Genomic DNA, 115,343 nt, shown 5'->3' with positions numbered 1-115,343 from the left:
GTCTAAAAATAGGAACATCGGCCCATCTCGCCCAGCCGCTAAAGCTCTCGCTAGCTCAGTCCGCCGCCTTTCTCCCCCGGAAATTAGAATTCCCAAACTGGATGCGATTTTTTGCAATCGAAATTCTTCCAACAGAAAATCGACTCGCTGTTTCCATTCCCAGCGCGGCACTTGAGTTTGTTCTAGGACTAACAAAATGTTGTCGCGCACGCTCATGTTGCGAAAAATGCTGGCTTCTTGAGCGAGATAGCCTATTCCCAATTCCGCTCGTTTGTGCATGGGCAATTTAGTAATGTCTAAATCGTTGAGCCAAACAGTCCCTTGATTGGGTTTTTCTAATCCGGTTGCTATGTAAAATGTTGTGGTTTTGCCGGCACCGTTGGGGCCGAGGAGTCCTACGATTTCTCCTTGGGCTACCGAAAGGTTGACGCGACTGACTACATTACGTTTCCCGTAGGATTTGTGAATATTTTCGAGTACAATTTTCATGCTCGCCGAGGCAATTTTTAAGAAGAAGTCAGTTGACAGTTGACAGTTGACAGTTGACAGTGGGCAGTGGGCAGTAGTCAGTAGTCAGTAGTCGGTAGTCGGTAGTGATGTTTTGCTGTCCCCGCGATCGAACAGCAGTCATTAGTCATCAGTCGTTAATCATCAGGAAGCAAGAGGGAATGCACAGCCAGCGTGTGAGCGATCGCTATTTTACTTTTAATTAGGTGGATTTACTTGCCAGTTAAATTTCCGATTGCGGGCTGCTGCGATCGCGTTTCAAGTTGATATTTTATAATTTCCCACTTCCTACTTTTTCAAAGACGAAATTTCGCATCTATTTTGGGTTTTCAAGTGTCGCGATTTTCAGCTTTGAGCTCGGAACAGGCAGGATGCCGGTTCCACAATAATTGCAATAAAAATTATTGTCTTAGGTATATATGCAACAATTGATGTTTTTGTCGATGCGAAATTTTGCTGCGATTGGGGGCTGTTATTTGGGGGCTGTTCGGGGACGTGCGGGCGGTTTAACAGCGGGATTTGGATTTACTGGGCCCGGTTTTGGCCCGATCGAGTTTTGGGCTGCTGCATCTTGTTCCGGTGCCACCAGATAGACGGATTCTACCTGTCCTGGGTTGTCTGGGAGCGCAATAAACCGCCCTTCGTCAATCAAGTATGTGATGGTTTCGCCGCGCAGGCTGTTTCCCTGCTGCAAGACGTACACGTCGCCACTGAGAATGATCCGGCGCTCGCGGCTGAAGTATTGAGCTTGAGCTGCGGTGGCTTGGATTTGGCGGGCTGGATAGTTGATTTGGACGTTGCCGCGGGCTGTGACGATACCTGTTTTGGAATCGGCTTCTTGAACGTCCGATCGCACGCTGAGAGTGCGGGGCGGGGCAGCTTGCGGGTAGGTAGGAGAGGCGATCGCGCCAGCCAGAGTCAGCGGCAACAGCAGCGATAATCCTTTAAATATGCGGGAGTTGAGCAGTTTAGCGGAGGGCATCATAGCTTGGCAAGCCTCAAAATTTTTGAAATTGCTGAAGGGCATTATCTCACCCCTGATTTTTCTCTAGGGAGATTAGCTCCACCACACCCGATCGGTTAGGTATTATATCTTAACGGCAGTGAAAAAGTCTCGTGAGGTCGATCGAGCTGCCGGAGAGCGTCAACCAATTATCCTAGCAAGACAATAGCCATTTTCACTACGTGTTTGGATGATTTACAGTTTTTAGTAAGGACTTCAGTCCTCAAGGTTCGTAGTAAGGACTTCAGTCCTCAAGGTTCGTAGTAAGGACTTCAGTCCTCAAGGTTCGTAGTAAGGACTTCAGTCCTCAAGGTTCGTAGTAAGGACTTCAGTCCTCAAGGTTCGTAGTAAGGACTTTACTCCTCAAGGTTCGTAGTAAGGACTTCAGTCCTCAAGGTTTGTAGTAAGGACTTTAGTCCTCAAGGTTCGTAGTAAGGACTTCAGTCCTCAAGGTTTGTAGTAAGGACTTTAGTCCTCAAGGTTCGTAGTAAGGACTTTAGTCCTCAAGGTTCGTAGTAAGGACTTTAGTCCTCTCTGGCACGACTTTTAGCCAACAAAAACTGGCATTCCTTACGACCCAAAAAATAATCAAATAAAGCCCGTGCAATAATTTGATCATGTAATCTTTATGATATTGAAACCTGTTCTACTTTGATAATGTATGGTAATTGCAAGCCTGCAACTTCCGTACCTGCGAACAATGGTAGAAAATTAGTTACTGCTTCCGGGCCAGCTTGTTGCAAAGCGCTCAAAAGTTTAGCGCTTTGTCCGAGCAAATCTTCTACAGCAATTCCGGCATAACTCGGCTGATAATAGCTGAGCCGATTTATACCTTCTCCCAGCAAGATTACTGCACCGCGCCAGTTTTGATTGCTTAAGTGATAAAGCGCCACGGCAATTTGCAATATTCCCTGATAAAACCTTTTCTCCGGCTCGCCCGCTTCCATCCACAAAGCCTCTAAAGTATCGTGACAAGCGTAAAAATCTTGGCTGTTAAACTGTTCGATACCTTGCCAAAACTCGATCGGCATTTCCTCTGTCATTGATTTGAGATTGGGAACTTTTAATTTTGGATATAGCCTTTTTCATAAAAATGAGGTATTGACAATGAATTAATAATTCATAAATCCCCCAATCTAAAATCTAAAATCTAAAATCTAAAATCTAAAATTATACCTCACTTAAGTGAACTATCCTATACCTGGTCGAGTGGCGGTCGGTTTTGTTAATAGCTAAGTTTTAAAAATAGGAAAATTTCAGGCCTATTTTCAAAACTGCTGCCAATTTTACGACCGCCTACTTAACCGATTACATGGTTTCTCTGACAGCGTGAATCTGATCCATACCAATTTCCTGATTAGTTCCAGCAAAATCGTTATCTGGTGTCAGAAATAACATACAGTGACATTCTTTGCGCTCGCGCATGGGAATGCAAGGACAGTTCCAGTAGGCGGCTTTGACTTCGGCTTCTTTATCTTCGTAATGGCGACAAGGGCATAGGGGAGCGCCTAGTTCGTCTTTGTGCTTTGCTAGTCCTTCGATAACAACAGCCGTGACAGAAGGTTCGGAACAAAAGTAAGTTCCGGTGCGCTTAGCGTAGGTTTCGGAGAAATTCTTCATCGCCTCCAAAGTTTTTTCGTTGGAGAGTTTAGATTTTTCTGTTGTGTTCATAGTTTAGGATCGGAGTTGAGGATGCTACGAGCTTTTGACAATTGTACCCCAGAATGTGATTTTAAACACTTGATATTTCTGTTTAGTTACAGCAAGCAAAACCTTGACAAAAATTTAGTTTTAGGTTGTCGGTTTTTTAGTGATTTTTCACGCATCCGTCTCGGTTCTGGAAACTGGCGGCTGACCCGGTTTTTTGAGCAGCCAATAGATTTGCCCGATCGCCCGCCCTGAAAAAACCATCCGCCAAAGGGGATACCAATAAGATAGAATATCACAGGGCTGTTCCTGTTTCTGGCATCTGAGGGCAATTTCCCCGCACCCACCCTCCGCAAAAAATCTCCTGAGTTTGCAGGAATTGTGCAGCGAGTAGTGCAATGGCTGAGTCAGTGGCTGCAAAATTTCCCCCAACCGATCGGGTTCCGAAATCCTCCGCACTTATCTCAACTTGGCAATAAGGGCTTTGAAAGTTGAGGATTAAGTAGAAGGAACAAACAAGAAAGTAAAAAATTGGGTTTCTTTAGTAGCAGCGCGTCAGTCCCGAGTTGATTTGTGAATCAGGTTTGTTTTACGAACCGCGAAGGCGCTTTCAGGCGCGAAGGAAGAGATGATGACTTATTTTTTAGGGTTTTTGGCAAATAAATAAATGTCATCCCGCTGATATTTGAGTGTAAATTGGGGATTGTTGCCGAGTTGAGTTACTAGGTTTTGCACAAAAGCTCGATCGCTCATCCAGCCAGGATACCTTAGATTTAGCAACACGTACTCAAACTCTGCGATATTTGCAGGTGGCGCGTGAGCCTGAGTTAATTTTACTACAGGGCGGTGGGTTAAGTGTGGAGCAATGTGAGAAGTTGTTAAAACACTGCCTTTTGTGTTGACGAGAGCAATTGCTTCTCTGGTAGCGGGTAAAGTGTCTAGGGAATCTAAATAAATAGTCCAAAAATAGCCGTATTTTGCTAAAGCTAAGAAGCCAATCAGCGACCAAATTACAATTACTTTGGGCAATTGATAATCGGGAATTGGCAATTTTTCAAATATTGCGCTCGTTTTGTGCTGATTCCTATCTGCTAAACTGGCAATTACGGCAACCAACAAAAACGGTAATATTGGAATAGAATATTGATGAATCAAATCTCGCTGAGCCGGGATATCGGAAAGTATATTCATCGTTAACATCGGCACCGCACTAATTAAAGGTGTCAGATGCCGTGGCGAAATCCACCAAATGACAGGCAATAACAATAAGCCTATATATTCAAAAGTATCACCAGAAAACACGCGCCCTAAAATTAGATGGGGTTTCAAAATTAAATTAACAGCTATTTCTAAAACTGAATGACCTAAATAACCATAGCGCCCGATTCCCGCGTGTTCTCTTCCTTGATTGAAATACGGTATCACAGCCTGAGTAGCTAGTAGGAACCAACCCGCGCCGAGAAATAAGGCTATGAGTCCGCAATTGCGTTTTTTGTCAAAACACAAGAGCCACAATCCCATCGCCGCCACAGTTAAAGATAGCACGGCTTTGCAGCTCAAAACTAAGATGATCGCAGCACAAAACCACAGGGTTTGATTCAGTCTGGCGGCTAAGATTGCTGCTAGTAGTGCGGGTAAAGCAATTACTTCTGGGTGGAAGTCGAAGAGGTTGACATTGAAGACTAATGGATACAGGAGGTACATCAGGGCGATCGCCCGAGATATGCTATTATTTAATCCGGCTTGAAGCGCCAAACTCCAAACAGGCAAAGCACCTGATGTTAGAGCCACTGCTTGCACTAACAACAGCCAATGAACGTGGGGATATATTTTGTAAAGCAAAGCCACGGGATACATCACCCCAGCGGCGTGATTTCCCATGTGGTGAATTTCGAGAAATGAGGAAAACGGCGTTTGTCCTTGGCTGATTAGATACGCTACTTGATCGTATATTCCGAGTTCAAAGGCGTTGGATTCAAGCAGGGCGTGGCGTGCGCTGCTGCACAGGAAAAATATTAATGCAAAAAGGGCAATTTTCCAAATTGTAGGCTGATATTTGAGTTCTGTAAAATGATTTAATTTATTCATTCATACCTACTTATTTACAGTTTTTCAAACAACCAAACATCATCTTGTTGGTAACTGATTTTAAACAAAGGAGATTGTTTGAGTTGAGCAGCGACGCTAGCAGCAGTATCAGCAGTATCGTGCCAAGGATGGCGCAAATTGAGCAAGACATACTCAAATTCGTTCAAACTTTGCCCGTTGGCAACTTGATGCAGCAATTTAATTGTTGAACGGTGAGCGAGATGAGGTGCTAGGGAATTATCAGTTAAGACATTGCCTTTAGTTTGTACAAGATTAATTGCCTGTCGTGTCGCTTGCCAAGTATCCAGATACCCTAAATAAGTTGTCCATAAATAGCCGTATTTTGCCAAAACTAAAAAAGTTAATAGCGACCACAATATCAACAACTTGGCTAGTAAAGAATTGGCAAACAGCAATTTTCCACCCTTCCAAGTCCGGCGAATCAAAAGGCGGTGACTCCAGATATGTTTAACAGATTTAAGAGAAATACGTTTCGATACTCGCTGCCAAATTTGCCGCATCGAATTGCGGTGGTTCCACAGATACTTTCCAACATTTTTCCAAAAAATACTGCCTCTTTTCTGTCTGTCTGCTATCGTAGAAATTACAGCAATTAACAAGAAAGGAAATATCGGCACAGAATACTGGTGAATCAAATCTCGCTGAGCTTCAATATCAGAAAGAATGTTCATCAATAGCATGGGTAAAGCTCCAATTAACGGCGACAGGTGGCGCGGGGAAAGCCACCAGATTGCAGGCAAAAATAACAAAATTAAATATCCCAAGGTATCTGCTGAAATCAGCCGCCCCGCGACTAGATGCGGCTTGATAATTAAATTAATCGCAATTTCCAAAACTGAGTTTCCCAAATATTGATATCGCCCGACACCTGCGTGTTGCTTGCCTTGATTAAAGTAGGGTACAATGGCTTGAGTTGCTATCAAAAACCAAGCCGCGCCGAAAAAGATAGCTATGAGTCCGCACCTGCGCGTTTTTTCAAATAAAAATAGCCAAACGCCCATCATCACAACTGTCAAAGATAGGACGGCTTTGCAGCTTAAAATTAATATAACGGCGGCGCAAAACCACAAGATTTTATCCAGTCTGGCGGCTAAGATTGCTGCTAAGATTGCGGGTAAGGCAATTACTTCGGGGTGGAAGTCAAAAAGATTGACGTTAAATACTGCGGGATACAGCAGGTACATGGCTGCAATTGCGATCGCCCTTGGTTCGCTTAATCCGGCTTGGCGTGCTAAACTCCAGCTAGGCCAAGCACCTAACGCTAATGCAAAAGCCTGTACGAATAACAGCCAGTGTACGTCGGGATATATTTTATAAAGTAAGGCGAGGGGGTAGAAAATAAATGCCGCGTGATCGCCTAAAATATTGATGGCCATTAATGAGGAAAATGGCGTTTGATTTTGAGAAATCAAGTAAATTGCTTGGTCGAAAATTGCTAAGTCGTATGCAGTTGAATGAAACAAAGCGTGTCTCGCGCTGCTGGCGGCAAACAGGATTAGGGTTGCTGCACCTACCATCCATACTACAGGGTGAATTGGTTTCTGTTTTACATCAAGCATTTTAACTTTTTATCGATTTTCACCAATTTTTTGAAATAGCAAAACATCATCTTTTTGATATTGTAATTTAAAGTTGCGAGATTTTTTGAGGTAATTTGCCGCGCGATCGCCCATTTCCTGCGTATCGGGCCACGGATGGCGCAAATTCAACAGTACAAAGTCAAAATTCACCGCATCCGCCTCGGAAGAAATCTGCGAAAGTGCCTTAATTGTTGACCGGTGAGCCAAGTGAGCAGCCAGTCGGTTGTCGGTTAAAACGCTAGCTTGCGGCTGAATTTGACTCACAGCTTCCCGCGCCGCTTGTACAGTATCGGCGCGATTGAGATACAGCCAAAAATCTTTTGACTCGCCCAAAAACAAGAAAAGTATTAATGACCAAATAATAACTGTTTTTGGCGCTTTCAAATTGGGAATCGGTAATTGGTAATTGGTAATCGGTATTTCTTCTTCTTCTTCTTCTTCCTTCTTCCCTCTTCCTTCTTCCTTCTTACTTCTTCCTTCTTCCTTCGCAATAACTGCTAACAACAAAAATGGAATTATCGGCAACGAATACTGATAAGCCAAGCTGCGCTGAAAAGGTTCTTGGGAAAGCACATTCAAAACCAAAGTCGGCACCGCACCAACCAGAGGCGTTAAATGGCGAGGCGACAGCCCCCAAAATACAGGTAAAATCAATAAAAACAGATATTTTAAAGTTTCAAATGATAAAATTTTACCTAAAACTAACCCAGGCTTTAATAGCAAATTTCCGGCAATTTCTAATACCGAATTTCCCAGATAAGCATAGCGCCCGACGCCGCCGGATTCAGCGCCCTTAAAACCCGGAATAATGGCTTGAGTCACCATCAAAAACCATGCTGTGCCGATGATAATAGCAAAAAGTGCGTGAAGCGGAGCTATCCCGTAGGGAATCGCCCTTTTCACCTTTTTTTCCCGCCCTGACAAACTTTCGCAATCAAATAGCAGCAGCCACAAACCCATCGCCACCACAGTCAAAGCCAAAACACCCTTGCAGCCCAGAATCAACATCACCGCCGCACAAAACTGCCAAGGTTGACTCAAACGCGCCGCCAAAATCGCCCACAAAATAGCGGGTAAAGCGATAACTTCCGGGTGAAAATCAAACAAATTAATGTTAAAAACCACCGGATAAAGCAAGTAAACCGCTGCCAGCGCCGCCGATTTTTTGTGGTTAATACCAGCCAAACTTGCCAAACTCCAAACAGGCAAAGCACCCGCAGCTAAAGCCACAGCTTGCACGGCTAAAAGCCAGCGAACATCGGGATTTATTTTATATAATAATGCTAAAATATAGAAGATCCAACTTGCGTGATCGCCCAGAATGTGAAACCCCAAAAAAGACGAAATCGGCGGCTTTCCCTGGCTAATTAAATAGATAGCTTGGTCAAAAATTCCTAAGTCCCAAGCGGTTGATTGAAACAAAGCGTGCCGCCAACTGCTGCATAAAAATAAAATTGCAGCAGCCACACCAGCCATCCCAATTACACTCGGCGGCGGAAATATTTTAGCTGCGGGTAATTTTTCCGCAACTGCGCTGCGGCTTTCTTCACCGGAAATTACAAGATTTTCAGAGGAGTTTTGCATCAAACCTGGCTGTGATAAATATTATTTACTCAATCCTCCGCGCTGCTGGCGAAATCTTGTCCACCTTTAGGTACTGGCTAGAATTTATTGTGGCAAACTTTTACTAATTTGAGTTCCGGTAATCGTAATATTAGAATAATCCACAAAACCTTAAAAAATTGTGAAAGCGATAACTCTTCTCGGCTCCACAGGCTCCATCGGGACTCAAACTCTGGACATTGTAGCTCAATACCCCGATAAATTTCGGATTGTCGGGTTAACCGCGGGACGAAATGTCAGCTTGCTAGCACAGCAAATTCGCCAGTTTCAACCGGAAATTGTCGCGATTTGCGACGAAGATAAATTACAGGAATTGCAGGAGGCGATCGCAGATATCGACCCTCAACCTATTTTACTTGCTGGCGAGTCAGGCGTTGTCGAAGTTGCCAAATACGGCGACGCTGAAGCCGTAGTCACGGGAATAGTTGGCTGTGCGGGTTTGCTGCCAACAATTGCCGCTATCAAAGCAGGCAAAGATATCGCCTTAGCCAATAAAGAAACATTAATCGCAGGCGGCCCCGTTGTCAACCCCCTGATCGAAAAATATGGGGTTAAAGTATTGCCGGCAGACTCAGAACATTCGGCAATTTTTCAATGCCTCCAAGGCATACCGGCGGGCGGCTTGCGGCGAATTATTCTCACTGCTTCGGGTGGTTCTTTTCGAGATTTGCCGATCGACAAATTAGCAGGAGTAACAGTCGCCGACGCTTTAAAACATCCGAATTGGTCGATGGGGCAGAAAATCACTATTGATTCTGCTACTTTGATGAATAAAGGATTAGAAGTAATTGAGGCTCATTACTTGTTCGGTATGGATTATGACGACATTGATATTGTCATCCATCCCCAGAGTATAATACACTCATTAATTGAGCTGCAAGATACGTCTGTTTTGGCACAATTGGGCTGGCCGGATATGCGGTTGCCGCTGCTGTACGCTTTGTCTTGGCCGGAGCGAATTCATACAGATTGGCCGCAGCTAGATTTGGTAAAATCTGGTGATTTGACTTTCCGAGAACCAGACCACGAAAAGTATCCTTGTATGCAGTTAGCCTATGCGGCGGGACGTGCGGGCGGTTCGATGCCTGCGGTACTGAATGCGGCAAACGAACAGGCGGTAGCGCTATTTTTGGATGAGAAAATTACGTTTTTGGATATTCCGAAGTTAATCGAGAAGGTATGCGATAAACATCAAGCCGACAACTGTGAAACTCCTGCTTTAGATGATATTATAGCGGCCGATAAGTGGGCGCGGCAGGAAGTTTTGACAGGAAGTGTTGAATTGGGCGATCGCATTCTTTCGGTTCGCTAATTCTGAGGTTCGTAGATACAGACGGCGGTTGAAACCGCGTCTATACAAACAAAACCCGGATGGTGCGCGGGTTGAAGAACGGGCGGTGAAAATTACGCGATTTTCTTCATTTATTTTCTTCATTCCGCGGAGGCGGAATTCGTTTGTGTAAACCTGGTTTCAACCGCCGTCTTCTATTTTTATTGAATCCTTGATAAACTAGAACTATAAGTCCCATCCCTGGAAGCAACCGATGCAAACAGAAACCAAACCAACAGTATTTGAACTGAATCAACTAATTATCCCACCCGGCAATAAAATAAAGTTACAAAATGTTAGCTGGGAAATGTACGAAGCTATCCTAGACGAGCTAGGGGAAGGTTACGCACTTCGACTTACTTATTACCAACAAACACTGGAAATCAGGATGCCACTACCAAAACATGAAAAAGCTAAATCACTAATTGGTGATTTTGTTAAGTTACTGCTGGAAGAACTTAATATTGATTGTGATGTTTTAGGTTCCACTACCTTCAAAAGCAAAGAGATGCAAAGTGGTGTAGAACCTGATGATTGTTTCTACATTCAGAACGAAGCGGTTATTAGAGGTAAGGATAAAATAGATTTAACAGTAGATCCGCCTCCCGATTTGGCGATCGAGATTGACAACTCTTCACAAACCAGTCTGAGCAGCTATCAAGCTTTGAAAGTGCCGGAACTTTGGAGATATGACGGGCGAATCCTGAAAATCTATCTGCTTCAAGATGGAAAATATGTTGAGTCTGATAACAGCCAAAATTTCCCCGACTTTCCCATTATTGATGTAATTCCCCAATATATCGATCGCAGCAACGCCCAAGGCAGAAGCCCAACAATCAGAGCATTTCGAGCTTGGGTAAAAGAACAACTACAAACCAAACACGGCTAGGGGCGGATTTCACTAACTCCCTACTTGCGCAGTCAAATCAGCCGCACTCATCTTTTCGTAGATTTCAAAAGGTTGGTGAATCCAAGGATTATCCGCCAAATAATCTACATAATAATCTGGTTTCGCCACAGAACAAGCCTTGTACCAAAGCACAGCAGTCCGAATTTCGCGAATATCTGCGCCGTAGCGGTTTTGCAGCCAAACGATACCTTGCTCCAAACTAATTCCCGAATCTACCAAATCGTCAACTAGCAGAATGCGACTGCCCAAATTATCGCCCACCATTGTCAAATTAGGCGCAAACTCGATCGCCCGCCGGACTTTTCCCTCGGCCCCACCATAGGACGAGGCCGCTAAAATCGCCAGAGGTTTGTCGAAAATCCGCGACAGAGTATCGCCCACCCGCAGCCCTCCCCTCGCCAGACAGACAATGCGATCGAATTTCCAGCTAGATTCATCAATCTTTACAGCCAAATTCTCAATTTTGCGATGGTACTCAGACCAAGAAATGTAAAGGTCGCTCATGCCTAATATTATTGAAATATCAAACATATTATCAAAGAACTGGGTTTAAAACCCCGTCCTTCTAGGACGGCTTTAATTAGTTGTAACTTTTTCTTGCGGTAGCACTTGTTTTGTGCCGATTGTACTAGCATAAAGCTGGAGGTTCCAAAATGCTAGTTTTTGAGTTCAAGACTTACGGAAAGTCAAGTCAGTTTCAGGCGGTAGACGAAGCAATTCGTACCGCTCAATTTGTCCGCAACAGTTGTTTGCGATATTGGATCGACAATCCAAAAAAGAACAAATACGACTTGAATAAATACTGCGCTGTACTGGCAGCTACCTTTCCGTTTGCTGATGAACTCAACTCGCAAGCAAGGCAGTCGAGTGCAGAACGCGCTTGGGCAGCTATTTCCCGATTCTACGAAAACTGCAAGAAAAAGATTCCCGGTAAAAAAGGATACCCACAATTCCAGAGAAACTGTCGTTCTGTTGAGTACAAAGCAACTGGATGGAAGCTTGCACCTGACAGAAAATCGATAACCTTTACCGATAAAAAAGGTATTGGTAAACTCAAACTCAAGGGTACACGCGACTTGCATTTCTACCAAGACACTCAAGTTAAGCGAGTGCGATTGGTGAAACGTGCGGATGGTGTTTACGTCCAGTTCTGTATCGATGTTGACCGAAAGGAAAACACAGAACCTTCTGGGAATACTATCGGATTGGATGTTGGACTAAAAGATTATTACACCGATTCAAATGGAACCACGGTTGAAAACCCTAGATTCCTAAGAAAAGGGGAGAAAGTGCTTAAACCTGCACAACGTCGTGTATCCAGAAAGGTTAAAGGTTCAAAAAACAGAGGCAAAGCTAGGCAAATTCTAGGCAAGCGCCATCTCAAAATAAGTAGGCAACGTAAAGACCACGCTGTGAAATTAGCACGGTGCGTAGTTCAGTCAAACGACTTGATAGCTTAGGTCGATTTGAGAATTAAAAATATGGTGCAGAATCACTGTTTAGCAAAGTCTATCAACGACGCATCTTGGTATCAGTTCCGTATCTGGATTGAATACTTTGGGAAAGTGTTTGAGAGAGTGACGGTTGCGGTTAATCCGCAATATACTAGCCAAGAATGCTCGCGTCTGCGGTGCAATTGTCAAGAAAAGTCTATCAACGAGAACTCATATTTGTAAATGTGGTTGTGTGATGGATAGAGATAAAAACGCAGCTATAAACATCCTAAGTCGAGGATTGGGTACGGTAGGGCATACCGGAACCTTTGCGCTAGACGCAAGTAACGCTTCGGGAGAATTGACCGCTACTTTGGTTGGAGAAACCCAATCAGAGCAAGTTAGCTCGTAGATCGAAGAATCCCCACGCCTCGATAGCTGGGGAGTGTCAATCAATATTTTCGGGGAAATGACATGAATGCAGAGGAACTTCTGGCACGCTATGCAGCCGGAGAACGGGTTTTTCACAAAGCAGACTTGGCCGATGTCAACCTGTCAAGGATAAATTTACGCGATATTGACCTGACTGCTGCTAATCTAACAGGCGCAAATTCGATCGGCATCACGCTCTACAGAGCCAATCTGTATCAAGCAGATATCAGCCGAGCCAACCTCTCCCAAGCTAACCTGATGTCATCTAATTTCGGCGAATGCCAGGCGCTGGAAGCGAACTTGAGCGGAGCTATCTTGCGGAGTGCAGTGCTCAGCGGCGCCGATTTTACAGGGGCGAGCCTTAGGGGTGCAGACATGAGAGATGCCAACCTTCAGCGGGCAATTTTGATTCAAGTTTATGCAGTTAACGCCAACTTGCAAGGTGCCAACTTGACAGAGGTAAAACTTTGCGGGATCAACCTTACTCAAGCAAATTTAACCGACGCCGACTTCACAAAAGCTAACCTCAGCCATGCTAATCTCACTCAAGCAAATCTGAGTTGGGCAAATTTGACCGAAGCCAATCTCGAAAAAGCGGATTTGAAGGGAGCTGATTTGAGTGGAGCTAACTTGAGCTGTGCAAATCTCCATCTAGCAGATTTGAGCGGAGTTTCCCTCAAGGGAGCAAATCTCCGAGGAGCCAACTTGCATCAAGCCAATTTACGGGGGACAAATTTGAAGGAGGCGAATCTGAGAGAAGCGATGATGCCAGATGGCAAAATTTCTGATTAAACAAGCTCGCAAAACAAAAGTTAAAACCGCAGGGTGCAGGCAGCGCACCCTACATTTAGCTTAATTCCTGATTATTATTGAGGGCATCTAATTCTCTATTCAGGTTCCACCGCCCCAAAATGGATACAGGCTTTTGAGACTCGCCTAGTGGAAATTCAAAAATTTTAGATACAAGTTCAATCTCCAGATTCATCCGTTGACTAAATGTAAAATCTAAAATCTAATATCTAAAATCTAAAATTCATTGACAGTGAATTGCATCAGAAGCGACAAATATTTTGGGGCCCGGCATTTAATCTACAACTTTCAGCCAGCCTCTGCGAACGGCGTGGAGCAAGCGATTGATGGCTGTTTGATCTTCTTCGGTAAGACAGTCATTTAACAGCGCTGTCTTGAGCTGTTGTCGGTGAGTGGGGGTCAGCAGACCTGAGTGATATACCTGAAACACTAGCTCTGCAATAGTAAATTGAGGTAAAAACGTTTGGGTCATCATTGTTTTTTTATTGAACTCACTTTTGACAGTATTAACTGGTTTTCCAAATCATTATGTGATTCAAGTACGCGAGTTGATGTGATCGATTCGGTTTTGATTAGTGATTTGTGTCAGCCCAAGTTGGGGATCGGATGTTCCCTCGATCGAGACAGCAATTATCAACACAAATCTGTCACGATTTCTTGATTTTGGCAACTGGAAATCTGTAGTTTTTGTTAAGCACAAGTGACAAAAATTAATATCTATCTATTGGTAGATGACTAATGTCTGCTAACTAAATCATGCAGTTACTTAATTAAGCGTAAAACTTTGACGGTGTTCACACAGCAGCTTTGAGTTGCATTTACCGCGTATTTTGATGTTGGGTTTTCTCCGTGGATCTACTTAATCACTGCTGGCTGATTCAGATCAAAAATCCCGGCTTCTTCGAGAAACCGGGTTCTATCGCCACGATCGCAGCACTGATTTTTTTTGAAAGGGTTAATGGAGCGACCACTGAAGTCTGATTGCTGGCACAGCTTTACTAGAAAGAAAGTAGAGATACTCACATCCACGGACGGTGTGAGGAAATTAATCGGAAATCCTGACCCATCCGCGCCGGATGGCGTGAAGCAGGCGGTTGACTGCATCTCGGTCGTCTTCGCCTAGAGCGCTTTGGCAGAGTGCGCGCAGTCCTTGGCTTTCAGTGCGAGTCAGGTTGCCTGAATGGGTGATTTGATAGAACAGTTCAGCGATCGGGCGATCGGATTTTAAAGTCAGAGTTTGCATGAAATCTCGTTGAACTCGACTACATTAATATCGATGATTTGCCAACAAAGTAGGGTGATTGCGGTCGGCTAAGCTCTGTGATCTTTCTTAGGTCTGCTTGTGATCCAGGTCACTAAGTATAGGTGAGGATTATCATATAGAACGAAAGACCTCGATCGCATTTGCTGTGGCGGCGGTTGGCTCGAAGTTGGATAAAACTTGGAAAAGTCACGATCCCAAGACTTGGAGGGCGGCGCGCTGCTAAGGCGTCGGTGAGTGGGTGACTCCACATTGCAGACTCACAGACTGCGAGACTTGTGAAACTTGGGGCGATCGACACTGGCAGCCGACGACGAGGCGGAAAGTTGCGATCGACCAGCAGCACCCTGAGATACAATAATGATAAATACTTTTATCCCATCGGGCGGATCTGGAGTTTTGCATTTGTAGTGCGAGCACTCCAAGAGTTGCCGTGCTTCGCATATCGCGGGAGCGCGGATGCTGGCACTGTCAAAAAAAATCCTTTTTGCAAAACCGCAGAGGCTCCCTATGTCATTCACCGGTAGGCAGGTAAAAAAATGATAATTATTGGCTACTTTTCGATTGCTTTAATCGTTTTTTTTGTGTGGTTCAAAAGTTTTTTGAACGATACTGCTACCTCCAAAAAAGACTTAATTTCTTGGATAGCCTTAATAATCGGCCCTCTGGTTTGGCCTGTTGTTCTGCCGCTATCCCTTTTGCAACTTACCAGCAAGAAGTCGGTTGTACAAACAGCTAAACAAAAATTATAATGATTTCGGAGGTGACTGACTCAAACCCTGTCACTAAACTGCCGATCGATTATCCCTCCCGACTCGCTCCTGAGAGCGAATAAATCATTTTGTTGTTTTTTGCTGCTAAAATATGCCAGCCAGAAGGTAGAGTTACATAAAGAGCTAGAATCTCCAAAAAAGATTTTTATGACTGCTCTAAAACTCTGCCTTCTGCTTTTTTACGCCTGGTTTTATGCTTTTAGCGATCGATCTCAGGCTGCGGCTGAGTCACTGGATTTATGATTTTAAATTTTAAATTTGATATTTGATATATACTCCACAGCCGAATCACAGAGATTGAACTAGCGTCTAAAATGTTCCATCTCTCCACGAGAACAGGGCGGGGCATTTGATCTGTTTCTGTAGCGGGTCAAAATTGTCTTACCGAGAGCGTCCGACAGCGACCGCAACAATTTTTCAATCAAAAATTTTTAGCTACCTGCACCAATCTCAATCTCTATCTGTAAGGTAACACAAGTTGTAGCTCGCAAAAGTATAACTTCAGACTTATTTTATTGTTGGGCCCAGTAACTTATTAAACTTTATTAATTCTTCACCCAGCGCACCAGCAATCGATTTCTGGAACCTCCAACCCGCGTAAAAAAACAGGCACACTCTTTTTGGGGCAAGGTTTTGCAGCTAGTTGACAGAAATTTGTCGCAGCGACAGAGCCAGCAATTGTAGAGTTCGATACAGCCCAAAATGGCTAACTATTACCGCAGTGAGATAGACAATTAAAGGCAGAGGTTGGAAGATGAGAGAGCAACAAAAACTCTTTTAAATCTCCAGCAAGACTTGCTTGAGGCGAGGGGGTATCAGGAGTTGATAAGGCGAACGATCGGATTTTTTATCTGGTGCTGGTTTTCGGGAACTTCTCAAAACAAGTGCCGTCACTGTATCCAACTTTGCTAATTGCACAAAAAGTAGGAGTGAAAATGAACGAAATGTCTGAGAAGCCAATTTATCGAATTCTTAATGTAGTGTCGCTCCTAGCGCTGAGCTATTATGCAGCTAGTTCTATCAATTACATTTTCCAGAGCGACGCTCACATCTACAGCTACGATAATCAGAGCAATGCCAACGGGTTAACAGCGCAAGTCGAAGCACACCGCTCGGGTAAATAGTATAGCTTGTCTATGAATCTCGCACCAAATTTCGGGAAAATTGTTAATTGTTAATGAGCCGCTGCGAGTTGACAATTAGCAATACAAACAATAATAAATTGATTTTTTTACTTAAAATTATATCATCAAATTACAGGAAAAATTACTAGGAAGAATTGGTTTAAACCCAATCCCTGTAAGCCTGAAATTCAAATCAGACTATTCATTACTCCAATCCTCTTCCTTCGAGGTAGAGTTCGCCCTGTGAAATCAGCCCAACGAGTGGCTTTTGGGGTTCTTGTGTCAACTGTCTCAGGTAAACTTTAAACTACGATCTGGCGCCTTCGCACTCTCACAAAAAAATGCTGTTGACAAGCCCGGGAAAGTCTCTGAAAACTCTGGCTAAGCTAGCGATCGCATATTTCTGTGTTTGACACTAGACTTGAATTCCAATGCCAAAGTCATTTTAATAAAATTTCCACAGCAGGCTACAAGGAATACCCCACAAAAAAAAAAGAATTTTCACTACAAACAAGCGTGTCGCCTGCGGTAGCTATTTTGACAATTTATTATACCAATTTGAGGTTTCATATGAGGTATCGATCCGCCAATCTCAAATCTCAAATTTAAACCTCAGTTTTTTGAGACTAGGCTCTAAGTCTGCTGTGTTCCGAACCAACAGATAACTCATACCATTAGATTTGAGACTTGATATGGGGGATGATTGATGCCGATCGCGGTTGGGGAATTACGATCGCAGCGCCGCTGCATTCTGAAATCACTTATTTTGCTTGAGAAACCGGGTTGGTTCGCCAAAAGCTGTAAAAGAAAGCGACGGATATCCGTAGAAAACGCCAAGTAGCGGCCTCAAGAGTGTGTCTGGAAATGTGTGGGCGAGTTCGGGTGGCGCTTGCGACTAAAAACGCTAAAAGCAGCGCTTGAAATTGCATTCTCGGCCGAAGCGCGATCGACAAGCCAGCCTCGTGCTTGGGCTGGTGTAGAAATCCAGCTAAAAATTTTTAATTGGTGGGGAACTATTGAGATAACTCAAAAGTCAAGTCAACGAGAGTCTGGGGATGAAAAATCGCTAACTCAGTTACAGCGCCATTGCGGGCGATCGAACTAGCAGGCGATCGACAGTTACCAACCACTGCGGTGCAAATTCTCAATTTTGAGAGTATACTTCCCTAAAAAATGGTATCTGATGTTATTTCTCGGCTACTGTTGGAAAAATGACTAGCCGCACCCAAGCTCGTTATGGTAAACTCACAAACGTTTAACTGGAATATTTTCGTCTTAGAGGAGGGAATTGTGGAGTCGAGAGTCAAGAGCAGGAAACAACCGATATTTGCTGCTCGACGAATACAGGATTCAACTCGCACTCCCGAGATCCCTGCTGACAAATTAAATTACATGACAGCTTATAGCAGCCGGGTCAATTAGGGTCTCAACCGATGTCCGGTTCCATTTATTGAATCCCTTTGGAGGGAAAAGTGTATTGTAGAAAAGTGATTCATCTTTTAGGAGGAGTGTAAATGACACAGGTAACTAATCCAACAACGCCAGTATCTTCAGTTCAAAACCCTACCAGGGGTTTGGACGTGATCGGTACTCAGGGCGATAACAGGCTGCTCGGCACCGAACAAGCTGATATCATCCTGACTTTTGGGGGCAATGATGTCATCTCAGGTCGCGGTGGCGATGACCTGATTATTTCCGGCGGCGGCAATGACAGTATCGGCGGTGGCGCTGGCAACGACGATATCTTTGCAGGTACTGGCAACGATGTGGTCGATGGCGGCAGCGGCGACGACAGAATCTTTGGGGGCAAAGGTTCTGACGTGATCGACGGTAATGCTGGCAATGACTTCCTCTCTGGCGACAACGGCGACGACAGAATCTTCGGCGGTGCCGGCAACGACACAGCGTTGGGCGGCAAAGGCAACGATTTAGTTAGCGGTGGCGACGGCAACGACAGCCTCTACGGTGGCAGAGATAATGACACCGTAGACGGTGGCGCTGGCGATGACTTTATCTCGGGCGACAGAGGCGCTGATGTCCTGACCGGCGGTGCTGGCAGCGACACCTTCTACTTCGCATCTCCTGCTGGCGTAGACGGTAACGGTTTAGACACAATTACCGACTTTAACCCTGCTGAAGATAAGATCCGTCTCAAGGCGAGTGCTTTCCCTGGCCTGGGCAGCAGCTTCGATGCTACGGACTTTATTGTGGTTTCCGGTTTCAACGCCAACAGCGCCACAGCAAATACCGCGAACAAGGTAGTATACGACCCGCAAAGCGGTTTGTTGTTCTACAACGGCGCCGGCGGCGTGCAAACGATCGCTCAACTGCAAACAGGACTTAACCTGGCAGCGGTTAACACCGGCACCAGAAACAACTTCGAGTTGTTCTAAAAAAAACTGGCTGGGTGGGAGGACACCGGATCGTATCCGGGGCTGTTCTCCCGCAGCAGTGAGAGTTTTTGAAGCTTTCAACTTCGTTGTGCCCGTTGCACAACGAAGTTGAAAGCTTCAAGATAGGAAGTAAAACGCCACTAAGTTTACAGAGTTTGATACTCGTTATTGTCTGAAGCAGTCGATCGCCCGATCGGCAAAATATACACAAAAAATTTTAAAATCAAAATTTATAGGTTTTCATGAAGCGGTAAAGCAACCGCAAATGTACCGCAAGCAATGACCACTGAAGAATACATCCGGCAAGCCCAAGTCGATTTGAAGCGGGGGAAGCTAACAGAGGCGCTCGATTTTTGTCAAAGGGCGATCGAACTGCACCCATTTTCGCCGCTAGCTTATACAACTTTAGGCGAAATCCTCGCAGCCAGCGGCGACCCGACGGCCGCCAGAGACGCTTTTGTCAAAGCTTTAGAGATTTCGCCGCAATTTTTCTTGGCTCACGCTTATTTGGGTCAACTTTACAGCGATTATTCGTGGCTGGATGAGGCGGTGTTTCATTACCAGCAAGCTCTGGATTTGAAGCCAGATTGGATGCAGCTTCATTATAACTTGGGAAATGTTTTTCACAAGCAGGGTAACTTGTTGGGGGCGATCGAATGTTATCGAAAGGCGATCGCCCAAAAACCAGATTATCTCCAGGCTTTCTACAATCTGGCCGTGGTTTTAGAAGAAAATAATCAGCTAGAAGCGGCAATTGATACGTACCGTCAGGCGATCGCCAAACAACCGGATTACGTGGAAGCTTACAGCAATTGGGGCGCGATTTTGCTCAAGGACGATCGCCCCACCGAGGCGATCGCAGTGTACGAGCGGGCGCTGGAAATTAAGCCGGATTGGGCGACGCTGCACAATAATTTGGGGCAGGTATTGCTGGAAAAAAGTCCCGAAAGGGCGATCGGCTGTTACCTGAGGGCGATCGAGTTGGAGCCGGAGATGGTTTTGGCTCATTACAATTTGGGCAAAGCTTGGCAAATGCAGGGAGAACATTCGGCGGCGGTGGCTTGTTTCGATCGGGTAGTCGAACTCAATCCCGAGCATATTTCGGGCTATACCGATGCCGGATTTTCTTTGATGGTTTTGGGATCGATCGCGGAAGCGATGCCTTACTTTGAGCGAGCAATAGCTCTCAAGCCCGATTTTGTTGAGGCTTACTGCCGTTGGGGAGAAAGACGGCAAGTTGTTGCTGTAGAGGATGATGAATTGTCAAGGGCGATCGCGGCGTGCGATCGATTTCTGACAGCACTGATGGGAAGTTCGGCAACGAATTTTGTAGCGGATGTAACGGATTTAAAAGTAAAGGAAGAAGGAAGAAGTCCGATGGAAGTCGGAAGAAGGAAGAAGAAAGAGAATACCCAATGCCCACCCTTCGACTTCGCTCAGGGCGAGATGCCCAATGCCCACCCTTCGACTTCGCTCAGGGCGAGATGCCCAATTCCCGATTCCCGATTACCAATTGCTGAAATTTGCGATCATCTAGCAGAAACTTACCTGCATCTGGGCAATACTTTAACAGAGTACGGCGGATATGAATCAGCCACCGCTTATTACCAAAAAGCTTTGCAAATTCAGCCTAAAAATACCGAGCTTTACTGGCGGCTGGGCAATTGTTTGGTAAAGCAAAAAAGGTTCAATGCGGCTGTTACAGTTTACCGCATGGCTTTGACGGTTCAACCTGCTTTACCCCAAGTTAATTTTGAGTTGGCGAAACTGCTGGAAAAACAGGGAAATTGGCAACGGGCGATCGATTATTACCAACAGGTTTTAGAATTGCAATTGCACGGGTATGGAGAGCCTAAACAGTGGAAAAAATCTACTTTTAGTTTACCAGATAGCAATTATATCAAACCTCCTTGCGGTATTTATTTGTCGAGTTGGGATTGGTTGGTTAATGCTCAATTGGATGCGGAAAATTATGTTGAGATAGTTTGGGAATCCGCACCAGAAGCCAGTGTCGAAAATATGTCGCCTTCCCAATTTGTGCTGAAAGAATCGCAGTTAGAAAATTCCGAATGCGGTGGTTTAACTTGCGGGCTGTGCTTGCACCGAATTTCTAAGTGGTTCGATCCGGTGCATTTGGGCTGGGGAGTTTGCCGTTTATCTAACTCGCAACCGATACCTGTGGAGGCGCCTAAGACTTTTGTGGCGGCAATTCCCAAGGGGCGAGTTTGGATTGTGCCTCAGCAAAATTATTGGCTGATTTGTAAGGCGATTGCTGTCATAACTCCTGACAACTATTTGTTGGCTGATGTGTCGAGAGATTATCCTGGTTTGTTGCCGGGATGTGAAAAGCACGATTTGAGAAAACACAGCGTTTTTAATTTAGAATCGTTTCCACCTTTAAAGCAAATTGATGGCAGCGTGGCGGTGCTTTCTGGTTTGTCGGGAAATGTCTATTTTCACTGGATGGTAGACGTTTTGCCGAGGATTGAATTGCTGCGACAAAGCGGTAGGGATTTTGCGGATATTGATTGGTTTTTGGTTAACAGTTGCCAGCACGAATTCCAGCGGGAAAGTCTGAGGATGCTGGGGATTCCTGAAGAGAAATTATTGGAGAGCGATCGCCTGCCTCACCTGCAAGCAACCGAGTTGATTGTACCTGCTTTTGCGGGCTATTTGGGCTGGGCTTCGGGGTGGGCGATCGATTTTTTGCGGCGGGAATTTTTCAAGGTAATTATACCTGGTTCAAACTATCCAAAACGCATTTACATCAGCCGCAGCAAAGCGAGATATCGGCGAGTTTTGAACGAGGAGGATGTTGTTGAGGTTTTGGAGCAATCTGGGTTTGTTTCTATTTTGCCAGAGTCGATGTCTTTGGCAGAGCAAATTGCTCATTTTTACCATGCTGAGGTGATAGTCGCCGCCCACGGCAGCGGCTTGACAAATACGATTTTTTCCCGACAGGGAACTAAAGTAATTGAGTTGGTATCTCCTCATTATATCGGTCATTATTACTGGGGAATCAGTCAATATCTGAAGTTGGAACATTACTTTTTAGCGGGCGAGGCTTTTGAATGCTATCCTATTAGACAGTTAATGTATCAAAATTCGTTAACTGAGGATATTTTGGTGAACGTAAGTTCGCTGAAAAGGATGGTTGAGGTGGTTGGTTTGGGTTAGTTGGTGTCTGGAGCAAGTTTAATTATGCCCTCGATTGAGAAGATGGAAAAGGCAGCGGTTGATTTGAGTCGGCAAGCAGAAGTTCATTTAGCCGAAGGTAGGTTAAATGAGGCAATTGCTGCTTGCGAGTCAGCGTTGAAAATGGAACCGAATTTGGCCGTAGCTTGCCAGACGTTGGGAAAGGTAATGCAGGTTCGAGGTGAAATCGAACAGGCTAAGCAGTGGTATGAAGCGGCACTGGATCGCAATCCTAATTTGCCGGAAGTTTACGCTAATCTGGGCAGTTTGTATTATCAAGGGAAACAGTGGTTAAAGGCGATCGCAAGTTGCGAAAAAGCGATCGCCCTAGCTCCGAATTTTGCGGCTGCTTACCGACTTTTGGCGAGAGTTTGGACGCAGTTGGACAAGCGAGAAGAAGCTGCAAAGTGTTGGTATGAAGCTTTTAAGATCGAGCCGAATTGGGCAACTGCTGACGAGTACGTCACTCTGGGAAATAGTTTTGTGGAATTGGCAGATTTCGATCGCGCCAGCGAGTGTTATTCGCGGGCAATCGAGTTAAATCCCAATCTGGCAACAGCATATCACAATTTGGGGGAAATGCTCATCAGCCAGAAGCGTTGGGATGAGGCGATCGCCAATTACCGCCAAGCCATTGCGATCAATCCAGATTCTTTTGAATCTTACCACAGTTTGGGTAAAACTTGGGCGGAGCGAGGAGAATGCGATCGCGCGATCGCTTGTTACCGCACCAGCCTGGATCTCAATCCGAATTACGCTCGCGCTCACCTTGGTTTGGGCAACGTTTTTGTGCAGCAGCGCGAGTTTGATGCAGCAATTGAATGTTACCGCCACACTCTGCAAATCAATCATAATTCCTATTGGGCGCACAATTATTTAGGCGAAGCTTTGGCGCACAAAAATCTGTGGGAAGAAGCAGCGATTTGCTACCGCAAGGCGATCGCCCTAAATTCAGATATTCCCTGGTTTTATTGCAATTTGGGAATTGCCTTAACCTGCGAAAGCTCCTGGGATGAAGCTGTTGCTGCTTTCCTGCGCGCGATTCAACTAGAACCCAATTTGAGGGGAATTAATCAGAGAGTGGGATATGTTTTGAGGAAGCGCAGCGAATCCGGTTTAGAAAACACGATCGCAACTTACTGTCAAGCTGTTGAGCTACTTCCTAGCGGAAAAGTTTACCACAAATTACTGGGAATAGAGTTAGATGGAGCGGAGTTTTTTATAAATTTAGGCCACAGGTTAGCCAAACAGAAGCAGCTCGAAGGTGCGATCGTATTTTATAGCATGGCAGTGCAGATCGACCCCAAGGCTGCGGAAGTTGTCGCCACACTCGATGAAGTTCGCACGAAACAACAGGAGTTGTATGTACAAATAGCCACCTACCGCACCCAAATTGAAACAGATCCGAGCAATTCTAAGGCTTACAACGATTTAGGCAATATTTTACCGCAATTAGGAGAATTGGAAGAAGCGATCGTTTGCCATCAACAGGCTAGCGCCTTGAGGAATTGGCCTGAATGTGCGGCCAAAAACTATCAATTTACCCAAGATTGGTTTACCCACAATATTCCTCTTTGGCAACGTCATTTACAGCCGCTTACAGGAATTGCCGATTTTCAAGTTGTCGAAATCGGCAGCTTTCAAGGAATGTCGGCTTGCTGGCTGCTGGATAATATTTTAACTCATCCTACGGCAAAAATTACTTGCATCGACTTGTATTTTCAAGAAACTTTTAAGGGCAATATTGTTAAAACTGGATTTGCTGAGAAGATAATTGAATTAGAAGGTTACTCTCAAGATTTGTTAGTAAACTTGGATTCATATTTTTACGATGTTGCTTACGTTGACGGCTGTCACAAACCTACCAGCGCCCTGCAAGATGCAATTTTATCTTGGAGGTTGGTGAAAGTTGGGGGGCTGATGATTTTTGACGATTACGAGTTTACGTTTTCCGACAGCCCGGAGCAAGATACTAAAATTGGAATTGATGTTTTTCTGGAGATGTTTGCGAGTCAGTTAGAAGTAGTTCACAAAGGCTATCAACTGATTGTCAAAAAAGTTGCCAATCAAAGTTTGGGCGAGGAGCAAACTCTGCTATCTCTGGGTTGGGAAAAGCTGGGCGATGCAGCGACAGATGCTGGTTATTTGGATGCGGCGATCGAACGCTACGAAACAGCGATTAAAATTAAGTCTGGCAATTACTTAACTTACCACAAGTTGGGTAAAAGTCTGCAAAAGCAAGAAATATATGAGGAAGCTGGGGCGGCTTACCAAAGGGCGATCGCACTCAACCCTAATTTTAGTTGGTCTCACCACTTTTTGGGGGAAACTTGGCAGGCGATCGAGCAATACGACAAAGCCGCTGCTGCTTACCGCAAGGCGATTGAGTTAAACCCTGATTTTTGTTGGACTTACAACAGTTTAGGCGAGGTGCTGGTGGAGCTTTCTGAGTGGGAGGAAGCTGCTGTTGCTTACCGCAAATTAATGGAACTAAATCCCGATTTTTGTTGGTCTTACGAGAGATTGGGTAAGGCTTTTATTGCATTAGAAAATTGGTCAGAGGCGGCGGCGGCTTACCGCAAAGCTGTTGAATTAAATCCCGATGATTGTTGGCTGTACCACAGTCTGGCGGAAGTTCTGGAACAACAAGAAAATTGGCCGGAAGCAGCGGTTGCTTTAAGCCGTGCTATTGAGCTAGAACCCGCACACAGTTGGCTTTACAAGAAGCTGGGGGATGCTTTGCGGGAGCAAGGGGAATTGGAAAGGGCGATCGCAATTTACGAACAAGGCATCAATCTAGAACCAAAATCCTGTTGGTGTTACGAAGGATTGGGTTTGACTTTCATTGCACAAAAACAGTGGGGTCGGGCAATATCTACTTTGGTTCAAACATTGCAAATTAAACCCGATTTATTTGGAGTTTACTATCATATAGCTCATGTTTTGGAACAAAAAGGAGAAGTAGATGAAGCCGACATCATCAAATTCGGCTATAAAATGTTGCCCTTAAGCTTTCTCAAAAAATACTGTGGATTTACAGAATCTTTGGCAATTGCAGCCGAATCAGATCCGAGCATTACTTGCATTGACATCTATCCAGAAACTCAAATCAAATTATCTGATTCAAAAACAATCGATACCGATTGTAAGTGCTGGGAAGATGAAATTTTTTATATTAAAAAATCTTTTGTTACCGTCATCCCAAACGGCCGAGCTTGGGCAGATATTGCTACTACCTGCGCCATTACTTCAGACAATAAACTTGTTACCGATATTTCCACGGGTTGCCCAGAATTAGTCATAACTTCCGACAAACTGCTTACCGCCGAACACGTCGAGGGAAATGTGGCTTTTTTATCTGCTCGCTGGGGAGGCGCAGCTTATTTTCACTGGATGTTTGATGTGATTACGCGTTTCGAGCTTTTGCAGCGCAGCGGTTTAATAGAAAATATAGATAAGTTTGTTGTCAATGCTTGCAATTCGGCTTACGAAAAAGAAACCTTAAATACTTTAGGAATCCCACAAGATAAAATTTTAGAAAGTCGCTACCTGCCGCACTTGACAGCAGATAAATTAATAGTTCCATCAATTTGTGACGGTGCTGCGGGAACCTCTAAATGGAAGTGCGAATATTTGAAACGAATGTTTCTACACGAACAGCCCTCGCCAAACACAAATTATTCTGAACGAATTTATATCAGTCGAGGAAAAGCATCGTACCGACGCATTGTCAACGAAGAAGAGGTTGTCGGCTGTTTGGAAAAGTTTGGGTTTCGTACCGTCAAGCTAGAAACGATGTCGGTAGCCGAACAAGCCCGGTGTTTGGCTGCGGCTAAAGTAGTTGTAGCACCTCACGGCGCCGGATTGACAAATCTAGTTTTTTGTAGTCCGGGAACTAAAGTAATTGAGATTTTTTCACCGATTTATGTGCCAATCTGCTTTTGGACTATTAGCAATTTGTGTGAGTTGGAACATTATTATTTAATTGCTGAATTGTTTGATGACCAAACTCAGAAATACCCAGGACATAAAGATATGCGGGTGGAGGTAAAGTCGCTGGAGAGGTTAATCAATCTGGCAGGGATTTTTCATGAATAACGATGATTATCACAGTTTAGGAAATTCTCTCCTATCAAGCGGTAGGTTTGATGACGCTGTTGCTGCTTACCAGAAAGCTGTTGAATTAAAGCCGGATTTTTCGTGGTCTCATCACGGTTTGGGCGATGTTTTGCTGAAATTAGAACGCTGGGAAGATGCTGTCGCCGCGTATAAAAAAGCTGTTGAGTTAAATCCTGATTTTTCGTGGTCTTATCACAATTTGGGCGATGCTTTGTTGAAACTTCGGCAATGGGAAGAGGCGGCGGCTGCTTACCGCTGCGAGATTGCGCTTAACTCTGATTTTGCTTGGTCTTTCTGCAATTTAGGCGATGCTTTAACTCAACTCAAAGATTGGGATGAAGCTATTGTTGCATATTTACAGGCTGTTAAAATTGACGGAAATTTGCCGGGAATTTACGAGAAGTTGGGATATGCTCTCGGACAAACAAAGTCTGATTTAAAGTCGCTGTTAGAACAATGTCAGTTGCAAGTTACATCGGAAAATCTGGGATTTTATGTGGATTTAGGAAGAAGTTTAGTAAAGTATCATGGCCCAAAAAGCGCAATTATTCTTTACCAAATACTCTTGACATTTATACCAGATTGTGCCGAAGGATCAGCGGAATTGGATCGGTTGTTGCAGGAGCAAAAAAAGTGCGTTAGCGCTTTAGCCTCAGCCCGTGCCACAGTCGCCCAAAAACCGAATGATTGCTGGTCTTATTACAATTTAGGTGCTGTTTTGAGCCACCAAAAATATGGGGAGGAAGCGGCGGCGGCTTTTTTGCAAGCAATGGCAATAAATCCCGATCTTCCTTGGTGGTTTTATTACAATTTGTGGGAAGTTTTGGTTGAGCAAAACAAGCTAGATCGAGTTGAGAGTTTGTGCCGCGCAGTTGTTGATGCTCAACCTGAGGCTTTTTGGCCTTATTTGAATTTGGGGGAGGTTTTGACTAGACAAGGTAATATTGCTGAGGCTATTAGCTATTATCAAACTGTTAGTTATAAGCAAACTTTTGGATCTATTCTCAGTAAAAGAACAGGCATCTTGCCTGTTCCACAAAATATGGAGACAGGCAAGATGCCAGTTTCACAAAATATGGAGACAGGCAAGATGCCTGTGCCACAAAAGATAGAGACAGGCAAGATGCCTGTTCCACAAAATAAAGTCAAATTTCCTAAGTTTATAATTATTGGTTCTCAGCGGTGCGGGACGACTTCTTTGTATACTTATTTAGCTGAACACCCGCAAGTTTTGAGTCCGATTAAAAAGGAGATGGATTTTTTTTCCTGGCACTTTCACAGAGGGATTGATTGGTATTTGGCTCATTTTCCCCTAATGCCCGAGGGAGAGGAGTTTGTAACGGGCGAGGCAAGTCCGAGCTATTTTGACTCTCGGGAAGCGCCGGAACGTCTCTACAGCGCGTGTCCAGAGGCGAAACTGATGGTGCTGTTGCGAAATCCGGTCGATCGCGCGATTTCTCATTTTTACCGCTTAAAGGACTTAAACTGGGAAGCGCGATCGCTCGATCGGGCAATTAGCGACGAAATTGAACGGTTGAATCAAAACCCAGAATACATCATCGGCGAGGAACCGGGGAATTATTTAGCTCGTGGTAGGTATATAGAGTTCATTAAAAATTGGCTGGCTTTCTTTCCCCGAGAACAGTTGTTAATTTTGCAAAGCGAAGATTTGTATGCAGCTGCGGCGGCGACTGTCCAGCAAGTTTTAGCATTTTTACAGTTGCCGGAATATCAATTGTCTGAATACCAAAATGCGAATCCTGGTGCTTACCCGCTGGTAAATAAGTCGGTTCGCGAGCTGTTGAATAATTATTTTAAACCTTACAATCAGGAGTTAGAGGAGTATTTGGGGCGAAAGTTTGATTGGAAATAAATAAGATAAGACGGCGGTTGAAACCGCGTCTAAACAAACAAAACCTGCCTCCGCAGGTTGAAGAAAAGGCGATTTAACTTTGGTTAGTCTCTTCAGTCTGCGGAGGCAGACATCGTTTGTGTAGACGCGGTTTCAACCGCCGTCTGCTAAAACGATGTCTGCAATCCATAAAGTTCGTAGTGCGGACTTTAGTCCGCAGCATTGGAGCGGACTAAAGTCCGTACTACGAACCGTTTTTGTTATAGTAATCGACAGAACCTGATAAAAGGAGGTAATACCAATGCTGACGATAGAGCTAGATACATTACTTAAGGAACAAGCACTCCAACGCCAAGATTCTGAAGAGCGCTACATCATGGATAGGGTGAACTGGCAACAATACGAGACACTGCTGGATCGGATTGGAGATAGTGCGGGATATCGAGTTACTTATTTAGATGGAGTTTTAGAAATTATGTCACCTTCTCGCCGCCATGAAACTCGCAAAACTGGCATTGGAAATCTGCTAGAAATTTACTTTATAGAAGCTGACATCGAATATTTCCCTTTTGGGTCTACAACTCTGCGACAAGAAGAAAAAACTGGCGGTACAGAACCGGATGAAGCTTACTGTATTGGGACAGATAAAGAATTCCCAGACTTGGTAATTGAAGTGATTGTTACCAGTGGTGGCATTAATAAACTGGAATTGTATAGAAGGTTGAATGTGCTAGAGGTTTGGTTCTGGCGAAATGACCGATTTTCGATCTACCATTTGCGAGAAGAGATTCCGGTTGAATTTGTGTCGAACTGCGGTTATGAACTAATTACAAACAGCGAGTTACTACCGGAACTCGATATCGATATGTTGACAGAATGTGTGAAAAATCCTAATCCGTTAGCTGCTGCAAAGGCATGGAGACAGAATTTGCGATCGCCCTAAACAGCAATTTTTCAATCTTCTCCATCCCCAAACTGTCGCCAAAACAAGCCACTGACTGCCCCGCGCCCGAGTCCCAAGAAAAAACCTGCCCCCCTTGACAAGTCATACTCGTTATGAGTACGCTATAGCAAGCAAAGAAATTTAACCCAAGTAGCCAAGGATTCAAAATCATGCTGACGAACCACGAAGGTCAAAGAGTACCCAAAGTTACGTTTCGCACTCGCAAAGACAACGAGTGGGTGGATGTCACCACGGATGATTTGTTTGCAGGGAAAACCGTAGCTGTGTTCTCGCTACCGGGAGCATTTACTCCCACCTGTTCGTCAACGCACCTCCCCGGCTACAACGAATTGGCGAAAGTTTTCAAAGCAAATGGCGTAGATGAAATCGTTTGTATTTCCGTCAACGACACTTTTGTGATGAACGAGTGGGCAAAAGACCAAGAATCAGATAATGTTACCTTAATTCCCGACGGTAACGGTGAATTTACTGAAGGCATGGGAATGCTGGTAGATAAAACAGATTTAGGCTTTGGGAAGCGGTCTTGGCGCTATTCGATGGTGGTCAAAGATGGCTTGGTTGAAAAAATGTTTATTGAGCCGGAGGAACCGGGCGACCCTTTCAAAGTGTCCGATGCCGAGACGATGCTGCACTACATCAACTCTTCAGCAGCTAAGCCGAAAGTAGTTTCGCTGTTTACAAAAATGGGCTGTCCCTTCTGCGCCAAGGCTAAGGCGATGCTGACTGACAAGGGCTTGGATTATGAAGAAATCGTCTTGGGCCGGGATGTCACAACTCGATCGCTCCGGGCAGTGACTGGCTCTACAACCGTGCCGCAAGTGTTTATCGACGGCAAGTTGATCGGCGGTTCGGAAGCTCTAGAGTCTTATTTGGCAACCGCTTAGTTAGCGAAAAATACTTAGCCCCGGGGTGCGAACAGCGCACATCTTACTTTCTGTAGGGTGTGCGCTGCGCGTCTGCAACCCTATTTAGGAAGATATATTGCCATTCCCAGATATCGATCGCTGTATTTATCCCTTCTCGTGCAACAATTATTTATGAAGTAATATTAAAAAAATCAAAAATGGGAGTGACAGATCGTGGATTTGAGTCTCGTAGCGTCAAATATCTTAAATCCACCAGTATTAGCTTTTTTCATGGGAATGCTGGCGATTTTCCTAAAATCTGATTTAGAAATTCCGGCACCCATCCCGAAACTGTTTTCGCTGTACCTGCTGTTTGCGATCGGATTTAAAGGCGGCGTCGAACTGTCCCGCAGCGGAATAAACCAGCAAGTAGCCCTGACAATTCTGGCAGCCATGCTGATGTCAGCCCTTGTGCCAGTTTATACTTTTTTCATACTGAGAATCAAACTCGACTCCTACAATGCCGCGGCGATCGCAGCCACCTACGGTTCCATCAGCGCCGTCACCTTTATCACCGCCACTTCATTCCTCAAAGAACTAGGAATAGACTTTGACGGTTACATGGTAGCAGCGCTAGCATTAATGGAATCCCCTGCAATTATTGTCGGTCTAATTCTTGTCAGCGTATTCGGTGGAGAAGAAGGAAAACGCGAAATAGTTTGGCTAGAAGTGCTGCGAGAAGCTTTCCTAAACAGTTCAGTTTTTCTGCTAGTCGGTAGCCTCATTATGGGGATACTGACAGGAGAACATGGTTGGGAAGTTATGAGTCCTTTTACTCAAGATTTATTTTACGGCGTTCTGACTTTTTTCTTGCTAGATATGGGGCTAGTTGCTGCTAGCAGAATTAAAGATTTGCAAGAAACAGGATTTTTCCTAATCGGCTTTGCAATCCTAATTCCTATAGTTAACGCCGGAGTCGGTTTAGTGATAGCAAAACTAATCGGAATGCCGCCGGGAGATAGCCTACTATTTTCCGTATTGTGTGCAAGTGCTTCATACATTGCAGTACCGGCAGCAATGCGGCTGACAGTTCCCGAAGCTAACCCAAGTCTTTACATTTCAACAGCCTTAGCAGTGACGTTTCCGTTTAACATCGTTATAGGCATTCCCATGTATTTATACGGAATCAATATGTTTTGGAGGTGAACTTATGGACGCAGTTAAAAGAATAGAAATTTTTGCGAACTCGGTGGAGCTCCCAAAGATTTTAGATGGTTTAGACAAAGCTGGCGTCCCCGGTTATTCGGTGATTCGCGGTGTCGCCGGCAAAAGCACGAGGGGACGTAAATCGCACGATTTAGCAATGAGTATGCTGGATAATATTTATGTGCTGGCTTTTTGCGAACCCGACAAAATATCGGCAGTTGCAGAAAATATTAGACCAGTGCTAAATAAGTTTGGCGGGGCGTGTTTTATTTCGGATGCGGTGGAATTGCTCACGACTAAGTGCGTGGGTAGTGATTAGTCAGTTGTTAGTTGTCAGTTGTCAGTGGTCAGTTGTCAGTGGTCAGTTGTCATTAGTGCTGTAGAGAACTCGCCAACTTTCAACCTCATTTACGATCGCTCATTTGTGATTGTACCAATTCTCAAAAGTAGAGCTACCTATAGATTGTAGGTCATGTGTAGGGACACGGCAATGCCGTGTCCTTTCGCGTATCTGCCACTTTTGGATAAATTCTTTCTGATACTATGAGTCTATGAGTAAAAAATTGTTGCTACTGTTATTAACCGTCATCACAGGGGATTTAAGCCCCCACCTTTAGGTAGATTGTTTTTAGGCAGGGGCTTAAATTCCCTGCCTAAAAACTTCGCTGTCAACTGTCAACCCCTCGACTTCGCTCGGGGATCTTCTGTCAACTCTTCGACTTCGCTCAGCGCAAGCTGTCAACCCCTCGACTCCGCTCTGGGCAAGCTGTCAACTGTCAACTGTCAACTGTTAACGTATATAAATTATCTGTCATTGGCACACTCCCAGCCGGACACGGCAGTGCCGTTTCCCTACAGGTAAAAACCTCTAATTTCTGATTCTGCAAGATTTCTTAAAATTGCTATTATTACCAGAAAAAATTGGTTGAAAGCCGGAACCCTTGTAAGGAAAAATTCAAATCAGACGATTCATTACTCCAATCCTCTTCCTGACCGGGAGAGGTCGCCCTCAACAGTCAACTGTCAACTGTCAACTGAATTTAGCTTGATTTAAAATAAGCAATTTTGAAAAAAAATCTGTGTCTGTTATAGCAATTTTACAATAATCGACCATCAGCCATCAACCATTAGCCTGCGGTGATTTCAGGATGAATTGCTCTGCGTCGCCGTCGAATTCAGAATTCTTAAGAGATAGAAAAGAATCAGTTACAAAAATCAGTAATCGTGGTAAATTCTAAGCCACAACAGGCGATCCTCTTCGTTGGCGCAGCCCCCGTAGGGGCGGGATTCGCTAACGCGCGATCGACTAGCGATATTTTCAATAGGAGTTTAAACATGGCTGCATTAAAAGTCGGTATTAACGGATTTGGTCGCATCGGACGGCTAGTCATGCGTGCCGGCATCAAAAACCCGAACATCGAATTTGTTGGCATTAACGACTTAGTTTCACCAGAAAACCTAGCTTATCTTTTCAAATACGACTCTACCCACGGCATTTATGACGGCGAAGTTGAAGGGAAACCAGACGGGATTGTGGTTGACGGACGTTTTATTCCCTGCACTTCGATTAGAAATCCCACAGAATTGCCGTGGGGTAAAGCTGGTGCGGATTATGTTGTAGAATCTACGGGATTGTTTACAGATTTTGACGGTGGCTCAAAACATTTGACGGCGGGAGCAAAACGAGTAATACTTTCTGCACCGACTAAAGACCCAGAAAAAGTTCCCACTTTTCTAGTAGGCGTCAACCACCACAAATTTAACCCGGCTACAGATACTGTTGTTTCTAATGCTAGCTGCACTACTAATTGTTTAGCACCAATTGCCAAAGTTATCAATGATAATTTCGGTATTGAAGAAGGTTTGATGACGACTGTTCACGCGATGACTTCTACTCAGCCAACTGTAGACGGGCCCAGCCAAAAAGATTGGCGGGGAGGACGCGGTGCGGCTCAAAATATTATTCCTTCTTCGACGGGTGCGGCGAAGGCTGTTAGTTTGGTGTTGCCGGAATTGAAAGGAAAGTTGACTGGTATGGCTTTGCGGGTGCCGACTCCTGATGTGTCTGTGGTTGACCTTACTTTCAAAACGGGGAAGGAAACTAGCTATAAAGAAATTTGCGATGCTATGAAGAAAGCGTCTCTTGGCGAACTGAAGGGTATTCTTGGATATACTGAGGATGCTGTGGTTTCGACGGATTTTCAGGGCGATGCGCGATCGAGCATTTTTGATGCAGGTGCGGGTATTGAACTGAATTCTAAGTTTTTTAAGGTCATTTCCTGGTATGACAACGAGTGGGGTTATTCTAACCGCGTGATTGATTTGATGTTGTCGATGGCCGAGAAAGACGGAATTTTGGGTAAGTAAGTTTTTGCACATTTAGATTTAATTTTGGGGGCGGGCTAGAAGCCCACCCCACAAGAGTTTTAAGAATTAGTCGGCATAGCGCACTTTACAGGGATAATTCGGGTGTTAAAAGATTTTTTGCATTCAGAACTGAGCAAGTCAGGTTAAAATCTAGAATTATCTAAATTCAATTTTTTGAAAGTTCTCAGATCCCACTGGAATTATGTCTGAACTGCCACCACTCAATAACGAAATTATTTGGGCTATTCTCAATGAAGAAATGGACGATGCTGCTGTTAACAGATTAGTTTGGCTGTATCTGGGCTACCGCCTTGATGCCGAGACTGGTAAGTGGAACAGCGCTGATGTTGCTAGCGAGTGGCGCACAGATTATCCAGAACCGCCGGATTTTATTGATTCTAGGCCTGCGACGGTGAAATTGACGCGATCGACTCTTCCAGAAAATAAGCAGTTGCTGAAGGAAAAACTGGGGTTTAAGGGCTATAAGATTGGGGAATTCGGGCCGAGACAGACTCGCAGGGCGACGATGGCTAATTGGTTGATGGGTTTTATGGAGGCTGGGGCTTCATTCAGTTGACAGCTTGCGCGCTCGCGACTTGCCCGCCCGCGAAGTCGAGGGGAGTCGAAGAGTTGACAGCTTGCGCGCTCGCGACTTGCCCGCCCGCGAAGTCGAGGGGAGTCGAAGAGTTGACAGCTTGCGCTGAGCGAAGTCGAAGAGTTGACAGTTGACAGAAGAGCCCGCCCGCGAAGTCGAGGGGTTGGCAGTTGACAGGAAAGCAGTTGACAAAAGAAGGAAGAGGATTGGAGTAATGAATCGTCTGATTTTAATTTCTCCCGATCAGGGAGAGACTTTAAACCAATTCTTTATGGTAAGAAAGTATCGAATATTAGGGATTGAAACATTGATCGCAGTCTTGGTATGTTTCTATTTTTATCTGCTGTTAATTAACAAAAATTAAAGATTTTTAGCGTCATAACAAAGTGAAGCCCGATCGCCCATTCCGACATCCTCACCCCAAACCCTGACATCCGGGGGTTCCGTGAAGTATTCTAGAGTCGGAACAAAATAAATGTGAGGACAAATTCATGAAAACAACCACCATATCTCGTCTAACCAGCATTTCCCTCGCTACGCTAATGCTAGGCGGCATTTCAGTCAGTGCGATCGCCACACCAGCCACCATCAAACCCGCAAACCAACTCGCCCAAGCTACGGCCAAAAAACGCTTAGTAGTCATGGATTTCGACTACGGCACTACCAACAGCTATTACAGTTCCTACAGAGGAGTCGGCGCAGCCAAAGGCATTAGCGAACTCCTAATCAACGAACTCGTGAACAACGGCACTTATACAGTAGTCGATCGCAGCAAGCTCGAACAAGTCCTCAAACAAGAAAATCGCACAGGTACCATGGATGCCGGTACAGCAGCCGAAATCGGCAAAAAACTAGGAGTTGACGCCGTACTCATCGGCACGATTACCAAGTTTAATATTGACAAACAATCCGGCGGCGGCAGTTTCATGGGCATCGGCGGCGGTTCGCAAAAAACCAAAGCTACTGTGCAAATAGACGTGCGGTTAATTGGTACAGCTTCCGGAGACATTCTGGCGACGGCTAAAGCAGTCGGAGAAGCAGATCAAAGCGATTCCAATTTTTCTGTCAGAGGCATTGGCGGCAATTCCGGCAGCAGCAATGAAGATGGACTTTTGAGCGCCGCCGTTGACAAAGCTGTATCTCAAATGGTCACTAAACTTGCAGAAGTATCTAAGAAATTAGGTTAACACTTGTTAAATATTTGAGATTTTATATTGGTAATAATTCCATCCAAAATCTCAAATATCTATATTCCGATATGGTTCACTTAAGATATAACAACAGGGAAAACCGATTTAAAATAGATACGGAGATTGCTTCGTTCCTCTGTTCGGACTCTTTTTAAGTGAACCGCATTGATTGATATTGTAAAATCATATCATATCATGTTCCTTGAATTGCCTGTTATAATTTTTATTTCGCGGGTGGAGCTGGTTTATAGATATTGTGAATGTGACTCAAAGATTGTTGGTGCCACCCGCCCGACCTATGTAATGTTTATTGGTAACTTCATTAAATTTGATCGATATACTTAAGCCTTAACAGTTTAATTAGCAGCATTGGGACTAGAGTCAGAACCAACCGCGCATTTCCCCTGTTGAGTGGGGTTGGCAATCGCGTTAGTTGCTACCTTAGAAACGGCTTCTTGTTCTTGAATCCATCCGATGTCCCCCGCTTGCAGGTTGCGGATTTCTCCTGACGGTGTTGGCTTCAGAGCGGGAGAAGGCGACGGACTTGCCGTAGCGGGAGAAGGTGACGGACTTGTCGCAGCGTCCGAGGGAATGACGGCGGGTTTTGAAACAAGAGAAAAATCTTTATTTGACTTGGGTTTGGGAGAGTTCGATCGCGCTATTTCAGGAATAGAACAAACTTTCAATTCCAGCCAGTTGCCTTGAGGCGTAAGCTGTTTGTTTGTTACCTGCAAAACGCTGCCGATAGGGACTGTTCCTTTGACAGGCGACTCACCGATTGCGGCTCGCAAATCCAAGCGATCGCCCTCTTTCCCCAATTCCCCAACCGCAGAATTTTTAATCTCTATAAACGAGCCTTTTTCTAAAGACTTGACCGCAGAAGGTACAGATTCAACAGTTTTCCCCGGCCCGCTTATAGGATTAGTTAAACGGCGTTGACCGAAAAGCGACTCCCCGGCAGTATCGATCGCCCGACCCACCGGAGGAATGAAAAAATAAGCAAATACACCTCCCAAACCCGACAAAAATACAATTTTCACCAGCAGCGAAAAAGGACTTTTGCCTTTGTCCGGCTGTACCAACTGAGTTTTCAGTGCAGAAGTCGCACCGATAATGGCTGTGCTTTCCGTCAAATCCGTGGGCAAGTCGTCGCTGTCGGCACTCTGTTCGATCGGCACATCTAAAGGTGCAACAGACAATTCTGTCAAAGTATTGCTTTCTTCCCTCAAATGTGCTTGACAATGAATCAAAGCCACAGTCACATTATCGTGACCGTTTCTGGTATTAGCAATCTCGATGAGTCGATCGCGCGCCTTCGCCACACTAATGCTACCGTCGAGAATCGGCAAAATCTCCTCTTCCCAACATTGTTCAACCCGGTCTTTATCGCTCAAACCGTCGGAACACAGCAGCAAAACGCAATCCTCATCCACCGGAAAACGCTGCACAGTCGGGTGCAGAGTGTTAGAAGAAGTAATGCCCAAAGCTTGAATCAGAGCTCCGGCGGCCACTTGTTCCAAAGCATCCCGGTATAGAGAGTAGCCCAAACGCACCTCGCGGCAAGCCACATCGTCATCGAGAGTAACTTGATAGCAGCCTGTGCGGGTAATCCAGTAAGCCCGACTGTCTCCCACATGGGCGACATAGAGTTCGTGAATGTGGGCTAAAGCCATAACTAGGGTAGTTCCCATGCGCTGGCGCCCCTGGCGGTGTTCCGTGTCGTTGCGACCGGCTATTTTGTCGTTAGCAGCACAAGCAGCCCGTTCCAGCTTGGAAGTCAGGCTCAGCGGGTCCCAATTAGCTTGATGCAGGGGCATCTGCTGCAATTTTTCCCGCAGTACAGAAATCGCCAATTCCGAAGCGACTTCGCCCCCGTCTTGTCCGCCGATACCGTCACAGACGATCGCGCAAGCCGACGATCCCGGCAGTCCTGAGAACACCGTACCATCGGGCGGATAGCAAGCATCTTCGTTGTGAGCCCGCGCTCTACCGACATCCGTACCCGTGGCAATCTCAACGGTACGATCGTAAAATCTGCCGCATTTTGCCAAAGCTTTATCCAACTGGCCCATCAGTTGTTCGCCGTGGCGCACTTGACCTGCGACCATTTGCTGGCAAAGCTGCCGCAAAAAATTGGCAATTGCCGGGTTAGCATCATCGATCCACTGCTGCCACAATTTGCCCAATTGTGACAAACTAGGCGGTTTGCGATCGGGCTGCAATTCCAGAAACCGAACTAATTGCCCCTCCACCCGCAGCAGTTCTGGAGTCAGCAGCGTCGAAGCCACGCCCTGAGCGATACAAGGCTGCCACAGTTGGGCAATTTGCCACAGCCAATTGAGCTGTCGCATGGCGGGGGTTCCTTTCCAGGAGTCCGCCAATTCCGGCATTAAAGATTCCGTCACCTTCAAGATAGGCGCATTTTCCAAGAGCCAAATATCTCCTGAGAGCTTGCTGAGCCGGGACGATACCAGCCCGTATACTTGAGGTACGTGCAATTGATAGGCAAACAGTCTCAGGTAAGGAGCGATCGAACTCGGAATCTCTTCGGGCATTTCCGGCAACTGTTCGGGTTGAGTATCGACCAAAAGTCGATCGCGCTTGAGCAAATAGCGACCCGCAATCAGATCGCCGGGCTTACACGCTTTGAGCCCTTCACCTACAGCCCACAAGTAGTGTTTTGGCACAGAGTTTTGCATGTTTGGTTCCTGACGCCTTTGGGCCGTGCTGATCTGAACTATTTTAGCCCTTGAACCTCGATGGGTTGATACGTGGCGACTATTTTACACTCCCGCTTTCTGAACACGCGGAGATTCTTAAGACTTGACACTGCTAATCTCCTGATTTTTCAGGTTCCTAGGCTCACCACCTTTGGACTTTGGTAGCGCAAAGGTGATATCTCCAGACAATGTTTTAGCCGTGACTTTCCCCCTGTCGAGCGGTAGGTTTTAATGTCTTGTAATGACACCAACAGTCTACCATTTTGTTGGCGCCCCGATAAATCATCGGACGATCGGGTTTCAGAGAGCGATCGAGCGACGCTGGCGCGACGGCGCCCTATAGGGCGGGCAGAGCAGGGCAAGCAAGCTGCGGTCAATATCTTCCCGATCGAGCGACGCTTGGAAAACCGCGACCCTCAAGCAAATTGAGATTTTAGACTGACTCTAGTGTTACGATGCAGGTACGTAGAAGTCACCGGGGCCGGCTGGTATAAATAATGAATTCTCGGTTGGCCAAGCGTCGCTCGATCGATGCCTTGCGATCGTCCTGTGCAAGCAAGTAAAGTTAAATTTAACCTTACCCGCATACAGATACAAGTCCCCGACTGAAGTAATCAGTAGCACCAGAAATTAGATATTAGTTCCAGCCCCCAGATTCACCTGCCAAGTCAATCTCAAATCTCAAATCGACCGATCGGCCTCTGCAAGCTGTTGAGTTATTAACCATGCCCCTACATGAGTCCAGCGCCATTCCCAAGAATAATTTCCCCGATCCGCAGCTACTACCTCCATTTGAGGTAGACGAAATGCTGACTAAGATACAGCATTCTCACGGTTTTTATTACAAACTGATGAATATCGAAGTTTGGGCCCTGGTGGAAACCTTAGATGGGCTGTTTCCTGGCGCTTGGGGGCAGTTCATGACCAACCGCCAAGTTGCGGTAAAACAGTTTTTGCAGCACGATCCCAATTGTACGGTAGCTGCCAATAATAGCGGAAAAGACGCAGAAATCAGAGATACTAAGGAAGATTGAGCGAGTCATTGGTCATTTGTCATTTGTCATTAGTCATTAGTCATTGGTCATTGGTCATTAGTCATTGGTCATTGGTCATTAGTCATTGGTTATTGGTCATTAGTCATTAGTCATTAGTCATTGGTCATTGGTCATTAGTGTTGTAGAGAGCGATCGAACGTCCAACCGTCCAACCGTTATTAGTGCTGTCCCCGAAGAGCAAATATTTGTCAACAGTCAACAGTCAACAGTCAACAGTCAACAGTCAACAGTCAACAGTCAACAGTCAACAGTCAACAGTCAACAGTCAACAGTCAACTAACTAAAGCTGTCAACTGTCATCAGTCATCAGGAAGAACGAAGAAGGAAGAACGAAGATTTTCCCCCTCTCCCCCTCTGGCTCTCTCCCTCTGGCTTTAGAGGTGAATTTTGGCATCAACTTGGGGAAGTCCCATGCTGTAGTTGACAGCCCGGCTGTTGAGGTTGTAGCTGATTTGGCCTTTTTGTAAGAACGATCGCACCAAGTGCTCCAATTCTGAACCGATGCGGCGGAGGTTGTATTCCGTCAAATCTTCGCCCTCGTAGGCGTCTACGAGTTGGTCAAATTTGGCATATATTTGTTTGACAGACTCGTCGTTCCAGTTGAGTTCGTTGTCTGGGTCAATGTCGATCGTCAACAAATCGTTGCTGGGTACGAGTTCGTTGTCTTCGAGGATGGCGGTGTATATGCGAATATGGCGGGTTGTGGACTTGAGCTGCATGAGTTTTTATGTGTAAAGATTTTTTCCTCAACTTATTGTAATGGCTGACAGAGGCGCGGGGAACTGGGGATGAGGAGGATTGAACCGCCAAGACGCTTTCATGGGCGAAGGAAGACAGGGGGAAAGGTGGGAAGGGCTTCTTTGGAGTGCGATCATATTTTCGCGATCGGCCAGAAACCGGGTTTTTTCGAGATATTTCGTTTCAGCCCGCAGATTCGGCCAAAAACCCGGTTTCTCAGAGTCGCAGCGCTTAAATCCAGTACACGAGGCCCAGAAACCGGGTTTTTTCGAGATATTTCGTTTCAGCCCGCAGATTCGGCCAAAAACCCGGTTTCTCAGAGTCGCAGTGCTTAAATCCAGAAATATAAGGACTGAAGTTAAAACTTCGAGAAATAAAGCCGTAGGGTGCGTCAGGAAAGATAATTTTCAATCATCACCTAAAGTCTAATTCTGACGCACCATTTATTTTGGGCGTGCGTCAGTTATGAGATTCTGAGTTTTTAGCAAAAATCCCCCAAGCTGACGCACCCTACTTCTGAAATCATAACTACTAAGCCCATGAGATTTCAAAAACAACCGACCCATTCCGAGCCTAGAAAAAGGCAACTGAACAACTAAACGCACTGGGGCCAGAAACCGGGTTTTTTATCGATAATATTTCGTTTCAGTCCGCAGATTCGGCAAAAAACCCGGTTTCTTCAGTCGCAGTGCTTAAGTCTATAAATATCAGGAGTGAAGTCCTTACTACAAACATTAATTTATTTACGAGTTCTCTCGTAAGTTTTGCCGTCTGGCATAATTGCGCCCGTTAGTTTTGCACCTTCCATCTTTGCTTCTGTTAAGTTTGCTCCAGCCAAATTAGCCTGCTTCAGATTAGCTTTTTCTAGGTTTGCCATCATCAAGTTTGCCCCACGCAAGTCTGCTAAATTTAAGTTTGCTTCACTCAAATTGGCACGGATCAAGCTAATTCCGCAGAGATTGAACCCGCTTAAGTTTTGCCCGCTCAAGTTGACGAGATCGAGGTTTACTCCAACCAAACTTACTCCAACAAGATTAACACCTCTCAGGTCAAGACCTCTGAGGTTATTCGCCTGCAAGTTAGTTCCAACAAAACTTGCTCCTGTAAGGTTAGCCACCTTCAAGTTAACGTTCATCAGGTCTACACCAGCAAAACTTACACCTGTCAACTTCACACCTGTCAGATTAGCTCCTATTAGGCTTGCTTTTTTGATATTTGCTTGAGTTAAATCTGCTCCTGTCAAATTAGCGCTATTAAGACTTGCCTGAGTTAGGTTTGCTCTAATTAAATTTGCTGCCGTCAGGTTGGCACCAACCAATTGTGCACAGCTAAATTCAGCTTCTTTAAAATTAGCTTGAATGAGTCTTGCATAACTTAAATTTGCCTTAGTCAAGTTGGCGTTACTAAAATTAGCTTGAATCAAATCCGCTTGTTGCAGGTTTGTTGCGTGCAAATTAGCTCCTTTCAAATTAGCTCCTATCAAGTTTGCTCCTTGCAGGTTGGCATTACTCAGGTTGGCATTGCTCAGGTTAGCTTGACTGAAACTAATGGGGGAACTCATAATGTTTCCGCTCAAATCTACGCCTGCTAAGTTAACGCCTCTAAAATCACGTTCTCCCTCTCTACACCGCTGCCAAAATTCCTCAGCACTGATAGCAGATTCCTGACTTTCTGAAACAGAATCATCAACATCTTCCTCAGCTTTCAAATGATCAGCATTCACAGGATTCGTAACAGACTCTCCCGCTGCTTCCTGCAATTGCTTGTCAACCCGATCGCTAAATCGCCTCACAACCTCAGCATCATCAAGCTTATGAGCCACATTCTCAGTGCTTTTCACTTCCTTTGCAACATGATACTTGTCAACAAAACTTTGTAAGCCAGTATTATATCCTTGTCCTACGGCCTGAAATCTCCATTCACCATTCTTTCTGTACAAACGTCCAAATTCTAAAGCCGTCTCTTGCGAAAAAACCTCTTTTAAATTATAGCGAACCAGCTCGCTCCCAGTCTCAAAATTATAAAGGCGGATAAAAGCATTTATGACTTGACTAAAATTTTGCTTTTTTTCCTGTCCGTCGTGAATCGTAACAACAAACACAATTTCCTCTACAGCAGCATCGATCAGACTCAAATCTACATAAACCGTCTCGTCATCGCCTTCAACTTGTCCCGTTGTATTGTCTCCCGAATGTCGCACCGCACCGTCAGGCGATGTCAAGTTGTTGTAAAATACAAAATATTTTTCATCGGGAATTCGACCATCAGCGCCTAACATGAAAACAGATGCGTCAATGTCGTAGTTTTGTGCTGTTTGGCTGACTTGCCATCCCAGGGCGATCGCAATTTTATTGAAATCAGGAGCTTCTTTAGAAATATTAAATCTATCGCCCTTCGTTAATTCGATGCTCATGTTCGATAATTACCTGATATTTAAAATTCCCACTTTCGATATTTTACGCGATTAGCGGTGGGTTGGGGCGGGGCGGGTTTACAGAATTTCTCATTTGTATTAAAGACAAGGCGTGAACCCGCCCCTACGGGAATTATACTAAATATGTCTTTAATACATTCTTGATTCTTCAGTCCGCGGAGGCGGACGAAAGTTTGTGTAGACGCGATTTAAATCGCCGAGTCCTTCGTTTGTGTAGACGCGATTTAAATCGCCGAGTCCTTCGTTTGTGTAGACGCGATTTAAATCGCCAAGTCCTTCGTTTGTGTAGACGCGATTTAAATCGCCAAGTCCAGCCTACAATAGAGATTATTTATGTTAAACCGCAAACAAATTGCATTTTATCTAGAAGACATTGAAACACCAACAGGGAGAACCGTCAGTTTAATTATTACCGGACTCATTCTCCTATCTTCCATCAGCTTTATCGCCGAAACTTACCCGATTTCAGAGCGTGTTAGAATTAGATTGGAAACTCTCGACACTGCGCTTTTAGTGGTTTTTGCTGTTGAGTATTTACTGCGGCTGTGGTGCGCTGACTATAAAATTAAGTTTATTTTTAGTTTTTTTTCTATCGTCGATTTGCTGGCGATATTACCATTTTTTATGGGTTTTGTCAATGTCAGTTATATTCGGATTTTTCGCTGGTTTAGAATTCTGCGGCTCATCCGCTTTCTGGAATTAAAAAATTCTGTTTTTCGCATCAGCAGCGAAGATGGGGTGATTTTCTCTCGGATTTTGTTTACTTTGCTGGCGATAATTTTTGTGTATTCTGGTTTGATTTATCAAGTGGAACATCCGGCCAATCCCGAAGGTTTTGGGACTTTTTTGGATGCTGTTTATTTCTCGGTTGTTACGATGACGACTGTGGGATTCGGTGATGTTACTCCGATTTCGGAATCGGGGCGTTTTTTGACTATTTTGATGATTTTGACGGGGATTGCTCTGATTCCTTGGCAATTGGGGGATTTGATTAAACAGTTAGTTAAAACTTCTAATCAAGTAGAAACGGTTTGTGCTGGTTGCGGTTGGTCTGTACACGATGCTAATGCTAAATTCTGTAAGATGTGCGGCACTCAATTGGATAATGGTTGACTGTTGACTGTTGACTGTTGACTGTTACAGCAGTTTTCAGGTAGGGACACAGCATTGCCGTTTCCCTGCAGAAGATTGCCTCTAATTTATATGTAGCAGTATTTTTCATAATAATTAATAACTAATAACCAATAACTACTGACTAATGACTACTGACTAATGACTTCTTCCTTCTTTAAGCTAACGGTAACAGGATTTCAAATTCGGTGCCGATGCCTAATTCCGATCGCATTCTGAAGGCGCCGCCGTGTTTCCCCGTCACGATTTGATAGCTGACAGCTAAGCTGGTTTCTTTGAGGGCGCGTTTTTCGGTTGAGAAGGATTCTAAGATTTTTTTGTACTTGTTGGGTGACATTCCTTGTCCGTTATCTGCTATGCGAATCGAAACCCAGCGCTCGTGAAGTTTGTCTAAGTCGATCGCAGGTTCGGGACAGCATACTTGAGTTGTAATGTCAATTTGAGGCTGGCGCTCGAAGTCTCTGATCCCTCCGCTATTGAACTCTTTCGCCAATTCTTGACCGACTGCTTCATTAATTAGTGTATTAATGGCGTTGGTCAAAATATTCATAAATACTTGGTTGAGCTGTCCTACATAGCACGGGATTGGTGGCAGGTAGCCGTAGTGTTTCACTACTTTGATTTCCCTTGTTAAACGACTTTTGAGCAGCAACAGTATGCCGTCTATGTTGGCGTGCAAGTCGGCAGGTTTTGGATAAACATCGTCGATGTGGCAGAAGTTTTGCAAGCTGCTTGCCAATTTGCTCAAACGTTCCGCTCCGGCTTTGATGCTGGCCACTGTTCGCAGGAAATCGTTTTGCAAAAAGTCATAGTCTATTTCTTCTTTGAGCCGCGCTATTTCTGGCGGGGGTTCGGTACAGTGGGCGTCGTAAACACAGAGCAATTCCATTAAGTTTTTGCTGTAGTCGCTGACGTAGGTTAAATTTCCCCAAATAAACCCTACCGGATCTAAAATTTCGTGGGCGACTCCGTTGACTAAACGGCCTAAACTAGCCATTTTTTCGCTTTGAATCATTTGGGTTTGGGCTCTTTCGTAGCGAACTTGAGTTTCTATGCCACGAATTTGCCAGTAGGCGATGTTTAGTGCGTGAGGATCTAGGAGTCGATAAGATTGGCTGTCGATTTGGACGACGATCGGTTCTGATTGCAATTCGGGCGATCGGCGCAGAGCTTGTTGAGCCCCTGTCAAAATGGTTGTGCTTTCTGCCAGCAATAATACTTCAACGCGAGCGTAACTGTAAAGAACTTTCAGCGGCAGGTGCAAAAATAGCTCGGGCCCATGGGGTTTGAGCAAATATTCCAGCAGTTGCCTGCGGGATATCATGCCAGCAAACTCTCCTTCTTCTAGCAAGACGGCTCCTGGCAGAAAGGGATGCTGTTCAAATATTTCGGCAACTGCGACGGCCAAGCAGCTCGATTTTACCTGAAAATCATACAGGGGCAAATCCCGGAGGGTGGACTCTAGGGACAAATCTTGATGGCTGCCTTCGGAGAGTGAAGGCCCAAGTAGTTTGGAACTGAATGTATTTGCCACTATAACTTTGAGTTACCGAAACACCCGCTCGTCGAGGTGAAATGAAAATCTACTACTAAGTTAGCGGATCGTTGTACTTTTGTGAGCGAATTTGAAGACTGTCCTTGAGTTAATCATGTTTTGCTAACTATGGGCAGGAGGATTTCAAATTTGGTGTTTTCGCCTGGGTGCGATCGCAATTTGAGTTGGCCGCCGTGCTTTTCTGTGACAATTTGATGGCTGATCGCCAGCCCCATACCGCTGCCTTTCCCTGCTGGTTTTGTGGTAAAAAAGGTGTCAAATATGTGTTGCTGATTTTGTAGGGAAACGCCGGGCCCGTTATCCGCTATCCCAATGGCGGCCCACTTGCCCTCTGCGGTTTCTACCACTTTAGTAGTAATTTCGATTTGGGGCTGCCAGTTGTCCGGGGGCTGGGCCTGTATTTCTCGATCGGCTGCGTGCTCTGTCAGGGCGTCTATAGCGTTAACTAACAAATTCAAAAACACCTGGCTCAACTGGCCTGAGTAGCCTCTAACTAGGGGCAGTTCGCCGTAATTTTTAACCACTTCTATGCTATTTTTAAAGCGGTTTTTCAGAATCAACAGTGTAATTTCGATGCTTTCGTGAATGTCTGTATCCACTGGCTTTGTTTCGTCCATGTGAGAGAAGTGGTGCAGCCCGTTCACTATTTTTAGCAATTGCGTGGCTCCCAACTTCATCCCTTCTAAGGTGACAGGCAAATCTTCTTGTAAAAAATCAAATTCTATTTCTTCTTTGAGAGCATTTATTCGCGGAGATATTTCTGAATATTCTTCTTCATAAGCCGACATTAGTTGCAGCAAGTTTTCAAAATAGGATAGCAGAAAAGTCAAATTCCCCCAAATACAGTTAAGCGGATTTCTGATTTCGTGGGCTACACCTGCTACAATTTTCCCCAAACTAGCCATTTTTTCGGTTTGGATGAGTTTGGCTTGTGTTTGTTTTTGCAGCAGCTTATTTGTTAATTGGTGAATTCTACCTTGAGCTACCATTAATTGGTGTACGTCTAACAGTTTGTAACTCCCTGGCGCCACTTCGACTACTACGGGTTCGTAAACTAATTCTGCTGACCTGTAAAGCGATTCCTGGGCGGCTTCTACTATTAATTTATTGCCGGGAAGCACGAACACGTCTTGTTTGGAGAACCTGTACAGTACCTCTATCGGTCGCTTGAAAAACATTTCTAATCCGTAGCGGCGGTTAACTCTTTCAAAAAATAGACGCCTGGATAGTATACCGACAAAATTACCTCTATCTGTCAAAATGACGCCTGGAAGCATAGAATTTTCTTCAAAAGCCTTTGCTACTTCTTTCGCCTGTTGAGTTAATTCTATTTGGCAGTTGTAGAGAGGCAGGTCTAGAAGAGTTGATTCTAAGGATATATTCCAAGTACAAATCTCAGGTATATGCAACACTGATAACTCCGAGCTAATCTCATGCACAGCAAACATAGATGGAACTCCTGTTAAAGTTGTATTGATGGATAAATTGAGTTGATATTAATAGGGAGTGGGTATTTGCTAATTTGTCAAATTTCTACAGCACCCGCTGGCGAAACCCGATCGCTCTGGCATTCTCTGCTATAGATTTGGTTTCTAAACAAATGTTAAACGATCCAAGCTTTCGTGGAACTTACGGAGCTCTGCTGTCAACTTTTTACCATGATATACCTTGCGATCGCGTGTTTTCCGAAAATCTGAAAAATATCTCAAGGGATTTGTGTGATGTTTTATACGCTTTTCTAGCTTTAGGTAGGGAATGGGACAGCAGCTCGCGGGTTACTGGTAAATATACGGGCACCCTTCGAGGGATGGATGGCCCGGATTGGCGATCGTCTCAGAGACTTGAGAGTAAAACGGTCAAGACTCGGGTGGAGGCAAAAATCTGCCGACAGTAACGCATTTAACCAATAAGGCAAATTTAAGGAACTTCCGAACTCCTACTACAGTCTGCAATCTGCCGGCTACAATCTACAATCTGCAATTTGCAATCTCAAATCTCAAATCTCAAATCTCAAATCGTTTCATGGTTCTACCTCCGGCCAGAGGCGTTCTAGCTGATAGCGCCAAGTGGCAAGAGTCTGTTCGCGAGACTCTCGCCCGAGTTCCATTTCGCCCATCAATCCCTCTGCGTAGAAACGGTCTAAAGTCTGAAGGGTAGTTTCCACCGACTGTCCCTGCATCTTGGCAGCTTTGATAATTTGACGGATGCGGCTTTCGATTAAATCTCCGAAAAAGTCGGACAAACCTCGCTCTTGCAAAGCCAGCAGTCTGGTGACAGCAGCCGAGAAATCTGCGGCGGTGAGTGTGGGACAACTGTGCTGAAATACTCCCCACAAAACGTTTTGATGTAGGGCGTAGCGAGTTTCGAGGGTGGTGTCAAAGTTAGCTTCTAGCAGTCGGTCAAAAAACGGTTGAGCTTCCTGCGAATCGGCGATGGGTAGCAAAATCCGCAGCCAACTGCCGTCTTCTGAAAGCAGCACTAACAGGCGAAATTTCGGGGTTTGTACCTGCCAAGAAGTTGGGGCTGGCTGCTCAACTATTTCGCCAAATAGGTCTTTTAGGGTGTGTGTAATTTCGTCGGGAGTCATGGAAATTTTAGATGTTGGGTTTGATGTTTTAGGTTTGAGATTGCAGGCTGGGCTGGTTAGTTTCAAAGTTTTTGACGGAGCATCTCATGCTTGTAAAAATAGATTTTTGTCGGAGTGCGAGCGTGGTGGCGATCGAGTCTCTGACAACCGAAAGCGAACCCGAGCCCTCGCACTTTTATAGTTTTTGCACAGATGCTCCAGTTTTTGATATTTACCAGTATGGCTCAATATAAAATCTAAAATCCACCCTCCTAGGACTGACGCTTGCGGATTTAATAGAGAACTTGTGTTCGGAAACCTGGTTTCTATGAAAATCAGAGGTTTGGAACGAAAAATCTACTCGTAAAATCGAGTTTTCTGAGAAAATGTGCGCGTGCGACTGTAAAAGTAGGTGTGCTACAAGCGCATTTCAACAGCCCGCGGGCGCGGTTTGAGAGCGGGGATATGTTACTGGATAAGGTTTCGGATCGGGAGCACCTGCGGGCGAGGATTTGTAGTACCAGCATCTTCCCCGAACCTGCGTTATATAATAATCGCTCCGGGAGGACGCTGGCAAGGTGTTAAACAATACTTTTTTGCATTGATTGAGAGCCTCGCGTTTGGAGCTTCCCTAGAGCTGCATTATATTTTGAAATTGGTATTACTGATTAATATTTAGCAAGATCGCTAATCATCGAAAATGGAAAATTGATTTAGGGAAGCCAGCGGGGATGATAGCCCGCAAAGGGAAGTTCTTCTGGCTGTACTTTTGCCGGAGAGTTGTCTGCGGGTATTTCTAATAAAGGTAACAGCCAGAGGCGGCTGCTGGCGATCGACTGTCCGCTGTCATTGCGGGGAGTGTCTGCTGCTGTGGGTTTTGCTGATGTGACTGATTGGTCGAAAATTAATGCCAGTCCGTCGGGCGATAAACTGATTTGGGTATCTAACTGGTTGGGCAAAACTAGCAGCGGTTTGATGGTTCCTACTAAACGGATGCCCTCTTTTTTGAGGTCGATGGCGGCGATGAAAGGCTGTTCTTTGTAGCTGTCTGTTTTGAGGCGTTCGGCTAACAAGCAGTAGAGGCGCTGGAATTGGTTGTCTTTGTTTTTGCGCGGGTCGAAATAAACGGCGATGATGCTGCCGGGAATACGCAGTATTTCTTGTTCTGCACCTTGGTTGTCTAAGATAAAGAGCGATCGAGTATAGTCGCTGTTGTATTTAACGTAGGCGGCGGCGGAGTTATCGCGGGCCATCCCCAATACTTGTTCGTATTTTGGCAAAAATTCTACTGGGTCTGCTTCGGGTTTGAGGGGGACGATCGCTAATCCTTGTTTTTGAGATATTACCATCGATTTGCTGTCGGGGCGAATCATAAAATCTCCGCCTTGTTGATTTTCCAAGGCTTTGGGCGGCAATTTTTCTGACAAAATCCAAGGACTGAAATCGCCGGGATTGCGGCGGTTGACGCGCTGGACAATGATGATTTTTCCGTCGGCTGAGAGGTCGAATTTGAGGTTTTGGTAATCTTTGGAGTCTAAGAGTTTGTCGATTCTACCTGCGGGCTGTTGTGGTTGGGCTTCCGATCCGGGGGATTGGGGATTGAGGCCGGTGGTGACTGTAAATAGTTCTTGATTTAGGGTGCCGCCAGTACGGGCGATCGATCGATCTGTGGCGGAGAATAAAATGCGATCGCTGTTGGGATAGGCTTTAAAATCCGTTACGACTAAATCTTTGGGAGTCAGCGGTATCGGTTTGGATTCGCTGCTGCTGACATTGACTAGCATTAATCTGCTTTCTGTTTCGCCTTGAACGCCGATGTAAGCAAAAGCTCGATCGCGACTGCGAAAGGAACTGCTAAACGGTTTAATTAGCGTTCCTTTATTTTGGTTGTTGTCTCCGAAATACTTGTCGGTGGCTCCGGCGAGTTTTAATGTGTAGGTAACGCCATAGGGAGCGGGATTTAGGAGAGTGTAAGCCATGCGGCGGCCGGCCCAGCTAAATTTACCGGGGAGGGGCGGTTCTAGCTTTAAGTTTTCCTCGACGGTGGAGTGGTTCATCGGCCGAAAGAAGTTGAGAATAAAGCCGGTATCTGCCGCGCCGATTTGTTTGTTTTCCCAGGTAAATTCTCGCACTCTGGGTGCTGTGCGATCGCCGCCGAGCAGCAACAGTCCCGCTAAGAGGCTCAGCACGAGCATCAGGGCGATCGCCGCGCGGTCGATCGGCTGCTTGAATGGCAGAATAGCGAAGGGTGAAGGATTAATTTTTTTGTTAAAAATACTCACAAATCTTTCTCTCCTAGTTTCTGCTGAAAATTAACTGCCAAATTTTCCCTATCAAATTTTACAGCATCAACCGATTTTGTCTTTTATATTTTAGCTTGTCAGGTGCGTCCTGGCTCAATTTTGCTCGTTCGAGAGAGGTTTGGGCGATCGTAGAGTACCCTACCATTGTACCATTTGCGTCCTGGACTGTTTGAGATTTTATCTTTTTAATCCCATAATCTCCAATCGCCAATTCTTTAATCGCTAGATGGGTAACGCTGTCGCTGGACTTGAATTGCATACATCTTTGATGCTATTCGAGAAAACGGCTTTTTAACGCTTCTTAACGCAGATCCATTTCCTGATTGCAAAGCTAATGCTTGCAATTCAAGTCTGCTTTACCCATCCTACGAATAATCATGACGACCTACTTAGAGCAATTTCACGAATCCTGGACAATTTCTGTCTTGGGACTATGATTAACCGCTGAAAGTGTAAAACGCGATTCCGGTTCTGGATATAACTTAGAATATTTGCTGTCGTAATGCCTGACCTCAAAATAGTTTAAGTTTGACGGGTGAGGCTTATATATTGAGAAACATTCCAAAAGACAAAAAGTTGCTGCACTCTCTAAAGGCCCGACATTCACTACTTAATTTTTGAAGACGCGACCTGATTTTATCCAATGTTTCATCTGCTTTCTTGACAAACAGTAAACGGCTGCATGAGGGTTGCTAAACTCGGCAAATTTTACACCTTCTATCTCTACACTAGATAGCTGGTTCCAGGAGAGGGGCTGCTCTATTGTTAAATCAATATATCTCTTGGTTCCTTGATACATTTCATAACGGTTTGGGTAAAGAATAGCATTATCATACCCGCTTTGTTGGTTAAATTTCTCTAACTTTTCTAGAGTGAAAGAATCGTACAAAACAATGTCATCTTCTATGAATAAAAACCAGTCAAATTCTTCTACTCTTTCGACAAATTCTTCCTGAAGTCTAAACTCTACAAACATGGGGTCGCATTCCGGGCCTTCTTGTATCTGAATGCACTTAAGTTGATATTCAGGTAAATACGCTGTAACGTGCCTGTTCGGTAGAGTTTGGATCGCAATACTCAGGTCGCAATGAGCAAAACTCGTCAACAGTCCATCTATTGTGTGCCTGAGTCTCTCTATTTTTGCTGCGGCTTTTTCTGGATTGTTAGATTCTTCAACTGATGTAATGTGTGCGACAGCAGCAAAGACTTTGGGCCGTTCTTTTTCCGGCTGTTCGTTTTCTTTGAATAAATTTATGATGCTATTTCTTTGATAAAAAAACATCATTTTAGTGTACCTACTGGCAACTCGCGATATTTCTTGCAACAAAGCCATTTGTAAAAAAATAAAGTGTATTACTTTTCTTTTTATAGTGTCCTCTGACATACAGACAATCTCCTTTTTGTTTACTAGAATAGTTTATTGATAGGGATTAGATCGTTAGGTGAGATGTGGCTGATGGGTAGCCCCCCACCCAGAGACATTCTCACAAAAAGTATGATTGCTAGTACCCCTAAAAACAGTGCTGTCAGCTTGACATCCTCCCAAAAACAAGTTAGCCCTTCTTTCCAAAGACCGTAGGTAGTTACTAAATAAGTAGGAATATCGCCGACAGCTACAGCAATCACAGCCCCTAAATTCCCCATGAAATGATATCCGATCGGGATGCCGATGCTGATACTCAAAAAAGTCGCCAGATTACCCATAGCTCCGTATTGAGATTTTCCTACAGCTAACAAACAGGAACCCATCAAATTGTGGAGAGTTGTGTGCCAGATACCTAAAGCCAAGATTGGCATCATCCAAGATGCTGCAACATATTCTTTCCTGTAGAGTAGTAATATTAGCTGATCTCCAAAGCTGACAAAAATTGCTAAGCCTATGGCTAAAGGTATCAGAATCAAGTTGCGGTTTTTGAGAATTTTGGCGCGCAATTCTTCACGAGGCAGCTCTGCTAGCATAGAAATAGACGGAAAAATCACCCGGCTAGCGACGGCGATGATGACTTGGCGCGGCATATCGCCGAGGGTAAAAGCGATGCCGTAAATCCCTAACATTGTTAAAGTAAATATTTTTCCTAGAACTAGCCTGTCGGCTTGAGAACACAGAAAAAATAAAATCGTAGACAGAAATATCCATTTTCCATAAGAAAATATTTCTTTAACTGCCGATCGCTCCCAAGCGAAACGGTTAGACTTGCCGGGAATTAAAAAATGGCTCCATACTAACTCAATTATAGAACCAGAAAAGCCGCCGGCCAGGATTGCCCAGATGCTGTGATCGAACCAGGCCCAGACAACCATCACGGCTGTAGAAACGAACTGTATCACCAGCTCAAAAATTACTACTGGCTTGACTGTCATTTTGCGTTCTAGACTGGCTACCGCAGTGGATTTGAATCCTCCAATTAGGGTATTTATACTTATGAGTGGAATCAACCACAGCAGACGGGGTTCTGCATAAAAATTAGCCACGGGCCAGGTGATTGCAATTAAACACAACCACACAATGAAGCTGCGAATAATTTGCATTGTCCAAGCCGTGTTGAGAAATTCTGGCTCTTCTCCACGCTTGTTTTGGATGATGCTTGGGGTCAAACCTATGTCTGTGAACAGGTGGACACCTGTGATGAAAACGTAGGCTAAGCCCATCAGACCAAATAATTCAGGTAACAGCAGGCGAGTCAGGATTAGGTTGCTACCGAATCGGATCACCTGACTGCTTCCATAGCTGGCGATCGTCCAGATAGCACCTTTGATGGCTAATTTTTTTTCTGATGACATATAGTGAGAACTTATTTTCTAATTATGAGTTTAGTTGCTGAATCTGCTGTCTGCAACTCCTACAGGATGTTGCGACTACTTTTATAGCTGACTTTACCGCGTGTTAATTTTTTACGGAGGACGGGCTTTCGGGCCAATCCCACAATCTCAAATACAACAGATTTCATGTCGCGAGATGACACTGGCACACTGGCGGGACACCCATCCCACAATCAACAAGGTAAAATTTAATCTCTTGCCTTGCACCATGTCTAATAATCATAAGGGTTTTTTGGTTCGGAAATTGGTTTGAGGGAGGATGCTTGAATAATTAATTTGCGCTTGCCTTGCAGTTCTTCTACGATCGTTTCTCCTTCTATTTCTAGCCAAGTGTCGGGGGTAAAGGCGGTGCGGCTTTGACCGATCGGTAATTTTACCGGCAACCCGATCGGATAGGCGTCCGCCGCGCAGCAGGTAATGATAAAACGCCCGATCCACAGATATTGTTCTGCTACGTTGGGCGGGTGAATTACAAATCCTTGAACCTTGACTTTTTGACCTCTGTATGTATCGGGTTCGGGATTGAAATTTAACAGCCGCACCCATTCGACGAGCGATCGCTTTTCGGGTTTTGTAGTATTGCGAAATTCTTGCGGTTGCAGTCTGGTGATTGGCAGAGATTCGGTGAGACCTCGTTCTAATGCTGTCTGGCTGGTAAACGTGCGTGGCGTGGTTGCTAAACCGATTAATGCGACGCTCAACATTAAGGTGCTACCAATACTGGGGGGAAATAAAGTAACGTGTTCAACTTCTGTCATTCTGAGAGATTTATTTGCCGGGGATGTCCGGGATTGCTTTTTGGTGCGATCGCCCTTTACCAGTTCCCAAATTTTCAACCCGCCAATCACCATTAAGCCGATACCTCCGGCTACAGTCAATCCAAAGTAATTCGGGTGAATGAGAATGCTTAATTTCCCGGTGATCCAATATTTGAGGAGCAATATTCCCCACGCTAAGATAGCTAGGGCGTCCAGCCAAGGGCTAAGTTTTTTAAGATTCATATTTTAATAGTCATTAGTCAATGGTCATTGGTCATCAGTCATTGGTCATATCATGTTCGGTCAATTGACCGCAATAAGCAAGGTTCGTAGTGCGTCCTGGCGTCCGTAAAATGCTGCGGACTGAAGTCCTCACTACGAACGGTTTTTGTTATTTTGCTTGTTTGCTTGTCACCAGGCTCTGCCTGGTAATGCAGATCCGGAGGCTCTGCCTCCTTCGATCTCCCAACTTACAGGAAAGAGGACTGTAGGAGCTATTTAATTTATTAACTTTTCGATCCTTAGCTCATTTTTCAACCTAGATACAAATTGACAGCGAGCGTCATTAAAAAGGTTAACTGAGCTGCTAAAACCATTAAGTAAATTACGGAGCGACCTTTGAAAATAGACAGCATTAAACCGATACCTTTGAGGTCAATCATCGGGCCGAAAACGAGAAATGCTAATAGCGAACCGCTGGTAAATGTGGAAGCAAAAGAAAGGGCAAAAAAGGCATCTACTGTAGAACAAATCGATACGATGGCGGCTAAGAGCAGCATAGCGAGAATCGATGAGACGGGGCCTTGGCCGAGGTTGAGAATTAGTTCGCGTGGTGCGCCAACTTGAATGATGGCTGCGATCGCACTTCCGATAACTAACACTCCTCCCAATTCCCGTAACTCCTGTACCATAGTATCTAAAAGCAGGCGCAGGCGCTCTTTAGAAACGCGGTGGAACATTGACGAAGGTTTCGAGGTTTTTTCGGTTTTGGCTGTTTTTAAGGGCTTCCAGTCCTCTTGTAGCAAAGATTCGATCGGCACCGCGCCACCGGGCTGACCGAGCATAAATGTTCCCGACTGCAACAGCAGAGGAGTGTTGGCTTGGGCGAGTTCTTTTTCGGAAAGCTCTGGTTTTGGGAGCGGAATCGCGCGGGCTACATAGGGGTGTAACAGAGGGCGCAAGTCTGTTTGAGTGCTGAACACCCAGCCGATAATTGTGGCTATCAACAGAGAAAACACTACTCGCAAAACTACAATTTCGGGCTGATCGCGAAATGCTGTCCAAGTCGCCCAAATTACCACGGGGTTGATGGTGGGGGCTGCGAGCAAAAAGCCGATCGCGGCTGGTGCGGGGACTCCCTGCATCAGCAACCTGCGGGCTACGGGCACGTTACCGCACTCGCATACCGGAAACAAAAAGCCGATCGAACTACCAATCAAAGCCGCCAGCAGAGGGTTTCGCGGGATGCGGGATACGAGTTTGCGCTCGTCTACAAATCCCAGCAGCAAGCCTGAGAATAAAACTCCCAGCAGCAGAAAAGGTATTGCTTCTACTAACAAGCTGAGAAAAAGGGTAAAAGCATTGTTTAACTGATTCGTTAGGACTGGTTGCATCGATCGCCTACTGGTAAATTCCTATCTAGTTGCACGTCTTTAGCAGAACCCCTGTCGATCATACCTGCTTGACAGCCCTAATTTAAGATTAAGTTAAAAAAATTTTGCTACCATCATGAATCTTATAGCCTTTCTCAGAAAGATGAGCTACAGGTTTTGATTTTAGATTTAGGAATTGAGGGATTTCAGATTTTAGATTTCAGATTTTAGATTTTAGATTCAGGGATTGATTCGTAAATACCCGAGCTTTCACGCGAATTGCTATATACCAATTATCAAAATTTGTAGCTCCGGGAAACAGCACGGCGCCGTGCTGTTTCGCTAGATATCTATATGGCGTACAATATCTATATTTCCAGCTTTTTGATAACTAATTTAAATAAAATTAATTAAATTTGTTTTTATTAAAGATACATTTTGTGTTTCCGATTATTGAATTAATTCCCATAATTAGTATATTTTCAAATAATTAAAGTTGCTTAAATTGCGCTCGATATTTCTGCTTGATTCGCTGGGAGCAGCCAATCAATAATGAAATCGGCAAGCTTTTGTAGGCGGTATTAGTACGCGGGCTAACGGATCTGGCGGTATTTGAGGCGTGGCGGGCGATCGCGCGTTTTAACTTCTTGGATTTTGGTGCATCGCAGGAGCGATCGCCCATTTTAAATTTTATAGTTCCGGAAATTATAGATTTAGTGAGGAAGAGCAGGTTATTGTTAACAACAGGTTAACAATAACCTGCTCAAGGTTAATTAATAATTAAATAGGATAATTAAGCGTCAACAGTCCTCAAGTCAATATAAAATAAAGTGAGGCATAATTGCCAGGGCGCATCTATTTCAGTCATACTCGAACTTGCCTAATATTTGAAGTGGTAAAATCTCATTTACCACCGTGAGTTTTTTGTGTAATTGAAAATGCAGTTTGCCAGGGATCTCGGCTCAAGCACTCAGCGACTTACCTGCTGAGCTTTGGTAGCTGAATCTCTGCTGGCGAATAGAACCTGAAACAAGCGTCCTGATGATTTTATGTTGAATACCTCCTGCGTCGAAAGACCAATTCAAGCCATGTCCGAGACTGAGCTAAAAGAACTTTGTTTAGACTCTACTCTTCAAGAATTATCGCTTTACGATTTTAAGGTAGAAGCTACAGATTTGGGAATGCAAATTTCCCAGATGCTAGAAGCTAATCCGCTGTTACCTGGAGTCATTTTGACAGATCGAGGTGAATTTGCGGGCATGATTTCGCGGCGGAGATTTTTAGAATTTATCAGCCGTCCTTTCGGGCGAGAATTATTTTTAAAGCGACCTGTCAGGGCTTTGTACCGCTTTGCTGAAATAGAGAATTTAATTTTTCCTAGCAATACTTTAATTGTGGATGCAGCCCGGAAGTCGCTACAGCGATCGAAAGAACTGCTTTACGAGCCGATTGTAGTTCAATTGTCCCCTGTTTCTTATAGTTTGGTAGACGTACACGAACTTTTAGTAGCCCAATCCAACATTCACGAACTAGCGACAAAATTGCTGAGACAGCAAACTCAATCTCAACTCATTCAAACCGAAAAACTAGCTAGTTTGGGGCAGATGGTAGCTGGAGTCGCCCACGAAATTAGAAATCCCGTCACCTGCATCACCGGAAATTTGGGCTTTTTGTCGAACTACTCGCAAGATATCATGGACTTGCTGTGCGCTTACGAAGAAATTGTCGGCCCCAGCCCAAAAATTGACAAACTAAAAGCAGACATAGAATTTGATTTTTTGCAAGAAGATTGGGAAGAAATTCTCAAAAGCATGAAAGTTTCATCCCAGAGGCTGACTGAACTCGTCACCAGCCTGCACACTTTCTCTCACATGGATGAAACCCACTTAAAAGAAGCTAACCTCCACGAATGTATTGACAGCACCCTGCTAATTCTGAAAAACCGTCTTAAGTACGGGTTTAAAGTAGTTAAAAAATATGGGGATTTGCCTTTGGTCAAGTGTTATTCTGGTCAGTTGAGCCAGGTATTTATGAATATTGTCAGCAATGCGATGGATGCTTTGGAAGAATTCAAAGGAGAAAAAGGTTTTGTACCTGCGATTACTATTGAAACTGAGCTAATAGACAGTTCTGACGGAGACTGCGTAAATTCGGAATTACTTCAAAATTATGTTTTGGGCGAGCGAAAAGATGCAATATTGCGTGAAGCGCAGCTATCCCGTAGGGAATCGCCCGCGGGCCTCAACGGCGATTCTAGCCCGGATACAGCAGAAAAAAATCAAAATAACGCTTGGATAGCGATTAGAATTGCCGACAACGGGCCGGGAATTTCGCCAGAAATTCAGCGCCGGATTTTTGATACATTTTTCACGACTAAACCTGCGGGTAAAGGTACTGGCTTGGGGCTAGCAATTACCCATCAAATTGTTACAGAAAAGCATAAAGGTAAGTTGAATTTACATTCAACGCCCGGTACTGGTACGGAGTTTGAAATTTTGTTGCCTTTGATTTGAAGAGAGTTTAGGATGCAATTCGATACTAATATTAGTTGGTAGTGAGGAATGAAATTTTTTCTCAAAATCTGAGGACTCGCATTCCTCACTACGAACATGGTTATTGCGAGTAAAAAGTAAGAATTAGGGTGCGTCAGTTAGGGAAATTTTGGTTACTTTATCATAATTTCACAACTGAGGCGTGCCGGGAATGGTGCGTCAGCATTAGATTTTGGGTGATGATTCAAAACTACTAAGGAATGAAAATTTAATAACTTACACTTTTATTCTTGTGGGATGGGCGTCTCGCCCGTCCCGAAAGGGCGGGCGGGACACCCCACAAACTTGTGTAAATTATTTAATTCGCGATCCTAAGCTGACGCACCCTACGGCTTTCGTCAAAATCTCACCACTAAACAAGCGCCGGGAATGGTGCGTCAGAATTAGATGAGGAGTGATGATTCATAACTACTAAACTGACGCACCCTACGGCTGTGTGAGGCGTGGCGGGAATGGTGCGTCAGAATTAGATGAGGGGTGATGATTCATAACTACTAAACTGACGCACCCTACGGCTGTGTGAGGCGTGGCGGGAATGGTGCGTCAGAATTAGATGAGGAGTGATGATTCACAACTACTAAACTGACGCACCCTACGGCTTTCGTCAAAATCTCACCACTAAACAAGCGCCGGGAATGGTGCGTCAGCATTAGATGAGGGGTGATGATTCAGTGATGATTCACAACTACTAAACTGACGCACCCTACGGCTTTCGTCAAAATCTCACCACTAAACAAGCGCCGGGAATGGTGCGTCAGCATTAGATGAGGGGTGATGATTCACAACTACTAAACTGACGCACCCTACGGCTTTCGTCAAAATCTCACCACTAAACAAGCGCCGGGAATGGTGCGTCAGCATTAGATGAGGGGTGATGATTCACAACTACTAAACTGACGCACCCTACGGCTGTCAACTGACTAAGCTGTCAACTGTCAATTACGGTCGAAGCTGAACGGGCATGATCAAGAATGTGGCATTGACTCCGCCCAAAGGCTGAAAAATTACAGGAGCAAGAGCGCCGTTTAATTGCAGTTGAATTTCGGAAGACTGAGCCGTTTTCAAAATGTCGATTAAGTATTTCACGTTGAAAGCAATATCTATGCTGTCTCCCGAAATCTGTGCGGGCATTGACTCTTTACCGCAGCCGACATCTTTGGCATCTACCGACAAAGTGATTTCCTGATTTTCCTCGTCGATGCTGCATTTGAGGATATTATTTTTTTGGTCTGCAAACACTGCAATTCTTTCTACTGCTGCTAGGAGCGATCGCCTCTCTACAGTAATTTGCCGCTCAAAGGAGGGCGGAATCAACTGTCTGTAGGCGGGATATTGGCCTTCTAAGGTGCGGGTTGTCAGGCGCTGCTCGGCCCATTCAAACACTACTTGACCCTGTTCAAAATGCAGGGTGACTGGTTCAGTCCACTGTCGCATCACTAGCATTCTTTCTACTTCCCGCAATGCTTTAGCGGGAACAGTCACCTCAAATTCTTCTGCGGTTTCTTCACCTTCTGCTTTTTCGTTGGCAGTTTGAACTACTGCCAATCTGTGGCCGTCTGTAGCTGCAAATTCTAGGCAGTCTTTTAGCACTTTTAAATGTACCCCTGCCAGTACCTGTTTTGCTTCGTCGGGGCTAGTAGCAAATAAAGTTCCTTTGAGTCCTTCTATCAAGGCTTCTGGCGGCAATTTCAGGATTGTTCCGGCTTCGATGGCGGGCAATTCTGGGAATTCTTCGGGGCCCATGCCTCTAACTTGGTAGCTGCCAGAACTGCAAGTAAGATACGCTACGGTGTCGCCTGCTTCGTCTTCTAAAGTAACCTCTCCGCCTGGGAGTCTGGAAACAATATCGTTGAGCAATTTCGCGGGTATGGTAAAACTGCCGCCGCCAGTTACTTCTGCTGCAAAGCTGGTGCGAATGCCTAAACTGAGATCGAAAGCTGTTAAGCTAACCCGCTGATTTTCCTCATCCGCTACTAGGAGTACGTTGGCTAGTACCGGATGTGTCGGGCGGGAGGGAACGGCCCGACTTACCAACGAGAGGTTGGCGTTGAGGTCACTTTGGGTGCAAACCAATTTCATGGGAGGTTAATTAACCGGATTTGAGATAGAAGCAAATCCTATCACAGAAAGCTGATGGCAGTTGACAGTTGACTGTTGGCAGTTGACAGTTGGCAGTGGGCAGTTGGCTGTTGACTGTTGGCTGTTGACTGTTGGCTGTTGACTGTTGGCTGTTGACTGTTGGCAGTGGGCAGTTGGCGGAACGCTATTTTTTTAATTTATTGAAGTATTTTTGGACGATCGCCCTGTGGAAACTGTGGAAAAATAAAATTGGTGCTTGCTGGGGTTGAGTTGTAGCTGATAAATCCTGTGAAAAACTTGGGGAAAAGCTGGTAAAAGCCGATCGCCCGCCGATGTTGCTGCAAAAATTGTTGTGGGCGATAGAGTAAAGTTTTTCACATGATCAGGGCAAATTTTCCACAGGTTTTTCCACAGGCGGGCGCGATCGGTTATTGTAGGGTGCGTCAGCGGGCTGAATATTTTGACAGTAGACTGAGAAATTTCGCGGCTGACGCACCCGACGTAATTAAGTTTTGCGGCTGACAACGTTAATTCGATCGCTCAATTGACGCAAAGTTTGGGCCAAAGTCGGATCGGTGTTCCGCAACTGAGCAATTTTGTCGCAACTGTAAAGCACAGTCGTGTGATCCTTGCCGCCGAAAACTTCGCCAACTTTCGGCAAACTCAAACCAGTATGCTGCCGAATTAAATACATCCCGATTTGACGGGCAAAGCTAATTTCTCGCCTGCGGGAAACACCCTTCAAATCCTCCACAGAAACATCGAATACCTCGGCCACAACGGCAATTACTGCATCCGGCGTCGCCTCTACAGTTTCAGTTTGCGGGTTCAAAACCGGGGAGATATTCTCCACCGTCATCGGCAAACCGGTAATGGAAAGATATGCTACGGCTCGAATTAAAGCACCTTCTAGTTCCCGAACGTTGGAAGTGTAACTAGAAGCAATGTATTCAATCACATCTCGCGGCAGCCTCATATTTTCATACTCGGATTTTTTTTGCAAAATTGCCATCCGTGTTTCTAAGTCTGGCAATTGAATATCGGCAATTAATCCCATGGAAAATCTGGAACACAAGCGCTCTTGCAGGCGGGGGATTTGCTGCGGCGGGCGATCGGAAGCTAAAACGACTTGGTTTCCGGATTCGTGCAAAGTATTAAAAGTGTGAAAAAATTCTTCTTGCGTGTATTCTTTACCTTCGATAAACTGGATGTCATCTATTAATAAAACATCCGCTGCCCGATAGTGGTCGCGGAAAGTTTGCATACTATCTTTGCGAATGGCGGCGATTAAATCGTTAGTGAATTTCTCAGTTGAAACGTAAAAAACTTTGGCGCTGGGGTCGATTTCTAGGCGATAATGACCGATCGCCTGCATCAAATGAGTTTTCCCCAAACCGACGCCGCCGCACAAAAATAGGGGATTGAATTCCCGTCCCGGAGACTCGGCTACGGCGAGGGCTGCGGCGTGAGCCATGCGGTTGTTGGAACCGACGACAAACCGGGGAAATACGTATTTTGGGTTTAAATGGGCAGGTTTAGGGGGGTGTAGCGAATGGCTTTCGGGGCTATCGGCGATCGGCTGCGGCCAAATCGTGGCGGAGTCGTTGCTGCCGCCTGTTTCATTTCCCCCGGCAATTGTCAAGTAGATTTCTACGGGGTAGCCGAGAATTTCTTCAACGGCGTCGGCGATGGTTTTGACGTAATATTTTTGCAACCAATTGCGAGCAAAGGGGTTGGGGGCGCTGACAATCAAACAGTTATTTTCGAGTTGTTCGGCTCTGGCAGTTTTGATCCACGTCTCAAAACTAGGTCTGCTCAGTTGTACCTGGAGACGTTCAAGTATCTGATTCCACAGACTTTCGAGGGTGATGTCCACTGCTTACCTCTGCCGATCGGCATTCAAGAGATTGTCAAGTCCAGAGAGTTTAGTTTAATCGAGTTGGTCGTTGGGAAGCTAGACCGACAGACAGTTGACAGTTGACAGTTGACCGCTTGACAGTTGACAGTTGACAGTTAACAGTTGACAGTTGACAGTTGACAGTTGACAGTTGACAGCTACAGGAATCAAACCGTTTAGGGTAGAGGGGTCTCGGGCTCTATTCATGAGGTTATCTATGTCTTAACAGCTTTGGCGGTTGCTATAAATTACGTTTGAAATGAAAGGATTTGGGATTTAGGGGCGAAAGCTGGCTTATTTTACCAAATTAGCCAAAATTGGCGATCACAAATCCAAAATGAGAAGCTGAATGCTAAAGTTTATAGGAGTCTGCCGATCGCGCAAAATTTTTGTCGGACGCAGGCGATAGAGCAGGTATCGGGGAACCGCTAGGCAAATATTTAAATTTGGCAGGAAAGCCTTAAAACGTCGCGATGAAGAGTTCTACTGGCAAATTTTGGAAGCAACCGGCAATTTACATATTGCTGCTGGTAACGGGAGCCGGAGCAGCAATGTTGGGCGATCGGCTATCGGTTTCTCAATTACGTACAAATTCTGGCGATTCGGCACAAAAGGCGCTGCAACCGAAATTGCAATTGCCTGCTAATACTAAGCCTCAAGCTAGCAAAGTTTTGCCGCAAGTTCCCTTGTCGGGCGATGCCGCTAACGTGAATTTTATTGTGACTGCGGTGGCAAAAGTTGGCCCGGCGGTGGTGCGGATCGATGCTTCGCGTCGGGTGAAACCGGGAAATAAAGGGCTGTCGCCGGAAGATTTTTTTGGCGGACAACCGAATTCTGGTAGGGGCGGGATCGAACGGGGTACGGGTTCGGGTTTTGTGATTGGCGCCGACGGCGTAATTCTCACTAACGCTCACGTTGTGGAAGGTGCGGATACGGTAAATGTCACTCTCAAGGATGGCCGCAGCTATCAGGGGCGAGTTTTGGGGGCGGATAAGGTGACGGATGTGGCTGTGGTGAAGATTGAGGCGAATGATCTGCCTGTGGTGCCGATCGGCAATTCTGATAAACTGCTATCTGGGGAATGGGCGATCGCGATCGGCAATCCTTTGGGCTTGGACAATTCCGTAACTGCGGGGATAATTAGCGCTACAGGGCGATCGAGTACCGATGTGGGCGTACCCGACAAGCGGATCGGTTTTATTCAAACAGACGCTGCAATCAATCCGGGGAATTCCGGCGGCCCGCTGCTGAATGCTTCGGGGGAAGTTATCGGGATGAATACGGCGATTATTCAAGGCGCGCAAGGATTGGGGTTTGCGATTCCGATTCAGGCCGCGCAAGAGGTGGCGAAGGAACTGATTTCGACGGGGAAAGTCGAACACGCTTATCTTGGCATTGAAATGGCGACGCTGACTGCGGAGGTGAAGCAGCAAATTAACAGCAATGCTAACAGCAATCTGCGAGTTGCAGTCGATCGGGGTGTGGCAATTGTGAGCGTTGTTCCTAATTCTCCCGCAGCCGCAGCAGGTTTGCGCGCTGGAGATGTGATTCAAAAGGTTAACAATCAGCCGATTATTCAGTCGGAAGCTGTTCAGGAGTTTGTGCAGAATGCGAAAGTTGGCGGCACTTTGCAAATGGAGATTAACCGCAATGGGCAAATAGTTAATTTGATTGTTAAACCGGGGAGTTTGCCTGTTCAACAAGTTCGGTAAGTTGGGTAACGGATGTAACGGATGAAAGAGGCAGTTCGGCAGCGGATTTTGTAACGGATGTAGCGGATGTAAGAGGCAGTTCGGCAGCGGATTTTGTAGCGGATGTAGCGGATGTAGCGGATGTAAGAGGGCGGTTCGGCAGCGGATTTTGTAGCGGATGTAGCGGATGTAAGAGGGCGGTTCGGCAACGGATTTTGTAGCGGATGTAGCGGATGTAAGAGAGCGGTTCGGCAGCGGATTTTGTAGCGGATGTAGCGGATTCAAATGACCAATGACTAATGACAAATGACCAATGACCAATGACTAATGACTAATGACAAATGACTAAAATATTGCAAATTTCTCAATTAGGAAATCCCGTATTGCGCCAACCGTCGCAAGTTGTGGAGAATGTGAAGGCCGATCGCATTCAACAGCTCATCGACAACCTGATATCTACCGTCCAACACGCGCACGGAGTGGGGATTGCGGCGCCTCAAGCGGCGATGTGCGATCGGCTGTTCATCGTCGCATCTCGCCCCAACCTGCGCTATCCCCAAGCACCGCACATGGAACCGACAGCGATGATTAATCCCCGGATTGTCGCTGCATCCACAGAAACAGTCAAAGACTGGGAAGGCTGTTTGAGCATTCCGGGGATTCGGGGATTGGTGCCGAGAAGTAGGGCGATCGAGATAGAGTACACTTGTAGAGACGGCAAACTTCACCGACAAGAATTGACAGATTTTGTGGCTCGGATTGTTCAACACGAATACGATCATTTAGATGGCATTGTCTTTTTAGACAGGGTGGAAAGTACCAAAGAACTCATGACAGAGGATGAGTATCAGCAGCAATTTGTCAAGCTCCTATGATAATTGATATAATTGCGATCGGTAACTAAGAGTGATGTTGCGAACAGGAGAGCAAATGTCAATCAATTTAGAGAAAGGCGGAAGAATCAATCTTTCTAAAGAAGCACCGGGAATGAAAAATGCCGGGATTGGTTTGGGATGGGATACCAACGATACAGACACAGGCGGGGCATTTGACTTAGATGCTTCCGTGTTTATGTTGGGGACAAATACGAAAATTCCCAGCGAAAAATACTTTGTTTTCTACAATAACAAAGAGTCGCCGGACGGTTCTGTAAAACATCTGGGAGACAGCAGAACCGGAGAAGGAGTTGGCGATGATGAAACCGTTACAGTCGATTTAACTAAAGTCGATCCGGCGGTAGAAGAGATTGTGTTTGTGGTGACAATCCACGAAGCAGAATCGAGAAGGCAAAACTTCGGTTCAGTGCGGAATGCTTTTATCAGGATTTACGACACTACTACTAACACAGAAGTAACTAAGTACGATTTGGATGAGGATTTTTCTCGGGAGACGGCGGTGGAGTTTGGCAGACTTTACAAGAAAGATGGCGAGTGGAGGTTCCAAGCTGTGGGACAAGGTTACAATTCCGGCTTGCAAAGCTTTGTAGATAAGTATGCCTGATCGAAGGAAATAGATAATACGGCGGTTGAAACTGCGTCTACAAACACAAAGTCCATGCCAAGCGGGCTGAAGAAAGTCAGGTAATTTTAACCGCCCACTCGCAAACCCGCGTCGGCGGGTTTTGTCTTTATAAACCTGGTTTCAACCGCCGTCTGATCCCAAGCATATTGCACGATAAACCTTACAAAATCACAAAATTATGGCTATCAACTTGACCAAAGGACAATCGATCGTACTCAGCAAAAGCGAATTCGACTTATCCCGATTGACAGTAGCTTTGGGCTGGGATGTAGCGAAAGCTAAAACAAATCTTTTCGGTAGAAGCAGCGGTGCAAATTTTGACTTAGATTCCTACGCTTTGCTGCTGGGAGAAAATGGCAAATTGAAAAATTATAAAGAGGATGTAATTTATTACTCTCATTTAGAATCAAAGGACAAAACTGTGATTCACTCCGGCGACAACCTGACGGGAGCAGGCGAAGGAGACGACGAACAAATATTTGTCAAACTCAGCTCTTTGCCAGCAGAATATCACAAAATTATTTTGGGCGTCAATATTTACGATGCGCCAGCGAGAAAACAGCATTTTGGCATGGTAGAAAATGCTTATGTGAGGGCTGTAGATGCAGCCGGGAAAGAAATAGCGCGCTATCGCTTGTCAAGCGATCCTTCCTATGAAGGAAAAGTAAATATGTTGATGGGAGAAGTTTATCGAGAAAGCGGCGAGTGGAAGTTCAAGGCCTTGGGAAACCCTTTGGCTGAAGATTTGAACGGTGTTGTCAGTTCGTTTATGCGCTAAAAATGTAGGTGTGGATTAGAACTCTTGCAAAAGTCAATTTATATCGTATCCAGTCGATTGACTGTAATAAGTAAGGTTCGTAGTGTGGACTTTAGTCCGCAGTATGTTGCGGACTAAAGTCCACACTACGAACGAAATTGTGGAACGGGCCCCAGAGCAGTCCTGGTTATTTTTGCAAGAGGCGTGCATTGCCCACCTCGCTGCATATTGTTCGCGCTCAGGAATGCAAGTCCTTATTTATTTAAGGAAACTATGACGACTGAAGTCCGAACTATCGAACTGATTGCTAATCTTTGACCGGCCGCATAGTCGGGAACATCACCGCATCTCGGATGCTTTGAGTATTAGTTAAAAGCATCACCAATCTGTCTACACCGATGCCCATTCCCGCACAGTTCGGCATTCCCAAAGATAGGGCTTGGATGAAATCTTCATCCATAGGATGGGCTTCGTCATCGCCTGCATTTTTCTGAGCTAGCTGTTCTTCAAACCGCTTTCTTTGCTCCTTCGGATCGTTCAATTCCGAGAAACCATTCGAGTATTCTGTACCGTTGATAAATAACTCGAAACGTTCAACAAATCCCGGTTTGCTGCGGTGTCCTTTGGCTAGGGGACTGACTTCGACGGGATAGTCGATGATGAATGTCGGTTGAATTAGTTTGGGAACAACTAATTTATCAAAAACTGCGTACAGTACGTAGCCTAAACTCTGTTGTTCTAACTTCGACAGGTGCAGTTCTAGCTTGCTTGCGGATGCGATCGCACTTTCCAAGTCCAAATTGTCAAAATCCAGCCCAAACTCGTCTCTGACAGCTTCCACCATCGTTTTAACTTGCCAGTGTTTGCCGCTGAAACCGGGATATTTGTCGCTGTAGTCGAACTTGCGCTCTAAACTGATGGTTTCTCCCTGATTTTCAATTTCCAGGACATCCCCGAAAACAGCCGCCGCGGCAAAACACATCACATCTTCGACAACTCCTAAAATGTCGAACACATCTGCATAGGCTTGGTAAACTTCTAAAGAGGTAAACTCGGGATTGTGAGTGCTGTCAATACCCTCATTTCTAAAGGCTTTTCCAAGTTCAAATACTCGCTCAAATCCACCGCAAATTGCTCTTTTTAAGAACAATTCGGGTGCAACTCGCAAATACAAATCTACTTCCAAAGCATTATGATGAGTAATAAATGGCTTAGCAGCAGCTCCACCGTAAATAGCTTGGAGTGTAGGCGTTTCTATTTCGTAGAAATCGGATTTCCAGAGATAGGAACGGATGCTTTGGACAATGCGGCTCCGCAACATAAAACGGTTGAGCGCATCTTGATTGCTAGCTAAATCTACTTCGCGGTGGCGACGGCAAACTTCGGGGTCGTTAATGCCGTAATGAGCATCGGGAAATTGGATCGTAGCTTTTGATAATAGTGTTAATTCCCGCACTAAAATAGAAAGTTCTCCCCGTGGTGTGCGGCAGCCGATGCCTTCGACGCCGACAAAATCGCCGATATCAAGCAATTTTTTAATTTGTTCAAAGCTCAAACCGACTGCACCGGTGACGATTGCTTTCTCGATTTTGAGTTGAATTTTGTCTGTGGCGTCTTTTAAATCGATGAAACCAATTTTGCCGCTGTCTCGCTTGGAAATAATCCGGCCTGCTAATCGCAGGGAAATTTCTTCGGGATCGCTTTCTCCATTGGCGAGTTCTTTTCCCGGCTGACTAAATATTTCGCGAACTTGTTGGGCTGTGTGCGATCGCGCGTAGGATTGGCTAGGATACGGTTCTATGCCTTGCGATCGCAGTTCGTCTACTTTTTGACTGCGGACTTCGGCTTCACTCAGAGTCATAAAAAAAATTCGGTAAGTGGGAAACAAGCGTGGCTTGAGCCTCGGAGAGGGAAACGACACGGGTGGTTTTAACCACCGTGAATCTTTCCATTACCGCCTTGGGATTGTTTGACTTTTGTGTACTTTTGTAATGTACTTTCAATGGGACAATTACCATTTCAAGCTTCACAATCCTGTACGCATAATGGTTGCCTTTGTTGGGCTCCCTTGCGGGGTAATGTTCGCTTCGCCAATGTTATAAGGGCTTGTGAGGCTAGGAGCACTGTCTCAGTGACTTTAAGACTGTTTAACTACTAGCGATAGAGCGGAAAACTAGCGTCGCATTCTCCGGTATCGTGACCCGAATAACGTAGACCTCGACAGTCTTAGGCTGGTCAGCACAGCTTGCTCGATTTCTCTTGCAAGCTCAGTCGCTTTAGGGCTGAGTTACTGACAACCGCGCAACACAGATGAATTTTTCAAACAATCAAGATACACTTGCGATCGTCCACCCTGCCTTGACTGTTGACTAAAATCTGCTACAGCAACCGCCACATCTGGCGCGGACTTAAACAATCTCACGAATAAAAACTAAACCCCTTATATATCAACGACTACCAACTGTCCACTGTCAACTGTCCACTGTCAACTGCCAACTGTCAACTGTCAACTGTCAACTGTCAACTGTCAACTGTCAACTGTCAACTGTCAACTGTCCACTGCCAACTGCCAACTGCCAAAGCGACCGAAACCTTAAAAAATTAAGTTGTCTGTCGATCGCAAGTGGTGAGATGATATGTAGTGCAGCCTCACGGCAGTTCCACAATACAACAGCAGAGACGCGGGCGATCGAACTCGACTCATCGCACCTCTGCCAGAATCGACCACACACTCTCTCTTACATATAAAAACCAGAATTATGGCTGTTGCAACTCAATCACTCGAAGAACTCTGCATCAACTCTATCCGCTTTCTCGCCATCGATGCGGTAGAAAAAGCAAAATCAGGACACCCGGGACTGCCGATGGGCGCTGCTCCTATGGCCTTCGTGCTGTGGGATCGGTTTATGCGGTTCAACCCCAAAAACCCTAAGTGGTTCAATCGCGATCGCTTCGTCCTCTCCGCCGGCCACGGCTGTATGCTACAGTACGCCCTCATGCACTTGACCGGCTACGATAGCGTCACCCTCGACGACATCAAGCAATTTCGTCAGTGGGAATCCAAAACCCCCGGACACCCAGAAAACTTCATCACCGAAGGCATAGAAGTTACCACCGGCCCCCTCGGACAAGGGATTGCTAACGCCGTCGGTTTGGCAATGGCAGAAGCTCACCTCGCTGCCAAATTTAACAAGCCCGACCACACCATTGTTGACCACTACACCTATGTCATCATGGGTGACGGCTGCCACATGGAAGGCATTTCCGGCGAAGCTGCTTCCTTGGCCGGACACCTCGGACTCGGCAAATTAATCGCCCTGTACGATGACAATCACATTTCTATTGAAGGCGACACCAGCTTGGCCTTTACTGAAGATGTCGGCAAGCGTTTTGAAGCTTATAACTGGCACGTTATTACAGTAGACAATACCGCTCTAGACGATGATACTAACCTAGAAGCAGTTCACAAAGCTATTGAAGAAGCCAAAAAAGTCACGGACAAACCGTCCATGATTAAAGTCCGCACCATCATTGGTTTTGGTTCTCCTAACAAGCGCAATTCCTACAGCTCTCACGGTGCTGCTTTGGGTACCGATGAAGTCAAAGCAACTCGCGATTTCTTGAAGTGGGAACACGCACCCTTTGAAATTCCTAGTGATGCTTTGGCACACTTCCGCAAAGCAGTAGAACGTGGCGCTGCGGCTGAGCAAGAATGGGAAACAGCTTTTGCAGCTTATAAAGCAGCATATCCTGCTGAAGCAGCAGAATACGATCGCGCAGTAGCAGGCAAACTTCCCGAAGGTTGGGATAAAGTTTTGCCAACATACAAGCCGGAAGATAAGGCAGATTCCAGCCGGAATCATTCTGGCAAATGTTTGAATGCTTTGGCTGCTGTTCTACCTGAATTAATCGGTGGTTCTGCTGACTTGGCATCTTCTAACATGACTTTGCTCAAGGGTGAAAAAGATTTCCAAAAAGGTCAATACGAAGGACGCAACCTCCGGTTTGGCGTGCGGGAACATGGCATGGGCGCGATCGCCAATGGTATGGTATTGCACGGCGGTTTAATTCCTTACTGTGCAACTTTCTTAGTCTTTGCCGACTATATGCGCGGTGCAATTCGCCTCTCCGCACTCTCCGAAGCCGGAGTCATCTATGTCATGACTCACGACTCCGTAGCCTTAGGCGAAGACGGCCCCACTCACCAACCAGTCGAAACCATCGCTTCCCTGCGCGTAATCCCCGATTTGTTGGTAATGCGCCCAGCCGATGGTAACGAAACATCCGGCGCTTACAAAGTCGCAATTGAAAGCCGCAAACGCCCGACTTTAATGGCTTTGTCCCGTCAAAACTTGCCAAATTTGGCCGGAAGCTCGATCGAAGGAACAGCCAAAGGCGCTTACATTTTGTCCGACGACGGCGGCACACCAGACATCATTTTAATCGGCACCGGTGGCGAAACATACCTCTGCGTTGATGCCGCTGAAAAATTGCGCGCCGCAGGCAATAAAGTCCGCGTCGTTTCAATGCCTTGCTGGGAATTGTTCGACTTGCAAGATGCCGCTTACCGCGAATCTGTACTCCCCAAAGCTGTTACCAAGCGGTTGGCTGTGGAAGCCGCTGTTAGCTTCGGCTGGGGACGTTACTTAGGTTCCGAAGGTGACAGCATCAGCATCGACAGATTCGGCGCTTCTGCACCAGGCCCGGTTGCTTTAGAAAAGTTTGGCTACACCGTTGATAATGTCGTAGCTAAAGCTCAGGCGCTGTTGGGTTAATCAATAGCAGCAGCATAATTTTTGGCGGGGCGGGCTTCGGGCTCGCCCCTTTTTTTATAGGAAAAGAAAGTAGGCGCGAATTCCATTCGCCGGGTCTTCTGTATATTTCTGCAACCCGCGGAGGCGGGTTTCGTTTGTGTAGACGCGAATTCCATTCGCCGGGAATCTCAACCACGGGCGAATCTTCAACCCGCACAGGCGTGTTGCGCTTGCGTAGATGCGAATTCCATTCGCCCGGTCTTCTGTAGATCTCTTGCAAAAGTCTTTTTGCTCAATTTTTGGAACGGGCCGAAGAGCCCGTTCCTAGCTATTTTTGCAAGAGGTCTTGTATATTTCTGCAACCCGCGGAGGCGGGTTTCGTTTATGTGGCGTGCGAATTACATTCGCCCGGTATTCTGTATATTTCAGAAATTTGAGATAAGTTATAAGTTATTGGGTTAAATTCCCCGAATCCCAATTCCCAATTACCAATTACCAATTACCAATTACCAATTCCCAATTCCCAATTCCCAATTCCCATTCCCCATTCCCATTTCTATATGATTTGGAATTTGTTAAATAACCTGTTATTCACTGGGTATATCCCGCACGGCCACTGTTACCTTTGGCAGCGAGAACTGGTGGCGCTCCACATAGTGTCAGACTCGATAATTGCCCTCGCATACTATTCAATACCGCTATCACTAATTTATTTTATCAGTCAGCGAAAAGACTTGCCATTTCGCAACATTTTTTGGCTGTTTGCAGCTTTTATTATCTCCTCCGGCACTACTCATGTCATGGAAGTTTGGACGCTTTGGCATCCGGTTTATTGGGTTTCTGGCTGTCTTAAAATAATTACCGCCGCGATTTCTGCTTACACGGCTTTTGCATTAATTCCTTTAGTTCCCCAAGCATTAACTATCCTGAGTCCAACTCAATTAGGGATGATCGATCGCATATTGCAACAAGAAATCATCGAACGCCGAGAAACAGAAGCTCGCTATCAAACTTTAACTGAAGCTTCGCCGGTGGGAATATTTTATGCAGACGCTGTAGGAGACTGCTTGTATGTCAACGAGCGCTGGTGTCAAATTTCGGGAATGGCTAGCGACGAAGCTGTGGGTCAAGGGTGGTTCCAAGGCATTCATCGAGACGACCGCCAGCGGGTTTTTGCCCAATGGTACAGCGCTGTTGATGAGAAATTGCCGTTTAAATCAGAGTACCGCTTTCAAGGCATCGATCGCACTCAAATATCTTGGGTATTCGCTCAAGCTGTCGGTCAAATCGGAGAAAATGGGGAGGTGAAAAGTTATGTTGGTACTATTACTGATATTACAGAACGCAAGCAGGTAGAAGAGGAAAATCGACTGCTCAATGAAACTCTGGAGCGTCGAGTTGCCGATCGCACCGCTCAAATCGAAATTTATAACTATAAATTGCAAAAAGAAATAGCATCGCGAGAAAAAATTGCGATCACTTTGCTGGAGTTGACGCAACTGCAAAATGCAATTCTTAATAGCGCTAACTACACAATTATTTCTACAGAACCCGACGGTAAAATTAAAACATTCAATCGGGCAGCACAGCAACTTTTAGGCTATTCCCCTGAAGAAGTGGTAGGAAAAGTCACGCCACAAATCATTCACGATCCTGTGGAGGTCGGTAAGAGAGCACAAATTCTTTCTCAACAATTGGAAGTAAAAATAGATCCAGGATTTGAGGTTTTTGTTGCCTTGCCGTGCCGGGGAATAGCTGATGAAAATGAATGGACTTACATTCGCAAAGATGGTTCACGATTTCCGGTAATGCTGTCTGTGACTGCGTTATTTGACAACAGCGGAAATATTAACGGTTTTTTGGGGATTGCTCAGGATATTAGCGATCGCAAACAAGCTGAAAAAGAGCTGTGCGACCTCACCAATGCCCTGCAAAACGCGGTAGAAGGTATTTCGCGACTGGATATTGACGGACGCTACATCAATGCTAACCGAGCTTACGCTCATACCTGCGGTTACGAACCAGAAGAAATGGTGGGCATGGAGTGGCCGCTCACCGTACATCCGGATGATGTTGAAATGCTGATAGCTGCTTATCAAGAAATGCTGATTTCTGGCAAAGTAGAAGTAGAAGCTAGAGGTGTGCGGAAAAATGGCTCGTTTTTTTACAAGCACATAATGATGGTAAAAGCTTGCGACACCCAAGGAATATTTAACGGCCACCACTGTTTTATGAAAGATATAACCGAGCGCAAACTAACTGAAACAGCTTTGATGGAAAGCGAATTTAAGTACAAGCAAATAGTCGAATTAGCAGAAGAAGGTATTTGGGTAATTGATAGTAGAGCTCTCACGACTTACGTGAACCATGCCATGGCGCGAATGCTTGGCTATGATGAATTAGAAATGTTCGGGCGACCGCTTTTAGATTTTACGGACTCTGAGGAAAAACAGCAATATCAGGATGGTGTAGATCGGCGCTGGACTCTGGCCCAACAACAGGAATTTAAACTAAAAAGCAAGGATGGAAAGGATGTTTGGACTTATATTTCTACCAGTCCAGTATTGGACGCTCGGGGAAATATGGTTTCTTGTTGCGCCTTAGTTTACAATATTACAGGCCGCAAAGAAGCAGAGGAGCAAATGCTGCAACTTACAGAAGATTTGAAGCGTTCAAATGAGGAATTAGAACAATTTGCCTATGTGGCTTCCCACGATTTGCAAGAACCGCTGCGAGCCGTTACCAGTTATACTCAATTGCTGGCACAGCGCTATCAGGCAAATTTGGACGATCGCGCCGATAAATATATTAATTATATTGTCGATGGCGCTACCAGAATGCAGCAGTTAATTAACGATTTGTTGGCCTATTCGCGCCTGGGAACCCGAGGTAAAGAATTTGAGCAGGCGCAGTGCAAGGCTGCGATCAAGCAAACTCTATGCAATTTACAAATTGCGATCGCCGAAACCAAAGCTGTCATTACCTACGACGAGATGCCTACAGTGATGGCTGATGAATCTCAACTGGTGCAATTATTTCAAAATCTGCTCGCCAACGGCATTAAATTTTGCCGCCAAGATATCCCGTTGATACATATCACTGCGGGCCGGCAAGAGAGCGAATGGCTCTTTAGCGTCAGCGATAACGGCATTGGAATCGATCCGGAGTATGCCGATCGCATTTTTATCATTTTTCAACGCCTGCACTCCCGTCGCGAATATTCCGGTACTGGTATAGGTTTGGCGATGTGCAAGCGCATTGTGGAACGCCACGGCGGCCGCATCTGGGTAGAATCTCAGGAAGGAAAAGGAGCGACTTTTTACTTTACTATTCCTATAATTAGTACCTAAAGCCTCGAAGTTAATTTTTTCCTGTAATCAAAAGGATACCGCTGATGAGCGATCGACACACTGTTAAACCCATAGAGATTCTACTGATTGAGGATTCTCCCAGCGATGCCGATTTGGCAATAGAAGCCCTCGGTCAAGGTAAAATATTGAATAACTTGCATTTTGTGGAGGATGGAGTCGAAGCAATCAAGTTTTTGCGGAAAAAAGAACCCTATCTGGACGTACCGCGTCCCGATTTAATTTTGCTAGATTTGAATCTGCCCAAAAAAAGCGGCGTAGAAGTGCTAGAAGAAATAAAAACCGACCACAAGTTAAAATTAATTCCTGTAGTAGTTCTCAGCACTTCAGCAGCTCCCGAAGATATTCTCAAGTCCTATTCACTCCACGCCAACTGTTACATAACCAAGCCTGTAGACTTCGTACAATTTACTAAAGTAGTCAGGTTAATTGAGGAATTTTGGCTCGCCGTCGTCAAACTTCCTGTAATTTAAACAACATATACTTAGCTTATGCTCGATATAAAAATTGCTAAACATCTTGACATTCTGCTGGTGAAAGATTCGCCCAGCCATGGTGACTTGGCTTTAGAAAATCAGGCCCAAAGCAATTTTTTCAATAAGTTGTACGTGGTGGAAAATGCGGTGTCAGCAATCAATTTTTTGAAGCAAGAAGGTTTGTCTGCTGGCGTACCCAGTCCCTGTTTGATTCTGCTTGACTTGAATTTGCCCAAAAAAATCGGTTTGGAAGTCTTAGCCGAAATTAACTCAGATCCCGAGTTGAAAATGATTCCGGTAGTAATGACGATCGCTTCAGCAGCCGACGATCGAGAGATTGTCCAGTCTTGTGCGCTGTCAGCTCGGTGCTATCCTACTAAACCTGCCGATTTTAGTCAAGTATCTAGATTGGTAAAATGGATTGAGGATTCGTGGCTAGCGGTCGCGACAGTTCCAAAATAATAATTTTCAAGTTAAATTGGGTTTGGTCAAGCACAAAAGTTTAATCTGAGATTGGTACGCCATGAAAATGTTACAGTCAAAAACTTCAGAGCTATGTGGATTAAGATTCTGTTAGTAGAAGACAATCCTGCGGATGCTGATTTGCTTGCAGAACTGTTAGAAGTATCTGTTGGAGTCCAGTGGGAACTGGTGTTGGTTGAGTTCTTGCACGAGGCGATCGCCCAACTGTCAAAACAACCCTTTGATGTAGTTTTGCTCGACCTTTCTTTACCAGACAGCCGCGGTTTGGAAACGCTAACTCGCCTGCGAGAAGTTGCTCCCGATACAGCAATGGTGGTAATGACCGGCTTGGACGATGAGGCGATCGCCCTGGAATCAGTTCGCTTGGGAGCTCAAGATTACATCGTTAAAGGTCAAATTACTACTCAACTATTAGTGCGGACGATCCGCTACGCGATCGAACGATCCCAAACATTTCAAATGCTGCGGGAAAGCGAGCGGCGCTTTCGGGCGATTTTTGACTCTTCGTTTCAACTCACCAAGCTGCTGACTCCCGAAGGAGTAGTGCTGGAAGTAAACGAGACAGCCCTCGATTTTTCCGGCTTGCGATCTGAGGATATTGTCGGCCGCCCGATTTGGCAAATGGCGATTTGGCCTCAGTCCCGAAATTTTTACGAACAATTGCAGTTGGCGATCGCCAAAGCCAGCCGCGGCGAGTTTTTCCGCAGCGAAATCGACTTGTTAGGCAAAAGCGGCCAAATTGTGACAGTTGATTTTTCACTCAAACCTGTTAAAAATGAAACAGGACAAGTTTTGCTGCTGATTGCTGAAGCCCGCGACATTAGCGATCGCAAACGTGCAGAAGCCGAAACCCTCAAAGCCCTAGCACGAGAAAAGGAGCTTTCAGAACTGCGAGCTAAATTTGTCACAATGGTTTCCCACGAGTTCCGCACCCCCTTGACAACCATCCAATTTTCCGCTGGATTGCTACAAGATTACAGTTCTAAGTGGGCGGAGGATAAAAAAAATACTCATTTTGTGCGGATTCAATTAGCCATCAAACGCATGACAGAGTTACTAGAAGATATCCTGGTAATTGGTAAAATAGAAGCAAATACCTTGCCGTTTCAACCGGTTTCCTTAAACCTCGAAAAATTTTGCCGTCAACTGGTAGAAGAACAGCAGCTCAACGACAGCAATCAACACCCGATCGCCTTTATAAATGAAGGCAACAACTGCGAGGCTCAAATGGATGAAAAACTGCTGCGGCAAATCTTGGGAAACGTCCTGTCAAATGCCATCAAATATTCCCCCGCTGGCAGTTCAGTTTGCCTGCATCTCACCTGTCAAAACCAAGAAGCTGTGTTCCAAGTTCAAGACCAGGGAATCGGGATTCCCCAAGCCGATTTAGAACGCATCTTAGAAACTTTTTACCGAGCAACAAATGTCGGTACTATTTCGGGAACAGGTCTCGGTTTAGCCATTGTGAAAAGGGCTGTGGAACTGCACAGCGGCAAAATGGCGATCGACACCCAAGAAGGACACGGCACCACTTTCACTATTACTTTGCCTTTAATTTGCGATCCCAACCCATAAGCCGCAGCAGCGCGATCCAGATGTCTGTTATGTTGAAAATGAGAGAAGAGTAAGCCATAGGGTAGAGCATGAGAAACATAAAACAATATTAAAACATACAATTTGAAGACCGGAGTTAACAACTAAAATATTAACGAGACGCACTCGCAGAATAACGCTCAATTAATCCCATAAACAAACACATTTATCAAAATTAATTAACTGTATGAATGCAGTTGGTTTCAACAACTACTAGCGAAAAGGAGCAATAACCGTGGTAAAAATTTTGGTAATTGAAGACGAAGAAGCGATTAGAGAAAACATTTTAGAGTTGCTGGAAGCCGAGGATTTTCAAGGAATTGGAGCAATTAACGGCACAGCAGGCATCAAACTGGCGATCGCACAAATCCCCGATTTAATTTTGTGCGACATGATGATGCCGGAAATTGACGGTCACGGCGTCCTTACAGCTTTGCGCTCCGAACCCCTAACCGCCACAATTCCGTTTATTTTCCTCACAGCCAAAGCCGATAAAAGTGACATTCGCGCGGGCATGGAAATGGGCGCAGACGACTACATTACTAAACCTTGTACGCCGCAAGAACTCCTAAAAGCAATTGCTATTCGCCTTGAAAAACAGAAAACTATTAGCAAACATTCTCAAAAAACTCTCGACGAATTGCGGACCAACATTAGTATGTCGATCCCCCACGAATTGCGGACGCCGTTGAACGCAATTCTGGGTTTCTCTGAGCTAATCATGTCAGAATATAAGCTATTTGAGGAAGCAGAAATTTTAGAAATGATCGGTCAAATTAACACTTCCGGTCATCGCTTGTACCGACTGATTCAGAACTTTTTACTGTATGCAGAACTGGAGATAGCAGCTACAAATCCCGAACTGTTGCTGGAGATGCGTAGCAGCGAATTTAGCTGCGTAAAATCTTTGATAACTCAAAAAGCTATGCAGCAAGCTAAACACGTGAATAGAACAGACGATTTACAATTAAATTTGCACGATTCATCCGTCGCTATTGATTCTATAAGACTCGCAAAAATTGTTGAGGAACTGCTCGACAATGCCTTCAAATTTTCTTCAGAAGGAACACCAGTTTTATTAAGCAGTTTGGTGGAAAATCAGACTTTTATTCTATCTGTCAAAGACCAAGGCCGCGGCATGACTCCCGATCAAATTGCCCAACTAGAAGCTTACAGACAGTTCGATCGCAAACTGTACCAACAAGCAGGTTTGGGATTGGGCTTAGCCATAGTTCAACGCCTAGCAGAATTGCACGGAGGACAATTTAAAATAGAAAGTTTGCCACAGCAAGAAACAATAGTTTCCGTTTCCTTGCCAGTGTAAATAATATAGCAACCGCGCCCGATGTTTAGGACTTTCTCGCATTGCACTTTCTCCATGCGATCGATTGCTTCTTCCTTCTCTCGCGACGATAACTAAAGCCCAATACAGTTCAGTTAACACTGTTTATTGCCCATAGATCCCTTGCAGCATCCCCCTTCTTAAGGGGGACGCAATATCGCTTCTTTCCCCCCCTTTTTAAGGGGGGCTCTGTCTTAAGTGAACCGTATTGAACTAAAGCCTTCTTCTTCCTTCTTCCTTCTTCCTTCTTCCTTCTTCCTTCTTCCTTCTTCCTTCCTTATGTAGGAGCGATCGCCCGTTTCACGCACCGCTGCATATAAATTTGAGCTACCTTATCCCCAGGGTTGATTTGCAGGCACGTCGAAAACAATCTTGTAGCTTCGACAAGCCTGTCACTATTGTAGAATACCAAAGCTTGCTCAAACATTGTCTTAGTCTCTAACTTTTTTTGTCGCAACTCGGGCGGATCGGCTGCAAATACTTCATAAACCGTTACCATCCGCGATTTGCCTTTAACTGTGACGCGATCGATCAACCTAAAATCATAAACATCGTTCAACTGTATAAAAGTATGGTGAGTAATTAACATCGAAACTCCATACTCTTTCGTCAAATTTTCCACCCGAGAGGCTAAATTTACCGAGTCGCTAATCACCGTACTATCCATGCGACTTTGGCCACCAACGGTGCCTAACATCAAAGAACCCGTATTGATGCCAATGCCAATTTGCAGCGGCGGGCGATCGGGTTTAGTGCGACTAATATTATAGTCGTTAAGCTGTTCTAGCATCGCAATTCCCGCTTTCACAGCATCGTCCGCACTGCCGTTAAACAGCGCCATAATCGCATCGCCAATGTATTTATCAATAAACCCAAAATTCTCAGTAATTGCCGGTTCCATCCGCGACAAATAAGAATTAATAAATTGAAAATTTTGTGCCGGAGTCATAGTTTCAGAAAGAGCCGTAAAATCGCGAATATCTGAAAATAGCACCGACATTTCTTTCTGTACCTGATCGCCTAATTTTACCTCCAGAATACTTTCATATCCCAGAAAGTGCAGAAATTCATGCGGCACAAACCGCCCGTAAGCATCAGTTAATTTTTCTTCCGCCACTAAAGCTTTTTCCAGCTCGTTTGTGAATAGGCGGCGGTCGTTTTCTAGCTCTAGACGCTTTGTGATGTCTTGAAAAGCGGCGATCGCGTAAACAATATTTTTCCGTTCGTCGTAGATGGGAGTCGCCCAAACCTCGATCGGCACAATCCTTTCCGGGCGGTGAATTTCCGCATCATCAGCGTGCACCACTTCTCCCCGCAGCGCCCGCGCGATCGGTTGCATTTCCCCCGGATAAAGCTCATTAGTCCCAGCGTAGTAAGTTTGATAAATTTCCGGCAAATCGTTAGAAACAACCTCAGAAACTAACCCTTTGCCAAGTATTTTCTCGGCCCAAGAATTAATGTAGAAAGGTTTCGCCATACTATCTACTACAAATATACCCACAGGCACCGCTTCCAGCAATTGAGTCAAGCGATTTTCGCTTTCCAACAGCGCTTCATTTAACTTTTCTTCAGCAACCAAAGCTTTTTCCAAATCATTCGTAAACTTCAGCCGTTCCACATCTACCAGTCTGCGCAAAGTAATATCCTCAGCAAAACCCTGATAGTAAAGCAGCTCACCCCTAGCATCGCAAACAGCACGCGCATCCTCAGAAATCCAGATAATACTGCCATCTCGGCGGTAAACTTCCGACTCAAACTCAGACACAGTACCGTACTTTTTCATCAGCGCGAAAAACTCTTGACGGCGGTGTGGTTGCACGTATAATTGCCGATCCATATCGTTAACACTAGCCATCAATTCTTCAGGAGAATCATAGCCGTAGATTTGAGCCAGAGCCGGATTAGCACTAATTAACGTGCCGTCAGGTTTAGTCTGAAAAATACCTTCAAGAGCATTTTCAAATATCCGGCGATACTTCTCCTCAGCTTGCATCAGAGCTGCTTCAGCTTGCTTGCGTTCCGTAATATCAGTAAAAGCAATAATCCCGTAGGAAATATCCCCGAGAGAATCATAAATAGGAGTCGCCCAACTCTCCACCGGAATCACCTTATTACCAGTCCGAATTTCTACACCCTCAGTCCGCACACTTTCGCCCCGGAGCGCCTGCATAATTGGCAATTCTTCCACAGGGCATCTCTCATTAGTTCCCGCTTTATAGAATTGATAAATTGCTGCTTTCTGCTCCGAATTAATATGTGGCACATTGCCTTTCCCAAATACCTCCCGTGCCTTTTGATTTGCATAAAAAGATTGACCATTCGCATCAAGCACGCACACACCCAACGGCATAGCTTCCAGGTATTGCGTCAGCCGACTTTCGTTCTCGTGAAGTTTGGCAATCAGCATCGCCTGCTTGCGACTTAATTTTGCTAACTCCTGATTCATCTCCTGAAGCTCAATTTGTTTTTCAGCTAACTGTTTGTCTTGAAAATATCTGTATATGGCCTCAGTAACAGTTAATTTTAAATCCTCAGGTTGCCAAGGCTTAGGTATGTATCGGTACAATTTAGCATAGTTAATAGCATTGGCTACCGCCTCTAAATCAGCCTGACCAGTCAGCATAATTTTGAGAGATTTAGGCGATATAGCATGAACGCTTCTCAAAAGTTCATCTCCTTTCATATTTGGCATAATATGATCGGAAATAACCAAAGGAACTTCATACTGTTCTGCTAAAAGTTCAGACAGCAACTCTAAAGCTTCCTCGCCGCTTTGGGCAGTTTCAATTAAATATTTATCTTCAAAGGCTTTTAGTAAGTCAATTTCCAGACTATCGAGTATAATCTGCTCATCATCGACACAAATAATGACGGGTTTTTTCATAACTTTGCTAGACCAGACTTGATTGCTTCAATTAATTCTTTATTTTGCCAAGGCTTTTGTATAAAAGCATGAAGATTAGCGTGCATTTTCGTCCGTTTGATGGCTTCCTTGTCTGCTTGACCCGTCAGCATCACTGTCACAATTTGCGGATATTTTTTATGAATTACAATCAGCAACTCATCTCCTTTCATCCCGGGCATCAACCAATCAGAAACAATCACTAGAATGTCAACCTCATCTTCACAGAACTCTTCAATAATTTCCAGTGCTTCAGCAGCACTTTCAGCAAATTCGCAAAGATATTTACCGTGAAAGGCTTGTTGCAGTTCAATTTCCAGACTTTCCAACACCGCTACTTCATCGTCAACACACAAAATTGCTGGTTTAGACATGGCTAGTTTCCTCCTTTAGTCTCCTAGGGCTAGCTCAATCAGCAGCACACCCTTTTCCAAATTTTACATTCCGCGGCTAGAGACTGCAAAGTTTTAGCCCCCGACTAGACTTTAGTCTGGGGTACTTTACCAGCTAAATCAAATTAATCGGCAAACATACTGTAAAGGCAGTTTTACCCGGCACCGACTCCACATCAATTTGACCGTGATGTTTTTCCACAATTTTTCTGACAATATCCAATCCTAACCCGCTGCCTTCTCCTGCTGGTTTCGTAGTAAAAAACGGCTCGAAAATTTTTGGCAAAATATCCGGTTGAATACCTTTACCGCTGTCGGTAATTTTTACTACCACGCTCGTATCTTGCTGCTGGGCGTCAATTGTTAAATTTCCTTGATTGTCCATCGCTTGTAAAGCATTGTGAATTAAATTTGTCCAAACTTGATTGAGTTCATCAGGATAACACAGTACCGCAGGTAATTGATCTTGATAGTTTCTCACGATTTCCACACCGTGCTTGATCTGGTTCTGATAAAGAGTTAATACAGTTTCAATCCCCTCGGTAATATTCACCTGTAACTTTTCTCCATTTACATCGTAACGCGCATAATTTTTTAGGGCGAAAACGACTTTTGCGGCGCGTTCTGTTGCGGTAGCGATGGTTCTGGCGCTTTTGTGAATGCTAGCAAACTCGTAGGCAGTTTTGATAATATTTTCGCTTTCAGGGTCTTGGAGCAAAGGCAAGAATTCTTTGAGATTTCCCTGCAATCCGATATTTACTAAAATGCTAGCAAGGGTGTCAGCATTGCCAATCCCTTCCGATTCTATTTGCTGCTTTAAGCCTCTTTTAAATTCACGTTTTTCTCGCGTAGATAAAGAGTAAGTTTGTTGGCGAGAACAGTACATTAAACTCAAGAAATCCTGCTGGCGTTCTGGTGATAGTTCTTTGAAAAAAACTGGCAAATTTTCAATATTGTTATCCAAGAAATTGGTAATATTGCCAATAGACGATCGAATGGCCCCCAGAGGCGTATTAATTTCGTGAGCAATGCCCGCAATCAGTTGCCCTAGTGCTGCCAGTTTTTCCGATTGAACTAATTGATTTTGAGTTGCTTGCAGTTGGTCTAAAGTGACTGTTAGTTCATAATTTTTTTCCTGAAGCTTTTTTTGCAACTGACACATTGCTAAATGGGTTTTTACCCTAACTAAAACCTCTTCCACCTGAAACGGTTTGGTAATATAATCAACCCCGCCCACTGCAAAGGCTTTGACCTTATCTAACACGTCATTAATCGCGCTAATAAAAATCACCGGAATGTCGCGAGTGCGTTCGTCAGCTTTGATTTTTTCGCAAACTTCATAGCCGTTCATTTCTGGCATCATAATATCCAGCAAAATCAAATCTGGAGGCATACCTTGGGCGGCAGAAATCGCTAACTCGCCGCTCGGTACGGGGCGGACTTTATAACCCTTGCCATTCAAAATTCCAGCTAGCAGCCGCAAATTAGCTGGGGTATCGTCCACTACTAAAATATTACCAATCTCGGTACTGGGAAGGTCGTTATTCATGTGAGCTTGCTTGATAGATTAACTTTAAAACTTTGTCGTACTCGAAATTTTCTATACAATTGGCGATCGCACTGGCTGTTGCTGTATCTTTTAATCTAATTTGCTCGATCGAACTCTCAATTAAATCCATATCTACCTTCAGTATCGCCAGGTTTAACTCGGCTACCAGCGATTCAGGTAATTTAACGAAGTCAGCCGCAGTTATTTGGCGATCGCGCTCTTTGACTGCCGATGAGTTAGCTTGACCCGGATCTTCATAAATATAGCGCACTCCGATCTGTTTGTGCATAGCATCAAAAATATCAGCTTCCCGGAAAGGTTTCCGCATAAAAGCATCGCAGCCCGCCGACAAAATCACAGCCCGTTCTTCCTCCAAAACGCTCGCAGTCAGCGCAACAATAGCAGTAGCTTGACCTTTAATAGTGCCTTTAATGTATTGCGTTGCTTCATAGCCGTCCATCACAGGCATTCTCATATCCATCCAAATTAAATGCGGCTCCCAACTATCCCAAATATCAATAGCTTCTTGACCGTTAGTAGCTTCTTTCAGTTCAAAACCCAGAGGATTGAGAAGCTTAATTAACAGTTGGCGATTGAGAGGTTTATCGTCTACTATTAAAATTCGATATGGGTGTTGGTTGGGTTCCAGGGCTATCACATGGCGCGTCGGTTTGGGGAAAGAAATTTCAGCCGCATCTACCGCAATAACTTGAATGTTAAACTTAAAATTACTTCCCTTTTTGGTAGCAGAAGTGACGCTCATTTCGCCACCCATTAATTCCACAAATCTGCGACTGATTGGCAATCCCAAGCCTGTACCTTCTTGCGAATCTTGGCCTGTTTTGGTTTGCACAAAAGCTTCAAAAACATTGTCTAATTCATTGGCAGCAATACCTGGGCCTGTATCTTCGACCTCAAAATGAATAAAGAAGAAAGAGGGAGCATATAAACCGTCATTGTGGGTTGCATAACTCGCATTTTCTGACAGAGTTAACTGGGATATGTTAACACCATTGATTGCCGAAAATTCTGTACTATGGTAGTGCTTCGATGTCAGATTGTTTTCTGCTGCTTCCTGGTAATTTAGACTATTTAATTGCTTACTAACTCTGACATGAACACTGCCATTGTCTGTAAATTTAAGAGCATTATTAAGCAAATTAATTAAGATTTGTCGCAACTTTAACTCATCAGTTTCTATGTATTGCGGCACGTCGGGACTGCGCTCAAAAACTAACTGCAAGCGCTTGTCATCTGCTTTAAGTTGAAACATATCGTCCAAGTCGTTGAGCAGGCGATAGAGGTCAAATTTTTTCGGATTGAGGGTAGTGCGCCCCGATTCTATTTTAGATAAATCGAGCACGTTATTAATCAGGGTGAGCAGGTGTTCTCCGCTGCTGCTAATTATGCTAATATTTTCTTGATGTTCTGGAGATAGAGTTTGGCTGCGAGTCATCAGTTGGGAAAAGCCGAGAATTGCATTGAGAGGCGATCGCAATTCGTGACTCATATTAGCCAGAAAAGCACTTTTAGCTTGATTCGCTACTTCCGCCTTGTCCTTGGCTACAGCCAATTGGGCAGTCCGCTCTTGCACTCGGTGTTCTAAATTTTCAAAAGATTGTTGCAGTTGTTGGGCCATGCTATTAAAGGATTTGGCTAATTCCCCCAACTCGTCAGAGCGTTTGCTTTCTACTGTGGTGTCCCATTCACCTTTAGCAATATTTTTAGCTGCTGTATTTAAGCGCAAAATAGGATTTGTCACCCAGCGAGAAGTCTGAATACCGATCGCGACAGCTACTCCTAAAGCGACAAAACACAGCCCAATCGTGGTGCGGGTATTGGCATTTATTTCTTCAGTGAAATCTGCTTCGGGAACAACTACCACAATCAGCCAGTCTAAACCTTTGCCATCTTGAAACGGTAGGACTTTTAAGAATTGTCGCCTGTTATTTATTTTAAAGTTCAATAACTCAGAATTTTGAAGTTTACTTAATTCCTGAAAATGTGTAATCAAAAAATTAGCTGTAGCTTGAGTAAAAGGGTTACTGCTTTCCTCGACTTTAAACAATTGTCTTTCCTTACCACGAGTCCGAAATGGCTTTTCGGAGGTGGAAGTTGCTAATAAATTACCCTGGCGATCTATAATAAAGGCTTGTCCAGATTTACCAATTTTTAAACTGTTTAGAAATTTCCCTATATAGTCTAGGCGCAAAGCAGCAATCAATACTCCTTCTAGCTGATATTTCTCGCTGTATACGGGTTGAATAGCGCTGATGATTAATGTCGGCTCTAGGAAGGAAACATAAGCTGAACTCCAAGTTGGTTTCCCTGCTTTTACCGCAATTTTGTATGCAGGATGTTGCCGATTATCAAAGCTTTTGACAACGGTGGCGACTGTAGTGCGATCGCCCAGATTATTAGTATTGTAAGAATAAAAATTTAATCCGGTAGATTTTTCGATCGCATTCATCGTTCTGGAGCCGTTAGAAAGTTGTTCTCCAGAGCGATAATCTCCGTTCTCGTTGCCAACTGCCGTAAAATTGATATAGGGATATAATTGTACTTGCCGCCAAAGATATTTCTCCCAAGTTGATAAGTTTTCCATCTTTAAGAACCCCAGCTTGACAGCATCCAGCTTGCTTTGATTGATGCGATGGGGAGTTGTCAGGTAAACTTCCAGATTTTGCTCGACACGCAAACTCACCTCGCTCATTAACTGACTCGCCAGGTTATTAACTGCTTGTTGTCCGTTTCTAAAAGAGAGATATCCTACAAGTCCCACTGCTCCGACGATTTGCAGTACAAATGGAACTATGAGAACAGTTCGCAGCGCTAATTTATCTAAAATTTTATAAATCATTCAGATTCAGAGGTTTGGTGAACTTAGCCGAGAACCGTTTTTACAGAGCTTGTTTTAACAGCAGTGCCATCCATTACTTACTAGGTAGAGGAAATTGATGCGGGCTGTATTAGCAGTGGTAGGCGCTGAACCCCGATCGAATATGAACCTAATCTTTGCTGTATCAATGCCTGTTATTGTACCCATTGTCGATTATTTTGGCGATTTAGGTAAAATTTGCCGTCTCTGGCTGCGACAACTCCTTGATTCTGTCTTTCAGCGTGAGTTGCACCTCATTGGTGCAGCGGTTTGGAGAGGGTCGATCGAATTTGCTCGATCGCACTAGCCATTTTCGGCAAGACGTGTTATACTTAAAAAACATCGAGGGCACGTAGCTCAGTGGATAGAGCATCAGGTTCCGGTCCTGAGGGTCGGGGGTTCGAATCCCTCCGTGCTCACTGAAATTAATAAAAAAGATCGATCGCCAACGATCGATCTTTTTTAATGATTAATGGTAAAGGACTTCTGGCTGTGTGGGCGATTTCAGAACACAGCAGCGCCTAGTACACAGCCTACAACAGCCTGCTGATTATCACATATCATCGTCTTGACCTTGGACGCCCTGGAGAATCCGCGATAACTCACTCTTCTCATTAACCGAAATCCGAGTAGGAGAACCGCTGATCACCCGTTCGTAACCCCGGAACGAATCTTTAATTTGCGGGCCTCTTTCAGTAATCGTGTATTCTCGAATCCCTTTGTCGTGCCACGAACCGCGCATCTTAAACACATTAATTGCCCGCGACATTTCGCCTCGAATCTCTACATACTGAAGCATGATAATCGTATCAGTAATCGTAGAAATATGAGAGTCTGTAATCGAATGAGAACCCATAAACTGGTCGCTGGTATTCGTGAAAAAGCCGGTGATTTCTTCCTGCTTCGCAAAACCTGTTACCCCAATCACAAATTGCCTGAAAGCATTATTGCTGACACCCCTAGCTAAAGCCGACAGCGAGTCGATCGCTATTCGAGAAGGTTTGAACTCAGCAATTTCTGATTTAATCGTCTGCAAATGGTCTTCCAAACCCGCAGATTCCGGGTAAGTACACAGCAGTTTCAGCAGTCCTTTGTGTTCCATTTCCTCAAAATCAATGCCCCAAGAATAGGCATTGCGGAACAACTGAGCCCGCGACTCTTCGTAGGCAAAAAGTAGGGCCCGATTGCCGTTCATACAAGCATTCTGCAAAAACTTGCTCACCAATAGGGTTTTGCCGGTTCCCGTCGCGCCGGTAGCCAAAATAATCGAGTCTTTAAAGAAACCGCCGCCGCACATCTCGTCGAGAGTTTTATCGCCGGAAGAAACCCGCACGTTAGAAGACTTTTGAGTTAATCGCATCGCCCCCAACGGGAAAATATTAATGCCATCATTGGTCATGGTAAAAGGATATTCACCTTTCATGTGAGTTGTACCGCGCAACTTCAAAATTTCGATGGTGCGGCGGCGGCGTTCGCCTTCTAAAACGTTGCGAACAATCACAACATTATCCGACACAAACTCTTCCACTCCAAACCGCGCCACCGGGCCGTATTCTTCAACCCGTTCGGTAGTCATAACCGTAGTTGCACCTACTTGTTTGAGGCGCGCAACTAAGCGAAAGATTTCTCGGCGCACCACAGATGCAGCTTCGTACTGTTGAAATACGGCTGTCACTGAATCGATAGAAACGCGCTTGGCTTTGTATTTGCGAATGGCGTACTGAATGCGCTCAATTAAAGCAGATAGATCGAAGTTTCCCACAATATCCTGACCTTCTGGGTCGGGGGAAGCGTCCAAAATAAATAGCTTACCTTCGTCGATTAACCGTGCCAGATTCCAACCAAAACTGCAAGCATTTTTAATAATATCTGTCGGAGATTCTTCAAAAGTAACGAGCACTCCGGGTTCGTCAAAATGGGTGATTCCGTTATAGATAAATTGTACGGCAAATAAAGTTTTACCCGTTCCTGACGTGCCGCTGACTAGGGTAGTTCTGCCTACTGGCATTCCGCCGTGACTGATGTCGTCGAAACCCTCGATCATCGTGCGAATTTTTTCAACGCCTGCCGTTACCAATCCTTCTGGTTGCACCGTTTGACTAATTTCATTCATGTCGATTTTTGTCAACTCTCAGTATTCTTGATCTGTCACTCATTAACCCCAGCTCATGAGTCTTTATACCCAGCTTTTAGTTTGGGTTCTGGCTCAATAACTAATGACTGCTGACGGGTGATTAATTACCCCTGCCCTAAAACGGATACTTGCTTTCCGATCGCAGTCGTGGAGAGCTCAAAATTTTTGACTAGAATTCAAGTTCCCAGATTCATCTGTGGACTAAAAAATCTAAAATCTAAAATCTAAAATCTAAAATCGACTGACTGTCATCTGATTATCTTATGAATTGAGGTCTTCTTCGCGAAGTTCTTCATATAGCAAATCTAATCCTATCAGAACTTTCTCGCGATCGGACAAATCGCCAATAATTTTTCGCACCGGGGGCGGCAGGATTTTCGCCAGCGTTGGGGTTGCTAGAATTTTGTCCTCTTCTGCTAGCTGAGGATTTTTGAGAACGTCTATGACTTTCAGGGCGTAGACTCCTTGAAATTCTTGTTCGAGGATGTCTTTGAGGGTTTTCAAAGCTCGTACTGAGTTGGGAGTATTCCCCGCAACGTACAGCTTGAGAACGTAGGTTTTCTTTAGAGGACTCATGAACCTTTTTTCAATCGTGAGTATTAGTTGTCAAATGTTAGTTGTAGTTGTTATTTGTGTTGAATCGGCTGTTCTTTGTTATTTTATAATAATTTCAGCTTGGGGATCACCCTGCCCGATGCCTTCTGCTTTCTTGTTTGTTAAATTCTACCTTCTACCTGATTTTTCTTAATTTCTGTTGTTTGACTTCTACTTTTTAGCTTGAGTGGGTTATTTCGGAATCGATCGCCTGTACATCTCGCACAGATGAGCGATGGCGTCAATCAGAGTCAATCGGTAGTCCAGCAGTATTTCCTCGCTGCGCCCTTCTAATTTTAGCTGTTTGGCAAATTCGTCCATCAATTCCATGTGAATTTCTACAAGTTGAGTCACGGGAACATCAGCAAAAAAAGCCAAATTCACAAATTCATCTATTTGATTGTTGACCGCACTATCTTCAGAAAAATAATCCAAAACGATGTTGCGATAACTTGACTTGAGTTGATCCAAAAACTTTTGCTTTTCAGGTCCCGACAGATTTCGCAAAAAAATCTGGGAATTTCTTTTATAATACACGCCTAAGTATCCTAATCGCTCCCGTAATTTTTCCGCAAGCCGCCGCTGCTGTAGCTGGAGCAAACTTTGAGCAGTCAATTGGGCTGTCGCATCTACTGTTGCGGATTGGTCATTCACCGGCACAGGAGTGGAAAGTTTGAGAAACTGCGCGATCGCCTGATCGATACTTTCACCTATGGTGTTCAATCTACCGATTGACAGTTGCACCTCCGCAGGGTGATAAAAAAAAGTACAACTTTGCTCTTGACTTGCATCGCCGATACTGGGCGCCGCCTCCAAACTCTCGGAAAGTTGTGCTTCTACCCCGCCATTTTCTACTACAGGCCAAAAAATTACCGCAGGCAAAAATATCGATCGTTCTTGCAGCTTGCTCAGAACCGATCGCCCATCGCCATCGCCATCTACCTCACAAACCAAACAATCTAGGTGATAATTGTGTTTGACGAATCCCAAAAAATCCGCCACCGACTTGATGTGCGTTAAGCTATAGCGTTCGCCGTTCAACAGCTCGATCGCCGATGATGCTATTTTTTCAGAGCGGACAAAAATACCGATCGACAGTTGGGAAAGCAAACTTGTAGGTGAACCTCCCAAGTTACCCGAAAGTGCTGGATCGCTCAGAGTTGATATCTCCTTTACAAAACACTTAACATTGTTAACTCATTTCAACATTTATTGTAAACAATCTTAACCCCAAAAATTACTCCCAGCTTGTAATACAGGAATAATCAAATTGTACTCCCGGGCAGGAATGTCAAGCACCCTGAGCCTGATTTCTGCAATTAAGCTTAAGCCTTAAAATAATTGATAGTCGGCTCAAATCAGGTGCAGGCCTCGAACTCGCCCTTTTCGGTGCAGCTTTCGGGCGCAGGGGGAGCTGATATAAAACAATTAAGATACAGAAATCGGCAGCTACATCGGGTATCAAAAATATTACTGCTATCGATAGCAGGCTCTCAGGTTTGTTTGTTATGCTAACCACCAGCCCCAGTCTCAAGAATTTTATCGATCGAGTGCCGCTGTGCCGCCCGACGGCGATGCTAGAATCGTTGCGGTCAATATTCAGTCAGGGCAATTGCGATCGAGTAGCAGTAGTCAACGAACAGCTACAGCCCCTAGGGTTAATTTACCTTCGCAGCCTGTGGGCTGGCGCTGCATCTGGTACCCACAACTGGACTCAACCTTTGTCAGAAAGCCCGATCGCGATCGAACCCATCAGAACAGTATCAGCCGCTCTGAGCGTCAGCGAATTCTGGCAGTACCTGCAAACCGACGAAGCACAAACCCCAGCGCAGCCAGGACTTACCTCCGGTGGCTCCAAAAATAGCCCGATCGGTGTGACAGATGCCAGCGGTAAATTTTTAGGAATGCTAGACAGCCAGAGCCTGCTGGAATATATCGCTACACTCAACAGCAGCCAGAAGGCACAGCCAACAGCAGTCAAAGAAATCCAATTAACGCCCGTCTCACAAGCCATAGCCACCGCCCTAGACGCTCAAGTGCGGTTCCTAGAAGCAGGATTGAAGCCCTCGGAAAACCTCAACTCCCTAGTCCAACTCCTAGAAAAACTGCCCCTACCGCTGAGATTGCAAACCCCCACCGGACAAATAGTCAGTCAAAACGCAGCGTGGCGGATTTTGCTCGGAGCAGGCCCAGAACCAGTTGCAGAACCAGCAACAAATTTGGGCAAACGGCCCCACAAACCCAGCCATCTCACCAGCGAAGACAAGAGCCCAAAAGAAACCCTCAAGTCTGAATGCAGGAGCCTAGTAGGAGCAGGTCGAGCCTCGGGCGATTCCGTGCGGGATAGCTTGGCCGCGCGTGATTCAACCGCAGCCACCAGTTGCCCGCTACCCCTGTACGCTGCCGCCTCCCCATCCACCTTAACCGCTCCAGCTTGGTGCCCCATCGCCGGCAAACCAGACACCTACATTTGCGAGTGCCCCGTACAAAAAGGTCAAGAACGGATGTGGCAATTTGTCAAACAGCCACTCTCAGACGAGCTAATTTTAGTCATGGGACAAGATGTCACCGAAGAACATTTAGTCGCCAAAGAACTAGCAGCAAAAAATGCAGACTTAATCCACCTCAACCGACTAAAAGACGAATTTTTATCCTGCATCAGCCACGAACTAAAAACCCCGCTCACCGCAGTCCTAGGTTTGTCCAGCCTGCTCAAAGATAAATTGATCGGAGAACTCAACGATCGCCAAACACGCTACGCCAAACTAATCCATCAAAGCGGGCGGCATTTGATGACTATAGTTAACGACATTTTAGACTTGACCCGCATGGAAACCGGGCAGCTAGAACTAATTCCCGAACAGGTAGAAATAGCAGCCACCTGCAAAAGAGCCTTTGAACAAGCAAAACAACTGCAACAGCAAGAAGAAAAATCCCCTGCCGCGCCGAAGCTAACCAACGCCCCAGCGGAGCCAGAAGTCGGAACCCAAATCGAATTTACACTCGAAATAGAACCGGGAGTGAGTTACTTAATTGCCGACGAATTGCGACTGCGGCAAATGCTGGTCAACCTGCTTTCTAACGCCCTAAAATTCACAGAACCGGGCGGAAAAATCGGCTTAAAAGTAAATGTTTGGGAAGGCTGGATTGCATTCACAGTTTGGGACACGGGCATCGGCATCCCCGCCGACAAACAACACCTGATCTTTCAGAAATTCCAACAGCTAGAAAGCCCCCTCACCCGCCGCTTTCAAGGCACCGGACTGGGACTGGTACTGACTCAACGCCTCGCCCGTCTCCACGGCGGAGACGTTTCGTTTATTTCCTCGGAAAACCAAGGCTCTCAATTTACTCTGCTGCTGCCGCCAAATCCAGCGGGACACAGCAATGAAGAAACCCCGGCACGTACAGCAGCCGAGGCAGAATTATTCAAACCAAAATATCAAACTCCGATCGGCAATTCTCGCTCTCGTTTAGTCTTAATCGTCGAAGCAGTTCCCAAATATATCGAAGATTTAACCAACGTCCTCTCAGGTTTGGGCTACCAAGTAATCATCGCCCGTTCCGGCACCGAAGCCCTAGAAAAAGCTCGCAGGTTCAGTCCCGAAGTGATTTTCCTCAACCCGTTGCTGCCGCTGTTGTCCGGTTGGGACGTGCTGACGCTGCTCAAGAGCGACCCGGATACCCGATCGATTCCAGCGATTATCACAGCCACCAGAGGCGAAAAAGAACGGGCTTCTGTCAACCTCGCCGAAGGCTTTTTGAGTTTGCCAGTCGAAGAACCCGCTTTGCGGAAACTCCTCGCCAACTCGATCGCCCGCAATCATGCTGGTAGCCCCCAAGTAAGAAGTTCTTTAACCGTGTTGTGGCTCAGCCCGCAAAACAGTTCCTCTCAAGGCTCTGCCTTATTGCTAAACCCCACCTACTGCCGGGTTTTAGAAGCAGACGACCTCGGTCAAGCAGAACTTGTCGCGCGAATTTGGCGCCCTGCGGCGATCGTCTTAGACGGTACCAGCCACCTGCAAAACCCCTTAGCTTTTATCGAACAGTTAAGCCGATCGCGCAATTTGGGTTCTCTCCCCTTAGTAACTTTAGACCCTGTAACTACCCAACTGGCAAATCAAGTCAAAGGATTATCAGTATTTCCCTGTTTGGCCGCCGGGAGTTCTTACGACGACAGTGAAACCTCAGGCACCAGATTGGGGGCGTCTGCGTTGTGGCAAGTAATTCAAGTAGCAGCAGGCATGAGTTGGAAGCCCAGCATTTTATTTGCTGACATTGCCACTTTACCTGACTTGTACCGCACAACATCCGGGAATCCGACAGCAGAATTGGCAAATCGCGATCCAGTGACAAATCCCGAGATTCCTGCCTTCAATTCCCAGTTTGCTACCCCCAACTTTCAAGCATTGATTCAGTACGTCCAAACCGCAGGATTTCGAGGGTCGATCGCTCCCTGCTGGACAGAAGTTTTGCAGCAGTTGCAATATCAAAGCGTTGACTTAGTGCTGCTGTGCTTGCGAGATGCCCCCTCAGAATCCCCCCCCATGTTGCAGGCACTCTCCCACCTGCGCCAAATGGCAGTAAAACTGCCGATTTTAGTCTGGGATTATCGCTCTGCTGTAAATTCCGAATCGGAGGCGATCGACTTTTTGCTGCAAGAAGTATCTGCCAAAATTCTGCCTTCTTCCTTGTCCGCCGCACAACTTTTAGACAAAATCCAACACGCTTTATTAACTCGATAAAGTTGCCAGTTGGCAGTTGGCAGTTGGCAGTTGACAGTTGACAGTTGACAGTTGACAGTTGACAGTTGACAGTTGACAGTTGACAGTTGACAGTTGACAGTTGACAGAAGATCCCCCCGAGCGAAGTCGAAGAGTTGACAGTTGGTAGGGGCGGTGCAACGCCGTGCCCGCCCTCAGTTGACAGTTGAGGGCGACCTCTACCTCGAACCAAGATGATTGGATTAATGAATTGTCTGCTTTTAATTTCTTACTACAAGGGATTCGCCCTCAAGCAATTATTTATGCTATAAATTCATAATTTAAGGTGCAATAATTTCGATTTAAGTCATTTATAAAACAGCTTCCAAAAGTTTATTGGTGCCGAATTCAGTTTTCGATCCGAAACATCATCAGATCGCGTCCGGTGGATGGCGATCGCCATCCAACTGATGGCGCGTGCGGACGTTGGCTCCTCAGCCTGAGAGCGTCCTGGCGTCCGCACTACAAACCTTTGCCGTGCAGTTAATCATCGGACAGATCGTAAGGATTATTCGTGAGTAAAAACATAAATTAGGAACTATTTAACTAACAACCGTAAAGCTTGATGATTCAAAAAACAATATCAAAAGTCAAAAATATGGGTTATTATAAACGATCGAGAAACCCTTATATTTTTTTCTGGGGCTGTACAGTGCCTAATCGCATTCCTTTAATCTCTCTGGTGCTCGCACTCGGTTTGTGGACAATGCCCGAGCCAGTTGTCGCACAGGCACTCTTGCCTTACACCCTGCAAATTGACTCCGCTCAGTTCGAGCAGACAGCCTTGAGCCTTGCAGAAGAAGCCGTCCAGCTAGCCAGACTCCAGCAGTACCAACTCGCCGTCCCCAGAGCGGAACTCGCCACACAGTTAGCCCCCAAGAATGCTCAAACTTGGACTTTGTTAGGCAGCTTGTACCTTCAAATCGAGCAGTTTGACAAAGGGATTGAAGCTTTGGGACAAGCTCAATCTCTATCGCCAGAAAATGCCTCAATTAAGTTTGTCTTGGGAGAAGCTCACTTTCGCAAAGCGAACTACGAGAAAGCAGCCGAATATTTGCAAGCAGGTTTGAAAATAAAACCAGACACTCCAGGTGCATTATTTGATTTGGGCAACGCTTTTTACAAGCTCAAGCAGTTCGATCGCGCGATCGCCCAGTACGAAAAAGCCTTTAGTTTAGAAAAAAACCTCTGGCCCGCTATCAACAATATCGGATTAGTAAAATACGAAACAGGAGATATCAATAGCGCCATCAGCCGCTGGGAACAAGCCATCGCCATCGACAACAAAGCCGCAGAACCAATGCTAGCCCTAGCAGTAGCGCTCTACACCAAAGGCGATCGAGAAAAAGGTTTAGCAATGGGAGAAGCAGCCCTAAAATTAGACAAACGCTATGCCACAGTAACTTTTCTCAAAGAAAACCTCTGGGGCGATCGCTTAATTGCAGCCACCCAAAACTTCCTCGCTACCCCCCAAATTAAAGCAGCACTCGCCAAAATTCAAGACGCCCCACCATCTCCCCAATTGTAACTTTAATTATAGTTAGGTTAGTCGTGAGTACAGAGATTCATCAAAGCATTTCGTAGCTGACCAAAGATGTACTCTTGGATCTGGATTCCAAGGCTGAGCCTTGGAACCAATTAATCCAATCTCCAATTGTAAATCTAAAATCCAAAATCTAAAATCTAAAATAGTATTACCTATGACATCCACCGAACCGATCGCCCCCTTAAGCTGGACAGAAATAGAGGCACTCACAAACTTTCAAATCGATACCGTCAACGGCCCCACCAACTCTCAAGCCCGCTTGCGCCTCTTCGGACACCCGGAATCCGATGTCAGAGTCACGCTGTACCGCGATCATCATGCGTGGTGTCCCTATTGTCAGAAAATCTGGCTGTGGTTGGAAGAAAAACAAATCCCCTATCGCATTGAAAAAGTTACCATGTTCTGCTATGGGGAAAAAGAAAGTTGGTACAAGCGTAAAGTGCCGTCGGGAATGTTACCCGCGATCGAGCTAGACGGCCGCATCATCACCGAAAGCGACGACATTTTAATCGCCCTAGAACAAGTCTTCGGCCCCTTGAGTTTGGGAATGAAAAACCCCCAAGTCCTTCCCCTCCGACAGCTAGAGCGAATGTTGTTTAGTGCTTGGTGCACTTGGCTGTGCCGCGTCAGTACAGGCGGAGCAGATCAGCGCAACCGCAACCAATTCACCAGCGTTGTCGCCCAAGTCGAAGCAGCACTCTCGCGCACGCCCGGCCCTTATTTCCTCGATGAATTTGGCACTGCGGATGTGATCTTTACACCCTACGTCGAACGGATGAATGCGAGTCTTTACTACTACAAAGGCTACTCGCTGCGGGAAGAAAACCCGCGCTTTGCTGACTGGTTTGCAGGGATGGAAAGTCGCCCCACCTATCGCGGCACTCAAAGCGACTTCCACACCCACGTCCACGATTTACCGCCTCAGATGGGCGGCTGCTATGAAAACGGCGAACCTCAGATGCTGCTCAACAAAGCCCGGGTGGATTGTGGGCCTTGGGCGCTGTTACCAGATGTGATGTATCCAGAACCTGAAACCTCTCGCGCTGAAGCACTCCAGCGCGTCATCAAACACCGCCAAAACATCATTCGAGTCAACCCTGCTGATGACAATTTATTCGATGAAGCCCTGCGCTGTGCTTTAACTTTGATGATGACGAATCAAGTTTGTACTCCACCCCCTGGCTCTGATGCGGCCCTGCGGTATTTGCGCGATCGGGTAAATGTGCCCAGAGATATGTCTATTTACGCGGCCAAGCGCTTGAGGGAAGCTTTGGAGGAAACGGCGGCTTTAGCGGGTGACGGCCAAGGTACTCCGATTCTCGCGAAGCACCGGCGAGATCAAGATCCGGCTAATTTTGTGTAGGGGGCGATCGAAATCAGACGGAATGGGCGTTGCTGCTGCTCTAATTCATCAGCTTGCTATATGCTCGATCGATGTGCTACCATTGGTAGTATTAAAAGTGGCATAAATAATATGAAAGTATCTATCTCTTTGCCAGATGAGCTAGTGCGTTACATTGACGAGCGTGTAGAAAATCGCAGTCGGCTAGTTGAGGTTTTATTGCAAGCATGGCGCAAACAACAAGAACAGCAGGCAATGGTAGAAGCCTGTTTATTGCTGGATGAACTAAGTGATGAATTAACCGATGAGGAGCCAGCATGGCAGCAAGCAGCGATTACCGACTGGGAAGCATCTGGCTTGTAACTTTCGATCCGTCAGTTGGTACAGAAATCCGTAAGACTCGACCAGCGGTAATTATTTCAGGAACTGCTTTTAATCAACGCAGCAAGGTCACTGTTCTACCCATCACTTCTGCTGTTCCCAACGAGGGTTTACGAGCTGTTGTTTTGCCTGTGATTCCTTCGACTCTCAATGGTCTGAGTGCCGAGAGTTTTATCGTGTGTGTCGATCCGATGACGTTTGATAAACGCAGACTTGTGCGCTGTCTTGGGCAATTAGAGTTGCAACAAATATCCGAAATTCAACTGATTTTGGCTCGATATTTAGATATTGAAGATTAGGGCAATGCAAAAGCTGGGGGGCGAAAAATATAGCATCGAGTAATGAAGGATTTCTGGATAGTTGAAAAATTTTCCTACATTTCGACTTCAGGCTGACCCTACGCAGATACATAGGATTTAGGTTGGGGATTTTTTCTACGGGGCGGCGATAGCCGCTCTTTAAGTCGGCTCTCCTGATGTTGTGGTGAAAAAGTGGGGGTAACTGATAGCTTCGTTATTCATATTGAATTGAAAGCCTTATAGGGCAATAGCTTGACAATTAATAAGCCTGACTTATAACCACAACATCAGGAGAGCCTTAAGTTACTGTGTTGTTGAGGGGAGTTCTTCATATATAATTGACAACTCATTTAGAAATCACATAGCCTGTACAGTTGGAGAATATCTTTTTGATCTTAGAAATCAACAGGAGTCAAATCTACGATTCCTCGGTAAAACCAGAGATGTCTGGAAAAAATTAATTGACTTACTGTGGCAATGGTCTCAGGAAAATGTTAAGTATGCAACTCAAGCCGATCAATGGCTTATGGAGTTTTTAGAGCATTTTCAAGAAGTATTACTTCCTGATTGGTGCTTGAGAATAAAATTGTACCGTGTTGGCAAATCAACGAATTATAGATACTTTCGACGTTTATTTTTCAAAATACTCATCCAAAAACAGGAACTCTTACCCAGTAACAGAAATGACGAAAGTGAACTTTTAGTTCAACTTCTTGCTGAACTCTGGGATTCAGATCGCAGTTGGATAATAGATAGACAACTTCGACTTAGTGGTCTGCAAACTTTGTTGGGGCAGTTACAGGAAATTGACGCGCTAGGAGCAAGAATACTAGGGGATGAGATAGCTAATTCTTTAGCACATGGCTCTGATTGAACCAAGTATTGAATCCAGATTAGGTTGAAGAAAACGACAAGGTTAATTGTACTCAAGCAAAAGAGGGTTTTAGCGATCGCACTACTCGATCGATTCATGAAAAAACTTATTCTTCAGATGTTATATTACTCCCAGTATTTTTCCCAATCATCCTTAAAAGCTTGCTGCAATCTCTGCATATACGCATCAGTCTTAATCTTCACCATCCACAAATTATTAGCATTGCGGCCTCCCTTGCACACAACACCTTCATCTACACCATATTTCCCCTTGCGAAGATCGTCCATAAACTTGCCCGTCAGTTTGCCGCGATAAATCACTCGCGCAATATTTAATTTACCAAAATCCTGAATAAACCGATCGGGAATAACCATACCGCGATCGGTTTTCACATCAAAAAGCACCAGTTGTTTGCGATCGTCCTTTTGGTGCATTCCCGCAAACGAGTTAGCACCAAAAAACTCTGTAAACACAGTAATTTCAGCGCAGTGATACTGTTCTTTTTCTCGAAATATAGACTCTAACGGACTAGCAAAGTCTCTTTTAAATATTTCGGGTGCTGCTTCTAAACCTGGATGTGCAGCATTAAATTCTGCAATTCCCATCTCATCCAAATCAAATCTACTGCGGCGCGTACCAAAAGCATACCAACCAAGTTCAATTTCCCAAACCCAATGCAAATTAGTACCATCGTACTTCTCAAAAGCTACACATTGTTCATTAGGGCAATTTTTACTATCGCGAATTTTGGGATAGGCAAGTTGAACTCGTGTCATATATAGCCTTTCTCAAAAAGATGAGGTACTATCCGAGGGCATCGGGCATCGGGCATCGGGCATCGGGCTATCCTCACTTTTTTGAGAAGCGCTATAGAGGAAGAAGGAAGAAGGAAAGGGATTTTTAACAATTTCCCCCCTTCCCTTTCAGCTCTAAAAATCCCTCAATTGAGCAGTTGTAACGGCAACTTCCTGAACCTGAGAACCGCGGCGCACTTTCAGTTGCAAAATTTGACCGATTTGACTATTTTCCACCAAATTTTGCAACTGTTCGGGTTGAGTCACTTTCTCGCCCTCAATTTGAACGATCACATCACCCTTACGTACCCCCGCTTTTTCAGCAGGCGTATTTGGGACTACTCGCATCACCAAAACCCCTGTCACTTCCGGCACAATCAAAGGAGCATTGGGATCGGAATTATTTTCTCTAGCCATTTCGGGAGTCAAAGCAATCATCTGAATACCCAAAAATGGGTGGCTGACTTTTTCTCCCTTGGCTAATTGCGCGTAGATGGCCTTGGCTTTGTCGATCGGAATTGCAAACCCAATACCCATTGCATCCGCCCGAATCGCCGTATTGATACCAATGACTTCTCCTCTGCTGTTTAACAGTGGCCCGCCGGAATTGCCGGGATTGATGGCGGCGTCTGTTTGAATGAAATCGAGTCGCTTGTCGGGAATTCCGACGGCTGCGCTCGATCGCTTGAGGGTGCTGATAATGCCTAGTGTGACGGTGTTGTCAAATCCGAGGGGGTTGCCCACGGCGATCGCCCAATCACCCACTTTCACCGCATCGGAATCTCCCAGTGTTGCTACGGGCAAGTTGGCTTGTTTGGTATTAATTTTGACTACAGCCAAATCTGTTACTTCGTCAGTACCTTGCACTTCTCCTGGAAAAGTCCGGCCGTCGTTTAAGGTGACAGTTACTCGATCGGCTTTATCAACTACGTGAGCGTTAGTTAAAATAACCCCGCTTTTGTCGATGATGAAACCAGAACCTTGACCGCGCAAGTGTTCTTGTCTGGGAGTTTTGTTGCGCGGATCTTCTTCCAAAAATCTACGGAAGAATGGGTCTTCCATTAACGGGTCGAGGTTGCGGCTGACTGTGCGCTCGGTATCAATGCGAACTACGGCGGGGCCTACTCGCTCGACGGCAGCAGTCACAAAACTGCTGGTGTCTCCCGCCACCTGCGCCGGGAGTTCGGGGCCCCGCAGCGCTAGGAGTTGCGGATTCTGAGCAATTGCTGGAGAACTAGGGAACTGTGCTTTGTCTGCGGCTGTTTTAGGCTGTTGGCGCCAGTTTGGCGGATTTTTGCCCTCAGCGGCCCAAGCAAGTGCAGGATTGATGAATAGAACACTCAGGGCGATGGTTATTGCTAAGAGCGGGGCTAGCCAGCGCTCGGCGGTGCGGGGTGCGGAACCAAAAAACTTAAATAGTCGCATAGCGTCAATCTTTGTTAGTCTGGGTTATTCTGGTAAAGGTGTGCGATCGTGCGGACTCAATAATCTGCCCCTATGAAGATCCTAAATATATTTTGACAGCTACCATACACGACTCTGGAGCCAGCACAAACTCAACATATTCTCAATTCTAACTTGAAAATTTTCTCTAGTAATGCCAGTTTCAAAAAAAGAATGCAACTCTAGTCCCGCGCTCCAAACCATTACAGAATAACTCATTCCCAATTCTTCAATCTAAAATCTAAAATCTAAAATGGTATAACCCTGATGATTCTATCTGATACTTCTACTGACAAATCCTTACCCTCAAATTCCCACCACCATCACGGCGATGAATCTGTCCACCCTCACCATCACGATGAAGAATCCATGCGGCGGCTCGTCAATCGCTTGTCTCGGATTGAGGGACACGTGCGCGGCATCAAAACAATGGTGCAAGAAAACCGTCCCTGTCCCGAAGTTCTCGTGCAAGTTGCCGCGGTTCGAGGAGCGCTCGATCGTGTCGCGAGAATCATTTTAGACGAACATTTAACTCAGTGCATTGCCAGAGCCGCTAAAGAAGGCAATATCGATACGGAAATAGAAGAGTTGAAAGCAGCTTTAGATCGGTTTTTGCCTTAGTCCATGGCCAAGTTTAAATGTTTAATTATATAGCAAAACCTGCAAATTAGACAAAACTTGCAAGTTATTACTGATTGCCCATTTTTTAATGCTAAGGAGCTTTCACAAACCTGGGAACAAAATTAAATTTTTCCCTTAGCTCCATCACTAGAACACACATTATATAGCGGTTCTCAAAAACATGAGGTATGCCCGGTTTGGCCGGTTTGCCCTATGCCCTATGCCCTATGCCCTCTGCGGCCGATATACCTCACCTTTTTGAGAAAGGCTATATATGCTTCGCAGCTTCTGAGAGCCATTTGGGATCAAGAAACAATTAGTCAGTTTGTTGTGACTGCGGATGTTGTTAACAGCTTCCAAGGCTGACTGGGAAAAATTGGATGCTGATTAACCCGATTTAGTACGAAGTTTCTAAACTTTCGTTAGTTTGGCTTTTAGCTGGTACCTGACTGTTGCATAAACGGCTTTATATGAAGCCTCAATGCTGTATTCTTGCTGCAACCACTCTTGAATTTCTCCATAGGTTTTAAAGCCTTTTTGGGGGTCGCTGAGGCGCATTGCCAAACTAGCGCGGGCTAGAGGAGGAATTGCTGGCTTGCGGCCGCCACTGTGCTTTGTTTCCAGAAGTCCTTCTAGTCCCTCCGAGCGGTATTTTCTCAGCCACCGCTGCACTGTAATTCGGTTGACTCCGATTGTCATTGCTAATTCTTTAACTGTCTTAACGTGACAAATTTTGAACAGGTAAAGTGCTTGAATTTTTTGAAAGCCACTTGCCGTTTTTTGTTCTGTTAACAAACTTTTTAGCTCTTCAGTTGTCTCTGCGATGCTCAGCCTACATACTCCAGCCATACCGTTTACCTCACGATTCGCGCTTTACAATAACTCTGTTTGACAGCGGAGGAAAACCCGCTCCTATCCTGATTGCTGGCTTTTTGCTTGCTGGGAGGGCAATACAAAAAAGCTCTAATTAAACTTTTCGTGCCCGGGATGCACTCAGATGTTCAAAAGGATAAATTTTTCACCTTGAGCCAGGGATGCAACCAAGTATTTTGCCAACTAAAAGCACCTACTTCTGGGTAGTTTTATATTTGATGGTGCCGGCTTTATTGCTAATACTTATCTCTGTTGACCGCCGAGTGTGACATTAACTGCAATAGTTAAGTTTTCATCAAGGTCGTTTATTCTATTTTTGCTAAACGTACATCATGGTTTTCCTGGTATTTATTCGTAGTTATTGCTGATGTGTTGGTGGTTTTTAGCCCTGAGCTGCTAGCATAGAGGCTTGGTTTGTACACCAGCGATCGACATTTTACACATACATTCCCCTGTACCCCGAAGTCTCTTTCTAGCTTTGCGTGTGCGAGAAATCCTGGGACATCATCACTTTCATCAGCCTGAGCAGGTTGCGCCGAGTGATGTTTCAACCGATTTTCCTGCCGCGAGCAAGTATCTGTAAAACCACTAGCTCGATCGCCAATTGAGTAAAACACGCTGACGGTGGAGTTGTCAATTTTTTACGAGCACAGTACCACTATCTGCTATTTTTTCCTGCCAGCCGTGATCGAAACAGTTATTTCTATGTGATGCTACTAACATCGCTGAGTGATCTTTATCACACCAATCCTCAGTAAACTCAACTACCAACAAAAAGTTATGGCTTCGATCGCACTTCCCGCCTCAAATTGTGTAATTTAGTTATCCAGGGCGATCAACCTGGTTGTGAAAAATCTGGCATATTATTTTTTTGCTCAATTAAAAATTAGCTAATTTTGTCATTCACTCTCGCCAAACGATTAAGGAAAGTATCGTGGTGGGCGAGAATCTTTCAAGATTTAAAATAGAAAATGGCAGAAGATCCGGTGCAAGCAGCCGGCAAAGAGTATTCTTCATTTAAAAGGTGTAGAGAAGCCAAAATGAACGTTGACGAACTGCTCAAGCTATACGCAACAGGAGAAAGAAATTTTAGCGGGGTCTACCTGCACGAAGTGTACCTCTATGAAGCAGAATTAATTGGAGCCAATCTGTCTGAAGCCGATTTGATTGGAGCCAATTTGTACAAAGCCAAACTTAATAGAGTCAACTTTAGCAAAGCCAATTTGTGCAAGATCAATTTGAGCAGAGCTGAGTTAGGTGGAGCCGATCTCACAGAAGCACTTTTAGCGGAAGCTAACCTGTATCGATCGGAGTTGATGGGAGCTAATCTCAGCAAAGCAGATTTGAGCGGAGCTTCCCTGATCCAAGCAACTTTAATTGGAGCCAACATCTCTCGGGCAATACTCTCCCGTGCAGACTTGCACGGAGTAAATCTTTACGGAGTAAACTTACGCAGGGCTGTGCTCACAGAAGCAGATTTAATTGGCGCAAATTTAAGCAAAGTAGACCTCAGCGGAGCCGACTTAATGGGGGCGAGCTTAATTAGGGCAGACTTGACTGAAGCGGTTTTAAGCGCATCAGACTTAAGCGGCGCAAACCTGCTGGGAGCCAACCTGACAAAAGTCAATTTGAGCGGAGTATATCTCAAAGGTACGACGATGCCTGATGGTACTATCCACGACTAATTTATCTGTTAAATTTTATGGTTTGCGAGAACCGCCGATCGAGGGTAACATTTTTTTGTTACCCTAATTTGTGGGCAGCTAAATATGTATTAGAGAATTGCGTACAGCCCAGAACAAGAAGGATCTCTTCGCAGCTCGAAAAAAAACGTTGTTTGCGACTTGCGAGGTGCCCGTACCACAGATTAGACTGGCATTGCATTCATTCAGTTTGCGACTATCCGGAAATTATCTGCTTGCGGGCGTCCGCAGCTCGTGGGTTGACGGCTCCATCAAAAATTTATGCAATGCCAGAGAATCAGGCTATATTTAGCAATATCTGGTATGTTGATTTTCAAGTGCTTCGATAAAAGCTATTTTAGATTTACTATTTTGGATTTTGGACGGTTAAGATGAAACTCAGAATCCTCGCTGCTGCAACGGTGCTGAGCGCGATCGCCCCGATCGCTCCGGCACGCGCCGAGAACATCCAACACACGCAACAATTACTAGCCACTCGACAGTGCCCCAACTGCGACCTCAGCAATGCTGGTCTGGTGTTAGCGAACTTAACAGGAGCAAATCTTAAAGGTGCTGACTTGAGAATGGCTAACCTCAGCCGAGCCAACCTCACCGGAGCAGACCTCAGCGGAGCCAACCTCAGCGGCACGAGTTTGTTTGGCGTCAACCTGACGGGCGCCAACCTCAGCGGAGCCAACCTCAGCGGTGCTGACTTGAGAAGCGCCTATCTCACCAACGCCAATTTAACTGACACCAATTTAGCTAACGCCCAACTGCTGGGAGTTAGAGGAATGCCAACTAATATCGGCACCGCAGAAGATTTCTACCGCTTGGGAGTGTTGGAAGCTCAAGCGGGAAACTACAGAAACGCGATCGATTATTACAATCAAGCCCTGAATCAGAAATCGGATTTAGCCGCCGTTTATTTTGCGCGCAGTATGTCTCGGGCTGACTTGGGAGACTTCGCCGGCGCGACTCAAGATGTCGCAACAGCAAACCAACTGTTTGTCGCTCAAGGAAATCCCCAAGGTCAGGAATTGTCAAAGCAGTTAGCAGAAGCGATTGTGGCACGCCAAAAGCCAACGGAACCGCGCACTGGGCGCGGGGACTTGATGAGTCTTCTGGGATCGATCGGTTCGGTACTGGTGAAGTTAATCTTGCCTTAGTGAAAGTTAGCTAATTCAACGGAATTTCGATCGAGAACTCAGTACCCTGACCCGGTACAGACACACACTTGAGTACCCCCTGGTGTTTCTCAACTACAATTTGATAACTAATAGACAGTCCTAAACCCGTCCCGCGACCGACGGGTTTAGTCGTAAAAAAAGGATTAAATATGTGAGAAATTAACTCTTTGGGGATGCCGTGACCGTTGTCGGCAATACTAATTCTTACGTTTTTTTCCTCGATTAATTCGGTGCGAATCCGAATGCAAGGAGATGGAAAATCTGGAATCAAACACTCGGTGCTGGCATTTATATCTACTGTCTCGACATCCAGGTTTTGCGAGCTTAAATATGTCGCGACTGGACTGACCCCTAGGGCGTTAACATTCACAACTCGATCTGTTTTTCCCATTTCTAGGGCGTCAACGGCATTGCTGATCAGATTCATAAATACCTGATTGAGCGAGCTGGCATAGCATTCTACTAAGGGCAAATTGCCGTATTCTTTGATGATTTCTACGGTGGCGCGATCCGACTGGGCTTTGATCCGGTGCTGCAAAATCAACAGGGTACTGTCGATGCCCTCGTGAATATCCACACCTTTTTTTTCAGCTTGATCGAGCCGGGAAAAATTACGCAAAGATACAACTAACTGGCGGATGCGCTCAACTCCTACTTTCATGGAGCCCAAAATTTTGGGCAAATCTTCGGTAAGAAATTCTATCTCTATCGCTTCGGCACACTCACTAATTTCTGGGTGGGGATTGGGGTAGTGCTGGCGGTAGAGTTCCACCAAGCACAGCAAATCTTTGCTGTATTCGCTGGCGTGCGACAAATTCCCGTAGATAAAGTTAACGGGGTTATTGATTTCGTGGGCGACTCCCGCTACCAGTTGTCCCAGACTTGACATTTTTTCGGTTTGAATCAGTTGAGCTTGGGTATTGTGCAATTCGGTGACGGTTTTAGCTAGCTGTTCGGCTTTTACTCGATCGGCGGCTGCGACATCCAGACTTTCTTGATAAAGTTCTGCTTGGTGAATGGCGATCGCCGCCTGAGTAGTCAAATTTTGCAGCAACTCCTGTTCTGCTGTTTGCCAAACCCTCGGCCCGGAACACTCGTGAGCAATCAGCAACCCCCAGAATTGGGTATCTTTGCCGATCGGCACAATTAAACTGCCCTTCACCTGCAATTTTTCCAAAAATTCGCGGTAACAGGGAGTTAAATCATCAGTATAAATATCATTAATTGCTCGTACCCGTCCTTCTCGATAAAAGCAGTCTGAGCGAGAGGGAAAGCAATCTTTTGGAGATTTGATACCTAAAATTGACGGCCACTCGCCGCGAACCGCTTCCACAACTACCTCGCCATCTTGCGCTGTGGAAAATTGGTAGATTACCGTGCGATCGGTATCCAACAAAACTCTTACTTCTCGCACAATAGTTTGCAGTATGGTTTTCAAATCCAAGGTGCTGCAAATTTGCTCTCTCACTCGCGTCAATACTCGAGCAAAGTCCAAGGATTTTTGCAATTGAGCGGTGCGTTCTTGAACTTGGCGCTCTAAGTTGGCATTCAGGGCTTGCACTTCTTGATAAAGAATGTACTGCCCAATTGCCGCACAAAATTGGCTGCCGATCGCCAAAGCTTGCTCGATCTCCTCTAACTTCCACTCCGGGGACTGACCTTTTTTGATTTCTCGCCAGACTTCAAAGGATTGCCTGGGAAGGATTTGTGCAGCGCTGGTGTCCAAGTGCCCCGCCCACATTTTTTCGGTATCAATTTCATTGCGAAAAATCGTCAAACAGCCGACTACTTGTTGTTGGTAGTGGAGGGGAATTACCAGCAAACCCCGAATTTTAGTTGATTGGAAAGCTGGAACTAAAACTCTAAATAGAGATTCTTTGTGTAAATCTGTAATTATCCAAACTGGGAATTGGGAATTTAAAATTGGGAAATTGAGAGTTTCTTGGGTATTTTTCCATCCTTTGGTTAGCCATTCCTGCCACAGCGGATGAGCTTCGATCGCCCTAACTTTTTCCCAGTGGGGAAGTGTTGGTTGCTCGCCCGTGACGAACAGTTCAAAGCTAGCATCACTCCCAGCAAGGGCTACGGAAACTTCGCGATCGAGCTTTGCAGCCGATAACTTTTCACGATTAATTTTCGGGGGATTGAGATAGAGTCTGCCGCCGCTGCCGCCCAAAGCAGTGACAGTGGCTTCTAAAGCTTGTTGCAGTTGAATGTTGGCGTGGCCGTACAACAAAACTGCTATGCGGCTGACGGTGGCTTCCCGGGCCGCCCTACAACGGGTTTGCTCGAGCAGGAGCGAGTGGCCGATGGCGTTGGACAATTGATCTGCTACGAGCTGAACTACTTCTAAATCTGTTGCTGAAATATTGCGGGGCGTCGAGTGGTGAGACACTAAAAGTCCCCAAAGGTCAATGTGAGTTGCTTGATTGTTTCCTGGCTCGTATCTCGTCACGCACGCAGGGGCTTCGCACTTCTCTGTTGTGGTGTTTTGCGACGCGCTCCTGCGGTGCAAAATCGGCACTACGAAGGAAGATTGTACTCCCATTGCCATCAAGTAAGCTGTGTGGCAAGGATCGAGCGATCGGTAGTGGATTTCTTGGGGTACTAAAAGTTGACCCGTGTCTGCTGCATCGAGGGGGCTCAGGACGATCGTCCCGGAGTTAACATCTACGATTGTCCGCTGGCGCATACTGACATACATCTCCCGGGCGTGGGGGGGGATATCGTCTGCTGGAAAGTGCAGACCTTTCAAGGAAGGGAGACGGTTGTTATTAATTGATTCGGCAACAACTTCTCCACTGCCGTCGGCACTAAACTGGTACATCATGATGCGATCCGTTTTCAAAAAAGAGCGCACTTCTGCTACCGTACTGGTTAAAATTTCTTCTAATTCTAGAGATTTGCGGATGCGTTCTGTTATCCGCCGCACCAAAATTTCTCTGTCTAGTTTATGATTTAATTGTTCTGTATTTTCTGTGAGTTGCATAAATCTCCTTTGGCAATTATGAGTGATAATAAGAATTTTTTACCTACTGCTCGATCGAGCGGACGCGCACTACATCAGCCTGAGTTATAGATGCAACCGAACTGTACTTTTAATAGTTGTTCACTCGTTAGAGACGAGGGTGTCTCGCCTTTAGCACCCCAAAAAACAAAAATCGGCGATGGTAAGGTGTATTCCTTGCCTTTAACAGACTGAGCTACTCAACCAAATGATAATTATTATTTTAATCCTCTTATAATTTTCTCGCAATCTTAAATTATTAAAAGCAGAATTATTTATTGTCAACTTATCTTGACATTTATTTATATAACTTCATAGAAAATAATTAAGGTGAGTTTTGATCGACCGCCCGGCGCTGAGAAATTTCGCTCCGCACGCTCATCAGAATTTTACCCAAATGATTTTGACCGCTGCCGTCGCAGCCACAGCCCCAGTAGTAATCCTTTGGCGAATCCTCCACAATCACTCGATCCCCTGTGGCGAGGAGAATAGCTTGAATGTCTGAATGAGCAAGAAACTTAGTTAAAACGGCTTGACGCATAATCGGAATTTTCACAGCTTCCCAATCATCGCGCATCCGGTGGTTCGGATCGCGACCTAATTCGGCGGCTTCCTGAGGAGTTGCTACGGCTCGAATCGCCGCCACTAATCTGCGATCGACGCTACCGACAAATTTTTGGGCTTGATAGTAATGTTCCACCGTTAACCAATCTTGCCCGTGCAGACAAATTTGGTGTGGTGAAAAATTGGAAAAGCAGCCGTAAGGCTCCTCTACTTTATAAAAATAAATTACCATAATTATTTTAGATATGAGATATGAGATTTAAAATTGTACAGGATTTATGCCTAACCTCTATAATGTATAGTGTTTGTGGCACACCTGACTTTATTGGGTTCAGTCCTGGACGCATCAAGATTAAAGAAACCGGGTTTTTTACCGAATCTGCGGGTAAAAACGCAGGATTTTCGTAAAAAACCCGGTTTCTGACAAAGGAGTGCGTAAGTAGTAGGGATTTAAAAATATTTTTTATTTCCTCGAACCTCTTCCTGTTCCTTCTGGCTGCTCTTGAACCCGAGCGAAGTGTTTGAGGCCTTCGGACTTCTAAAACGGCATCAGCTTTTTAAGAGCGCGGTTAGCAATATCGGCATAACGCAATTCCCCGCACAAAATCTTGCCCATCAACTGAGTAGCGCTCTGTGACTTGACGCCTGCTCTGTAAGCAGAGCCAGTAAACTGATAGAAGGGCCCAGCCAAGCGAGCGGCCCAAACCATATCAGTTCCCCATTCGGCGGCGATCGCCTGAGTGTACTGCTCTAGGGCGTCGGCTGCACCTGAGAGAGAGCGATCGATCGCCCCAGCGGCCTTAAATCCGCTAAATATGGCTGGTCGAATCCCCTCACCGGTGAGGGGATCGGCGAGACTAGCGGCTTCTCCAACAAGCAGCGCATTTTGAGAGTGCAATTGGCGATCGCCATTCCACAGAGAAAGCGGGTGTTCCCGCACGTTGCTGACACTAACATCAGCACCGCACTTAGTGGCATAGTCGGTTAAAATTTTCTTCAGATTTTTTGGCTTGTCGCCGCGCATCGCAGCAATACTAAAAGAGTAGCCGTCAGCCTTGGGAAAACACCAGATAAAACCTTTTTTAATAGTGCCAAAATCGAAATTGAGCGAATCGCCCTTAATCGAGCGAGTTTCTAAACTGGCGCTGATACAGAGCTTTGGTTCTTTGAATCCCAACCACTTAGTCATCGGCCCGCCGGCACCGTCAGCAGCAATCAAATAGCGGCCGTAAACGGGTTCTGAGTTAGTTTTAACTTCCCAAATAAAATTTTTAAACTCAATACCTTTAACTTCTGTTGAGTCTCTAAGTTCCGCACCAGTTTTTTGAGCTTGTTTAATTAAAAAATCGTCAAATATATCTCGCTGTACCATCCACATTGGCGAACTTACCTGACTTTGTGTCGGATCGCCCATTTTCCAGGTGTAGCTAACTTTGTTAGATTTCAGAGAAATAGCTGGTGTCAGGTCAAAATCCAGCCATTGGGCGATCGCCGGAGACACGCCACCACCGCAAGGTTTATTGCGGGGTAAAGACGCTTTTTCCAGTACCACAACAGAACGTCCCAGCAGAGCCAGATGATAAGCTGCTGTGCTGCCGGCTGGGCCTGCACCGACAATAATGCAATCAAATATTTTTGTCATTTGTCATTGGTCATCTCGCCCGAAGAGCGAAGTCGAAGGGTGGTCATTGGTCATCTTGCCCGAAGAGCGAAGTCGAAGGGTGGTCATTTGTCATTTGTCCTTAGTTTAACTTTCTTGGACAAATGAAGCCCGTTTCTTGCTTAATAATATCAACAGTCGTGGCAGCAAGATTGTCACAGAAACTTGGTTTCTTAAGACTATCGTGCGTCAACGACTGTTGATGTCCAACCGTTATTAGTCATTGTTCCTGATTTGTGAGTTGGCAACTAATGACTGCTGACTACCCTTCTGGCTCTCATCGACGAGAGCGGGCTCGCAAGTCGCTCGGAGAACAAGCTGACTAATGAGGGCTGTTCGATCGCACTTGCGAGATCACACTAATGACCAATGACCACCCTTCGACTTCGCTCAGGGCGAGATGACCAATGACCAGCCTTCGACTTCGCGAGCGTCTAAAATGACTAATGACCAATGACCACCCTTCGACTTCGCTCTTCGGGCGAGATGACTAATGACCAATGACCACCCTTCGGCTTCGCTCTTCGGGCGAGATGACCAATGACTAATGACTAATGACCACCCTTCGGCTTCGCTCTTCGGGCGAGATGACTAATGACCAATGACCACCCTTCGACTTCGCTCTTCGGGCAAGATGACTAATGACCACCCTTCGACTTCGCTCTTCGGGCGAGATGACCAATGACTTTTATACTGTCGTGATATCTTTCTCTTTCGATGCCAGAACATCTTCTATTTTGGCAATGTACTTGTCCGTCAGTTTTTGAATTTTATCTTGCAAGTCTCGCGATTCATCTTTAGAGATATCGCTGCTTTTTTCTTGCTTGCGAATCGAGTCAACGGCATCGCGACGGATATTGCGAATTGCGATTTTACCTTCTTCGGCAAACTTCGCGGCCATTTTGACAAATTCTTGGCGTCTTTCGCTGGTAAGCGGTGGAATGTTCAAGCGAATAACTGAACCGTCGTTGTTAGGTACGAGGCCTACATCGGACAGGGAAATTGCTTTTTCGATTGAGGTAAGCGCTGTGCGATCGAACGGTTGAATGTTGATCGTTGTCGCATCCGGGGTGCCGATATTGGCAAGGGATTTGATCGGAGTTGGAGCTCCGTAATAATCTACCATGACTCGATCGAGGAGGGAGGCGTTGGCCCGTCCCGTCCTGATAGTATTAAAAGACCGTTGAGTAGCCTCAACTGCCTTTTGCATATGATCTTCAGCTTCAGCTAACTTCACAAAATCCTCCGACAAGAGTTCCAATAGATTCTCCCATTACGGCTCGGTAGATGTTGCCCGATACCGAGAGGTCAAATACCATAATAGGAATATTATTTTCTTTGCACAGGGCGATCGCGGTACTGTCCATCACCCGCAAGTCTTGGTTCAAGACGTGGGCGTAGGTGAGGGTTTGATACCTGCGCGCGTTGGGGTTGACGTGGGGGTCAGAATCGTACACCCCATCTACCTTAGTAGCTTTAAAAATCACCTCTGCATCAATTTCCGCAGCTCGCAAAGCGGCTGTAGTATCAGTAGTAAAAAAAGGATTGCCAGAACCGGCACCAAAAATCACTACTCGTTTTTTTTCAAGGTGACGAATGGCGCGCCGCCGAATGTAGGGTTCAGCTACTTCTTGCATGGCGATCGCCGATTGCACCCTCGTTGGCACTCCTGCTTGTTCTAGTGCATCCTGCAAAGTGATAGCATTCATCACCGTAGCAATCATGCCCACATAGTCGGCTGTTGCCCGATCCATCCCAGCCGAAGCAGCTTTCACGCCACGAAAAATGTTGCCGCCGCCGACAACGATCGCGATTTGAATGCCTTCGGACACTACTTTGGCGACTTCCTGGGCGATCGACCCAACGACTACCGGATCGATACCGTAGCCCAAGCCCCCCATCAGCGCTTCACCGCTGAGCTTCAGCAAAACCCGCTGATAAACCATCCCCATGCCGCCACTATTTTTTTACTTCTGTTTGCCTCCACCATAAGATAGCAGCATGGGTGCATTTTGAACATCAATTGCCTGGAACAGGCTTTTGAGCTTGTTCCAGAAAACTTTGCGCCGAAGTGTTTGCCGAATTTATTCCTTGGGAACGAAATCAAGCGCAGCAGAATTCATGCAGTAACGCTGACCGGTTGGCCTGGGCCCGTCGTTAAATACGTGGCCCAGATGAGAGTCGCAGACAGCACACAGTACCTCAGTGCGGCGCATGAATAAGGCGTTATCGGCTTCATTTCTGACATTTTCTTCTTTTACCGGAGCGTAGAAACTCGGCCAACCGGTACCGGAATCGTATTTTGTTTCTGATGTAAATAGTTCGGTGCCGCAGCAAATACACTTATAAGTTCCGGGCTTTTTGTTGTCGTGATATTCGCCGCTAAAAGCTCTTTCTGTTCCCTTTTTTCTGGTGACTTTGAATTGTTCTGGCGTGAGTTGCTGTTGCCATTCGGCGTCGGTTTTCTTAACTTTGTCTGTCATGGTTTAATGTTTGGTGTAGATGAAATTGGCTGGTTGAATAAAACACGGCGGTTGAAACCGCGTCGATACAGACACTCACGCGCCTTCGCGGGTTGAATAAAACACGGCGGTTGAAACCGCGTCGATACAGACAAAACCCGCCTCCGCGGGTTGAAGAAGACCGGGCGGTTGAAACCGCGTCGATACAGACAAAACCCGCCTCCGCGGGTTGAAGAATACCCGGCGGTTGAAACCGCGTCGATATAAACAAAACCCGCCTCCGCGGGTTGAAGAATACCCGGCGGTTGCAATTACTTCTTGATTGAGTCGGCGTCCGGCGGACTTCGTTTGTGTAGACGCGGTTTCAACCGCCGTCTGATCTGTCCGATCTTGTTAACTCATGCTTCCATTAATATTAACCTAATTGGCTCCAAATGAACATACCAGGGAAAAGGATTGTCTTTAATCGCGCGCCACTTTTCCTTGAAAACTTCAGCTTGCAAGTGATAATCTTGGGAATCGTGGGGAGGTGAGTGCAACTTGAGATATAATGTCACCCGGTGGGGAGTTTCCACGGTTGAGGCGATCCAACAAGCAAATGTATTTTCGCGATCGCACCCGCTAACAAAACTGACTTGATGAGCTCGAATTCCCACGAAAACTAAGGATTTGGGAATTGGTTCGACAACAGTCAAAGTGCAACCCCAGTCGATCGCCTCGACGATGGTTTCAGCAACCTGTTTAGCAGCGCAGAAGTTCTTACAGCCCGTCAACTGGGCGACGGTGAAGTTGCGCGGGCGATCGAAAATGTGCTCTTTTGTATCAAAGGCGATCGCACTTCCGTCAGCCAAAACCAACAGATTCTCGCACACCCGGTAAACCTCCTCTAAATTGTGGCTCACAAACAAAGTAATGCCCCGATAATTAGCCAGAGTCTGCATTAACTCCCGTTCCAGTTGACTCCGCAAGTGCGTATCCAAAGCCGAAAAAGGTTCATCTAACAGCAGCAAATCCGGCGAGTTCACTATAGCCCTCGCCAAAGCCACCCGCTGCTGCTGGCCTCCCGAAAGTTCGTGAGGATAGCGGCTTTCGAGTCCCGACATTTGCACCGAAATCAATTGTTCTTTGACTCGAAGTTGTTGCTCGCTTGCCGATAAATGCTGCAACCCAAAAGCAATATTCTCAGCCACAGTCAAGTGCGGAAACAAAGCATAGTTTTGAAACAAAAAACCGATGCGACGGTCTTTAGACGGTAAATTAATGCCCTCTGCTGAGTCAAATAAAACCTTACCGTTGACAGCAATCTTACCGCTAGTTGGAGTTTCCAAACCAGCGATGCAGCGCAGAGTCATACTCTTACCAGAACCCGACGCACCCAAAATTCCCAGAACTTCCTGCCCGATATCGAAGCCGACATTTAAGGTAAAGCCAGAAAGAGGTTTAAAGATGTTTGCAAAAAGTCCACTGTGTGATTGCTCTTGTGGCAGTTTTGTGGTATTATAACGAGCAGCAGTAACGAGATTAGATTGCAGCTTATAGGGCAATCCTACATAATTTGTGGGATGGGCATCTTGCCCGTCCCGGCGATCACCCCGAACCAGGTTTGTGGCTGAATTGGGATTGCTATAGTTGGGATTCGGTTTGGGCGATCGCCTTTGTAAATCAGTCCAATAATTAACCGCAGTTAACACACTCAAAGCCAGACTGAGAATAATCAAAACCCAAATAGCAGCTTGCCTCATATCCCCAGCTTCCACAGCAAAATAAATTGCCATCGGGATAGTTTGAGTTTCTCCGGGAATATTTCCAGCTAACATCAACGTCGCGCCGAATTCACCCAAAGCGCGTGCAAATGCGAGAATAGTTCCTGCTAAAATTCCCGGCCACGCTAGCGGTAACATAATCCGCAAAAAAACTGTCCATTCCGAAGCGCCTAAAGTGCGGGCTGCGTTGATCAGATTGGCATCAATTTGCTCAAAAGCTCCCAAAGCAGTTTTGTACATCAGGGGAAATGATACGACTGTGGCTGTAATTACAGCGGCTTGCCAAGTGAAGATGATGGTTAAGTCAAATTTTAGCAACAATTGACCGATCGCGCCATTTCTGCCAAACAGCAGCAGCAGCAAGAATCCGACTACTGTGGGCGGCAAAACTAAGGGAGAGATGAAAATGCCTTCAATCAAGGCTTTACCTCGGATGCGAGTTGAAAGCATCCATCGGGCGGCGGCGATTCCGAGAAAGAAGGTAAAGCAGGTGGCGATGGCTGATGCTTTTAGGGATATCCACAATGGAGATAAGTCAAATTCCATATTTGGGATTAAGAAGATCGGGCGGTTGAAACCGCGTCTACACAAACAAAACCCACCTCCGTGGGTTGAAGAACAGGCGATTAAAATTATGTTATTTTATTCAGCAGACCGGGCGGTTGAAACCGCGTCTATACAGACAAAACCCACCTCCGTGGGTTGAAGAACAGGCGATTAAAATTAGGTTATTTTATTCACAGACCGGGCGGTTGAAACCGCGTCTACACAGACAAAACCCACCTCCGTGGGTTGAAGAGCAAGCCGTTAAAATTAGGTTATTTTATTCACAGACCGGGCGGTTGAAACCGCGTCTACACAGACAAAACCCACCTCCGTGGGTTGAAGAGCAAGCCGTTAAAATTAGGTTATTTTATTCAGTCCGCGGAGGCGGACTTCGTTTGTGTAGGCGCGGTTTCAACCGCCGTCTCAATCTTAGTCGGCGTCCGGCGGACTTCGTTTGTGTAGGCGCGGTTTCAACCGCCGTCTTAATCTTACCAGACCGGGCGGTTGAAACCACCGTCTCAATCTAATTAACGGGCTAAACCAAATCCGTATTTCAGAAATACTATTTTAGCCCGATCGCCTGCCAAAAAGTCAACAAAGGTTTTTGCGGCAGCTTGGTTACGGCTATTTTTGATAACTGCTAGGGGATAAACAATGGGCGAGTGCAAGTTTTCCGCAGCCGTTAGCTGTACGGTTACTTTGTCCGATACTTTGGCGTCAGTCGCATAAACTATGCCAGCATCAACGTTTCCACTTGCGACAAATGTCAGCACTTGGCGGACGTTATTTCCGAACACTAATTTCGGTTGGAGTTGCGGCCACAATCCCAGTTTAGTTAGCATTTCTTGGGCGTATTGTCCGACGGGTACGCTTTTGGGTTCGCCGATCGCAATTTTCTTGATTTTGGCATCTGTCAACTGTTTAAAATCGATCAAAACTGCGCCATTTTTGGGAGTAATCAAAACCAGGCGGTTTGTCAGCAAGTTGCGCCGCGTCTCGTTAAGCAGCAAATTAGCTTGCTGCAAAGCATCCATTTGTTTAGTCGCGGCGCTGAAAAATACATCTACCGGGGCTCCTTGCTGAATTTGCTGCTCTAGGGCGCCGGAAGCACCAAAATTATACTTAATATTAACATTGGGATTGCTGCTTTGATAAACAGTCTTGATTTCTGTTAAGGCTGGCGAGAGACTGATAGCAGCGGATACGGTTAAAGATGCGCGCTGCTGGGCTGTGGCGGGAGTCCAACCGATCAGTAGTGCGATCGTCGCGAGGGCTGCGATAATTAAATTGAGAATGCGAGTTTTTTTTAAGTTCATGGGAAATAGAAGACCGGGCGGTTGAAACCGCGTCGATACAGACACTCACGCGACGGGAGCGGGTTGAAGAGCAAGCCGTTAAAATATGTTATATCTTTTCAGTCGGCGTCCGGCGGACTTCGTTTGTGTAGACGCGGTTTCAACCGCCGTCTTGTCTATTCTCGCAATTTGAGAATGCGTGTATTTTTTGAGTTCATCAAAAAATGTGGGTGGAAACCCCGTCCTTCTAGGACGGCTTTACAATTGACTTGTGCTTTCACGCTTTAACTGTTAAGCTGTAAAAATGAAACTCAAGGCATTCAAGTACCGATTTTATCC

94 protein-coding genes, 1 tRNA gene and 1 pseudogene (1 of these 96 running past the window's edge) are annotated in these 115,343 nt (G+C 45.5%); 48 read left to right on the top strand and 48 right to left on the bottom strand.

From position 1 onward, the window contains the following. The 8 genes from lptB to QZW47_RS00445 all read right to left on the bottom strand — a co-directional run. Positions 1–489, bottom strand: partial view of an LPS export ABC transporter ATP-binding protein gene (gene lptB, locus QZW47_RS00480; RefSeq protein ID WP_293122059.1) — the 5' portion only. The gene continues 240 nt to the left of window position 1, outside the view; 489 of the gene's 729 nt are visible here — the first part of the coding sequence; its start codon is at positions 487–489; its stop codon lies beyond the left edge, outside the window. A gap of 490 nt (positions 490–979) precedes the next feature. Beyond that, the gene (locus tag QZW47_RS00475; RefSeq protein WP_293123348.1) at positions 980–1,492 is read right to left on the bottom strand and encodes an LptA/OstA family protein; all 513 of its coding nucleotides are present in this window, start codon (positions 1,490–1,492) and stop codon (positions 980–982) included. Between the two features lie 644 nt (positions 1,493–2,136). Next, positions 2,137–2,553: a DUF309 domain-containing protein gene (locus QZW47_RS00470; protein WP_293122056.1), complete on the bottom strand. Its 417-nt coding sequence runs from the start codon at positions 2,551–2,553 to the stop codon at positions 2,137–2,139. 265 nt (positions 2,554–2,818) lie between these two features. Beyond that, the gene (locus QZW47_RS00465) at positions 2,819–3,181 is read right to left on the bottom strand and encodes a ferredoxin-thioredoxin reductase catalytic domain-containing protein (protein ID WP_293122053.1); all 363 of its coding nucleotides are present in this window, start codon (positions 3,179–3,181) and stop codon (positions 2,819–2,821) included. Between the two features lie 147 nt (positions 3,182–3,328). Beyond that, a complete protein-coding gene (locus QZW47_RS00460; protein WP_293122050.1) occupies positions 3,329–3,616 on the bottom strand; it encodes a hypothetical protein in 288 nt (95 codons plus the stop codon). Between the two features lie 177 nt (positions 3,617–3,793). Beyond that, positions 3,794–5,245: a DUF2079 domain-containing protein gene (locus tag QZW47_RS00455; protein WP_293122047.1), complete on the bottom strand. Its 1,452-nt coding sequence runs from the start codon at positions 5,243–5,245 to the stop codon at positions 3,794–3,796. A gap of 14 nt (positions 5,246–5,259) precedes the next feature. After that, complete coding sequence (locus tag QZW47_RS00450) at positions 5,260–6,825, bottom strand: DUF2079 domain-containing protein (RefSeq protein ID WP_293122044.1); 1,566 nt, start codon at positions 6,823–6,825, stop codon at positions 5,260–5,262. A 9-nt stretch (positions 6,826–6,834) separates the two neighbouring features. Then, positions 6,835–8,430: a DUF2079 domain-containing protein gene (locus QZW47_RS00445; protein WP_293122041.1), complete on the bottom strand. Its 1,596-nt coding sequence runs from the start codon at positions 8,428–8,430 to the stop codon at positions 6,835–6,837. Positions 8,431–8,590: 160 nt separating this feature from the next. Between QZW47_RS00445 and dxr the strand changes: the two genes are divergently transcribed. After that, on the top strand, positions 8,591–9,781 hold the full coding sequence (gene dxr, locus QZW47_RS00440) for a 1-deoxy-D-xylulose-5-phosphate reductoisomerase (protein ID WP_293122038.1): 1,191 nt from the start codon (positions 8,591–8,593) through the stop codon (positions 9,779–9,781). 232 nt (positions 9,782–10,013) lie between these two features. Then, the gene (locus tag QZW47_RS00435) at positions 10,014–10,688 is read left to right on the top strand and encodes a Uma2 family endonuclease (RefSeq protein ID WP_293122035.1); all 675 of its coding nucleotides are present in this window, start codon (positions 10,014–10,016) and stop codon (positions 10,686–10,688) included. Between the two features lie 12 nt (positions 10,689–10,700). Here the strand turns inward: QZW47_RS00435 and QZW47_RS00430 are convergent, their stop codons facing one another. Continuing rightward, a complete protein-coding gene (locus QZW47_RS00430; RefSeq protein ID WP_293123346.1) occupies positions 10,701–11,213 on the bottom strand; it encodes a phosphoribosyltransferase in 513 nt (170 codons plus the stop codon). Positions 11,214–11,362: 149 nt separating this feature from the next. Here QZW47_RS00430 and QZW47_RS00425 point away from each other — a divergent pair. Then, positions 11,363–12,554 (top strand): annotated as a pseudogene (locus QZW47_RS00425) (transposase). 62 nt (positions 12,555–12,616) lie between these two features. After that, complete coding sequence (locus tag QZW47_RS00420; RefSeq protein ID WP_293122032.1) at positions 12,617–13,366, top strand: pentapeptide repeat-containing protein; 750 nt, start codon at positions 12,617–12,619, stop codon at positions 13,364–13,366. Between the two features lie 292 nt (positions 13,367–13,658). On the opposite strand, the gene QZW47_RS00415 is transcribed toward QZW47_RS00420, so the two are convergent. Then, entirely contained in the window at positions 13,659–13,859 is a 201-nt protein-coding gene (locus QZW47_RS00415; RefSeq protein WP_293122028.1) for a hypothetical protein, read from the bottom strand. A 570-nt stretch (positions 13,860–14,429) separates the two neighbouring features. Beyond that, positions 14,430–14,627: a hypothetical protein gene (locus QZW47_RS00410; protein WP_293122025.1), complete on the bottom strand. Its 198-nt coding sequence runs from the start codon at positions 14,625–14,627 to the stop codon at positions 14,430–14,432. Positions 14,628–14,923: 296 nt separating this feature from the next. Here QZW47_RS00410 and QZW47_RS00405 point away from each other — a divergent pair, with 296 nt between their 5' ends. The 15 genes from QZW47_RS00405 (at position 14,924) to lptE (ending at position 35,265) form a co-directional block, all read left to right on the top strand. Continuing rightward, entirely contained in the window at positions 14,924–15,172 is a 249-nt protein-coding gene (locus QZW47_RS00405; RefSeq protein WP_293122022.1) for a hypothetical protein, read from the top strand. Positions 15,173–16,353: 1,181 nt separating this feature from the next. Then, positions 16,354–16,542: a hypothetical protein gene (locus QZW47_RS00400; RefSeq protein ID WP_293122019.1), complete on the top strand. Its 189-nt coding sequence runs from the start codon at positions 16,354–16,356 to the stop codon at positions 16,540–16,542. An 868-nt stretch (positions 16,543–17,410) separates the two neighbouring features. Beyond that, complete coding sequence (locus QZW47_RS00395) at positions 17,411–17,647, top strand: hypothetical protein (RefSeq protein WP_293122016.1); 237 nt, start codon at positions 17,411–17,413, stop codon at positions 17,645–17,647. 409 nt (positions 17,648–18,056) lie between these two features. Continuing rightward, entirely contained in the window at positions 18,057–18,935 is an 879-nt protein-coding gene (locus QZW47_RS00390; protein WP_293122013.1) for a calcium-binding protein, read from the top strand. A gap of 279 nt (positions 18,936–19,214) precedes the next feature. Beyond that, a complete protein-coding gene (locus tag QZW47_RS00385; RefSeq protein WP_293122010.1) occupies positions 19,215–22,112 on the top strand; it encodes a tetratricopeptide repeat protein in 2,898 nt (965 codons plus the stop codon). A 24-nt stretch (positions 22,113–22,136) separates the two neighbouring features. Next, positions 22,137–26,228, top strand: coding sequence for a tetratricopeptide repeat protein (locus tag QZW47_RS00380; protein WP_293122007.1), 4,092 nt, complete (start codon positions 22,137–22,139; stop codon positions 26,226–26,228). After that, positions 26,221–28,122, top strand: a complete 1,902-nt coding sequence (locus QZW47_RS00375) for a tetratricopeptide repeat-containing sulfotransferase family protein (protein WP_293122004.1) — start codon at positions 26,221–26,223, stop codon at positions 28,120–28,122. Before QZW47_RS00380 ends, QZW47_RS00375 begins: the two co-directional genes overlap by 8 nt. Before the next feature lie 280 nt (positions 28,123–28,402). Then, positions 28,403–29,044 carry a Uma2 family endonuclease gene (locus QZW47_RS00370; RefSeq protein WP_293122001.1) on the top strand — a complete coding sequence of 214 codons (642 nt, stop codon included), beginning with the start codon at positions 28,403–28,405 and terminating at the stop codon, positions 29,042–29,044. Positions 29,045–29,214: 170 nt separating this feature from the next. Beyond that, the gene (locus QZW47_RS00365) at positions 29,215–29,949 is read left to right on the top strand and encodes a glutathione peroxidase (protein ID WP_293121998.1); all 735 of its coding nucleotides are present in this window, start codon (positions 29,215–29,217) and stop codon (positions 29,947–29,949) included. Between the two features lie 195 nt (positions 29,950–30,144). Next, positions 30,145–31,116, top strand: a complete 972-nt coding sequence (locus QZW47_RS00360) for a sodium-dependent bicarbonate transport family permease (RefSeq protein ID WP_293121995.1) — start codon at positions 30,145–30,147, stop codon at positions 31,114–31,116. Positions 31,117–31,120: 4 nt separating this feature from the next. After that, positions 31,121–31,435: a P-II family nitrogen regulator gene (locus tag QZW47_RS00355; RefSeq protein WP_293121992.1), complete on the top strand. Its 315-nt coding sequence runs from the start codon at positions 31,121–31,123 to the stop codon at positions 31,433–31,435. A 1,016-nt stretch (positions 31,436–32,451) separates the two neighbouring features. Then, positions 32,452–33,483, top strand: a complete 1,032-nt coding sequence (gene gap / locus QZW47_RS00350) for a type I glyceraldehyde-3-phosphate dehydrogenase (RefSeq protein ID WP_293123343.1) — start codon at positions 32,452–32,454, stop codon at positions 33,481–33,483. Between the two features lie 202 nt (positions 33,484–33,685). Then, positions 33,686–34,060, top strand: coding sequence for a DUF1823 family protein (locus tag QZW47_RS00345; RefSeq protein WP_293121988.1), 375 nt, complete (start codon positions 33,686–33,688; stop codon positions 34,058–34,060). A gap of 148 nt (positions 34,061–34,208) precedes the next feature. Then, a complete protein-coding gene (locus QZW47_RS00340; RefSeq protein ID WP_293121985.1) occupies positions 34,209–34,442 on the top strand; it encodes a hypothetical protein in 234 nt (77 codons plus the stop codon). A gap of 127 nt (positions 34,443–34,569) precedes the next feature. Further along, positions 34,570–35,265: an LPS assembly lipoprotein LptE gene (gene lptE / locus QZW47_RS00335; protein WP_293121983.1), complete on the top strand. Its 696-nt coding sequence runs from the start codon at positions 34,570–34,572 to the stop codon at positions 35,263–35,265. A gap of 359 nt (positions 35,266–35,624) precedes the next feature. Here lptE and QZW47_RS00330 read toward each other — a convergent pair whose 3' ends face one another. After that, the gene (locus tag QZW47_RS00330; RefSeq protein WP_293121980.1) at positions 35,625–37,955 is read right to left on the bottom strand and encodes a protein phosphatase 2C domain-containing protein; all 2,331 of its coding nucleotides are present in this window, start codon (positions 37,953–37,955) and stop codon (positions 35,625–35,627) included. 264 nt (positions 37,956–38,219) lie between these two features. Here QZW47_RS00330 and QZW47_RS00325 point away from each other — a divergent pair, with 264 nt between their 5' ends. From QZW47_RS00325 to QZW47_RS00315, 3 genes are all read left to right on the top strand, one after another. Next, complete coding sequence (locus tag QZW47_RS00325) at positions 38,220–38,417, top strand: hypothetical protein (RefSeq protein WP_293121977.1); 198 nt, start codon at positions 38,220–38,222, stop codon at positions 38,415–38,417. A gap of 296 nt (positions 38,418–38,713) precedes the next feature. After that, positions 38,714–39,022: a hypothetical protein gene (locus tag QZW47_RS00320; protein WP_293121974.1), complete on the top strand. Its 309-nt coding sequence runs from the start codon at positions 38,714–38,716 to the stop codon at positions 39,020–39,022. A gap of 127 nt (positions 39,023–39,149) precedes the next feature. Continuing rightward, on the top strand, positions 39,150–39,323 hold the full coding sequence (locus QZW47_RS00315) for a hypothetical protein (RefSeq protein ID WP_293121972.1): 174 nt from the start codon (positions 39,150–39,152) through the stop codon (positions 39,321–39,323). A 94-nt stretch (positions 39,324–39,417) separates the two neighbouring features. Here QZW47_RS00315 and QZW47_RS00310 read toward each other — a convergent pair whose 3' ends face one another. After that, positions 39,418–39,762, bottom strand: coding sequence for an NAD(P)H-quinone oxidoreductase subunit M (locus tag QZW47_RS00310; RefSeq protein WP_293121968.1), 345 nt, complete (start codon positions 39,760–39,762; stop codon positions 39,418–39,420). A 758-nt stretch (positions 39,763–40,520) separates the two neighbouring features. Beyond that, complete coding sequence (locus QZW47_RS00305) at positions 40,521–42,194, bottom strand: TerD family protein (RefSeq protein ID WP_293121965.1); 1,674 nt, start codon at positions 42,192–42,194, stop codon at positions 40,521–40,523. 354 nt (positions 42,195–42,548) lie between these two features. Between QZW47_RS00305 and QZW47_RS00300 the strand changes: the two genes are divergently transcribed. Continuing rightward, positions 42,549–43,328, top strand: a complete 780-nt coding sequence (locus QZW47_RS00300) for an ion transporter (protein WP_293121962.1) — start codon at positions 42,549–42,551, stop codon at positions 43,326–43,328. A 175-nt stretch (positions 43,329–43,503) separates the two neighbouring features. Here QZW47_RS00300 and QZW47_RS00295 read toward each other — a convergent pair whose 3' ends face one another. Continuing rightward, positions 43,504–44,880 (bottom strand): ATP-binding protein, encoded by a 1,377-nt coding sequence (locus QZW47_RS00295; RefSeq protein WP_293121959.1) that lies wholly within the window; start codon positions 44,878–44,880, stop codon positions 43,504–43,506. 113 nt (positions 44,881–44,993) lie between these two features. Continuing rightward, a complete protein-coding gene (locus QZW47_RS00290; protein WP_293121956.1) occupies positions 44,994–46,349 on the bottom strand; it encodes an ATP-binding protein in 1,356 nt (451 codons plus the stop codon). Positions 46,350–46,423: 74 nt separating this feature from the next. Here QZW47_RS00290 and QZW47_RS00285 point away from each other — a divergent pair, with 74 nt between their 5' ends. Continuing rightward, positions 46,424–46,795 carry a hypothetical protein gene (locus QZW47_RS00285; RefSeq protein WP_293121953.1) on the top strand — a complete coding sequence of 124 codons (372 nt, stop codon included), beginning with the start codon at positions 46,424–46,426 and terminating at the stop codon, positions 46,793–46,795. Between the two features lie 126 nt (positions 46,796–46,921). Here the strand turns inward: QZW47_RS00285 and QZW47_RS00280 are convergent, their stop codons facing one another. Beyond that, the gene (locus tag QZW47_RS00280; RefSeq protein ID WP_293121951.1) at positions 46,922–47,488 is read right to left on the bottom strand and encodes a hypothetical protein; all 567 of its coding nucleotides are present in this window, start codon (positions 47,486–47,488) and stop codon (positions 46,922–46,924) included. Between QZW47_RS00280 and QZW47_RS00275 the strand changes: the two genes are divergently transcribed. Beyond that, positions 47,487–47,669, top strand: coding sequence for a hypothetical protein (locus tag QZW47_RS00275; protein ID WP_293121948.1), 183 nt, complete (start codon positions 47,487–47,489; stop codon positions 47,667–47,669). The two genes, QZW47_RS00280 and QZW47_RS00275, sit on opposite strands and share 2 nt — an antisense overlap. A gap of 511 nt (positions 47,670–48,180) precedes the next feature. Here QZW47_RS00275 and QZW47_RS00270 read toward each other — a convergent pair. The 7 genes from QZW47_RS00270 to QZW47_RS00240 form a co-directional block, all read right to left on the bottom strand. Further along, complete coding sequence (locus QZW47_RS00270; RefSeq protein ID WP_293121945.1) at positions 48,181–49,749, bottom strand: hypothetical protein; 1,569 nt, start codon at positions 49,747–49,749, stop codon at positions 48,181–48,183. Positions 49,750–49,807: 58 nt separating this feature from the next. Further along, a complete protein-coding gene (locus QZW47_RS00265; RefSeq protein WP_293121942.1) occupies positions 49,808–50,029 on the bottom strand; it encodes a hypothetical protein in 222 nt (73 codons plus the stop codon). A 351-nt stretch (positions 50,030–50,380) separates the two neighbouring features. After that, on the bottom strand, positions 50,381–51,154 hold the full coding sequence (locus tag QZW47_RS00260) for a hypothetical protein (RefSeq protein WP_293121940.1): 774 nt from the start codon (positions 51,152–51,154) through the stop codon (positions 50,381–50,383). A 23-nt stretch (positions 51,155–51,177) separates the two neighbouring features. After that, positions 51,178–52,551 carry an oligosaccharide flippase family protein gene (locus QZW47_RS00255; protein ID WP_293121937.1) on the bottom strand — a complete coding sequence of 458 codons (1,374 nt, stop codon included), beginning with the start codon at positions 52,549–52,551 and terminating at the stop codon, positions 51,178–51,180. Between the two features lie 251 nt (positions 52,552–52,802). Next, positions 52,803–53,591: a TIGR03943 family protein gene (locus QZW47_RS00250; protein WP_293121934.1), complete on the bottom strand. Its 789-nt coding sequence runs from the start codon at positions 53,589–53,591 to the stop codon at positions 52,803–52,805. A 290-nt stretch (positions 53,592–53,881) separates the two neighbouring features. Beyond that, positions 53,882–54,961: a permease gene (locus tag QZW47_RS00245; protein ID WP_293121931.1), complete on the bottom strand. Its 1,080-nt coding sequence runs from the start codon at positions 54,959–54,961 to the stop codon at positions 53,882–53,884. Between the two features lie 469 nt (positions 54,962–55,430). Further along, positions 55,431–55,622: a hypothetical protein gene (locus tag QZW47_RS00240; protein WP_293121928.1), complete on the bottom strand. Its 192-nt coding sequence runs from the start codon at positions 55,620–55,622 to the stop codon at positions 55,431–55,433. 367 nt (positions 55,623–55,989) lie between these two features. On the opposite strand from QZW47_RS00240, the gene QZW47_RS00235 reads away from it, so the two are divergent. After that, positions 55,990–57,453, top strand: coding sequence for an ATP-binding protein (locus tag QZW47_RS00235; protein ID WP_293121925.1), 1,464 nt, complete (start codon positions 55,990–55,992; stop codon positions 57,451–57,453). A 978-nt stretch (positions 57,454–58,431) separates the two neighbouring features. Here the strand turns inward: QZW47_RS00235 and dnaN are convergent. From dnaN to dnaA, 3 genes are all read right to left on the bottom strand, one after another. Next, complete coding sequence (gene dnaN, locus QZW47_RS00230; protein WP_293121922.1) at positions 58,432–59,571, bottom strand: DNA polymerase III subunit beta; 1,140 nt, start codon at positions 59,569–59,571, stop codon at positions 58,432–58,434. Between the two features lie 192 nt (positions 59,572–59,763). After that, a complete protein-coding gene (locus QZW47_RS00225) occupies positions 59,764–60,096 on the bottom strand; it encodes a hypothetical protein (RefSeq protein WP_293121919.1) in 333 nt (110 codons plus the stop codon). Next, the gene (gene dnaA, locus QZW47_RS00220) at positions 60,077–61,447 is read right to left on the bottom strand and encodes a chromosomal replication initiator protein DnaA (protein ID WP_293121916.1); all 1,371 of its coding nucleotides are present in this window, start codon (positions 61,445–61,447) and stop codon (positions 60,077–60,079) included. Before dnaA ends, QZW47_RS00225 begins: the two co-directional genes overlap by 20 nt. Before the next feature lie 494 nt (positions 61,448–61,941). Here dnaA and QZW47_RS00215 point away from each other — a divergent pair, with 494 nt between their 5' ends. From QZW47_RS00215 to QZW47_RS00200, 4 genes are all read left to right on the top strand, one after another. Next, positions 61,942–63,180 (top strand): HhoA/HhoB/HtrA family serine endopeptidase, encoded by a 1,239-nt coding sequence (locus tag QZW47_RS00215; RefSeq protein ID WP_293121913.1) that lies wholly within the window; start codon positions 61,942–61,944, stop codon positions 63,178–63,180. 320 nt (positions 63,181–63,500) lie between these two features. After that, on the top strand, positions 63,501–64,034 hold the full coding sequence (def, locus tag QZW47_RS00210; protein WP_293121911.1) for a peptide deformylase: 534 nt from the start codon (positions 63,501–63,503) through the stop codon (positions 64,032–64,034). Between the two features lie 55 nt (positions 64,035–64,089). Continuing rightward, entirely contained in the window at positions 64,090–64,659 is a 570-nt protein-coding gene (locus QZW47_RS00205; RefSeq protein ID WP_293121908.1) for a TerD family protein, read from the top strand. A 199-nt stretch (positions 64,660–64,858) separates the two neighbouring features. Continuing rightward, complete coding sequence (locus QZW47_RS00200) at positions 64,859–65,458, top strand: TerD family protein (protein WP_293121905.1); 600 nt, start codon at positions 64,859–64,861, stop codon at positions 65,456–65,458. 286 nt (positions 65,459–65,744) lie between these two features. On the opposite strand, the gene lysS is transcribed toward QZW47_RS00200, so the two are convergent. Then, entirely contained in the window at positions 65,745–67,298 is a 1,554-nt protein-coding gene (gene lysS / locus QZW47_RS00195; RefSeq protein WP_293121902.1) for a lysine--tRNA ligase, read from the bottom strand. Between the two features lie 732 nt (positions 67,299–68,030). Next, positions 68,031–68,165, bottom strand: coding sequence for a hypothetical protein (locus QZW47_RS00190; RefSeq protein ID WP_293121899.1), 135 nt, complete (start codon positions 68,163–68,165; stop codon positions 68,031–68,033). Between the two features lie 31 nt (positions 68,166–68,196). On the opposite strand from QZW47_RS00190, the gene tkt reads away from it, so the two are divergent. From tkt to QZW47_RS00160, 6 genes are all read left to right on the top strand, one after another. Next, on the top strand, positions 68,197–70,212 hold the full coding sequence (gene tkt / locus QZW47_RS00185) for a transketolase (protein WP_293121896.1): 2,016 nt from the start codon (positions 68,197–68,199) through the stop codon (positions 70,210–70,212). A 635-nt stretch (positions 70,213–70,847) separates the two neighbouring features. Beyond that, positions 70,848–73,541, top strand: coding sequence for a PAS domain S-box protein (locus tag QZW47_RS00180; protein ID WP_293121893.1), 2,694 nt, complete (start codon positions 70,848–70,850; stop codon positions 73,539–73,541). 44 nt (positions 73,542–73,585) lie between these two features. Beyond that, positions 73,586–74,032, top strand: a complete 447-nt coding sequence (locus tag QZW47_RS00175; RefSeq protein WP_293121890.1) for a response regulator — start codon at positions 73,586–73,588, stop codon at positions 74,030–74,032. Between the two features lie 18 nt (positions 74,033–74,050). Next, entirely contained in the window at positions 74,051–74,497 is a 447-nt protein-coding gene (locus tag QZW47_RS00170; RefSeq protein ID WP_293121887.1) for a response regulator, read from the top strand. A 93-nt stretch (positions 74,498–74,590) separates the two neighbouring features. Beyond that, positions 74,591–76,093: an ATP-binding protein gene (locus tag QZW47_RS00165; protein ID WP_293121884.1), complete on the top strand. Its 1,503-nt coding sequence runs from the start codon at positions 74,591–74,593 to the stop codon at positions 76,091–76,093. A gap of 253 nt (positions 76,094–76,346) precedes the next feature. Continuing rightward, positions 76,347–77,435 (top strand): response regulator, encoded by a 1,089-nt coding sequence (locus tag QZW47_RS00160; RefSeq protein WP_293121881.1) that lies wholly within the window; start codon positions 76,347–76,349, stop codon positions 77,433–77,435. A 295-nt stretch (positions 77,436–77,730) separates the two neighbouring features. Here QZW47_RS00160 and QZW47_RS00155 read toward each other — a convergent pair whose 3' ends face one another. The 4 genes from QZW47_RS00155 to QZW47_RS00140 all read right to left on the bottom strand — a co-directional run bounded on the left by QZW47_RS00155 (position 77,731) and on the right by QZW47_RS00140 (position 85,156). Further along, the gene (locus QZW47_RS00155; RefSeq protein ID WP_293121878.1) at positions 77,731–80,337 is read right to left on the bottom strand and encodes a PAS domain S-box protein; all 2,607 of its coding nucleotides are present in this window, start codon (positions 80,335–80,337) and stop codon (positions 77,731–77,733) included. After that, positions 80,334–80,729, bottom strand: coding sequence for a response regulator (locus QZW47_RS00150; protein ID WP_293121875.1), 396 nt, complete (start codon positions 80,727–80,729; stop codon positions 80,334–80,336). The genes QZW47_RS00155 and QZW47_RS00150 overlap by 4 nt, the downstream gene beginning before the upstream one ends. A 133-nt stretch (positions 80,730–80,862) precedes the next feature. Continuing rightward, on the bottom strand, positions 80,863–82,296 hold the full coding sequence (locus QZW47_RS00145) for a response regulator (RefSeq protein ID WP_293121872.1): 1,434 nt from the start codon (positions 82,294–82,296) through the stop codon (positions 80,863–80,865). Continuing rightward, on the bottom strand, positions 82,289–85,156 hold the full coding sequence (locus QZW47_RS00140; protein ID WP_293121869.1) for an ATP-binding protein: 2,868 nt from the start codon (positions 85,154–85,156) through the stop codon (positions 82,289–82,291). The genes QZW47_RS00145 and QZW47_RS00140 overlap by 8 nt, the downstream gene beginning before the upstream one ends. Before the next feature lie 97 nt (positions 85,157–85,253). Between QZW47_RS00140 and QZW47_RS00135 the strand changes: the two genes are divergently transcribed. Both QZW47_RS00135 and QZW47_RS00130 read left to right on the top strand, forming a co-directional pair. Next, positions 85,254–85,481, top strand: coding sequence for a hypothetical protein (locus QZW47_RS00135; RefSeq protein ID WP_293121866.1), 228 nt, complete (start codon positions 85,254–85,256; stop codon positions 85,479–85,481). Between the two features lie 39 nt (positions 85,482–85,520). Next, a tRNA-Arg gene (locus tag QZW47_RS00130) sits at positions 85,521–85,593 on the top strand. A gap of 134 nt (positions 85,594–85,727) precedes the next feature. Here QZW47_RS00130 and kaiC read toward each other — a convergent pair. The 3 genes from kaiC to QZW47_RS00115 all read right to left on the bottom strand — a co-directional run bounded on the left by kaiC (position 85,728) and on the right by QZW47_RS00115 (position 89,012). Then, positions 85,728–87,287, bottom strand: coding sequence for a circadian clock protein KaiC (kaiC, locus tag QZW47_RS00125; RefSeq protein ID WP_293121863.1), 1,560 nt, complete (start codon positions 87,285–87,287; stop codon positions 85,728–85,730). 282 nt (positions 87,288–87,569) lie between these two features. Then, positions 87,570–87,884 carry a circadian clock protein KaiB gene (gene kaiB / locus QZW47_RS00120; RefSeq protein WP_006632119.1) on the bottom strand — a complete coding sequence of 105 codons (315 nt, stop codon included), beginning with the start codon at positions 87,882–87,884 and terminating at the stop codon, positions 87,570–87,572. 210 nt (positions 87,885–88,094) lie between these two features. Continuing rightward, positions 88,095–89,012, bottom strand: a complete 918-nt coding sequence (locus tag QZW47_RS00115) for a circadian clock protein KaiA (protein WP_293121845.1) — start codon at positions 89,010–89,012, stop codon at positions 88,095–88,097. Positions 89,013–89,410: 398 nt separating this feature from the next. On the opposite strand from QZW47_RS00115, the gene QZW47_RS00110 reads away from it, so the two are divergent. The 6 genes from QZW47_RS00110 (at position 89,411) to QZW47_RS00085 (ending at position 97,107) form a co-directional block, all read left to right on the top strand. Next, a complete protein-coding gene (locus QZW47_RS00110) occupies positions 89,411–92,647 on the top strand; it encodes an ATP-binding protein (protein WP_293121842.1) in 3,237 nt (1,078 codons plus the stop codon). A 616-nt stretch (positions 92,648–93,263) separates the two neighbouring features. Then, positions 93,264–94,193 carry a tetratricopeptide repeat protein gene (locus tag QZW47_RS00105; protein WP_293121840.1) on the top strand — a complete coding sequence of 310 codons (930 nt, stop codon included), beginning with the start codon at positions 93,264–93,266 and terminating at the stop codon, positions 94,191–94,193. Between the two features lie 172 nt (positions 94,194–94,365). Continuing rightward, on the top strand, positions 94,366–95,574 hold the full coding sequence (locus tag QZW47_RS00100) for a glutathione S-transferase family protein (protein ID WP_293121837.1): 1,209 nt from the start codon (positions 94,366–94,368) through the stop codon (positions 95,572–95,574). 111 nt (positions 95,575–95,685) lie between these two features. Further along, positions 95,686–95,916, top strand: coding sequence for a ribbon-helix-helix domain-containing protein (locus tag QZW47_RS00095; protein WP_293121834.1), 231 nt, complete (start codon positions 95,686–95,688; stop codon positions 95,914–95,916). Next, on the top strand, positions 95,871–96,233 hold the full coding sequence (locus QZW47_RS00090) for a type II toxin-antitoxin system PemK/MazF family toxin (protein ID WP_293121831.1): 363 nt from the start codon (positions 95,871–95,873) through the stop codon (positions 96,231–96,233). Before QZW47_RS00095 ends, QZW47_RS00090 begins: the two co-directional genes overlap by 46 nt. 526 nt (positions 96,234–96,759) lie before the next feature. Continuing rightward, positions 96,760–97,107, top strand: coding sequence for a hypothetical protein (locus QZW47_RS00085; RefSeq protein ID WP_293121828.1), 348 nt, complete (start codon positions 96,760–96,762; stop codon positions 97,105–97,107). Positions 97,108–97,232: 125 nt separating this feature from the next. Here QZW47_RS00085 and QZW47_RS00080 read toward each other — a convergent pair whose 3' ends face one another. Next, positions 97,233–97,883: an RNA ligase family protein gene (locus QZW47_RS00080; protein ID WP_293121825.1), complete on the bottom strand. Its 651-nt coding sequence runs from the start codon at positions 97,881–97,883 to the stop codon at positions 97,233–97,235. Here QZW47_RS00080 and QZW47_RS00075 point away from each other — a divergent pair. Further along, positions 97,877–98,011, top strand: a complete 135-nt coding sequence (locus QZW47_RS00075) for a hypothetical protein (protein WP_293121822.1) — start codon at positions 97,877–97,879, stop codon at positions 98,009–98,011. The two genes, QZW47_RS00080 and QZW47_RS00075, sit on opposite strands and share 7 nt — an antisense overlap. Positions 98,012–98,036: 25 nt before the next feature. On the opposite strand, the gene QZW47_RS00070 is transcribed toward QZW47_RS00075, so the two are convergent. Continuing rightward, a complete protein-coding gene (locus QZW47_RS00070) occupies positions 98,037–99,326 on the bottom strand; it encodes an HhoA/HhoB/HtrA family serine endopeptidase (protein WP_293121819.1) in 1,290 nt (429 codons plus the stop codon). Between the two features lie 285 nt (positions 99,327–99,611). Here QZW47_RS00070 and QZW47_RS00065 point away from each other — a divergent pair, with 285 nt between their 5' ends. Next, a complete protein-coding gene (locus QZW47_RS00065) occupies positions 99,612–99,965 on the top strand; it encodes a metal-sensitive transcriptional regulator (RefSeq protein WP_293121816.1) in 354 nt (117 codons plus the stop codon). 411 nt (positions 99,966–100,376) lie between these two features. Here QZW47_RS00065 and QZW47_RS00060 read toward each other — a convergent pair whose 3' ends face one another. After that, positions 100,377–100,814, bottom strand: a complete 438-nt coding sequence (locus tag QZW47_RS00060; protein ID WP_293121814.1) for a helix-turn-helix domain-containing protein — start codon at positions 100,812–100,814, stop codon at positions 100,377–100,379. A 329-nt stretch (positions 100,815–101,143) separates the two neighbouring features. Continuing rightward, positions 101,144–101,455, bottom strand: a complete 312-nt coding sequence (locus QZW47_RS00055) for a hypothetical protein (protein WP_293121811.1) — start codon at positions 101,453–101,455, stop codon at positions 101,144–101,146. Between the two features lie 354 nt (positions 101,456–101,809). Here QZW47_RS00055 and QZW47_RS00050 point away from each other — a divergent pair, with 354 nt between their 5' ends. Both QZW47_RS00050 and QZW47_RS00045 read left to right on the top strand, forming a co-directional pair. Beyond that, positions 101,810–102,523, top strand: a complete 714-nt coding sequence (locus QZW47_RS00050) for a pentapeptide repeat-containing protein (RefSeq protein ID WP_293121808.1) — start codon at positions 101,810–101,812, stop codon at positions 102,521–102,523. Positions 102,524–102,912: 389 nt separating this feature from the next. Further along, a complete protein-coding gene (locus QZW47_RS00045) occupies positions 102,913–103,686 on the top strand; it encodes a pentapeptide repeat-containing protein (RefSeq protein ID WP_293121805.1) in 774 nt (257 codons plus the stop codon). Between the two features lie 10 nt (positions 103,687–103,696). Here QZW47_RS00045 and QZW47_RS00040 read toward each other — a convergent pair whose 3' ends face one another. The 8 genes from QZW47_RS00040 to modA all read right to left on the bottom strand — a co-directional run bounded on the left by QZW47_RS00040 (position 103,697) and on the right by modA (position 115,025). Further along, a complete protein-coding gene (locus tag QZW47_RS00040) occupies positions 103,697–106,696 on the bottom strand; it encodes a GAF domain-containing protein (protein ID WP_293121802.1) in 3,000 nt (999 codons plus the stop codon). A gap of 343 nt (positions 106,697–107,039) precedes the next feature. Beyond that, on the bottom strand, positions 107,040–107,510 hold the full coding sequence (locus QZW47_RS00035; protein WP_293121799.1) for an NADAR family protein: 471 nt from the start codon (positions 107,508–107,510) through the stop codon (positions 107,040–107,042). A 306-nt stretch (positions 107,511–107,816) separates the two neighbouring features. Next, positions 107,817–108,911: a geranylgeranyl reductase family protein gene (locus QZW47_RS00030; RefSeq protein ID WP_293123340.1), complete on the bottom strand. Its 1,095-nt coding sequence runs from the start codon at positions 108,909–108,911 to the stop codon at positions 107,817–107,819. Positions 108,912–109,626: 715 nt separating this feature from the next. Beyond that, complete coding sequence (gene frr, locus QZW47_RS00025; protein ID WP_293121796.1) at positions 109,627–110,175, bottom strand: ribosome recycling factor; 549 nt, start codon at positions 110,173–110,175, stop codon at positions 109,627–109,629. Beyond that, entirely contained in the window at positions 110,162–110,890 is a 729-nt protein-coding gene (gene pyrH, locus QZW47_RS00020) for a UMP kinase (RefSeq protein ID WP_293121793.1), read from the bottom strand. Before pyrH ends, frr begins: the two co-directional genes overlap by 14 nt. A gap of 132 nt (positions 110,891–111,022) precedes the next feature. After that, positions 111,023–111,421 (bottom strand): peptide-methionine (R)-S-oxide reductase MsrB, encoded by a 399-nt coding sequence (msrB, locus tag QZW47_RS00015; protein ID WP_293121790.1) that lies wholly within the window; start codon positions 111,419–111,421, stop codon positions 111,023–111,025. A gap of 377 nt (positions 111,422–111,798) precedes the next feature. After that, complete coding sequence (gene modB, locus QZW47_RS00010) at positions 111,799–113,709, bottom strand: molybdate ABC transporter permease subunit (RefSeq protein WP_293121787.1); 1,911 nt, start codon at positions 113,707–113,709, stop codon at positions 111,799–111,801. Positions 113,710–114,236: 527 nt separating this feature from the next. Then, complete coding sequence (modA, locus tag QZW47_RS00005; protein WP_293121784.1) at positions 114,237–115,025, bottom strand: molybdate ABC transporter substrate-binding protein; 789 nt, start codon at positions 115,023–115,025, stop codon at positions 114,237–114,239. Between the last annotated feature and the right edge of the window lie 318 nt (positions 115,026–115,343).

Source organism: Microcoleus sp. bin38.metabat.b11b12b14.051, from assembly GCF_013299165.1.
In the GTDB taxonomy this organism is placed as follows: Bacteria; Cyanobacteriota; Cyanobacteriia; order Cyanobacteriales; family Microcoleaceae; genus Microcoleus.
The sequence above is the reverse complement of the archived record's forward strand: the minus strand, read 5'-3'. Positions and strand labels throughout refer to the sequence as shown.

Bases quoted from the DNA above. Each gene is read 5' to 3' on its own strand.
- lptE (WP_293121983.1), top strand. From the start codon at position 34,570: ATGAAAACAACCACCATATCTCGTCTAACCAGCATTTCCCTCGCTACG.
- QZW47_RS00170 (WP_293121887.1), top strand. From the start codon at position 74,051: ATGCTCGATATAAAAATTGCTAAACATCTTGACATTCTGCTGGTGAAA.
- def (WP_293121911.1), top strand. From the start codon at position 63,501: ATGACTAAAATATTGCAAATTTCTCAATTAGGAAATCCCGTATTGCGC.
- lysS (WP_293121902.1), bottom strand. From the start codon at position 67,298: ATGACTCTGAGTGAAGCCGAAGTCCGCAGTCAAAAAGTAGACGAACTG.
- QZW47_RS00215 (WP_293121913.1), top strand. From the start codon at position 61,942: ATGAAGAGTTCTACTGGCAAATTTTGGAAGCAACCGGCAATTTACATA.
- QZW47_RS00375 (WP_293122004.1), top strand. From the start codon at position 26,221: ATGAATAACGATGATTATCACAGTTTAGGAAATTCTCTCCTATCAAGC.
- QZW47_RS00445 (WP_293122041.1), bottom strand. From the start codon at position 8,430: ATGCAAAACTCCTCTGAAAATCTTGTAATTTCCGGTGAAGAAAGCCGC.
- QZW47_RS00380 (WP_293122007.1), top strand. From the start codon at position 22,137: ATGCCCTCGATTGAGAAGATGGAAAAGGCAGCGGTTGATTTGAGTCGG.
- QZW47_RS00410 (WP_293122025.1), bottom strand. From the start codon at position 14,627: ATGCAAACTCTGACTTTAAAATCCGATCGCCCGATCGCTGAACTGTTC.
- QZW47_RS00060 (WP_293121814.1), bottom strand. From the start codon at position 100,814: ATGGCTGGAGTATGTAGGCTGAGCATCGCAGAGACAACTGAAGAGCTA.
- QZW47_RS00420 (WP_293122032.1), top strand. From the start codon at position 12,617: ATGAATGCAGAGGAACTTCTGGCACGCTATGCAGCCGGAGAACGGGTT.
- QZW47_RS00175 (WP_293121890.1), top strand. From the start codon at position 73,586: ATGAGCGATCGACACACTGTTAAACCCATAGAGATTCTACTGATTGAG.
- QZW47_RS00135 (WP_293121866.1), top strand. From the start codon at position 85,254: ATGCGGGCTGTATTAGCAGTGGTAGGCGCTGAACCCCGATCGAATATG.
- QZW47_RS00065 (WP_293121816.1), top strand. From the start codon at position 99,612: ATGATTCTATCTGATACTTCTACTGACAAATCCTTACCCTCAAATTCC.
- dnaN (WP_293121922.1), bottom strand. From the start codon at position 59,571: ATGAAATTGGTTTGCACCCAAAGTGACCTCAACGCCAACCTCTCGTTG.
- QZW47_RS00145 (WP_293121872.1), bottom strand. From the start codon at position 82,296: ATGAATAACGACCTTCCCAGTACCGAGATTGGTAATATTTTAGTAGTG.
- QZW47_RS00255 (WP_293121937.1), bottom strand. From the start codon at position 52,551: ATGTCATCAGAAAAAAAATTAGCCATCAAAGGTGCTATCTGGACGATC.
- QZW47_RS00305 (WP_293121965.1), bottom strand. From the start codon at position 42,194: ATGAGCATCGAATTAACGAAGGGCGATAGATTTAATATTTCTAAAGAA.
- kaiB (WP_006632119.1), bottom strand. From the start codon at position 87,884: ATGAGTCCTCTAAAGAAAACCTACGTTCTCAAGCTGTACGTTGCGGGG.
- msrB (WP_293121790.1), bottom strand. From the start codon at position 111,421: ATGACAGACAAAGTTAAGAAAACCGACGCCGAATGGCAACAGCAACTC.
- QZW47_RS00235 (WP_293121925.1), top strand. From the start codon at position 55,990: ATGTTGAATACCTCCTGCGTCGAAAGACCAATTCAAGCCATGTCCGAG.
- QZW47_RS00140 (WP_293121869.1), bottom strand. From the start codon at position 85,156: ATGATTTATAAAATTTTAGATAAATTAGCGCTGCGAACTGTTCTCATA.
- QZW47_RS00355 (WP_293121992.1), top strand. From the start codon at position 31,121: ATGGACGCAGTTAAAAGAATAGAAATTTTTGCGAACTCGGTGGAGCTC.
- QZW47_RS00095 (WP_293121834.1), top strand. From the start codon at position 95,686: ATGAAAGTATCTATCTCTTTGCCAGATGAGCTAGTGCGTTACATTGAC.
- QZW47_RS00260 (WP_293121940.1), bottom strand. From the start codon at position 51,154: ATGTCAGAGGACACTATAAAAAGAAAAGTAATACACTTTATTTTTTTA.
- QZW47_RS00265 (WP_293121942.1), bottom strand. From the start codon at position 50,029: ATGCAATTCAAGTCCAGCGACAGCGTTACCCATCTAGCGATTAAAGAA.
- QZW47_RS00455 (WP_293122047.1), bottom strand. From the start codon at position 5,245: ATGAATAAATTAAATCATTTTACAGAACTCAAATATCAGCCTACAATT.
- QZW47_RS00390 (WP_293122013.1), top strand. From the start codon at position 18,057: ATGACACAGGTAACTAATCCAACAACGCCAGTATCTTCAGTTCAAAAC.
- QZW47_RS00435 (WP_293122035.1), top strand. From the start codon at position 10,014: ATGCAAACAGAAACCAAACCAACAGTATTTGAACTGAATCAACTAATT.
- QZW47_RS00035 (WP_293121799.1), bottom strand. From the start codon at position 107,510: ATGGTAATTTATTTTTATAAAGTAGAGGAGCCTTACGGCTGCTTTTCC.
- modA (WP_293121784.1), bottom strand. From the start codon at position 115,025: ATGAACTTAAAAAAAACTCGCATTCTCAATTTAATTATCGCAGCCCTC.
- QZW47_RS00150 (WP_293121875.1), bottom strand. From the start codon at position 80,729: ATGTCTAAACCAGCAATTTTGTGTGTTGACGATGAAGTAGCGGTGTTG.
- QZW47_RS00080 (WP_293121825.1), bottom strand. From the start codon at position 97,883: ATGACACGAGTTCAACTTGCCTATCCCAAAATTCGCGATAGTAAAAAT.
- QZW47_RS00105 (WP_293121840.1), top strand. From the start codon at position 93,264: ATGGGTTATTATAAACGATCGAGAAACCCTTATATTTTTTTCTGGGGC.
- QZW47_RS00155 (WP_293121878.1), bottom strand. From the start codon at position 80,337: ATGAAAAAACCCGTCATTATTTGTGTCGATGATGAGCAGATTATACTC.
- QZW47_RS00450 (WP_293122044.1), bottom strand. From the start codon at position 6,825: ATGCTTGATGTAAAACAGAAACCAATTCACCCTGTAGTATGGATGGTA.
- pyrH (WP_293121793.1), bottom strand. From the start codon at position 110,890: ATGGGGATGGTTTATCAGCGGGTTTTGCTGAAGCTCAGCGGTGAAGCG.
- QZW47_RS00110 (WP_293121842.1), top strand. From the start codon at position 89,411: ATGCTAACCACCAGCCCCAGTCTCAAGAATTTTATCGATCGAGTGCCG.
- QZW47_RS00050 (WP_293121808.1), top strand. From the start codon at position 101,810: ATGGCAGAAGATCCGGTGCAAGCAGCCGGCAAAGAGTATTCTTCATTT.
- QZW47_RS00250 (WP_293121934.1), bottom strand. From the start codon at position 53,591: ATGAATCTTAAAAAACTTAGCCCTTGGCTGGACGCCCTAGCTATCTTA.
- QZW47_RS00205 (WP_293121908.1), top strand. From the start codon at position 64,090: ATGTCAATCAATTTAGAGAAAGGCGGAAGAATCAATCTTTCTAAAGAA.
- QZW47_RS00045 (WP_293121805.1), top strand. From the start codon at position 102,913: ATGAAACTCAGAATCCTCGCTGCTGCAACGGTGCTGAGCGCGATCGCC.
- modB (WP_293121787.1), bottom strand. From the start codon at position 113,709: ATGGAATTTGACTTATCTCCATTGTGGATATCCCTAAAAGCATCAGCC.
- QZW47_RS00085 (WP_293121828.1), top strand. From the start codon at position 96,760: ATGGAGTTTTTAGAGCATTTTCAAGAAGTATTACTTCCTGATTGGTGC.
- QZW47_RS00090 (WP_293121831.1), top strand. From the start codon at position 95,871: ATGGCAGCAAGCAGCGATTACCGACTGGGAAGCATCTGGCTTGTAACT.
- QZW47_RS00040 (WP_293121802.1), bottom strand. From the start codon at position 106,696: ATGCAACTCACAGAAAATACAGAACAATTAAATCATAAACTAGACAGA.
- QZW47_RS00365 (WP_293121998.1), top strand. From the start codon at position 29,215: ATGCTGACGAACCACGAAGGTCAAAGAGTACCCAAAGTTACGTTTCGC.
- QZW47_RS00385 (WP_293122010.1), top strand. From the start codon at position 19,215: ATGACCACTGAAGAATACATCCGGCAAGCCCAAGTCGATTTGAAGCGG.
- QZW47_RS00325 (WP_293121977.1), top strand. From the start codon at position 38,220: ATGTCTTGTAATGACACCAACAGTCTACCATTTTGTTGGCGCCCCGAT.
- QZW47_RS00345 (WP_293121988.1), top strand. From the start codon at position 33,686: ATGTCTGAACTGCCACCACTCAATAACGAAATTATTTGGGCTATTCTC.
- QZW47_RS00240 (WP_293121928.1), bottom strand. From the start codon at position 55,622: ATGGGCGATCGCTCCTGCGATGCACCAAAATCCAAGAAGTTAAAACGC.
- QZW47_RS00430 (WP_293123346.1), bottom strand. From the start codon at position 11,213: ATGAGCGACCTTTACATTTCTTGGTCTGAGTACCATCGCAAAATTGAG.
- QZW47_RS00370 (WP_293122001.1), top strand. From the start codon at position 28,403: ATGCTGACGATAGAGCTAGATACATTACTTAAGGAACAAGCACTCCAA.
- QZW47_RS00465 (WP_293122053.1), bottom strand. From the start codon at position 3,181: ATGAACACAACAGAAAAATCTAAACTCTCCAACGAAAAAACTTTGGAG.
- QZW47_RS00100 (WP_293121837.1), top strand. From the start codon at position 94,366: ATGACATCCACCGAACCGATCGCCCCCTTAAGCTGGACAGAAATAGAG.
- QZW47_RS00280 (WP_293121951.1), bottom strand. From the start codon at position 47,488: ATGACTCCCGACGAAATTACACACACCCTAAAAGACCTATTTGGCGAA.
- gap (WP_293123343.1), top strand. From the start codon at position 32,452: ATGGCTGCATTAAAAGTCGGTATTAACGGATTTGGTCGCATCGGACGG.
- QZW47_RS00320 (WP_293121974.1), top strand. From the start codon at position 38,714: ATGCCCCTACATGAGTCCAGCGCCATTCCCAAGAATAATTTCCCCGAT.
- QZW47_RS00245 (WP_293121931.1), bottom strand. From the start codon at position 54,961: ATGCAACCAGTCCTAACGAATCAGTTAAACAATGCTTTTACCCTTTTT.
- QZW47_RS00290 (WP_293121956.1), bottom strand. From the start codon at position 46,349: ATGTTTGCTGTGCATGAGATTAGCTCGGAGTTATCAGTGTTGCATATA.
- QZW47_RS00310 (WP_293121968.1), bottom strand. From the start codon at position 39,762: ATGCAGCTCAAGTCCACAACCCGCCATATTCGCATATACACCGCCATC.
- QZW47_RS00165 (WP_293121884.1), top strand. From the start codon at position 74,591: ATGTGGATTAAGATTCTGTTAGTAGAAGACAATCCTGCGGATGCTGAT.
- QZW47_RS00475 (WP_293123348.1), bottom strand. From the start codon at position 1,492: ATGATGCCCTCCGCTAAACTGCTCAACTCCCGCATATTTAAAGGATTA.
- QZW47_RS00400 (WP_293122019.1), top strand. From the start codon at position 16,354: ATGAACGAAATGTCTGAGAAGCCAATTTATCGAATTCTTAATGTAGTG.
- QZW47_RS00200 (WP_293121905.1), top strand. From the start codon at position 64,859: ATGGCTATCAACTTGACCAAAGGACAATCGATCGTACTCAGCAAAAGC.
- QZW47_RS00415 (WP_293122028.1), bottom strand. From the start codon at position 13,859: ATGATGACCCAAACGTTTTTACCTCAATTTACTATTGCAGAGCTAGTG.
- QZW47_RS00470 (WP_293122056.1), bottom strand. From the start codon at position 2,553: ATGACAGAGGAAATGCCGATCGAGTTTTGGCAAGGTATCGAACAGTTT.
- kaiC (WP_293121863.1), bottom strand. From the start codon at position 87,287: ATGAATGAAATTAGTCAAACGGTGCAACCAGAAGGATTGGTAACGGCA.
- QZW47_RS00275 (WP_293121948.1), top strand. From the start codon at position 47,487: ATGGAAATTTTAGATGTTGGGTTTGATGTTTTAGGTTTGAGATTGCAG.
- tkt (WP_293121896.1), top strand. From the start codon at position 68,197: ATGGCTGTTGCAACTCAATCACTCGAAGAACTCTGCATCAACTCTATC.
- QZW47_RS00300 (WP_293121962.1), top strand. From the start codon at position 42,549: ATGTTAAACCGCAAACAAATTGCATTTTATCTAGAAGACATTGAAACA.
- QZW47_RS00070 (WP_293121819.1), bottom strand. From the start codon at position 99,326: ATGCGACTATTTAAGTTTTTTGGTTCCGCACCCCGCACCGCCGAGCGC.